The sequence below is a fragment of the Brevundimonas sp. KH_058 genome (assembly GCF_057838505.1).
In genome coordinates, this window is sequence record NZ_CM174469.1 from 2066839 (window position 1) to 2175359 (window position 108521).

The following is a 108521-nucleotide window of genomic DNA, read 5'->3' on the forward strand; positions in this document are numbered from 1 at the left end:
GTGCCGTAGTGCCAGATGTAGGGGGCGACGATGGCGTTGTGCAGCGAGATGCCGAAATGGTCCGCGCCCTTCCAGCCCAACTGGCGCATCAGCACGACCTCATGCCGATAATCGCCGCCCATGCCGCCGTCTGTCTCGGGCATGGACAGGCCCAACAGGCCGTCGGTCCCGGCCTGGGTCCACAGGTCGCGCGGCACGCTGGAGTTGGCGATCCAGGACTGGACCTTTTCCGGCGGCGCGTGCTCGTCGATCCATTTGCCGACGCTGTCGGAGAAGAGGGTGATCTCCTCTTCGCGCATGAAATCGGGGTCGGGGCTGTTGAGGATGTTCATGAGGTCACTCCAACATTCTCCCTCCCCGTCCGGGGAGGGTGGCCGCGCAGCGGCCGGGTGGGGGCGGCAAGGTGAAGCGGCCTAGATCGGAGTGCGTGTCGCCCTGCCGCCCCCACCCGGTCTCCGCTTCGCTTCGACCACCCTCCCCCGCGGGGGGAGGGAGAGCCGTTAGGGCGTCGCTCCTCAGAACGCCTCGGCCGGCATGGCCATCAGCACGTCGGCGCCCGTCTTCATCTTCTTCAGGTGGGCGTCCGCATCGGGCAGGATGCGCTCGACGAAGTAGCGGCCGGTCTGGAGCTTGGTGGCGTAGTAGGGGTCGGTCGAGCCGGCCTCGACCTGTGCTTGAGCCACCTTGGCCATCTGCGCCCACATGTAGGCCAGCGCCGTCAGGCCGAAGACGTTCAGATAGTCGGTCGAGGCGGCGCCGGCGTTGTCCGGGTTGGCCATGCCGTTCTGCATCAGCCACATGGTGCCGTCCTGCAGCTTGGCCTTGGCGTCGGCCAGACCGTCGACGAAGGGCTTGATGGCCTCATTGCCGCTGTTCTCGGCGACGAAGGCGTCGATCTCGCCGAACCAGGTCATGATGGCGCGACCGCCGGCCGCCGGCAGCTTGCGCCCGACCAGGTCCAGCGCCTGGATGCCGTTGGTCCCCTCGTAGATCATGGTGATGCGGGCATCGCGCAGATACTGCGAGGCGGGGAAGTGTTCGGTGTAGCCCGAACCGCCGTGGACCTGCATGCCCAGCGACGCGACGTGGAAGCCCTTGTCGGTCAGATAGGCCTTCAGCACGGGCGTCAGCAGGCCCATGTAATCCTTGGCCTTGGTCGCCACAGCCTCGTCTTCGGACTTCTCAAGATCGGCGTGCAGGGCGGTCCACAGGATGAAGGCCTGGCCGCCTTCGACGAAGGCGCGGGCCTCCAGCAGCATGCGGCGCACGTCGGGGTGGACCATGATGCTGTCGGCGGGGCCGTCCGGGTTCTTGGGTCCGGTCAGGCTGCGGCCTTGCAGGCGGTCCTTGGCGAACTCGACGGCGGCCTGATAGGCGGCGTTGCCGATGGCCAGACCTTGCAGGCCGGTGCCCAGGCGGGCCTCGTTCATCACCACGAACATGTTGTTCATGCCGCGGCCTTCCTGGCCGATCAGCCAGCCCTTGGCGCCGTCGTACTGCATCACGGCCGTGGCGTTGCCGTGGATGCCCATCTTGTGCTCAAGCCCGGCGCATTCCAGCGTGTTGCGCTCGCCCAGGGAGCCGTCCTCGTTGACCAGGAACTTGGGCACGACGAACAGCGACAGGCCCTTGATGCCCGGAACCGCGCCTTCGACGCGGGCCAGGACGGTGTGGATGATGTTGTCGGCGAAATCGTGCTCGCCTGCCGAGATCCAGATCTTCTGACCGGTGATCGAATACGACCCATCGCCGTTCGGCACGGCCTTGGTGCGCACCATGCCCAGATCCGTGCCGCACTGGGGCTCGGTCAGGTTCATCGTGCCCGACCATTCGCCGGTCGCCATCTTGGGCAGGTATTTCGCCTTCAGCTCATCGGACGCATTGGCGTGGATGCCGGCGTAGGCGCCGGCCGTCAGGCCCGGATACATCGAGAAGGCGGCGGAGGCGCCGGCCGTCATCTGGCCGAAGGCCGAGGCGACGACGCTGGGCATGCCCTGGCCGCCGTAGGCCGGGTCGGCGGCCAGCGCCATCCAGCCCGCTTCGGACATGGCCTTATAGGCTTCCTTCCAGCCCTTGGGGCCGGTCACCACGCCGCCCTCGGACCAGTGACAGCCTTCCTTGTCGCCCGGATTGTTGATCGGGGCGATCACTTCGTCGGCGAACTTGGCGCCCTCTTCCAGGATCTGGCCGACCAGATCCGAAGAGACGTCCTGGAAGCCCGGCTGGTTGGTGTAGCGGTCGATCTCCAGCACTTCGTTCAGGATGAAGGTGAAGTCGCGGACAGGCGCCTTGTAGGCCATGGATTACGCTCTTGCTTTGAAGGGGTGGTGATGGTCGTGGTTGAGACGCGCGCGCAGCAGCTTCTCATAGTCTTCGGCGCCCGGCAGCAGGTCGGGGCGGTGTTCGGAAAGCTTGGATTCCATCCAGTTGCAGGCCTGTTCGGCCGTCTCGATGGCGCCTTCGATGTCTTCCAGCTGCTGCTTCAGCGCCGCGATCTGGGCGCGGTGCCGCACCAGGGCCACGGCCATCTGATGGACGTTGTGATCCTTCTGATCATAGAGATCCATCATGTCCTGGATCTCCTGAAGGGTGAAGCCGATACGGCGTCCCCTCAGGATCAGTTTCAGCCGGGCGCGGTCGCGGGCGTCATAGACGCGGGTCTGGCCCTTGCGCGCAGGGGTCAGAAGGCCCTTGTCCTCATAGAAGCGAAGGGCGCGCGCCGTGGCTCCGAACTCGCGGCAGAGCTGGCGGATGGAATAGGTGCGGTGGTCGTCGGCGGTGGCCATACGCCAACATAACTTGACGTGCGCGTAAAGGGAAGCGGTTTACGCGCACGTAAGGGTAAGCTTTTCGTGTGGCGAGATTACAGGCCAAGTCGCAGGCATGAAAAAGCCCGGAACCTTGGGGGGAGGTTCCGGGCGCAAACGCCGGACTGAGAGGGGATGGGGTCCGACGTTCGATCTCTTTCAGAATTCCTTGCGACGACCCAGCAGGACCGGGATGGTGAAGGCCAGCAGGATGGCGTTGACCACGGCCAGACCCGCGTCCTGGCTCATCGCGTGGACGACCAGCATGGTCGATTCCAGCACCACCAAGCCGATCGCCGCCGTCATCAGCAGCGGGCGTCCCATGCGCCACGAGATCAGCGGGCTGAGCACGCCAATGGCCAGCACGATCTCGACCACGCCCAGACCGCGCACCATGTTCTCGGGCGCGACCGCCGGCCAGCCCATCAGATTGATGAGGTTGGTCATCGGCTCGGTCAGCTTGGCGTAGCCGGCGGCGATGAAGAACATCGCGATCCAGCCCTGCAGCGTCCAAAGGGCGATGTTGGCGTAGGCGGCGCGGCTGCGCGAGGGGGCGGTGGTGAAGGTTGAGGTGGTCATCGGGGGAGGAACCTGATTTCGTAACAGTCGCGATATCGGATTGGGGGTCGCCGTTCGCAAGAGGGGATATAGCGGCGCTTTCGATATTTGTCATCAGGCGATGACATCAGCGGATGACATCGGTTGATGACTTTGTGTTACAGGCCGGGGCATCTGGTCCGATTCCCGACGCCCCACAACCCCGATACGCGCGGCGCCCTATTGTCGGATCACCGAGATTCCTCGCGCGGCCAGCAGATCCTGCACGGTGTCGTCGCCCGCGAGGTGGCCGAGACCCACGGCGATGAAGCTGGTGCCGGATCCCGCGAGCAGGGCCTCGATCTGCTCGGCCCAGTCGGCGTTGCGGCGCGCCATGAAGATCTGGTGCGTCTCTTCGGAGATGGCGCGTCCGTTCTCGTGCGCATATTGCGCCATGGCGGCCTGATCGCTTGCGATCCAGCCGGCGACGACGCCGTCCAGATCGGCGGCGGCCCTGTCATAGGTCTTCAGATAGTGCCGCAGATAGGTCATCTGACCCGCGTCGCTCATCCGGGCCAGGCCGCCGATCTGCTGGTCGAGGGTCTCGAAGCCGTGGATGGTCTTGCCGGCCGCCAGCGCCCGGGTTCGCAGATTCATCTCGACGCCCAGCTTTGGGTCGTAACCCGCCGCCGTCAGCGGGCCGGTGGCGATCATCAGGGCGGCGAACCAGGGCCGGAACGGATCAATCTGTTGCGCGGTCAAGCCGGCGGCCGGGGCGGCCTTGGCCAGGGTCGCCAGTTCGTCTGGCGTCAGCCAGCTGGACAGGGGGCGTTCCGGCGACAGGCCATATTGCTGGATTATCGGCACAATGGCGGCCTGGTCGTCCGGGTTGACGACCTCGAACCAGACATCGGTCGCGCTGTCGAAGGCGGCGTCCACCTTGTCCGATCCCCAGGCCGTGCCGGGCTTCAGCAGATGGATCGTGCCGAACAGATAGACGGTGGAATCCGCGTCCCGGATGACCCAGAGGGGCGGGCCGTCGCCAGCGGCGCGGGCGATGGGGGCCGGGGCGACGGGCGTCTCGGCATAGGCTTCGCCGGCGAAGATGGCGGCCCAGGCGGCGAGGCCCAGCGCCATGCCGGCGCCGATGGATTGGACGCGCGAAGCCGCGCGCCCCAGAGTGATCTGGAGATTCATGGTCGTTTTCCTTGGTTTGAAGGGGTGTGGCGCGACGCGGGATGCGTCGCCGCCGGGTCAGACGGCGAAGAGGTCTTCGACCGGATGGTTCAGGGTGCGGGCCAGGCGGACCGCCAGCGTCAGGGATGGCGTGTAAAGACCGGCCTCCACCGCACGCAGGGTCAGGCGTGACACACCGATCCGCTGGCTGAGTTGGGCGACGGAAAGATGCTGCTGGCCGCGCAGGTCCCGCACGCGGTTGGTGACCCGGCTCATCGGCGCCTCCGGCGCAACCAGACGCCCGCGTAATGGATCCCGGCCAGCGCCAGGCCGATCAGCACGATGACCAGGCCCAGGGACGGCGCGCCGCCCAGCGTGCTTGGCCAGAAGGGCGTATCGACCTTGGCGGTCAGGCTGACGGCGGCCAGAGCAGCTGCGATGGATATGACGCTCTTCTGCTTGTGGGTGTATTCGGTGCGTTCGAGATGTTTCATGACAAGCTCCCCTGTCGTTGTGACAAGGGAGCTTTACGCCCTATAAAATGGTATAGTCAAGCGTCATTGACACGCGACTTTCAAACCTCGCTCGCTTTTAAGCGTCGGGATGCACCCCCGGCGTCTGGACGATCAGGTCGCCGGGCTGGCAATCCAGCTCGCGGCACAGGGCGTCCAGGGTGGAGAAGCGCACGGCGCGGGCCTTGCCGGTCTTGAGGATCGACAGATTGGCCATCGTCACCCCGACGCGGTCGGACAGTTCGGTCAGGGACATGCGGCGTTCGAGCAGCAGGCGGTCCAGTTGGATCATGATCATGGCGCGCCCCTCTCAGACCGTGGTCATCTGTTCGTCGCGCATGGCCGACCCCTGCCGGAACACCTCGGCCAGGATGAAGACCACCAGAATGCCCAGCCAGGATCCCAGGTCGAAGTCATAGTCGGACGGCGACTGGCCGATGCTCTGCGGCGCCACGAAGACCAGCAGAAGCGCGGTCAACTGGATGCCGATCAGGCCCAGGCCCACGGCCTGTAGCCGCTTGACGTTGGCGAACTCGAAGGCGTCGCCCTGATTGACCGACAGCAAGATGCGCCGCAGCCGATTGATGATCCACCAGGTGAAACCGCAGGCCATGACGGCGCCGAGCAAGGTCAGGCGGCCGGTGATTTCGAAAGCATGCCCGGGGTCGCTCTGGGCGCCTTTCAGGGCATCTATGACGCCTGCGCCGAAGCTGGGAATCACCAGTGTCAACAGGAAGACGACACCTATGCCCACCGCGCCCAGCATCACGAACACATTGAAGAAGCCCAGCAGCCACCGCAGGGCGCTGGCGGCCGACCGTTTGCCGACGAGTTTCATCTGGATAGCCCTTCCAATCGGGTCGCCCTCCGCGACCGCCTTGGTGACTATCGATATGGATTTATCGATAAACGGACAAGAAAATTATCGATAAACGAGATGAAACTTTCGTAAGGTTCGGCGTCAGGCGCTGAAGCCCCAGGCGACGCGGGCGGCCTCCAGCCGGGCCAGCTTGGCCTGGAACGGCGCCCAGTCGTCGTCGGTTGCGATGGTGGCCCAGATCGCCTCGACCTCGTCGATCAGCATTTCCTCGGGCTCGCGGGCCGCAAACATCGAATGCTCCAGCCGTTCGATCCGGTCGGGTTCGTGCTCCATCAAGGCGAAGCGGAAGGCGTCGAAGGCCTCGCCCTGATAGAGTTTCGCGCGCGGTCCCGACAGGGCGCGCGCCGACGAGGCGAAGCCGCCGAACCAGTCGAAGAAGACCGGCTCCCAGCGCAGGGCCTCGCCGCCTTCACGCAGCAGGGCCAGGGTCGCATCCACCAGCCGCTGATCCGCCGCCTCGCCCAGGCTGCGAACCCCCAGCCGCATCAGGAAGGCCGCGCGCAGTTCGCGGATATAGGCCGGGCCAAACCCGTTCAGCGCTTGCGTCAGCGGCTCGACATCGGCGACCAGTTTCAGACACCCCGCCAGTTGCGTCAGGTTCCAGAACACCGCTTCCGGCTGGCGCGCAAAGGCATAAAGGCCGGTCTGGTCGAAATAGGCGGCGGTGAAGGCCGGGTCGTATTCCGGCAGGAACCGCCAGGGGCCATAGTCGAAACTCTCGCCCGTGACGTTCAGATTGTCGGTGTTCAGCACCCCGTGCACGAACCCCGCCGCGATCCACCGCGCCGTCAGCTTCGCCGAGGCCTCGACTATGGCGGTCAGCAGGCCGGGAGGATCCCCGGCGGCGACGGTCGGATGATAAAGGGTGCGCACATGTTCGATCAATGCCTCGATCTGATCGGCCCGGCCCAGATAGGCGGCGCGCTGGAACGTCCCGAACCGCACATGGCTGTGCGACAGGCGCACCAGGACGGCGGACCGCGTCGGCGACGGTTCGTCGCCGCGTTCCAGCGCCTCGCCCGTCTCGATCAGCGAAAACGCCCGGCTGGTGGGCGCGCCCTGCGCCTCCAGCATCGTGGCGGCCAGCACCTCGCGCACCCCGCCCTTCAGCGTCAGTCGCCCATCACCGCCGCGCGACCAGGGCGTCTGTCCAGAACCTTTCGTTCCCAGGTCGAGAAGTCGACCTGGGGCGCTATCACGCGCGACGCGGTCGCTCGTTGCTTGAGCGCGCGGCGTTTCGCGCATCTGCGCCGCCAGGAACCCGCGCCCGTCGCCCAGATCGGGATTGTAGTGGCGGAACTGATGCCCGTGATAGCGCATGGCGATGGGGCCGGGCTGACCGGGCAGGGGCTCGAACCGCCCGAAGGCGGCGACCCATTCCGCCTCGCTCAACCCCTCCAGCCCGACTTCGGCGGCGGCGCGGTCGTTGCGAAACCGCAAGGTCGTCCGGGGGAAGTCGGCGGCTTGAACCGCATCGGCATAATCCGCGCCCAGATCGAAGAAGCGCGGTTCGGGGCGGTAGGCGGGAGAGATGGGCATGGGAGGCTAGGTGCGTGTCCGAAGGGGAGAGCGCAACCGCCTCTTTCTTCTTTCGTCATCCTCCGGCGCGAAGCGACCGGGGGAGCCAGCGGCGCGCGTGAGCGCGACCCTGTCGCGGAGTGGATGTCCCAGCATGGTGCGGCGGACGCATCGCCTTCGGCGCCGCTGGCTTCCCCGGTCTCGCTGCGCTCGCCGGAGAATGACGAAAGGGGGAGGGGCGGTTGGCTTGGCAGGCCGCATCCTCTATTCTGCCTTTAGCCATCAGGTCGCCCCGCGCGGCCAGGCCGGCGCGCTCCGAAAGGGCGATGAATCCGGTCCGACGCCCGTCGATAACCTGGCGTCACGACAGCTTCAGTTGTTCGATGGAGGCCGCCGTGGCGCGCAAACTGACACTCGATTTCCTCAAGACCGAGGCCGCATCCGGCTCGGCCCTGGCGCTGGCGGCCATCGCCGCCGTGGTGGTCGCCAACTCGCCTTGGGGCGGGGACTATTTCGCCTGGCTGAAGAGTTATCACGTGCTTCAGATCGGCCCGATCCGGCTGGAGGAGACGATCTCCGACTGGATCAAGGAAGGGCTGATGGCGATCTTCTTCCTCGTGGTGGGGCTGGAGATCAAATACGAGATCGTGCGTGGCGAGTTGAGCGACCCGCGCAAGCTGGCGACGCCGGTGCTGGCGGCGCTGGGCGGGATGGCGGGACCGGCGGCGGTCTATCTGCTGTTGTCCGCGACCATGGGGGCGCCGCACGCGGGCTGGCCCATTCCGCTGGCCACCGACATCGCCTTCGCCTTGGCCATCTTCGGTTTCGTGGGCAAGGGGCTGCCGTCGTCGCTGCGGGTCTTCCTGCTGACGCTGGCCATCGTAGACGACCTGGGCGCCATCGCCCTGATTGCGGTCCTGTTCAGCGAGGGGGCGAACTGGACGCCGCTGTTCTGGGCCTTGGGCGCCCTGGCCGTCGGCGCCGTCGCTGCTCACCGCATCCGCATTCCGACGCCCTTCTGGGTGCTGGGCTTTGCGGCGGTCTGGTATCTGACGGTGCTGTCGGGCCTCAGCACCTCCCTGACCGCCGTGGCCTTCGCCATGATCGTGCCGATCAAGGGCCGCGTCGAAGACGGCCAGAGCCCGCTGAAGGAGGCGATGCACGACCTGCACCCGTGGAACGCCTTCCTCGTCCTGCCGCTGTTCGCCTTCGCGAAAGCCGGCGTGTCCTTCGCCGGTCTGTCGATGGAGCAGGCGTTCGCGCCTTTGGTCCTCGCCATCGCGCTTGGCCTGTTCTTCGGCAAGCAGATCGGGGTCATGGGCGCCGCCTGGCTGGCCTCGGCGCTGAAGATCGGGGCGCGGCCGACGGGCGCCAGCTGGCTTCAGGTCTATGGAGTCTCCCTGCTGTGCGGTGTGGGGTTCACCATGAGCCTGTTCATCGGCGTCCTGGCCTTCCCCGGCGCGGTGGATTCGCCCGAGCAGGTCGAGGTCAAGCTGGGCGTCATCGGCGGCTCGATCTTGTCGGCGATCGCGGCTGCCGTCGTGCTGGGTTTCGCCGGTCGGCGCCGCCAGACCGACCCGGCCGCCCTGCACCCAGAGGTCGAGCCTCTGGGGCCGAAAAACGAGCAAAAACTGACCTAACGTCAGGCTTTTATGTCTCTTCACCGACACACAAAGGCGAATCCACGGCGAAAAATCGTCGCGGGTAACAACGCTCGCTTGTCGGGGGGCCCGAAGCGCGCTTAGCCTGTCGATAACGAACGATCCTCCAAGAAGGGGACGTCGATGGGAACAGGAAACGCCGCGATCGCCACTGGCGTCGCGGCTTCAGCCGGGAGGACGCCTATGCGCCGCAATCTTCAACTCAGAACCACTGTGTCCGCCGCCGTCATGGGCGCCGCCGTTATGGGCTTTGCCGGCGTCGCCGCCGCACAGGAAGCCCCGGCGACCGTCGACGACATCATCGTCACCGCCCAGAAGCGCGAACAGAGCCTGCAGGACGTGCCGATCGTGGTCACGACCTTGTCGCAGGAACTGCTGGACGGCGCCGGCGTGCGCGACATCAAGGATCTGCAGATCCTGACGCCCGGCCTGACCGTCACCTCGACCCAGTCGGAAGCCTCGACCACCGTCCGCATCCGCGGCGCCGGCACCGTGGGCGACAACCCCGGCCTGGAAAGCTCGGTCGGCGTGGTCATCGACGGCGTCTATCGCTCGCGCAACTCGGTCGGTTTCGGCGACCTGGGCGAACTGAGCCGCATCGAGGTCCTGAAGGGCCCGCAAGGCACCCTGTTCGGCAAGAACACCTCGGCCGGCGTCATCAACATCATCACCGCGCGCCCGTCGTTCGATCCGTCGATCTCGGCGGAACTGACCGGCGGCAACTTCGGCGCCATCGGCGGTTCGGTCTCCGTCACGGGCGGTCTGACCGATCAGGTCGCCGGTCGCCTGTTCGTCGCCCATCGCGAGCGTGACGGCTTCTACGGCGTCAACGTCGGCGACGGTCCGCGCACCATGACCCAGGACAATACGCAGAACTATACGACCGCGCGCGGTCAACTGCTGATCCTGCCCAACGACAACACCTCGATCCGCCTGATCGCGGACTACACCAAGCGCGACGAGTTCTGCTGCGCCGCCGTCCAGACCCGCGTCGGCCCGACCCAGGCCTTCATCGCCGCCCTGACCGCGCCGAACGGACCCGGTCAGCGGCCGCCCGTCGCAGGTTTCGGCCCGGTGCCCTTCTCGCGCCTGGCCTATTCCAACCGCGAGACCCCGCAAGAGATCGAGGACATGGGTCTGTCGGCGGAAGCCACCATCGACTTCCCCAGCATCAACGCCACCCTCACGTCGCAGACCTCGTGGCGCGACTGGTCGTTCCAGCAGGGGATGGACCTGGACTACACCGGCGCCGACATCCTGTACCGCGCCAACGACGGCTCCAACGGCTATGGCGTCGACAACCTGACGCAGGAATTCCGCCTGGCGGGCACGACGGACAAGTTCGATTGGCTGGTCGGCCTGTTCGCCACCAAGGAAGGCGTCTATCGCGACGACAGCTATGTCTATGGCTCGGACTACAACGCCTTCGCCTCCCTGCTGCTGACGGCGACGGTCCCGGCGGCTCTGGGTGGACCGAACCCCGGACGCCTTGGTTGCTTCACAAATCCAAATGGCCTTTTGGTCAGCACGACGCCTTCGCCGCCCTCGCCCTTGCCGCCGGGCACCCCGTTGTGCGCCGCAGGCCTCGTGCCCCCCAGCGCCGCCGCCCCCACCTTCGCGGCGGGCAAGGCCTATCAGGATCACTATTCGCAGCGCTCGGAGTCGGTGGCGATCTTCACCAACAACACCTATCGGGTGACCGAGGCCTTCGATATTAATCTGGGCCTACGCTACACCTATGACAGCAAGCGTCTGCTGGGCGTTCAGGACAATCTGGGAACTAACGGCGCGGCCTGCGCCGCTGCAATCCAAGGTTTCCGTAGTCCGACGCCTTCCGCTATCCCAGGCACTGCCAACGCCTCTACGCCGCCGGCAGCGGTCAGCCTGCTGTGCTTGCCTTGGTCCAACCCGCTCTACGATAATCGCCGGATCCAGGAGAAGTTCAGTGACACTGACCTGTCTGGCACGATCAAGGCGTCGTACCGCTTCAACCCCTCAATCATGGTGTATGGGTCCTATGCGCGCGGCTACAAGGGCGCGGGCTACAACATGGACCGGGTGCAAAGCCCCACGGCGGCAAATCCGCTGCCAATAAATCCTGACTCCTCGCTGTTCTTCGCCGCCGAAACGGTCGACAGCTATGAGGCGGGGGTCAAGACGACCCTGTTCAACCGCACCATGCTGCTGAACCTCACCTACTTCGATCAGAAGTTCGAGAACTTCCAGCTGAACACCTTCCTGGGCACCGCCTTCGTGGTGGAATCGATCCCGGAACTGACCTCGCGCGGCGTCGATGCCGACATGGTCTGGTTCACCCCGGTCGAGGGTCTGTCGTTCCAGGGCGGCGTGACCTACACCGACGCCAAATACGGTCAGTTCGGCGCCGGCGACCTGTCCAGCCCCGGCCGCTTCCCGCAGCTGTCGCTGCTGCCGGGCGCGCGCGCCTCGTTCGCCCCGGAATGGTCGGTCACGGGCGCCCTGGCCTTCGACCGCTCGCTGGGCGGCGGCCTGCGCGGCGGGTTCAACCTGTCGGCCAAATATTCGACCGAATACAACACCGGCTCGGACCTGCTGCCCTACAAGAACCAGGACGCCTTCACCGTCGTCAACGGCCGCATCTCGATCGGTTCCGAAGACGAGCGCTGGACCGTGGACCTGTGGGCCCAGAACCTGCTGCAGGAAAAATACACCCAGGTCGGCTTCGCCGCGCCTCTGCAAGGCACGGCCTTCACCAACACAGCGACGCCCCAGGCGAACGGCACCTTCTACAACCAGGCCACCGACACCGCGACCTACAACGCCTACCTCGGCGCCCCGCGCACCTACGGCGTCACTCTGAAAGTGAGATACTGATCGTCAGGCCGCAAGGCTGAACGACGAAGGGCCGACCGGGCAACCGGTCGGCCTTTTTTCTTTGGAGCACGCGGGATTTGGCGGGGAATTCTATTTTGAGATGTCCCCTCGAGTTCTGCTTTACACATTCATGAAATTAGGAAGCTCCACTTGTGTCGGAATCGCAGCTAAGCGACCGTGCAATCTACCTCTCCTCTTTCCTTGCCGAGCCCGCCATGCAGATCGCTGTTCTAACCCTTGACGGTTTCAACGAGCTGGATTCCTTCATTGCAGCAGGCGTGTTGAACCGGATGAAGCCGCAGGGCTGGGCGGCTCACATCACCTGCCCCACACCGGAGGTCACCTCGATGGCCGGGGTGACGATTCAACGCCAGAAGTCGTTGGAGTTCTTGGCGGAAGCCGACGCCGTGCTGATCGGTAGTGGGATCAAGACCCGCGATTACGCAGCCGACGCCGCGTTTCTGTCGCGGCTCCAACTTGACCCGTCGCGCCAGCTAATCGGCGCTCAATGCTCTGGTACGCTTCTACTCGCCAAGTTGGGGCTGATCGGCGATCTTCCTGCCTGTACCGATCTGACGACTAAGCCGTGGGTGATCGAGGCGGGCATCCGTGTCGTGGACGCGCCTTTCGTGGCGCACCAGAATGTCGCGACAGCGGGTGGCTGTCTGGCTTCGCAATACCTTGCTGCTTGGATGATCGCGCGCATGGCGAGCGTCCATGACGCAAAAGAAGCTCTTCACTACGTCGCCCCCGTGGGAGAGAAGGCCGAGTATGTTCAGCGCGCTATGGCGGCGGTGACGCCATTTTTGGACGGTCGAGAAGAACAGGCTGCATAAGGCGGCATCGTTCCCGCGCCACCACCCTTTGAAGACCCACCGAGGGTCCGCAAAGGGCTGAGCGACATCACTCAACCAACGGCGCAGGCCTTGGCTTGGCCAGCTCGCGCTGTCCGGCCGTCTTGCGGTGCAGGATGCGGCGGCCCCAGCCGGCGATGTCGTCGACGATGGTGAAGATGGCGGGGATGTAGAGCAGGGACAGGAAGGTCGAGGAGATCAGTCCGCCCAGCACGGCGATGGCCATGGGCGAGCGGAACTGGACGTCGGCGCCGACCCCCATGGCGATGGGCACCATGCCCGCCCCCATGGCGAAGGTGGTCATCAGGATGGGGCGGGCGCGCTTGTGCGCCGCGTCCATGATGGCCTCGTGACGCGGCATGCCGTCCCGCTCGGCCATGATGACGTAATCGACCAGCAGGATGGAGTTCTTGGCCGCGATCCCCATCAGCATCAGCACCCCGATCAGGGCCGACATGGAGAAGTTGGCGCCGCCGATGGCCAGGGCGATGAAGGCGCCGCCGATGGCCAGGGGCAGGGCCGCCATGATGGTGATCGGGTAGGCGAAGCTTTTGAACAGCAGCGTCAGAACCGCATACATCAGCAGGATGCCCGAGGCGAAGGCGATGCCGAAGCCGGTCAGCATCTCCTGGATGAACTCGGCGTCGCCCGCCGGCACCTGGCGCACACCGGCGGGCAGGTTCTGAACCGAGGGCAGGCGGTTGACCGCTGCGCCCGCCGCGCCGGTGGCGATGCCGTCCAGCTCGGCGCTGATCGAGGCGATCCGCGACCGGTCCTTGCGAGTGACGGTGGCGGGACCGGCGCCGAACTGGATGTCGGCGACGGCGCTCAACGGCACCGAGGCGCCGTTGTTGCCCGGCACGCGCAGGTTTTCCAGCACCGACAAATCCTCGCGCGCGCCTTGCGTCAGTTGCAGGCGGATCGGGATCTGGCGGTCGCCCAGATTATATTTGGGCAGGTTGCGATTGATGTCCCCGATTGTAGCGACGCGCACGGCCTGGGAGATGGCGCCGGCCGAGACGCCGGCCAGGGCCGCCTCGTCGGCACGCGGCGTGACCAGGATTTCGGGACGGGCGATGGCGGCCGAGTTGACGATGTTGGCCAGGCCGGGAACCCCGCGCATTTCCTGTTCGACCTTGCGCGCCGCGGCGTTCAGGGCGTCGGGGTTATCGCTCAGGATCGAGAAGGTGTAGCTGGTGCCGTCGCCGGGACCGCCGCCCTGCTGGGCGATGCCGGCGCGGATCCGGGCGCCGGGGATCTGTTTCAGCTCGTCCACCATGGCGCGGGCGAAGGCCTGCTGGCTCAGATCGCGATCGCCCTTGGGCGTCAGGTCGGCATAAACATTGGCCTGGGTCACGTCCTGACCGCCGACGGCGGCGTATACCGAGGTGACTTCGGGACGGGCTTCCAGCCGTCTGGTGACCTGCTGAACCACGGCGTCGGTCTGGCGCAGGGTCGAGCCGGGCGGCAGCTCGACCTGGAAGGCGGCGCGGGCCACGTCGCCGGGCGACATGAACTCGAACGACATCTTGGCGACGACGGCCGTGGTGATCGATCCGACCAGGAACAGGATGCCGAGGATGAAGACCTTCCACCGATTGCCCAGCGACCAGCGCAGGGCCTTCAGATAGCCGCCCATCCAGAAGGGATCGCGGTCCTCGTGGTTGGTGTGTTTCAGGATGAAGGCCGCCATCAGCGGCGTCAGGGTCCGCGCCACCAGCAGCGAGAAGGCCACGGAGACGCAGGCCGCCAGGGCGAAGGCCTTGAAGAACTGGCCGATGATGCCGGGCATGAAGCCGACCGGCGCGAAGACGGCGATGATGGTCGCCGTGGTGGCCACGACCGCCAGGCCGATCTCGTCGGCCGCCTCCAGCGAGGCGTCATAGGGCGGCTTGCCGTCGCGCATGTGGCGGACGATATTTTCGATCTCCACGATGGCGTCGTCGACCAGAATGCCGATGGTCAGCGACAGGGCCAGCAGCGTCACCACGTTCAGCGACTGATCCAGCGGGCCCAGGATGGCGAAGGTCGGGATCAGCGACATCGGCATGGCCATGGCCGCGATGAAGGTGGCCCGCCAGTCGCGCAGGAAGATGAAGACGATGATGACCGCCAGCACCGCGCCCAGCAGCAGGGCCTCCAGCGAGGCGAGGTAGGATTCCTCGATCTGTTCGACGCTGGCGGTGACCTGGCTGATCGTCAGTTCGGGATTGGCGTCGTCGAGCTTCTTGACCGCTTCCCGGACCTTTTCGGCGACCTTGACCTCGGACGCCGTGCGCGAGCGCAGGAAGTTGAAGGTTACGGCCTCCTGGCCGTTGTAGCGGGCCAGGCGGCGCGGCTCGCTCCACTTGTCCTCGACCGTGCCCAGGTTATCCAGACGCACCGTCTTGCCGTCGCCCAGCGGCACCAGGGTGTCGCGCAGTTGCGCTACGGATGTCGCGGCGCCCAGGGTGCGCACGGCGCGCTCGGACCCGGCGATGGTGACGCGGCCGCCCGGCAGGTTGTTGTTGACGTTGTTCAGCGCCTGGCTGACCTCGGCGGCGGTGACGCCATAGGCGGCCAGACGTTGCGGATCCAGCTCGACGCGGATCTCGCGATCCACCCCGCCTGAACGGTTGACCTGGCCCACGCCGCCAAGCGCCAGCAGGCCCCGGCTGACCTCGTTGTCGATGAACCAGCTGATCTCTTCCGGCGTCATGGTCGGCGAGCGGACCACATAGGTGATCAGGGCGTCGCCGGTGATGTCGATACGCTGGACCGCCGGTTCCTGCATGTCCTGGGGCAGGCTGGCGCGCAGACCCGTCATGGCGTTGCGCACGTCGTTGGTCGCGCGGTCGGTGTCGGTGCCCAGCTCGAACTCGATCGTCGTGGAGGACACGCCGTCGGTGATGTTGGAGGTGATGTGGCGCACGCCCGACAGGCCCGCCAGCGAATCCTCGATCAGGCGCGTGACCTGGACCTCCATCTCCGCCGGCGCCGAGCCGGGGCGGGCGGCCGTGACGGCGACCAGCGGGAAGTCGATGTCGGGGTTCTGGTTGATCCGCATTCCCATGAAGCCGACCACGCCGCCGAGCGTCAGCAGCAGGAACAGCAGGATGATCGGAATCGGGTTCTTGATCGCCCAGGACGACATCTGGTTCATGGTCGTCGGATCCTATTTGGCCGCAGGCTGGGCGGCGGGCCGGGCAGGGGCGGCGACGGCCCGTACAACGGCGGGGGCGACGTTGACGCGGTCGCCTTCGTTCAGGAAGCCGGCCCCGTCCACCGCCACGCGGGCGCCGACGGCGACGCCGCTGACCGCCGTCTGGGCGTCGGTGCGCGACAGAACGGTCACCGGCTGGAAGTGGACCGTGCTGTCGCCGTTCACGACGAAGACGCCGGGCTTGTTCTCGCGATACAGCACCGCGCCGGTCGGCACGGTGGTCGCCGGCTGGTCGCCGACGGCGATGTCGGCGCGGGCGAACATGCCGGGGCGAAGCTGGGCGCCGGGCGCCAGGGAGATGCGCGCCAGGCCCAGACGGGTCGAGGCGTTGACCTCGGGCGTGACGATGCGGACCGAGCCGGTGGTTTGGCCCGCCTCGCTGGAGGTGACGGTCGCCGACTGTCCTGCGCGGATCAGGCCCAGTTCGGTCTCCGGCACCTGGGCGTCCAGCTCAAGCCGGCCGTCGCGGACCATGCGGAACAGTTCGGTCCCGGCCGAGATGATCTGGCCCTTGGTCACGCTGCGGCTGATGATCAGGCCGCTGACAGGTGCGCGGATGGTGGACTGGTCGAGCCGCGTCTGGGTCTCGGACAGGGCCGCGCGGGCGGCGGACAGACTGGCGGTCGAGGCGCGCTGGTTGGCCAGGGCCGTGTCCAGCGACGCCTGGCTGAGGAAGCCGCGCTCCTTCAACTGCTGGGCGCGATCCAGGGCGGATGCGTCGCGCGCCGCATTGGCGTCGGCCAGCTGCACCTGGGCCTGCTGTTGCCGCAGTTGGGCGCGCAGCAGGACGTCGTTCATCTGCACCAGGGGCTGACCCTGACGGACGTAGGAGCCTTCGTCTACATACCGCGCCACGGCGGTCAGGCCGCCGGTTTCGGCCGCCACCGGCACTTCTTCCCAGGCCGAGACGGTGCCCGATGCGGTCACGGTGCGGTTCAGATTGGTCTGGACGACGGTCGCGGCGCTGACGGTCTGGCGCGAACCGCCTGCGGCCTTCTCGTCCTTCTTTTCCTCGCCGTTTCCGCCGCAGCTCGCCAGCAGGAAGGCCGACAGGGCCATGGCGCCGAGGCTGAGAGCGGTTCGGGTCGTCTTGGACACGGGGGAAATCCTCGGTTGCAGGCGAAGCGGATCGCCGGCTCGCGCCGGTGGGGAAGAAGGCCTGCTGCATACCGCGTCCGCGACACCTTCTCAAACGCCGAAAGGCTTTATTGCGAAGGCTTAATGTGACGTAAGGCGCGGGCTGGATCGGCCGTGCGGCTGGCCCCCGCCCTCTACGCGTGATAGGGGCGCGCGGATGACGACTCCCCCTATCTCGAACATTCGGAACTTCAGCGTGGTCGCGCACATCGACCACGGCAAGTCGACCCTGTCCGACCGACTGATCCAGCACACCGGCGGCCTGACCGCGCGCGAGATGTCCGAGCAGGTGCTCGACAACATGGACATCGAGAAGGAACGGGGCATCACCATCAAGGCCCAGACCGTGCGCCTGAACTACCGGGCCAAGGACGGCCAGGACTATGTCCTGAACCTGATGGACACGCCCGGCCACGTGGACTTCGCCTATGAAGTCAGCCGCTCGCTGGCCGCCTGCGAAGGGTCGCTGCTGGTGGTGGACGCCTCGCAAGGGGTCGAGGCCCAGACCCTGGCCAATGTCTATCAGGCCATCGACAACAATCACGAGATCGTCCCCGTCCTGAACAAGGTCGATCTGCCGGCCGCCGAGCCCGAGCGGGTCCGCGCCCAGATCGAGGACGTGATCGGCATCGACGCCTCCGAGGCCGTCCTGTGCAGCGCCAAGTCCGGCATCGGCATCGAGGACGTGCTGGAAGCCATCGTCACCAAGTTGCCGGCGCCCAAGGGCGACGTGAACGCCCCCCTGAAGGCCATGCTGGTGGACGCCTGGTACGACCCCTATCTGGGCGTCGTCGTGCTGGTGCGGGTCTTCGACGGCGTCTTGAAGACCGGCATGCGGGTCAAGATGATGCGCAACGGCTCGACCCACCTGATCGACCGGGTCGGCGTCTTCCTGCCCAAGAACACCCCAGTGGATCAGCTCGGCCCCGGCGAGGTCGGCTTCATCACCGCCCAGATCAAGGAAGTCGCCCACGCCGCCGTCGGCGACACCATCACCGACGAGAAGAAGCCGACCGCCGAACCGCTGAAGGGGTTCAAGGAAGTCCAGTCGGTGGTCTTTTGCGGCCTGTTCCCGGTCGATGCCGCCGATTTCGAAGACCTGCGCGCCGCCATCGGCAAGCTGCGTCTGAACGACGCGTCATTCACCTACGAGATGGAAAGCTCGGCCGCCCTGGGCTTCGGCTTCCGCTGCGGCTTCCTGGGCCTGCTGCACCTGGAGATCATCCAGGAGCGTCTGAGCCGCGAGTTCAACCTCGACCTGATCGCGACGGCGCCGTCGGTGGTCTACAAGATCGGCCTGCGCGACGGGTCCGAGCTGGACCTGCACAATCCCGCCGACCTGCCCGACGTGATGCAGATCGAGACGATTTCCGAGCCGTGGATCAAGGCCACCATCCTGACCCCCGACGAGTATCTCGGCAGCGTGATCAAGCTGTGCCAGGACCGTCGCGGCCAGCAGATCGAACTGTCCTACGTCGGCAGCCGCGCCATGGTGGTCTATGAGTTGCCGCTGAACGAGGTGGTGTTCGACTTCTACGACCGGCTGAAGTCGATCTCGAAGGGATACGCCTCGTTCGACTACGAGATCACCGAGTACAAGGTCGGCGACCTGGTCAAGATGAACATCCTGGTCAACGCCGAGCCGGTCGACGCCCTGTCCATGCTGGTCCACCGCGCGCGCGCCGAGACGCGCGGCCGGGGCATGGTCGAGAAGATGAAGGAGCTGATCCCGCCCCACCTGTTCGTCATCCCGATCCAGGCGGCCATCGGCGGCAAGATCATCGCTCGCGAGACCGTGCGCGCCCTGCGCAAGGACGTGACCTCCAAATGCTACGGCGGCGACGCCACCCGCAAGAAGAAGCTGCTGGAGAAGCAGAAGGCCGGCAAGAAGAAGATGCGTCAGTTCGGCAAGGTCGAGATCCCGCAGGAAGCGTTTATCGCCGCGCTGAAGATGGACGACGATTGATCGTCTAGCGACAATCTTCTCCCTCCCCCTGCGGGGGAGGGTGGTCGCGTAGCGACCGGGTGGGGGCGGCCGGGCAAAGCCTCACGGACCTCGTTTGAAGTCAGATCGGTGCGCGGTCGCCTGCCGCCCCCACCCGGCTTCGCCTGCGGCTCAGCCACCCTCCCCCGCAGGGGGAGGGAAAGGCGTCTGTGTAGCCTCAGTGCGCGCCGTTCAGACGCTCGAACACCGCCTCATAGCCGTTCGCCTCCGCGAACCGCAGCGGCTTGACCCGTTCGACCAGAACTTCGCCGCGCGGGGTCTCGCCGCGTTCGATCAGGCCGATCACCTCGGCCGTATAATCGGCCAGCGGCATGGAGTTGGGGTTCTCCGCATGGCCAGGCATCAGGTCGGTGGCCACGGCGGGCGGGGCCAGTTCCAGCACCTCGACCGATGTGTCGGACAGCTGATGCCGCAGCGACTGGGTCCAGGAATGGATCGCCGCCTTGGTCGCATTATAGGTCGGGGTCGCCGCCAGCGGAATGAAAGCCAGGCCCGAGGTCACGGTGATCACCGTGGACGCCGCCTGCGCCCGCAGATGCGGCAGCAGCGCCGCCGTCAGGCGGATGGGGCCCAGCAGGTTGGTCGTGACGGTCGCGTCCACCACGTCCAGGTCGAACGGCTCGGCCTTCAGGTCCTCGGCCTGCATGATGCCGGCGTTGTTGATCACCACGTTCAGGGCGGGGTGATCGCTCACGACCTGGGCGGCGAAGGCGCGGATCGCGGCCGGGTCGGCGACGTCCAGCGCGGCCCACGCCATGCCCGGATTGGCCTCGACCACCGCCTTCAGCGCGCTCTCGCGGCGGCCGGTGATGACGACCTGGTTTCCGCGTGCGTGCAGGGCCTCGGCCAGGGCGCGGCCGATGCCGGAGCCGCCGCCGGTGATCAGGATGGTGTTGCCGGTGATGTTCATGGGTGTCTCTCCTGACGGGGGTGCGTCGTTGCGACAGACGAGGTATGGCTGATGCTCTCCATTGGAAAGTAGGCACCGAAAGTCGCCATACTTACCCAAGCGAAAGATTTGGACATGACGGCCACTCCGCCCCCAAGAATCGCCCACCCAGAGACCGGCGAATACGCCGACCCCCGCGTCGAGGCCCTGGTCAACGACGTGATCGGCCGGGTGGCGGACAAGTGGACCATGCTGATCCTGGAGGTTCTGGCCGAACACGGCGAGCAGCGCTTCACCCGTCTTGGACAGCTGGTCGGGGGCGTAAGCCAGAAGATGCTGACCCAGACCCTGCGTCAGATGGAGCGCGACGGCCTGGTGATCCGCACCGTCCATCCGGTCATCCCGCCCAAGGTCGAATACCGCCTGTCCGACCTGGGCCTGACCCTGGCCGAAGCCTTCTGCGGCGTCTGGACCTGGGCCGAGAAGAACATCGACCGCATCGAGACGGCGCGGGCCGAGTTCGATGGGCGAGGTAAATAATCCCGCTCATCCCGGCGAAAGCCGGGACCCAGTTCTTTCGCATCGCTGGTGCGCTGGATGACCGCTGGTCTTCGATCCGATGCAGCTTTCGCCCAAAGTGCTGGGTCGCGGCTTTCGCCGGGATGAGCGGATTTGGGATCAGTTCTGCACCTTCTCCGTGATGAAATGTCGCCCCTGCCGGTCCTCGATCTCGACGACCCACAGATCCGGATCATACCCCCGCTGCCGGGCGATATAGGCGTCCAGTTCGCTTTCGCTGTCGCTTGTCACCGGTTGGATCCACAGGCGGTCGCCGTCGGTTCCGAAGGCCTCGGTGTAGAGGCGGGCGGTGCGGGTGGAGGTGTCATAGGCCTTGACGATGACCGAGCCGGCGCGGGCGTCGCCCTTGGCGACCACGGTCGCATAGGCGCCCTCGATCTGGGCGCGGCGGATCAGGGCGCTGACCCACAGGTCGCTGGAAAGAAGCAATTCGCTAACCCTGCTCGAACACGGAACCCCAACGCTGAGCCGCTAGGGTCGAGGCATGAGGATAGGCCTTTCACCCCGGCGGACCCAAGCCCTGATCTCGGCCCTGATCTCGGCCGTGCTGATCACCGCGACCCCCGTCGTGGCGTTCGCCGCGCCGCAGGATCGCTTTTATGAGCGCAGCTTCGTGCTGGCCGCCAACGACCGCTGCGGCCTGTTCGAGCCGCAACTGACCGCCGCCCTGACCGCCGCCGCCTATCAGGCGCGGGGCGCGGCCCTGCGTGCGGGCGCCAACGACCGGCAGCTGGCCGAGACGGCGCAGCGGGCGCGGGCGCGGGCGGGCACGACGCCGTGCGGATCGGCCGATCTGAAGATGGTCAGCGGCCGGGTCCAGACCGCCTTTTCCGGCTGGTCGCGCACGGCGCGGATGGAGTTTCCCGGCGAGCGCAGGGGCTGGAGCGCGGACCGCGCCGCATACGCCCGCCCGACCTGGCGGCTGATGCAGGCGACCGTGACCGGCGCTTCGCCCGTGCGGTTCGGGGTGGTGGGCGGCATGGATCGTCCCGACCAGCTGGCGGCCGTGGTGTCCTGGCAGGGGCGCTCGCGTCCGACCGGGGTGCGAGTGGTGATGCGCGACCATACGGTGGCGCCGCGTCCGTGGCTGGCGCACGAACTGCCGCCGGTCTCGCAACGCCGCGCCTTCTGGGCCGCCGGCGTGACCAGCGCCGATACGATGCTGCTGGCCGAAGGCCGCCCGGCCGGTCAGGCCTGGCTGTTCCCCGCCGCCGCCGCCGATACGCTGGCGGCGCTGGACCCGCGCGAGGTCTTCACCGTCGAATTCCTTTTCCGCGACGGCAGCATCGCCCGCTCCACTTTCGAGGCCGGGGATTTCGCGGCGGGCCGGGCGTTCCTGGCGATGGGGCAGGTTTAGGCGGCTTTCGCCCTGGCCCTCAACGACATGCAGTAACAGACCGTGACGGCGATGCCGACCAGGATCGCGCCGCATCCGCCGACCAAGGCGACCGAGAAGGGCGCCAAGGCCCACAGGCCTGCATAGATCAGCCCGCTCAAAGCCATGGACCAGCCCGCGACCCGGTTCACGCGTTGGACATAGACGCTGGGCGCCAGGGTCTTGGGCAGGCGATTGCCATACCAGGCGACCATCAGGCCGGTGGCGCATAGGGTGATGCGGCTGGCGGCGTCGCCGTCGATGTATCCCTGTTTCAGGGCGAAGGTGGCGGCCAGCGACAGGGCGATGATGCCACCGGCCCAGGCCACGCTTTCGATCAGTTCTTTTCTCATCGCGAAATCCCCTCCTTGGGATGGGGCGCCTCGGCGCTCCGTTCGAACGAATGGACGAAACCCATCAGCGCCTCTTCGAGGACCGAGAGTTTCAGATGGTAGATGACCGATTTCCCGGCCTTCTCGGCATGCACAAGATCGGCCTCCTTCAGCACGGCGAAGTGGGCCGACATGGTCGGCTTGGACACGTCGAACTCATCGCTCAACTCTCCCGCGCTCATCGGCCCCTTGCGCAGAAGCTGAAGGACCCGTCGCCGGGTCGGATCGGAGAGCGCCTTGAAAACCTGACTCATGATAAGACAATTAGCTAATTGTCGAATTATGTCAAGTGCAGACGATATGAAAGGGGATCGCCAGCATCGCCCGATCCATCTTCGAGGCCGACGACTTCGCGGCGGGTTGGGCTTTCTGGCGATGGGGTAGGTTTAGAACGGTCGGTTTTTCTCCCGTCGCGGTCCGATCACCGCTGCCGTTCAGCTTGATATTTTGACGCTTCCGAAGCCTTCACTTCGTATCCGATCGGCGTTCGGACGAGATCTCTGGCCAGCGGTACGGCTCCGCTAGGCATGATCGGTAGCGCAGCCGTATCGGGCCAGCGCTGTCGTATCTTTGGGATCAATGAGGTTTGAAGCTCTGCCGACCGTTGACGATTCTCACCCTTCGAAAAGGTGATCCAAACGCGCCCGATATGGTCGGCTCCGTCCATTGCAGAGACCATGTTTTCTTCGTCGTTTCCGCGCGAGATCGAGGCGTTAAGGGTCAGCGGTGACACACGCGACAAGGCTCTCAGTTGGTCGTCTGATGCAGCATCAAGGTGGTAGCCCCGCTCTTCGGCTTCCTTGCGCATTAACGCCAGGAAGTCGGACTTGTCGGCTGCTGTCGGTAGCGGAACTTCGAAGGCGGCCACCGTCTGCAAGCTTTCGGGCTGATCGGCCACGCAACCGATGCACAGCAACGCGAGCAGGGGCGAAAGTCGAACCATGTTCTATGATCTGATAGATCATGGATGGGGTCAACGACCGCTTCCCCCTTTAGCGGGCCACCCTGCCGATCATATCAAGCCTCGACCGTGACCGGCGCGGGTTCGACAGCTTCTACTTCCACCACCATCACCGGCAACCGGATCATCACCGCCGCGCCTTCGCCCAGGGTGCTGTCGATGGTCATGCGGCCGCCGTGCAGTTCGGTGAGGCTGCGGACCAGGGACAGGCCCAGGCCGGTGCCCTGGGCCTTCTGGTCGGCGCCACCGGCCTGTTCGAAGGGGCGGCCCAGGCGTTTGAGGTCTTGCGGCGCGATGCCGACGCCGGTGTCGGACACGGCCAGATCCAGGTCCGGGCCGTCCGCGTCCAGGGTGATGGTGACCGAGCCGCCGGCGGGGGTGAACTTGACCGCATTGGACAGCAGGTTCAGCGCCATCTGCTTCAGGGCGCGGGCGTCGGCGCGCACCTTCACCGGCTCGGACGGAAGGACGGCGGCCAGATCCACCCCCTTGTCGTCGGCCTGAAGCCGGACCAGGGCGACGGCGGCGGACACGGCGTCGCGGGCGTCGAACGCCTCCATGACCAGCTGGTAGCGTTCGGCCTCGATCTTGGACAGGTCCAGCACGTCGTTGATCAGGTCCAGCAGGTGGCCGCCCGCCTGGTGGATGGCGTCGGCGTATCCGGCGTAGCGTTCGGGCAGGGGGCCGAACAGCTTCTGGCGCATGATGTCCGCAAAGCCGATGACGGCGTTCAGAGGGGTGCGCAGCTCGTGGCTCATGTTGGCCAGGAAGCGGGTCTTGCCGGCGGACTGGGCCTCGGCCTCGACGCGGGCGGTCTCCAGGCCGAGTTCGCGGGCGAACTGGGCCGTGCCGTCGAAGGCCTGGGCGATCAGGCGGGGGTGATCCGCATCGTGCTGGAACGGCCCCAGGATCATGACCACGCGCCGGTCCAGGGCGATGCGGGGGGTGAACTGGACCTCGACCTGTTGCCCCGACAGGGCGCGGGCCAGGGCGGCGGACACGGCCGGGCGGTCGGGCGCATGGACGGCCGAGATCAGGCCCTGCTCGCTGAGCGCCAGCACCGACAGGGCGGGCGGGGGATTTCCCCAGGTCGCCACGGCGCGGCCGGACGGATCGAGCAGCAGGGTCAGGGCCGGCTGATCTTCCAGCAGGGCGGCGATGCGGGCGGCCTCGTCCTCGGCGTCGGCGAGACGACCTTGGCGCTCGCTCCAGGTCAGGCGCATGGCGGCGATGATGGCGCCCATCGCCAGCAGGCCCGAGACGGCGGCCAGCAGCGGGGCTTGCGCCTCCGGCCCGTTCAGCCAGGTCGAGACCAGGCCCGACAGCAGCGGCAGGCCGACGGCGAAGGCGCCCAGCCGCGTGAGCCGGTCTTCGCCGGTGCGGCCATGATCGAGGGCGATCCCGGCGGCCAGAGGCATGAGGATCAGTCCCGGCAAGGCCCCGGTCGCGCCGCCCGTCAGCCCCGCCGACGCCGTGGCGGCCAGCAGCCAGCCGGCCATGGTCGCAAACCGCAGGCCCGCAGTGTCGCGCACCATCAGCACAACGCCGAAGATGCCGGGGAAGGCCATGATCAAAAGGGCGGCCAGCGGCGCGTCCTTCAGCCCGTCCAGCATCTGGGCCGCCAGGGCCGTCAGGCTTATCGCCACGGCCCAGATCGCGTGCCACAGGGCGACAAGCGGCGCGCCACTTTGCTCGTGGGGGCGTCGGTCGTCCTGTAATCTGGTGTGGGCGTCGGATTTCAAGCGGCAGGCCGTTGTTCTGTCTGCGTCCAGACTAGTCCTCGCCTTGAGTCGGAGCGAGGCCGCTCCCCCGTAAGGCGAACCCCATCGCGGCGTTCACCATGAATATCGGGGGACAAAACGGCCGGTTGTCGTTAACGGCCCGGCGGCCTATCTGGCGGACCATGAGCGCGCGCACCCCTCCGACCGAGACGATTGACCAGACCCTGGCCGAACTGGCCGAGGATTTCGACCTGCTGGGCGATTGGGAGCAGCGGATCGAATATGTGATCGAACTGGGCAAGGGGCTGGCCCCGCTGGATGACGCCGACCGCCTCGAAGCCAACAAGGTGCCGGGCTGTGCGGCCCAGGTCTGGCTGGCGACGACGCCGGCGGACGGACGGCTTTGGTTCGCCGCGGATAGCGACAGCGCCCTGTCGAAGGGCAATATCGCCCTGCTGCTGAAACTCTATTCCGGCCGCACCGCCGCCGAGATCCTGGCCTTCGACGCCCGCGCCGCGCTGGACCGGCTGGGCCTGCCGTCGGCGCTGACGCGCCAGCGCGCCAATGGGTTGAACAGCATGGTCGGTCGCATCCGCGAGGCGGCGCTGGCTTAACGGCCTTGCCAGCGGCGGCCCGACGACCCACCATCGCGGGGTGTGGACGAGGGACGCGAAATGGACCTGCTGAAGATCCTGCGCAGTTTCGAGGAGTTTCTCTTCGAGGCCGTCAGCTGGCTGGTCTTCTATCCCCTTACCCTGTGGCGGATCCTGCGTGGGCCGCTGGCGGCGATGGACTATTCGGACCGCGAACAGGGCGACAGCGAAGAGCATCGTTACGACGACGCGCTGAGCCCGCCGCTGTTCCTGCTGGCCACCATCGTCCTGGCCAATCTGATATCCTTGGCCCTGCACGTGCCGCCGCCGCAAGAGACGTCGGAGACGACCCACATCCTGCTCGCCTCGCAACAGAACCTGGTTCTGTTCCGCTCCCTGGCCTTCAGCCTGATCCCCCTGGTCGCGGCCGTGACCCTGCTGCGTCATCAGAAGAAACGGATCAGCCGCGAGACCCTGCGCGCGCCCTTCTATGCCCAATGCTATCTGGCGGCCGTCTGCGCGGCCTTCGTGTCGGTGGGCGGCGACATCTTCGGGCGGCCAGACCTGCCCAACGCCGTCGGCGCCGCCATCATGATCGGCGGCGCCGGATGGTTCCTGTTCGTCCAGGCGCACTGGTTCGCGCGGCGACTGAATGTCTCGACGGCCCAGGGCGCGGGCATCGCGATCTGGGCGGCTGTGCGGGCGGTGATCTATCTGTTGGCGATCCTGGTGCCGATCGCCCTGATCTGAAGCCTCAGAACGGATCCATCGAACGCACGTCGCCCGAGGCCGAGACGGTGCAGCGCGAGCGATACGAGCCCGTCGCCATCGTCAGTTCGAAATCGCCGCGCCCCAGGTCGCGCACGCCGATGGGCACGCTGGAGCCATAGGGGCGGTTCTGGAACTCGTCGGCGCGACGCGAACAGGCCTGACGCGCGGCGTAGGGGGCGTTCTGCATCCAGCCGCTGTTGGCGTGGCGGCGGTTCTGACCCTCGTCCTCGCCGGCCAGGAAGCCTTCGTGATAGCCCTCGGTCTCGTGGTTGGCATCGTAGTCGGCGCCGTGCAGGGCGGCCTCGTAACCGCGCTGATATTCCCGGTCGTGGTCGCCGTCGGCGTCGCGGTGGCGGCTGTTGTGGGCGGCGATGGCGGCGGCGAGGCCGACGATGGCGACCCCCGCCGCGATCGCCGTGGCGTTCGACCGATCCGATCCGCCCGATCCGCACTCGCTGCGGCCCGCCTGGTTGATCGAGGCGTAGCGGCCGTCACGCGTCATGATGGACACGCAGTCGTTCCCATTGCGCCAATAGGTCATGCGGCCGTCGCCGACGACCTCGGACCGATCCGTGGCCTGATAGCCGCGACGGTTCAGCTCGCCCTCGGCCTGGCCCGCTCGGGCGCCGACCATGTCTCTGAGCGCAGAGGGCGTCTGGGCCGCCGCCGGCAGCGCGGTCGCCAGCATCAGGGTGGACAGGGCGCAGGCCAGGGGACGGGACATGGGGAGATCTCTGGTGGGGCAGGACAACCTGAAGGCGATGCCATAGCCGCCCCGTTTCGGAAATCCTCGCTGTGTTCGAGCGCCGATTTTTTGGGGTGCAATCTGTGCACTTTGTTTCAAATCATCCGATCCCATAGTGGTCCGCCAAGGCCTGCAGCGCCTGTTTCAGCACCGTCTTGCCCTGGCGGCGGCGAAGGCCCAGGCCGGTTTCGGCCAGTTGCAGGCTGTCGCCGTGGATGCAGATGCGGGTCAGGATGGGGCGCAGGCGCGGGCCGACGGCGGCGAGCGCGCCCTCGACCCGGCGCGCGGCCGACAGGGCGCGGTCGGTCGGCTCCATCCGGGCGGAGGTTCCCGACCCGCTGTGGGGCAGGGCGTCCCAGCGCATGGTCAGGGACGGGCCCTTCATCGCCTGTTCCGCCTCGCGACGCAGCCGTTCGCCGGCGGCGGCCTCGGCCGGGGTCAGCCAGGGACGGCCCGAGGCGTCCTTGCGCCGCGCCAGCCAGGCGATGGGGCTTTCGCCTAGATTGGCGCGGTGACGCACGATGCGGCCGTCGGCCTGGATCAGGTCGCGTTCGCCCGCGACGAAACCGGGCCGGCCGGGGGGAGGGGGCGCGGTTTCGTCCGCCGTCGTTCTCGCCGTCCAGCCGCCGCCGGGCCGGGCGCGCAGGCCCGGCTGATCAACCAGGGCGCGGAACTCGACCTCCGTCAGGGTCAGGCTGATGCGGCTGCGACGATCCGCCGACAGTCTCAGCGCATAGACCCCGCCGTCGGCCCCCAGCCAGGCGCCGGGCCGCGCCATCAGGCCGCGCGCGCGTTCCAGCAGCCGGCTCATTGGACCAGGTCCAGGCGCGGGGTCTGGTACAGGCCCTGGATACAGGTCTCCAGCTCGTTCAGCAGGTCATCGACGGGACGCCGTTCGCGTTCGTCCTCGACCCAGCGGCAGGCGGTTCCGACGCTGGCGCGATTGACGCCGAAGACGTGGCTGACCCGCTCCAGCGTCCAGCCGAAGGCCACGTGCGACAGATACATGGCCAGCCAGCGCGGGCGGGCGGTGCGCGGGTTCATCCGGCCCCCGCCGATCATCTGCGACGGCTGCGCGCCGGTGCGCGCCGCCACCAGATGGACGGCCAGCCCCGCCTTGACCCGGTCTTCCTCGCTGACCGGCACCCTGTAATCCTCCAGCATGAAACGCCTCCCTCTCTCGCACTTCGATGACGGCAGCATAGAGGGCTGCCGACCTTGATATAGGAATAAAGTCCTATTACACGTCAAAACCGGACGTGACGCCTTGCCCGCCTTGAGGTTGTGCGAACGACCCTATGTCGGATGTCGGTGGATGGAGGGGACGAAGCGAGGGGGCGCGCGACGGCGCCCGGACCAACATGGTTAATAAATTTCGAATCGTTGCCTCCAACCCCTCGACGGCGATTCGCAAATCACCCTAGATTCGTCTCAATCGGATGGCGTTAACCCTTCTTAAGGTTTTCACGTCTTAACTTGCGAACAAGGTTACCCGGACGTTCGTCAGGGTGGTTACCGCAAAGCTTTTGCCTGGAGGGGCACGTATGCGCGTCCTGTTGATTGAAGACGATCACGCAACCGCCCAAAGCATCGAACTGATGCTGAAGTCGGAAGGCTTCAACGTCTATACGACGGACCTGGGTGAAGAAGGCATCGATCTGGGCAAGATCTATGACTACGACCTCATTCTTCTTGACCTGAACCTGCCGGACATGAGCGGCCTGGAAGTCCTGCGCCAGCTGCGCGTCGGCAAGGTCAACACCCCGGTCATGATCCTGTCGGGCAGCCACGAGATCGAGACCAAGGTCAAGACCTTCGGCGGCGGGGCCGACGACTACATGACCAAGCCCTTCCACAAGGACGAGCTGATCGCGCGCACCCACGCCGTGGTCCGTCGCTCCAAGGGTCACGCCCAGGCGATCATCCACACCGGCGAGATCGCCGTGAACCTGGACGCCAAGACGGTCGAGGTGAACGGTCACCGCGTCCACCTGACGGGCAAGGAATACCAGATGCTGGAGCTGCTCTCGCTCCGCAAGGGCACGACCCTGACCAAGGAAATGTTCCTGAACCACCTGTACGGCGGCATGGACGAGCCCGAGCTTAAGATCATCGACGTCTTCATCTGCAAGCTGCGCAAGAAGCTGGCCACCGCCGCCGACGGCAAACACTATATCGAAACCGTCTGGGGCCGCGGCTATGTGCTGCGCGACCCGTCCGAGAGCGTCGTCACCGTCGCCGCCTGATCGGTCTTCGATCCGCCGATTTTGAAACGCCCGCCGGAAACGGCGGGCGTTTTGGGTTTCGGCGTCGAGGTCATCGATTGAGCCGGCATCGCGACGGTTGACGTCTAGTGCTGCGACGGCCACAACCTGAAATATCTATCGGGGCCATGTTCGGCTGATCTCGATCTCCAAAAGGGATGATGGCCAAATACAAGCCGATCGATTGCGGTCCATTGGCGGTCAGCCTCGTCAACGACGCGATGGGTTGGTCTCTGCGCCCTGGTCCCGTCCATTTCTCCGCATCGGCTCAGGAACACGCTGAAGATCGGCATCCTGCCGACTATCCGATCTGCATCCAACATATCGGGCAGATTTTGCAGGCGCCCGATTGGGTTGGGCAGGGGCCGAAGGATCGCGAGGGCTTCGTCATGGTCAGCCGCATCGCCGTCGCAAAAGCGATCCTGCTGGTGGCGATCAAGCTCAAGCCGGACGACCTGGGGCGATATGTCGTCGCCAGCACCTATCGGGTGTCGCAGCGCGATCTGGATGGCCGCGTCGCCAAGGGCTACTGGCTGCCCACATAAGCAAAAGGCCCCGCCGATGGCAGGGCCTCTTTTCCAATCTGAGGGCGGGTTCCCAAGGTCCCGCATCTCTTTCGGCTTTCGCCTACTTTACGCCGTCCTGAGACGGAGTGTGTGAGGAGGGAGTTCTCACCTCATCAGATCAGGCATTCAACCTAGCCTTGAAACGGCGAAATTTCAAGACCGGTCACTGCCGCTTGGCCGGCATGTCGCGGCCGCCCTGATGCAGGACCAGGCCCTCGACGGCGCCTGCCGCGTTACGGGTGAAGGTGATCTGGGCGTCGATGGCGGTCAGGAAGAAGGCGTCCTCGGCCTCCGCCGTTAGGGCGAAGGCCGGCTGGCCGGTCGCTTGGGCCATCAGCTTGCCGTCCACGACCGAGATCGTCAGGGCGAAAGTCGGGGCCAGATTATAGACGCCCTCGTAGGCCTTGAGCGCGTCGGGCGAGAGGGCGACGGCGCGGCGCTCGCTGGGCAGGGTGACGGTGCCGCCGCGCGCCAGGGTGACCAGGGCGGCGCCCAGCTTGTCCGGCACATCGCCGTTCAGATTGCCCAGGACGATGACGGCGGTTCGGTCGCCCGGATCATAGGCCATATAGGTGTTGAAGCCCTCGATGGCGCCATTGTGCCAGACCAGCTTTTTGCCGTCGGCCTGGGTGACCAGCAGACCCATGGCGTAGTCGCTGCGGACGGGGGTGGTCAGGGCGGTCATCGACTGGGGGTTCAGCACCCGGCCGCCGAACAGGCCCTGTTCCCATTTCAGCAGGTCATGGGTGGTCGAATAGAGGGCGCCGGCGCCGGTCGGAATGCTCATGTCCACATAGTCGGCGTTGACGATGCCTGCGTCGGTTCGCGTGTAGCCGGACGCGCGGCGAGCCAGCATGGCGTCGTGGCGGTCATAGCCGCTGTCGGCCATGCCCAACGGGGCGAACAGATTGGCGGTGACGAAGTCGGCATAGGTCTGGCCGCTGGCCGCCTCGATGATGGCGCTCAACAGGACATAGCCCGAGTTGGAATAGGCGAAACGCGAGCCCGGCGCGAAGTCCAGCGGTCGGTCGCTGAACCGCGCGATCAGTTCGGCCGTGGTCGCCGGTCGGGTTTTCAGCGCCTCATAGTCGTCGAAGGCGGTGAAGTTGGGGATGCCCGCCGTGTGGCTGAGCAGATGGCGCGGGGTGATGGCGTCCCAGGCGGCTGGGGCGTCGGGCAGCCAGGTCTTGATCGGCGCATCCAGATCCAGCTTGCCCTGCTGGTTCAGCAGCATGATCGCGACGGCGGTGAACTGTTTGGTCAGCGAGCCGAGACGGAACCTGGTGTCGCCGTCGTTGGGAATGTTCCATTCGCGATTGGCGAGGCCATAGCCCTGATCCAGCAGGATACGCCCATCGCGCGCGACCAGGACGGCGCCGGAAAAGGCGTCGGCCTCGCTGGAGGCGCGGACCACCTGATCCATGCGCGCGACATCCTGGGCCGCAACGGGACCGACCGTCAGGGCCAAAGCGCTGAAGGCGACCAGCAGAACCGTGCTGCGACGACGGGCGGGAAGGAACTGGGGCAAGGGCGGTCTCCTGAGCGCGTCACGGTGACGCTTTCAGGGAGAGGCGTCGAGCGATCGTTCTGGATGCAGGCCCGGCGGATTTTTGTCAGGTCTCGAACGTCAACGTCGCCTCAAGCCCGCCGCCGTCGGCATTGGCAAGGGTCAGCTGGGCGCCGGCGCGGTCGGCCATGCGGCGGGCGATGGTCAGGCCCAGGCCCGAGCCGCCGCTGTCGCGAGAGCGTGACGGGTCAAGGCGATAGAAGGGTTCGAACAGGCGCTCCAACTGATCCGGCGACACGCCGGGGCCGTGGTCGCGCACGATCAGGCGGAGGGTCCGGCCGTCCCGGACGGCGCTAACGGCTGCATCGCCGCCGTGGCGGACCGCGTTGTCGATCAGATTGGTCAGGCAGCGGCGCAGGGCCTGGGGGCGGGTCGGGACGACGGCGCCACAGCCGCCGACGAAGGCGACGGGCTGGCCCGCCTCGGCCGCGTCCTCGCAGATGGCGGACAGCAGGGCGTCCAGATCGACGGGGGTCACGGCCTCGACCGTGGTCTCGATCCGCGCCAGATCCAGCCCCTCGCGGACCAGATGATGCATTCCCGCCAGGTCGGTGATGAACTGGGTGCGCAGGGTCTCGTCTTCGATCTTCTCGACGCGCAGCCGCATCCGGGTCAGGGGCGTCTGCAGGTCGTGGGCGACGGCGGCCAGGACGCGGGTGCGGTCCTCGATCATGGTCTTCAGCCGGGTCTGCATGGCGTTCAGGGCGGCGGCGGCCTGGCGCACCTCGCGCGCGCCTTCCTCGACCAGGGGCGGGCGGTCCAGATCGTGGCTGAGGGCGACGGCGCCTTGGGACAAACGGTTCAGCGGTCCGGCCGCCAGGCGCGACGCCACCCAGCCGGTCAGCAGAACGGCGGCGAGCCCGGCGAACAGCAGGGCGGCGGCCTCGCGGCTGAGCGTCCAGGGACGCGGGGCGGGCGGCAGGCTGATCGCTACCGGGACGGGCGCGCCATTGACCGGACGCAACACCAGGATGCGACAGCGCAGACGATCGGCCGCCGCGCCGCACGCCCCGGCTGAGGCCTCGAACGCCTTGACCGAGACCCCGTCGACGCCCCGCCGCTTCAGCGCCTCGGCCACCGCATGGGTCAGCGACGGATCGGGCGCGCCCAGCCTCTGACCGGCCGCATCCGGCAGGCCGTCGGTCAGGCCGGCGGCGGGATCGTCGCTGGAGCCGGCCAGGTCCACGATCCGTTCGGCGGTGGTGAAGTCATGGGCCTGGGACAGGCGATGGCGATGATTGAGACCCAGGGCCGCGAAGGTCACGCCGGCCGCCAGCAGGGCGCCGATCAGCAGCAGCAGGAACAGCCGCGTGGTCTCGGCCTCGGCCCGGCCGTGGCGCGGGGTCAGGCGCGCCCCTAAACCCGCCATGTGACGGGTCCGACCAGCATATAGCCCAGGCTGCGCACCGTGCGGATCAGGGCCGGGGCCCTGGCGTCGTCGCCCAGCTTCTGGCGCAGGCGGCTGACCCTCAGATCGATCGCGCGGTCGTCGGCGTCGGCGACGGTGGACAGGGCGCGGATCCGCTCGCGCGACAGGGGCTTGCCGCCGTTCCTGACCAAGGCGTGCAGCAGGTCGAAATCGGCCCCCGAAAGCGGGGCCAGCCGCCCGTCCGGCGCGGTCAGGGCGCGCGCCGCGATGTCCAGTGACCAGTTCGAGAAGTTGGCGTGACGCCCCTCCATCGCCGTCGCCTCGCCCCCCGTGCGACGCAGCACCGTGCGGATGCGCGCCACCAGTTCGCGCGGCTCGAACGGCTTGGCCATATAGTCGTCGGCGCCCATCTCCAGACCCACGATCCGGTCGATGGGATCGCCCCGCGCCGTCAGGATGATGACCGGGGTGCGCGAGACGGCTCGGATGCCGCGACACAAGGACAGGCCGTCCTCGTCCGGCAGGTTCAGGTCCAGCACGACCAGATCGACCGGCCCCGCCTCCAGCGCCGCCTTCATGGCCCGGCCGTCGGCGGCCTTCACCGTGCGAAACCCGTGCTGCTCCAGATGGTCGGACAACAGGTTTCGGATGTCGCGGTCGTCATCGACGACCAGAAGGACAGGGGCGGCGGCGGTCTGGGACATTGGCGTTCGGCGAGCAGTTTGAAGCGCGATCTGTCGTCCCGTCTCATGGCCAAAGCGCGGCGGATACAGTCGGACACAAATCTCTTCGCGCCCGACACGCGGCGACACCGACTGGCCCCGAACCGGCCGGACGGCGGTCCGAAACAGTGACTGTCCGACACGAGGCCGGACGCCAAACACACAGAAAGACCCGCCATGAAGTCCTTCCGTTCCACCGCCGCTTTCGGCGCCGCCGCCCTGGTGATCCTGACCAGCGGCGCCGCCTTCGCCGGCACGCCTTCGGCCCCGTCGTCGGGCTCTCACGCCCGCCCCGCCGCCTCGGCCCGTGCGCATTCGCATCGCCAGGTCAGCCACGCCCGTCATCACCGGGCGATGACCCCCGCCAAGAAGAAGTAGGCCCGACGCCTATGACGTCCTGCCGGTTTCCCCCGGCCGGCAGGACCCCGACTTTCCTGATTTTTTGACCTTCAAACGAAAGACATCGACATGAAAACCTTCCGCACCGCCGCCGTTTCCGCCGTCGCCATCGCCGCACTGACCAGCGGCGCAGCCTTCGCCGGCACGACCCCGGCGCCCTCGACCGCCATGACCGCGCGTCCGGCCGCGACCGCCTCGGTCACGACGCCCGCGCCGTCGGCCCGTGCGCCGCGCGCGCATCGTCGGGGTCATCAGGCCCAGGCCCAGACCTCGGTCCAGGCTCCGGCGACCGTGACCGCCAAGCCCAAGAAGTAAGCCGACCACCACCTCCGGCTCGCAAAGAAACGCCCGGCTGTCGCAAGACGGCCGGGCGTTTCCGTACTGAGACGCCTGTGTTCAGGCGTGGGTCTTGAAGCCAGCCGCGATGGCGGCCGCCATCGGGTTGGGGCGGCCGAAGCTGTCGAAGGGCAGGGGCTTGTCCTTGCCGTCGTCCTTTTCGCCCTGGCGATACCAGCTGTCGGTGTCGCGCAGGCCCCAGACGGTGAAGGCGAACTGCTGGGCCCTGGGCAGGGCCGCGAAGGCCGAGGCCAGTTCGGTGACGCGCGCCCCTTGGGCCGCGATACGGTCGGCCTGGCTACGAAGATCCAGCCGGTTCTCGGTGCGCAGGGTGCAGTCCAGCTCCGACACATGGATCGGCAAGCCGAACTGGGCGACCTCGCGCATATAGGCGGCCATGACGCCTTCGGGAATGTCGATCCACAGGTGGGATTGCAGGCCCAGCCCCTGGAGCGGACAGCCGGCCTTCAGCAGGCGTTCGACAAGTTTCAGGAACTGCACACCCTTGGCCGGCACGCTTTCCTGATTGTATTCGTTCAGGAACAGCAGGGCTTGCGGATCGGCAATCCGGGCCTTTTCGAAGGCGCGCAGGATATAGCCGTCCTGGCCGTAACGGGCGCTCCAATGGCAGTCGCGCAGGGCAGAGCCGTCGTCCAGGATCGGCTCGTTGACCACGTCCCAGCTGCGGACCTTGCCGCGATAGCGACCGGCGACCGTTGCGATATAGCCGTCGAAGGCGCGGTCGAAGGCGGCATTGTCCAGGCCGGCGAAGGCCTCCTTGCCCTGCGAATACCAGATCAGGGTGTGGCCGTGCATCGCCATGCCGTTGGATTGGGCGAAGGCGGCGATGCGGTCGGTGCGGTCGAAGTTCGGATGGTCCAGGCCGTTGGCCAGGATGTATTCCATCTTCATCTCCCACTCGGGCGTGAGCTGGGAGACGTTGGCGCGGGCAAGCGTGACCCAGTCGGGGTCGTCGATATGGCTGGCCTTGATCGCCGTGCCGAAGGGGGCGGGCGAGATGGATTTCAGCGGCGGGACGTTGGGTGGCGTAGGCTCGGCCGAGGCGAAGCGGTCGCAGGCGGCGAGGGCGATGGGGGCGGCGAGGAGGGTGCGGCGGCTGAAGCCCTTCTCCCCTCGGGGGAGAAGGTGGCTCGCGGAGCGAGACGGATGAGGGGGCTGTGTGGTCATCCCTGATCTCTCATCTTGAGGTCGGCGCCCCCTCATCCGAGCCCTTCGGGCCCACCTTCTCCCCCGAGGGGAGAAGGAAGACCTCTATACGGCGCGCTTCCGCAGGCCCAGTTCGTCGAAGGCGGCGGTTTCGCGTTTGGCGATGGCGACCAACTGGCTGAGGCGGGTGGTCTCGGCGACGTGTTCGAACTTCTTCAGCTCTTCGAAGGCGCCGGTCAGGGCGTCGCGGGCGCCGGCTTCCTCGGCGTCGAGCACGGTCAGGTCGCCCTCGGCGGCGGCCTTGCGGGATTTCCAGCCGTTCAGATAGGCGCCCAGCATCATGCCGGCCTCGGCGTCCATGCGGGCGCGGTTGCGTTCGCCCTCGGCCTCGGCGTCCAGGACGGCGATGCGGATCTCGGCGTTGGCGCGGCGTTCGGTGATCTCGGCCAGGCGCTTCTGCAGCGTCTCGACCTCGTAGTTGGAGATGCGGATCAGGGATTGGGCCCAAGCGGTCATTTCGTCGTCACTCTCTGATCATGCCTTGATTGAGGATGTCCTCTAGCCGGGTAAAGGAATCGGAAAGACGCGTGGCGTCGTCCTTGTCCTGACCCAGAAAATCTTCCAGCGCGGGGTTCAGCGCGATGGCGCGGTCCACGATGGGGTCGGCGCCTGTGCGATAGGCGCCGATCTTGATCAGCTCTTCCATGTTCGCATAGGCCGACAGGCACTGACGCGCGCGCTTGTTCAGCTCGCGCTCGGGCGGGGTCTGGCAGGCGGGCATGGTGCGGCTGACGGACTTCAGCACGTCGATGGCGGGAAAGCGCCCGCGCTCGGCGATCTTGCGATCCATGACGATGTGTCCGTCCAGAATACCGCGCACGGCGTCGGCGATCGGCTCGTCATGGTCGCCGCCGTCCACCAGCACGGTGAACAGGGCGGTGATCGGCGCCGCCGTCGTGCCGTCAGGACGCACGGGGCCAGGGCCGGCGCGCTCCAGCAGCTTGGGCAGTTCGGTGAAGACGGTGGGGGTATAGCCCTTGGTCGTCGGCGGTTCGCCGGCGGCGAGACCGATCTCGCGCTGGGCCATCGCAAACCGGGTGACGCTGTCCATCAGGCACAGCACCTCCAGATCCTGATCGCGCAGATATTCGGCGATGGCCATCGTCATGTATGCCGACTGGCGGCGTTTCAGGGCCGGCTCGTCCGAGGTGGCGACCACGACGACGGCGCGTTTCAGCCCCTCTTCGCCTAGTGTCTCTTCCACGAACTCGCGCACCTCGCGGCCGCGTTCGCCGATCAGGCCGACCACGACGGCGTCGCAGGTCGCCTGTTTGGCCAGCATGGACAGCAGCACCGACTTGCCCACGCCCGACCCGGCGAAGATGCCCAGGCGCTGGCCCCGACAGGTGGTGGTGAAGACGTCCATGGCCCGCACGCCCAGGTCCAGACGCTCGCCGACACGGCCGCGCGAATGGGCGGGCGGGGGCGGGGCGCGCAGGGGATAGGGGGCCGGTCCTTGGGGCAGCGGACCCTTGCCGTCGATCGGCTGGCCGAAGGCGTCGATGATGCGGCCCAGCCAGGCGGTGGTGGGGCGCACGCTGGCGGCCTGGTCGATGATGCGGATGTCGGCGCCGGGGGCCACGCCCTCGACCGGGCCGAACGGCATCAACAGGGCCTTGGAATCGCGGAAACCGACGACCTCGGCCGGCAGGGGGGAATGGCCGCGCCGGCTGATCTCGGCCCGGGCGCCGACGGCGAGACGCGACAGGCCGCCGCGCGACTCGATCAGCAGGCCCGACACGCCCGCGACCTTGCCGGTCACGACCAGCGGATCGATCGCTTCGACGGCGGCGACGAGATTGCGCAAAGAAGACCCCAGGAACAGCCGTTGAGAGATGCGCCATCGTGGTTAACGAGCGGTGAAGGTTGGCGCGCGCGCCTGGGTTTAACGTAGAGTCCCTGAGTAGTCGTACGTGAGACTTTTCGACGGTCTCGAAACACTTCGGAAACGATTCGGGGCGCTACTATTGCAACCTGAACGGGCATCCGCCTGGGGGACGGGGTTGGGACATGTTTGCGAAACGACGGCTTGAACAGTCGCAGGCGCGGGATCGCCTGATTGACCTGGATGGCAAGATGGCCGCCATCGGCCGTTCCCAGGCGGTGATCGAGTTCAACCTGGACGGCACGATCATCGACGCCAACCCAAACCTTCTGACCACGATGGGTTACAGTCTGGACGAGATCCGGGGCGCCCATCACCGCCAGTTCATGGACCCGATCGAGGCCGCCTCGCCCGACTACGCCGCCTTCTGGCGCGAGTTGAACGCCGGCCAGTTCCTGGCGCGCAAGTTCCGGCGTCTGGCCAAGGGCGGGCGCGAGGTCTGGCTGCAGGCCTCCTACAACCCGGTCTTCGGTCCCGACGGACGGCCGACGAAAGTCATCAAACTGGCCATCGACATCACGGCCGCGGAACAGGAGGCCGCCCGCCGCGAGACCCAGCGGATCGAGGCGGAACAGGCGCAGAACTTGCTGGTAGAGGCCCTGGCCGGCGCCCTGGCGCGGCTGTCGGCGGGCGATCTGACGGCGCGGATCGATGCGCCGGTGCAGGGCGCGCATATCCGGGTGCGCGACGACTATAACGCCGCCGTCGAAAGCCTGCGTCAGACCCTGGGCCAGGCGCTGCGGGCCGTGTCGGGCCTGAGGGGCGGGGTGGGCGAAATCTCAAGCGCTTCGGACGACCTGTCGCGCCGCACCGAACAGCAGGCCGCCAGTCTGGAAGAGACGGCGGCGGCGCTGGACCAGATCACCGCCACGGTGAAACGCAGTGCGGACGGGGCAAAACAGGCCTCTTCGGCCGCCGTGGGCGCACGGGCTGAGGCCGACCGCTCGGGCGAGGTGGTGCGCCAGGCCATCGCCGCCATGGACGGCATCAAGCGCAGCTCGACCCAGATCAGCGACATCATTGGCGTGATCGACGAGATCGCCTTCCAGACCAATCTGCTGGCCCTGAACGCCGGGGTCGAGGCGGCGCGGGCGGGCGAGGCGGGGCGGGGTTTTGCGGTGGTCGCGTCCGAAGTGCGCGCCCTGGCCCAGCGTTCGGCAGAGGCCGCGAAACAGATCAAGACCCTGATCACCACCTCGGGCCACGAGGTGGCGCAAGGGGTGAACCTGGTCAACGAGACCGGGTCAGCCCTGTCGGCCATCGCGGTCAAGGTCGCCGAAATGGACGCCCTGATCTCCGAGATAGCCGCCTCGGCTCAGGAACAGGCCACGGGTCTGAGCCAGGTCAACAGCGCCGTCAATCAGATGGATCAGGTCACGCAACAGAACGCGGCGATGGTCGAGGAAACCACGGCCGCCGCCATGAGCCTGAAGACCGAGACCGAGCAACTGGCCCAACTGGTCGAACGGTTCGACACGGGCGAGGCGCCGGTTCAGACACGGGTCCACGACCTGTCGCAGGGTTCCGGCCCCGTCCCCCTCGCCCGCGAACGCGCCCGCATTCGCGCCTATGCGGGTGGGGCTTCAACATCAGCGTCGGGGTGGGATGAGTTCTGACGCCCCCTCCGCTCATCCCCGCGAAAGCGGGGACCCAGTTCTTTTGCGGGGCAGGGTGCGTGGGATCGGCGCCTTGACCGGACATAAACCGTCAAACGCCCAAAGCGCTGGGTCCCCGCTTTCGCGGGGATGAGCGGAATAAGGGTCAGGCCGGTTCGATCTGAACCCGGTCCGCTCGCGTCGTCGCAATGGCGCCGACCGAGGCCACGACGATGGCGGCGATGGCGAGCCACTGCTGGCCGGTCAGGTGTTCGTGCAGGATCAAGAGGCCGGCCAGGGCGCCGACGGCCGGCTCGGCGCTGAGCACGACGCCGAAGGTGCGTTTGGGGATGCTGCGCAGGGCGATCATTTCCAGCGAATAGGGCAGGGCGCTGGAGAATATCGCAACCGCCACGCCGGCCAGGATGATGGCCGGGTTCAACAGGGCCGCGCCCGCATGGGCCACGCCGAACGGCACGACGACGAACGCCGCGACCGTCATGCCCAGCGCCACGGACTGGCCCACATGGATGTGCGACAGCCGCTTGCCGAACACGATGTACAGCGCCCAGCACAGGCCGGCGAAGGCGGCCAGCGCCATGCCGACCGGATCCAGGGCGCCGGCGCCGGCCTTCAGCGGCAGCAGCAGGCCCAGGCCCAGCACCGCAAAGCCGATGCAGACGAAATGAATGGGTTTGCGCGAATGGATCAGGGCCAGGGTCAGCGGTCCCATGAACTCGATGGCGATGGCCAGGCCCAGCGGAATGGTGCGCAGCGACATGTAGAAGCTGAGGTTCATCGCCCCCAGCACGACGCCGTAAAGCGCGATGGCCCCCATATCCGCGCGGGTCAGCCGAAACCGCCACGGGCGGAACACCGCCACCAGCAGAAAGGCCGAAATCCCGACGCGATAGGCCGAGGTCCCCTCCGCCCCGATGATCGGGAACAGGGTCTTGGCGAAGGAGGTGCCGCCCGCCAGCGTCACCATGCCCGCGAACAGCGCCAGATAGGGGATCAGGCGCATCGCCAGCGGCGAGTTCAAATGGGTTTTCAGGGCCAGCGACGTCATGGCGTAAAGCTAGCGTAATGCCGCTTGCGCTTCCCGGCGATTTTCCGCTTGAATGCGCCCGAAATCGTCACGAAGGGCTATCAAATGACGAATTTCGTCACTCTCGATGATTTTGACCATCGGCTGCTGGCGCGGGTTCGGCGCAACAATCTGGAGCCCGCGCGGGTGACGGCCGAGGCGGTGGGGCTTTCGGAATCCGCCGTGCTGCGCCGCCTGCGTCGCCTGCGAGCCGAGGGGGTCATCGCCGCCGATGTCGCCGTGATCGATCCGGCCAGGGTCGAGCCGCGCATCGTCCTGCATGTCCAGGTCGAGATGAACACCCATGATCGCAAGGTGATGGAGGCCTTCCAGCGCGCCATGAAGGCCAGTCCCGAGGTGCAGGGCGCCTGGGACGTGACGGGCGAGACCGACTATCTGCTGACCGTCGCCGTCCGCTCGATGCAGGACTACGAGGTCTTCGGCATCCGCGAACTGATCCCCGAAAAGGGCGTGCGCGGCTTCAAGAGCATGATCGTCATCCGCGAGGTGGTCGGTTTCGATCCGGGGCGGGCGGTGCTGGAACGGTAGCGGTTTCTCATCGCCGTCATCCTCGGGCTCGACCCGAGGATCAGGCGCGGATCGGGCTGTGTGCTGATCCTGTCTCACCAGCGGCGGACCATCCGATCCTCGGGTCGAGCCCGAGGATGACGGGACTGAGAAATGGGATGGGGAAATCGGCGGGAGCGGAGATGGGGTGTCTTGTCAGAAATCCTCGCCCGCGCCCCCTTGCGGATCGCCGCCGTCGCCTATCTGTTAGCGCAACTGCATGATCCCATCGGAGACCTCCCCATGACCGACTTCAGCTACAACGCATCCCGCCATCTGAAGAAGGGCCGGGGCAAGGTGTATGACTCGATCGTCGACACCATCGGCGACACGCCTATCGTGCGCCTGCCGCGCCTGTCGGCCGAATATGGCGCCAAGGCCACGGTCCTGGCCAAGCTGGAGTTCTTCAACCCCATCGCCTCGGTCAAGGACCGGATCGGGGTAGCGATGGTCGAGGCGTTGCAGGAGGCGGGCAAGATCAATCAGGACACCGTCCTGGTCGAGCCGACCAGCGGCAACACCGGCATCGCCCTGGCCTTCGTGGCGGCGGCCAAGGGGTTGAAGCTGATCCTGGTCATGCCGGAAAGCATGTCCATCGAACGGCGCAAGATGCTGGCCCTGCTGGGCGCGCGGCTTGAGCTGACCCCGGCTGAAAAGGGCATGAAGGGCGCCATTGCGCGGGCGCAGGAACTGCTGGAGACGACGCCGAACTCGGTCAGCCCGTCGCAGTTCGAGAACCTGGCCAATCCCGCCATTCACCGGGTCACGACGGCCGAGGAAATCTGGAACGACACGGACGGGGCGGTGGACATCGTCATCGCCGGCGTCGGCACCGGCGGCACCATCTCGGGCGTCGGCCAAGCGCTGAAAGCCAAGAAAGCCTCGGTCAAGATGATCGCGGTCGAGCCGGAAGCCTCGCCGGTGCTGTCGGGCGGCGCGCCCGGCCCGCACAAGATCCAGGGCATCGGCGCGGGCTTTACGCCGGCCATCTATGATCCGTCGGTCGTGGACGGCGTCGAACAGGTCTCGAACGACGACAGTTTCGACATGGCGCGCAAGGCCGCCCGCGTCGAAGGTATCCCCGTCGGCATCAGCTCGGGCGCGGCCCTGACCGCCGCCTTCCGCCTGGCGGCGCTGGATGAGAATGCGGGCAAGACCATCGTGGTCATCATCCCGTCCTTCGCCGAGCGCTACCTGTCGACCGCGCTGTTTGAGGGCTTGTAAGCGGAGCCTTTTCACCGCTCGCGTGTTCGATCTCGGACGCGCGTGCGGCTCCGCTTGGGATGAGGGGCGACGCGCGGCGTATCAACAACGCCGGAGCGTTTCATGACTGTCGCCGCCCTTCGCCTGATCGCCGTCGCAGGGGCCTCGGCCCTGGCGCTCGCCGCCTGTTCGAACAACGACGACAAACAGGCGGTCGATCCGTCGATGTCGCCGGAACAGCAGGCGGCCGCCGCAGGCAACTCCCCCGTGACCGCCCAGGTGCGCCAGATCCGCAATGTGCCGGTGGACGTGCAGGGCGTGACGGATGTCGGGGCCACGGTGCGGGTCAAGAACGTCGATCTGGCCGAGGACGCCACCATCCTGGACGTCAGCATCTCGTTCGCCAGCGACATGACGAACAACGTCCAGATGGCGACCAACGCCACCTATATCGAACTGCCCAACGGCCAGAAGCTTCGCCTGAAGCCGCCCGAGGGCAATCCCAACATGAACATCGTCAAGGGCGACACGATGAACGGCCGGCTGGTCTTCATGGGCGCCGTGCCGTCCGGGGTGAACCAGATCTCGGTGGTGTTCAACGAAGGCTCGACGTCGGACAGCATCATCGGCCCGTTCCTGCGCATGACCATTCCGCTGACGGCCCAGGCGGCCCAGAATCCGACGCCGGCGGCAGGAGCGGCCGGATGACGAGACGACATGCGCCCGCCCTGGCGGCGGCGCTGTTGGCCGCCGGTCTGACGCCGAGCGTGGTCTCGGCCATGACGGTGCGCCTGATGAGCGGCAGCGCCATCGGCACGATCTCGACCTTCGAGAAGGACATGACCGCGCCCCAGTCCACCTTCGCCAAGGCGGGGCCGGACAGCGAACTGGAGAGCGTCTTCGTCTCGTCCGAGGTGTCGCCCGAACGGGTCGAGACGACGCGCAGCCTGCTGACCGAGCTGAATGCGCGACGCAGCGACGGGGTGATCGTGATCGACCTGCCGGCCGACGTGCTGTTCGACTTCGACAAGGCGACGATTCGGGCCGACGCCGAGCCGGCCCTGACGCGGGCGGGGGAGCTGCTGAAGAGCTATCCCGACGCCCAGGTCAGCATCGGCGGCCATACCGACGCCAAGGGCGACGACGCCTATAACGAAGGCCTGTCGCTGAGGCGTGCGCGAGCGGTGGCGGCGCGGCTGCAAGGTCCCGCCGGACGCACCCTGGGCGCGCAAGGGTTCGGGGAGCGCCAGCCGGTGGCTCCGAACGCCAGGCCCGACGGCTCGGACGATCCCGACGGACGTCAGAAGAACCGCCGCGTCGAAATCCGCATCACCCCGAAACCGGGAGGCTGAACATGGCCCTGATTTCTTGCCCCGCCTGCGCGCGTCAGGTGTCCGAGGCGGCCGTCGCCTGTCCCAACTGCGGTCATCCGATCGCGGGTGAGAGGGGCGGTGCGGGCGGCACGTTCAAACAGGCGCTGACGCGGCCGGAGGCGGTCAAGAGCGGCTTCACCGTGCTGGGCGTCTTCGTCGCCGCGCCGTGGATCGCGCGGGTTCTGGCGGTCGTGGCCTTCGTGATCCTGGCCATCGTGGTAGTGGTCAACAAGAGCTGAAGGCTCACGCCCGGTTAACCGCTGGCGCCTAAGAGTGGGCCAATGGGCGAACTGTCAGCCATGATGGGGGAAGAGGCGACGCCGCAACCGCCGCTGCGCGCACGCCGTGCGCTGCTTAAGCGGCTGGCCGATGTCGTGTCGCTTCCCGCCAGCCGGATCAACGCCTTCGAGCGGTCCGTCACCGGCGATCTGCTGGTCGAGATGCTGCGTCTGGCGTCGCGCGAGGAGCGCCGTCGGGTCGCCTCGCGGTTGGCGCCTTTGGCCGAACTGCCCAACAGCGTGGCGCGCCTGCTGCTGCGCGACGAGGCCGAGATCGCGGGCCTGCTGATCGAACAATGCGCCTCCCTCAGCGACGCCGACATCGTCGGCTGTGCGCGCGACGCCAGTTTCGAGCACCGCCTGCTGATCGCGGCGCGGCGCGGACTGTCCGAGATCGTGACCGAGACCCTGTTCACCTTCGGCGAGATGGAGGTGATCGAGGCGGTGCTGCGCAACAAGACCGCGCGCCTGTCGCAGGTCGGGATCGAGGCGGTGGTGGGCCTGAGCCGCCCGTCGCCGAACCTGTGCGGCCTGTTGCTGAAACGGCCCGAACTCAGGCCGTCGGGCGCCTATGTCATGTTCTGGTGGTGCGCGGCCGAGGATCGCCGCACCATCCTGCAGCGGTTCGCCGTGTCGCGCGAAGTCATGCAGGAGGCGTCCGAGGACGTCTTCCCCATGGCCGCCGACGAGGGATGGGCCGATCCGGTGGCGCGCAAGGCGTTGCAGTTCATCGAGCGTCGCCAGCGCAATCGCGCCGCCATCGCCAAGAGCCCGTTCGACAGTCTGGAACAGGCCGTCATGGTCGCCGCGCGCGACGGGCTGACGCGCGAGACGGCGTCCGAGATCGCCTTCCTGGCCGGGGTCAAGCCGCTGACGGGGGCCAAGCTGCTGGGCGATCCGGGGGGCGAGCCGCTGGCGATCCTGTGCAAGGCGACGGGGATGTCGCGCACCGACCTGACGAACCTGTGGCGCTCGATGCGGCGGCCCGAGACGGCGGCGGACGGCACGATCCATCCCGATTGGGAACGGGTGCAGATCACCTATGAGATGCTGGCGGTCGACCGGGCGCAGACGGTCCTGCGTTACTGGAACTGGTCTCTATCCTCGGCCCTGACGCCGTCCTTGCTGCGCGCCATACGCGACGGCGAGGATGATATGGTCGATGAATATTCGGCGCCCGAACGCGCGGCGATGATGGTGCTGGCCGAAGACTTCGGCCGCTGATCCTAACCACTACATGTATTTTCGGTAACGTGCGCATTGCACCGCTTGGGCGCGTGTTTGCTTTCAAGTGGAAACAACCCTATGAGGATATAGGGATGTCTCGACTGGAGAATCAGTCGAGCGCACATGGATCATGAAAGCGATGTCGACAATGGAAGATAAGCCCGAACTGCTAGAGATGACTGCGGACATCGTGTCGGCCTACGTCGGCAACAACTCCGTCTCGGCAGAGGCCCTGCCGGCGCTTATCGCCAATATTCACGCCGCCCTGTCGGGTGTTTCCAATGGTCCGGTCGAAGCCGAGCCCGAGCCCAAGGAACCGGCCGTGCCGATCCGCAAGTCGATCGCGCCGGACTTCCTGATCTGTCTGGAAGACGGCCGCAAGTTCAAGTCGTTGAAGCGTCACCTGCGCACCAAATACGACATGAGCCCCGAAGATTACCGCGCCAAATGGGGTCTGCCGAAAGACTATCCCATGGTCGCCCCGAACTACGCCAAGGCGCGTTCGGAACTGGCCAAGTCGATGGGCCTGGGCCAGGGCGGCCGCAAGCCCGCCCGCGCCGCAACGACGGCGCGCGCCAAGAAATAAGCCGGATCTTTTTCGGTGTGAGGACGCCCGCTTCCGAAAGGAGGCGGGCGTTTTTGCTTTGGGGCGGCGCCCGATCTTTCTCCCTCCCCCTGCGGGGGAGGGTGGCTGAGGCGCAGCCGAAGCCGGGTGGGGGCGGCAGGGCGATGCACCGCAGATGCTGGGGTGTCGATAGAGCAGCATAGTCATGTGCGCCTCACCGCAGTTTTTTAGGAGGCGGTGGTGCGTTTGACGTTGAGTGTTGGCCTATCGCGTCTGTGCGAGACCACTGGCGCCAACACTTGAAGAAGCACCGGAAACCTGTTGCGACGAACTGGTTGATGAGGCTGTCGATCAGGCCGGGACCGTAGTCAGCCAGGCGTTGATGAGTGCGTTGATGACGGTCATCCGTCTCTCCTTCCAAAAGAAAGGATCGATGCTCCATCACTTCGAAATCTCGCAACGCGGCCTGTTGTGCGGTGCGGTCCTGACAACACCCAGCTTCGATTGAGTGCGTCCGTGCTGGGCCGCCCCCACCCGGTCGCTGCGCGACCACCCTCCCCGGAACGGGGAGGGAGAGGTCTGTGCTGCTTTACGCCGCCTGTGCTGTGCGGCGCATGCGCCAGAAGCGCAGGGTGCGAAGGGCGGCGTCGCGGGTCAGTTCGCCGTACATGCGGCCGTAGGCGGCGGCCTTGCCCATCGGATTGTCCTCGGCGCCCAGGACGGCGACGGCGTAGGTCAGATAGACGGCGCGGTCCATGTCGGCCGCCTTGCAGACCACCGACAGGGCGTCCAGGTCCTTGCGCTCGACGATGCCGCGCGCGGTGTGGAAGTCGATGTCGGCCAGTTTGGACAGGGCGATCAGGAAGGGCGTGCGGCCGTTCGAGCGCAGGAAGCGGATCAGCACCTGGGGTGTCAGCTGGCCGGCGGCCTTCAGCTCGTCCACATAGGCCAGGTTTTCGGCATAGTCGGCGGGCAGGGCGCCGTCGTCGGTGGCGACCCGCGTGCGGCCGGCGGCCAGGGCCGCCTCCAGCAGGTCGGGGTCCATGCGGGCGTTCTGTTCCAGGATCTGGTGACGCAGCCGGGCCTCGACGACGAAATACATCTCGTTCAGCAGGTCGGCGGGCAGGCTCTGGCGCTCGACCGTGGCGGCGTGCAGGGCCGGATTGGCCTTGGCGCGTTCGACGGCGGTCTCTGACGCCGCGCGCGACAGGCGGGCGCCGTCGTTGCGCAACAGGGCGTCCAGGGTGTCGTCGTCGCCGCGCTCGACGATGATGTCGGACACGGCCTCGGACACGACGGCGCGGCCCGAGACGGCGCGCAGATGACCCTGGCCGCGCTTGCGCACGACGTGGATCAGGTCTTCGTCGGTCAGGACGCTGGAGGCGCGCAGCACCTGTTCGGCGACCTCCAGCTCGTCGTCGGCGAAGCGACGGATCAGGCTGTGGGGGGCGTTGGGCGCCTCGGCGAACCGGGCGGCCAGTTCGGCGCGGACCGCGACCTCCATCTCGTCGGACAGCTTGGCCAGGACCGAGCCGTAGAGGTCGGTCTCGTTGGCGTTGTGGTCGGGAACGCCGAAGAAGTGGTCGGTCAGTTCGCGTAGCAGCAGGCGGCGCTTCTCGCTGGACTCCTCGCCGGCCAGGGCGATCAGCTGCGGCAGGCGTGAGCCGGGGATCACGGCAGGTTCGATCACGGCTTGATCGCTCATGGCAGGTTGTCGGCTTCGGTCTGGGGCACGGCGCGCAGCGAGCCGTTGGCGTTGCGGATCATGGCCGGCGGACCGTCCGGCTGGGCCAGGTCGTTCGAGCGCGGCGTCTGGGTCATCTCGACCGGCAGGGCGTCCAGATAGGTCTGCTGCGGCGCGGGGATGGCGTCGGGATGACGGCCGGCCTGGCGGTGGACCGAATAGTAGCGGGCGCTGTTGTCGCCGGTCGGGGCCATCTGGGCCGCCTGCTGATTGGCGGCGACGGCGGCGGCGTCCACGGGAACGCCGGCCTGGGGGCGTTGCAGGCGATAGATGGGGGCGTCGCGGCGCGGGGCCATGGGGTCGGCGACGGCCGTCTGGGCGGCGGGTTCGACCGGTTGCGGCTGGGGCTCGGGGGCGGCCTGGACCACCGTCTGCTGCCGGGCGGGCGCGGGCGCAGCCTCGGCTTGCGGTTGCGGTTGGCTCTGGACCGGCTCGGGCGCCTGCGGTTGAGGCGCGGGGGTGTAGGGGGCAGGGGCGGCTTGCACGGGGGCAGGGGCGGGCTGGCCCATCCAGGCGCTGGCGGGCGTCAGGCCGTTGCTGCGCGGTGTGGCGGTGGAGGGTGCGGGCGCCAGGCGGGCCAAAGGAATGGCGCCGGGGATGGTGCGGTTGGCGGCGACGACGGTCGGTTGCGGCGCCTCTGGCCGCGTCACGGCGGGCGTAGGAACGGACCGCGCGGCGACCGGCGGCTTGCCCGGCCACGACAGGTAGCGCAGGCCGGATGGATTGGTCGACGCCTGCTGGGCGACGGCGGCGCTGGCCAGCGCGCTGGCGGCGGTAATGACTGTTGTTAAGACGAGGGCGCGGCGCAAGGCGGCTCTCCGGTGAGGAATTGCAGCCCGCACACTAGGGTTCGACCACTTAATCCCGCGCTAACGCCACGGCAGGTTTCGGCGAAGGCGCGTCAGCCGCGACCGGGCAGATAGTTGTCGGTGAAGGCGTCGCGCCAGTTCAGCCCCGCCTCATAGACGCCGGCCTGGGAGGTGACGTCGAAGAAGGCCTGCCAGCGTTCCGTGGTCAGGGCGCCCAGGCCATAGAGGGCGGCGTCGCCCCCATCGACGATGGCGTTGTCGCGTAAACGTTCGCGGGCCTGATCCAGGACGGCTTGCGTCATGTCCGGGTTGTCCTTGCGGATCAGGGCGTCGGCGGCCGAGGCGTCGCCTCGAATATAGTCGCGCCACCCCTCGGCCGAGGCGGCGATGAAGCTGCGCAAGGCCGCGCCATTGTCGCGGGCGAAGGCGTTGGGCGCCAGGACCATGGCGGCGTAGGAGGGATAGCCCTCGTCGGCCATCAGGAAGACCCGGGGGTCGAAATCGGCCGCCTGTTCGATGGCGTAGGGATCGCTGGTCAGATAGCCCTGCTGCACCGCGCGCGTGTTGGCGATGAAGGCGGCGGGGTCGTAGGCGTAGGGGCGCAGCTGCTCGTCGGTGAAGCCGTAGCGGGCTTTCAGCCAGACCCAGAAGGTTGCGATGGCGGTATCGGACAGCAGGAAGGGGCGGCCGGTCAGGTCGGCGATGGTTTCCAGCGCGTCGTCGGGATGGGCCATCAGGACCTGCGGATCCTTCTGGAAGAAGGCGGCGACGGCCTTCACCGGGGCGCCGGCCGCGACCAGGTTCATCGGGATGAAGCTGTTGGAGCCCATGCCCAGTTCGACGGCGCCCGAGGCCAGCAGGCGCGGCACGTTCACGCCGGGACCGCCCTGGACGATCTGGACGTTCAGCCCGCGCTTCTCATAGGCCCCGCTGGCCAGGGCCTGATAGAAGCCGCCCTGTTCGGCCTGGGCGCGCCAGTCGGTGGCGAAACGCAGACGCACGCGACCCTGTTCGTCCACCGGCGCCTCGACCCGACCGCAGGCCCGAAGCCCCACAGCGCCCGCCGCCACGGCCGCACCGCCCGCGATCAAGGCGCGGCGGCGGGTCAGCAGGCGATTCCCCGGTACAGTCATGCGCCTGACTTACGAGGGGATAGGGGCGTTGGGAAGGCGCGGGTTCAGTCGGGGTCCGCGATGCCGGTCAATGAGATCACGCGATCTCTAAAGTCGAGGAATTCTACGCCTTCCTCTCGGATGATGTCGGAGATGCGGTAGAAGCGGTTGGTGCTGGGGGATTCCTGCTTAGCGAGTGCGACATCGATCTTGTCCACATTCACGACGGTCCAGCATTCCACGAAGCCAGCGCTCTTGGCTTTCTGGTGGCTCTTTTCGGCCTCGCCGATTCGGTTGTGAATATTCGAAAAGTCCGAGCCCGCCTTCACCTCAATGGCGATGAGTTGTCGATACGAACCTGACGACATCGCTGCACGGATGATGATGTCGGGGTCTGGTGCGAACTCGATAAAGACCGCTCGACCGGCCGCATTCTTCAGTTCGATCCTGGTGTCGGTGCTGCTGACGACGGAAGACGCGACGATGTCGTGGATCGCGTTGAACACGGTCTTGATGCCCGCGACGCCCTTTCTGACATTGGCGCCGCCTCGCAACTGCGGGCCGAGAGTCAGTAGGGTCAGATCGTCGAGAAGACCTGCACTGATCTTCTTGCTTCCGATGGCGGACAGCAGCACGGCCCCCGCCTGGCACAGGGCGTCACAGGCGGATGGAAGGTCTGCAAGGACTGCAGGAGCGACGACGCCCTTTTCTTCCATTCTTTTGAGCCGGCCGAAGCCGGTCGCCGACGTGTAGAATTCCTTCTGACTGAACCCATACAGAAGTCGATAGTAGCCGATCAGCCTGGGATTTTCCTTCAGGACCGCCGGAACGGGGAACATCATCTCGCCTCGCAGGCCGTGGCCGGCCAGGATCGCCAGGCTATGGGGCGGGACGTGCGTGGCGAGTTCCTGGTCGATCGCCGGAATGCTCAGAGATTTGACCGTGCGGCTCAGTGCGTTCTGCAAGAGCGCGTCACGAATGCCGGAAAGGGACGTCGCGAAATCGACCTGGGTTTCGGGCATCGGCAGGACGAACGTCATGCCGCGATCTTGACGATCTTGCTTTCGCCCTCCGACAGGCGTTCAGCCGCCAACTTCACGTATTTGGGATTGAGTTCGATCCCCAGATATTCCCGGCCCAGGTTCTGGGCGACCAAGCCTACCGTGCCTGATCCGAAGAAGGGGTCGAGCACATACTGGCCGGGCTTGGTGGACGCCTTGATGCACGGTTCGATCAGTTTCGAAGGGAAAGTCGCGAAGTGCGCACCTGGAAACGCCTGGGTGTTAATATTCCAAACCGAACGAAGGTTGCGGCCATTGGGTTCGATGACGGCAAGTCTGTCGTAAGAGTATTTTTCCGACTTGGTTAACATGAAGATGTATTCGTGCGCACGTGTCGGCCGATCTCTGACGCTTTCCGGCATTGCATTTGGCTTGTTCCAAATGATGTCGGCGCGAAGATACCATCCATCGTCTTGCAGCGCGAAGGCGAGCCTCCAAGGTATGCCGAGCAGATCTTTGGACTTAAGCCCGTCTGGCGTGTTCGGTCTGACGCTCATTGCGCGCGCGGGGTTCTTCTTGTCCGGCGCGCGCCAGCCTCGGTTCCCGCTGGTGTATCCGTCCCCGATGTTCAGCCAGAATACGCCGTCGTCAGCCAGAACGCGTCGGGCCTCTCTAAACACTGACCGAAGGCTGGCGATGAATTCCGGCAGGGTCTCTTCGAGGCCGATCTGGTCGTCCGTGTCATAATCACGCAGCCCCCAGTATGGCGGGGATGTCACGATGGTCTGAATGCTTTCCGAAGGCAGCCGACGCAGGGTCGTCAGCGCATCGCCCTCGTAAATTGCCGAACCCGACAGTGGCAGTTTCGCCGGTCGTATGACCTTGGTGGTGCGCATTCGATCCCCGATTCAAGGTGAATCAATATAGCGGCCAAAAGGGTCTTTGGTCGATCACAAAGCGGGTGTTTGCGGTGCGTGCGCAGATGGCCGGCGCCCCAATTGAGCGAGGGAACGAAGCGTGCGGGCAAGCCCGTGCTCTTCGTCCCCTCGCCAAGTCCGGGTTGGACTTGGCCGTTCGGGTCGGGGCCTTGGCGTCAGCGTCGTTTCGGGCGAACCCGAAAGGGCGGTCGGCTGTACTCGTCGCGCTCCTGGTCTTGGGCGTCCCACGGCGTTTTCGTCCGCGTCGTCCCTCGATCCCGATCCGGTTCTCCGGTTCCTTGTCGATCCTGAGACCGTCGAGAACTGAAGCCTGGATCCCGCCTACCGCACGTTACGATCCGAAGATCGCCCGATCGCGCCGGGTCGGAGAGCCGGGCCGGTTCGCTTGATGTCCGGGGTCTCCCCTGGATTTCCGCGCCGCCGTGTCCCTTGGCCTGTTGACGTTCCGATGAAACCGGCTATGAGGCAAGCGCCCGATCTCGCCCCGGTGTGCACGACTGGCCCGGCGGCGGTGGACAAGCCTGTGAACATCGGTGGACGGATCAAATTCGCGGTTGCGGATCAGCGTCTTGCCTTGTCCACAGAAACGCGGCGATAGACGACTGTGTCCGGCGCCGGACGGATCGATTGCAACCGGTCGCCGTGCTTTGTGTTTTGTGAAACCAAGACCGCTGTCTTTGGGGAAAGTGCTTGCCCGATAACGTCTCCAGCCAGGCCGAGAAAGCCGGGATCGATCGCGATCATCTGACTCAGATGTTCGCCCATGCGCCTGGGTTCATGGCGTTGCTGGTCGGGGCGGATCACCGGTTCGAGCTGACCAATCCCAATTATCAAAAGCTGATCGGCCATCGCGAGGTCTTGGGGCGCACGGTGGCGCAGACGCTGGCCGATGCGGTCGACCAAGGCTATCTGGATCTGCTGGACCGCGTGTATCGCTCAGGCGAGCCGCACCGGGCCGAGGGCGCGCTGTTTGCCGTTCAGGCCGAGCCGAACGGCGAGCCGGTGGATCGCTACGTCGATTTCGTCTTTCAGCCCCTGAAGGACGCGAGCGGTCAGGTCTGGGGCATCTTCGTTCAGGGCGTGGACGTCACGGAACGGCATCAGGCGGCCAAGGCGCTGGCGGTCAGCGAGGCGCGATACGGCGCCCTGTTCGCGGCCATGGCGACGGGATTCTGCGTCATCGAGATGAAGTTCGACGCGGCGGATCGGCCGGTCGATTACAAGATCGTCGAGGGCAACCAGGCGTTCGAGGCGATGACCGGCCTGGTCGATCCTTACGGCAAATGGGTCAGCGAGATCGCACCGGGGCTGGAGCAGCACTGGTTCGATCTTTACGGCGGCGTGGCGCGCACGGGACAGCCGGCGCGGTTTGAAAACCCCGCCGACATCTTCGGCCGCTGGTACGACGTGCAGGCGCTGCGCATCGGTCAGCCGGGCGCCTGGCAGGTCGCGATCCTGTTCAACAACATCACCGAGCGCAAACAGAGCGAGGCGCGTCAGAACGCCCTGCTGGAGCTGAACGACGCCATCCGCGACCTGACCGACCCCGGCGAGATCGCCCAGGCGTCCGCCCAGGTTCTGGCCCAGACGATGGGCGTCAGCCGCGCGGGATACGGCACGGTGGACACGGTCGGCGAGACCATCACCATCGCGCGCGACTTCAACCAGCCGGGCGTGAGCAGCATCGCCGGCACCCTGGCCTTCCGCGAGCATGGCTCCTACATCGAGAACATCAAGCGCGGCGAGACGGTGACCATCGCCGACGTGGCGCTGGATCCCCGCACGGCCGCGACGGCGGAGGTGCTGAAGCGGATCAGCGCCGGGTCGTTCGTCAACATGCCGCTGATGGAGCAGGGCCGGGTCGTGGCCATGGTCTTCGTCAACCATGCGACGGCGCGCCATTACAGCGACAGCGACCTGCGCCTGATGCGCGACGTGGCCGAACGGGTGCGGTCAGCGACCGAGCGCGCCAGGAGCGAGGCCGCCCTGCGCGACAGCGAGGCCCAGTTCCGGGTCTTCGCCCAGGCCACGCCGATCCAGATCTGGGCCAGCTGGGCGGATGGGTCGCTGTATTGGTTTAACCCCCAGGTCTATGCCTATACCGGCCAGAAGGATGGCGATCTGGACGGGGCGGAGGGGTGGATCAGCAATGTTCACCCCGAAGATGCGCAACGGGCGATCGAGACCTGGTCCCGAGCGCTGGCGAGCGGCCAGGTCTATGAGACCGAGTTTCGCGTGCGTCGGCACGACGGGGTCTATCGCACCTTCATGGTGCGGGCCGAGCCGGTCCACGACGAGGAGGGCCGGATTACCCGCTGGGTCGGGTCCAACACCGATATCGAGGATCTGCGCAGCCAGGCGGCCGAACTGGCGATGTTCAACGAGACGCTGGAAGACCAGGTCGCAGAGCGCACCGCCTCGCTGATGCAGGCAGAGGAGGCGCTGCGCCAGAGCCAGAAGATGGAGGCGGTGGGCCAGCTGACGGGCGGCATCGCCCACGACTTCAACAACCTGCTGGCGGGGATCAGCGGCAGTCTGGAAATCATCTCCAACCGCATCGCCCAAGGGCGGCACAACGACGTGGAGCGGTTCACCGTCGCCGCCCAGGGCGCGGCCAAGCGGGCGGCGGCCCTGACGCACCGGCTGCTGGCCTTCTCGCGGCGCCAGACCCTGGATCCCAAGCCGACCGATCCCAACCGCCTGATCCGCGGGATGGAGGAGCTGGTCCGGCGCACGACGGGGCCGGGCATCCATGTCGAGGTGGTCGCCGGCGCCGGCCTGTGGCCCGTGCTGATCGATGCGCACCAGTTGGAAAACGCGGTGCTGAACCTGTGCATCAACGCGCGTGACGCCATGCCGGGCGGCGGGCGGCTGACCATCGAGACCGGCAACCGATGGATCGACGCGCGCACGGCCAAGGCCCAGGATCTGGACCCCGGCCAGTATGTCTCCATCTGCGTCAGCGACACCGGCTCCGGCATGGCGCCGGAGGTCGCGGCGCGGGCGTTCGAGCCCTTCTTCACCACCAAGCCGCTGGGCGAGGGGACGGGGCTGGGCCTGTCGATGATCTATGGCTTCGTGCGCCAGTCGGGCGGACAGGTGCGGATCTATTCCGAGCCGGGGCAGGGGGCGATGGTCTGCCTTTACCTGCCGCGCCACCACGGCGCGGTCGAGGAGGGCGAGGCGGTTCCCGAGGTCGAGGAGGCCCCGCGCGCCCAGGCGGGCGAAACAGTCATGGTCGTGGACGACGAGCCTACGGTGCGGATGCTGGTCGCCGAAATCCTGCACGAGCTGGGCTATCAGTGCATCGAGGCCTCGGACGGGGCGGCGGGGCTGAAGCTGCTGAACTCAGAGGCGCGGATCGACCTGCTGGTCACCGACGTGGGCCTGCCCGGCGGGATGAACGGGCGTCAGATGGCGGACGCCGCACGGTTGGAGCGGCCGGACCTGAAGGTGCTGTTCATCACCGGCTATGCCGAGAATGCGGTGGTCGGCAACGGCTACCTGGACCCCGGCATGCACGTCATGACCAAGCCCTTCGCCATGGAGGCGCTGGGCAGCCGAATTCGTGAGCTGATCGAGAGCTGACCCCCCATCTCCCGCTCATCCCGGCGAAAGCCGGGATGAGCGGAAAGGTAAGGGGATGGTGCCCAGGTTCTGGACTCATAAGTTCTGAGCCAAAATCTTGTTGAAGCGAGCAGTACGGCGGCGAGGAAGTTGCGGACGAGTTTGTCGAAGCGGGTGGCGACGCGTCAGAAGTGGCTGAGCTTGCAGAAGTAGCGCTCGACGACGTTTCGGTGTCGGTAGATGGCGGGGTCGATAATGGCCTGGGCTTCATGGCCTCGGTCGGCGACCAGAGCCTTGGCGGGTTTGAGGCCGTCGATCAGGGCCTCAACGGCGGCCTTGTCCGATGCCTGACCGGCCGAGAGCACGATCCGCAACGGCAGGCCGTCCTGATCGACCAGGGCGTTGATCTTGGTGCTCAGTCCTCCACGAGAACGGCCGATGGCGTGATCCGGACCCCCTTTTTCCACCGGCGGCGTGCTGGTGGGCCCGGATGATCGAACTGTCGATCACGGCGAGCTGGCAGACAAGGCCTCGAACACCCGGATTCAGACGTCATTCCGTTTCGCTCAAATCGTATCGCGCCATCCCAAGGCTCCTTTCAGAACCTCAAATCCCCGAACGCTTTATGAGTTCAGAACCTAGAGCCGCGTGAACCGTTCGGGCGGCAGGGCGGCGTGGGTGAAGCGGGCTTGGCGCACCGCGCCCTTGAAATAGTTCAAGCGGTTGATGCGACAGCCGACCGAGGCGCGGCCTGGCCCCTGAGGCTTGAACGGGACGGCATGTTCGCCCTGCAGCACGCCGTCGACATAGGCGCGGTACATCACGCCGTCGAAGGTCTGGGCGACGTGAAACCACTGGCTGCAAGGGTGGAGGCGCTCGGGAAAGATCAGGGTGTGGTTGTAGCCTGGGCCGCGCGTGAAGGCGTCCAGGTACCAGCGGTCCTGAACCACGCGGATCTCGAACAGGAAGCGCGTCTGGGACGGCGGCTGGCCGGCGGGCGCCTCTTCGGCGAGATGGAACCAGCGCTGCTCGAAGGCGCCGCCGTCGGGCCGGAACAGGGCCTCGAAGGTAAAGGTCTCGGCGCCGGCCAGCGGATGGTCCTCGATGAACAGGGCGTCGTCCACGCCGTCGAACCGCACCGCGCGACCATAGGGACTGTCGATCAGGGTCGGGTCGCCCTCGACGTTGGTCGCCACGCCGCCGATGTCGGCCAACCGATCAAAGGTCCACACCGTCTGGCGCGGCGCGGCGGCCCTCATCGTCGCGCATCCCGGCAGGATCGCGCCCGCAACGCCCGATGCGCCCAGGGCCATCAGGCGGCGGCGGTCCAGAGGCAGGGCGTCGGGCATGGGTCGTCTCACGGCGGTTTTGTCGCGCGACACTATGGGAATGGTCGCGCGAGGCAACGGCCTGCGCCCCGGTTCGTTGTCTCAATCCTTACAGACTGGAGTATCGACGATGAAACTTTCCAATGGCGCACTGGTGGCGGTGGTCGACGGCGAGAAGCTGGCCCTGTTCAAGAACACGAACGCCACGGACATCAAGCTGACGCCGCTGGAAAACCCGCCCATCGCGGATCGCGTTTCCGGCTCGGCCGGGCGCCGTTCCAACGAAGCCAATCCCGACAACGACACCCAGGCTGAAGACGGCTTCGCCATGGGCGTCGCCGAGGTGCTGAACAAATGGTCGGTCACCAACAAGATCGACGAACTGCTGGTGATCGCCGCGCCCAAGACGCTGGGTGAGTTACGCAAGCACTGGCACAAGGACCTTCAAGGCAAGCTGGTCGGCGAGATCGCCAAGGATCTGACGGGTCATTCCAGCGACCAGATCGCCGCGGCGATCGACAAGGCGTGACTTGAACGCGTTGCCCGCGACGCGAGAGGCCCGCTTGTGATGATCGAGAGGCCCCATGTCGCTGCAAGGCGATGTGGGGCCCTCTTGTTTACGGCGATGCATCCCGAACGATGAAAGGCGATTTGAATCAGGCCCTGCCGGAACTCTGGTCAACGCTTAGCACGTCATGGATTGTGGTGAGAAAGCGACAGCTTTGACACAAAGTTGCAGCTTTCGGTCTTCTTTCATTGACCGCGGCGGCTTTGCGGCAAAATCCTTGCCATCACCGCGACTCCTCTCGCGGTAATGGGGGATGATCATGCACAACAAGGCCGTTTTTCGCTCGATCCTGCTTGGCGGATCGATTCTGAGCGCGATGGCGACGCCCGCATTCGCTCAATCCACGCCGGATCAGCCGTCAGAGGTCGATGAGATCGTCGTCACCGGCTCGCGCCTGTCCGCGACCGCCGCCACCTAGGCGGCTCAGCCGGTTCAGGTGGTCACGGCGCAATCGATCGAGGCACAAGGCGTGACCCAGGTCGCCGACCTGCTCGACCGCATTCCCGCGCTGCAATCCTCGACCAGCTCGGCCCAGGCGAACGGCGGCGCCGCGACCCTGGACTTGCGTGGCATGGGGTCGGAGCGCACCCTGACCCTGGTCAATGGACGCCGCTATGTCGCGGGCGAACCCGGATCGGCCGCCGTGGACGTCAGTAGTATTCCAGCCGGCCTGATCGAACGGGTCGAAGTCCTGACCGGCGGCGCCTCGGCCGTCTATGGATCGGACGCCGTCACCGGCGTGGTCAACTTCATCCTCAAGGACGACTACGAGGGCACCGAGATGACGGTTCAGGGCGGCCTGTCCGGCGAAGGCGATGCGGAGGAGTTCTATATCTCGCTGCTCCATGGCCGAAACTTCGACAATGGGCGCGGCAACTTCACGATCGGGGTTCAGGGCAACGAACGCTCTGAGCTCTACTATGGCGATCGCAGCTTCTCGAAGAATAACGGCACCTACGACGACTACACCAACCCCGCGCTCTTCTTCCAGGTCGGGGATCCCCTGCCTCCCGGCCGCACTCTGGCCGATACGCGAGGTCGCACGATCCTGCTCGGCGGCGCGCCGCGTTTCGTCGGAACCGATGCGTCGCTGATCTCGCGCGCCCAGACCGCAACCCCGCGCGCCTTCATCGCCGATCCCCGCTTCTCGATCTCCAGCACCAGCGGCCTTATCGGGATCGATCTGGACGGCGACGGCTTTGCGGACCCGGCCGGCGCCTTCTCCAATCCGCAGGTCAACGCCGACTGCTTCAGCAATCGCAACGGACAACAGGGTTATGGCTGCTACACCGTCGATCCTGTCACGGGTCAGCTGCGGCCCTTCCAGGACGGCCTGTATGCCGGCTCCTCCAACCAGTCGGGCGGCGACGGCGCAGCACAAGTGTTCGACGGCCAGAGCCTGTTGCCCAAGGAGTCGAGCTATTCGGTCAGCTTGACGGGCAACTACAACCTCTCAACCTTCTTCAATCCGTTCGTCGAGATCAACGCGTCATGGAGCCAGGGCACGACGTTCAGCCCCTACAACTCCTATGACGACTCCATCCCGATCTCGCTGGAGAACCCCTTCATCCCGGCGGCGCTGAGGGCCTTGGTCAATGCCGAGATCGCGGCCGATCCCAGCGTCGCCGGTACGGCGGGTATCGCACTCTCGCGAGACCACGCCGACGTCATGGATCCCAAGCGGGTCAATGATCGCCGCACCTATCGCGCGGTGTTCGGCACACGGGGCGAACTGGACCTCGGCTGGAACTACGAGCTGTCGTTCAACTATGGCCGCACAGAGCAGGACGCGACCTATGCCTTGCGGCTGGAGGATCGCTTCTTCGCCGCCGTCGACGCCGTCACCGATCCGGTGACGGGCCAGGCGGTCTGCCGCTCGACCCTCGATCCTACGGCGGCGCCGCCGATTTCGGGCCTCTATCCTCAGTTCGGCGGGCCGGTGCCCAACCCGTTCCAGACCTTCACGCCTGGCGCGGGTTCGGATTGCCGCCCGCTGAACCTGTTCGGGTTCGGCAACGTCAGCCCGGAAGCCTCGGCCTTCGTCGGACCGCAGGTGACCGACACCGCTCTGATCCAGCAGACGGTGGTCTCCGGCTTCCTGGCCGGTGATCTCTCGCGTTGGTTCAGCCTGCCGGGCGGCCCGATCAGCTTCGCCGTCGGCGGCGAGTATCGCAAGGAACAGAGCGACTTCAATCCGAACGACTTTGACGAACAGGGCGTGTCGTTCCGCTACGCCACCACGGCGGCCGTCTCCGGCGAGTTCGAGGTGTCGGAAGGCTTCGTTGAAATCAGCTTCCCGCTGCTGACGGACCTGCCGTTCGCCGAGACCCTGACCCTGAACACCGCCGCGCGGTTCGGCGACTACTCCAACATCGGCAATACGGAGACCTTCAAGGCCGACCTGGTCTGGGCGCCGGTGACCGACGTCCGGTTCCGCGGGGGCGTGGCCAAGGCCGTGCGTGCGCCCAATATCGCCGAACTGTTCACACCGCTCCAGACGGCCGGTTTCCGTCCGATCGATCCCTGCTCGGCGGAAAACATCACGCAGGGGACAAGCTCGCGCGAGGCGAACTGCCGGGCGGATCTGGCGCGTTACGGCGTGACGGTCGGCGCGGTCTACGACTTCCAAGACCCGCTGACGGCCCAGTTCTTCGGCGCGGCCGGCGGTAATCCCGATCTGCAGGCGGAAACCTCGGACTCTTGGACGGCGGGCGTGGTGCTGCAACCGCGCTTCATCCCGAACTTCACGCTGACGGCCGACTACTGGAACATCAAGATCGAGAACGCCATCGCCGCAGTCTCGGGTCAGGACATCGTCAACAGCTGCTATGACGCGCCCAGCATCACCAACCAGTATTGCGCCTTGCTCAGCCGCGACGACCGCCCCGGTTCTCTCACGCAGGGCGGCCTGGACTATCTGCAACAGAGCCAGGTGAACTTCGCCGGGCTGGAGGCGTCGGGCGTCGATTTCAACGCCGTCTATCGTCTGAATATGGATACCTTCGGCAAGCCGGAGTGGGGCTCGCTGGCCCTGGGTGTCGGCGGCACCTGGCTTGAGGACCGCAACGACTTCCCGTTCGCCTCAGACTCTGGCCTGGCCAATCCGGTCAAGGAACAGCTGAACTCGCCGGAATGGGTGGTCAACACCTCCGTCCGCTGGAGCGTGGGCGACTTCACCGCTGGCCTGTTCTCGAACTATCAGAGCAAGCAGACCCGTGCGGGCGTCGAGATCGAGAATACGGTTTCGTTCGACGCGCCGTGGAACGATCCCATCTGGACCCACGACGCCTCGCTGTCCTGGGACATCGACGGCAAGAGCGACCTGATCCTGGGCGTCAACAACCTGACGGACGAAGAGCCGTTCCGCAGCACGGTGGCGACCCCGGTTTCGGCGCGCGGCCGCTACTTCTTCGTGCGGTTCAGCAAGAAGCTGTAAGCGCAAGGTCGAACCGAAAGTGAGGAGCGGCGACCGGCGACGGTCGCCGTTTCTTTCGTTTCAGGCGCCGTCCAGGAACAGCCGGCACGCCGGGTTGGCGGTTTCGTCCACGTAAGGATAGCCCAGGTCGGCCAGGGCAGCGGTCAGTTGGGCCTGCTCCTGCGGCGGCACGCTAATTCCCGCCAGCACCCGGCCCACGTCGTCGCCGTGGTTGCGATAGTGGAACAGGGTCAGTGCCCAGGCGGGCTGGAGGCTGTTGAGGAAGCGCAGGAAGGCGCCGGGCCGTTCGGGGAACTGGAAGCGCAGGATGCGTTCGTGCGGCAGGCCCACGGTGCGGCCGCCAACCATGTAGCGGACGTGCAGCTTGGCGGTCTCGTTGTCGCTCATGTCCTCGACGGCGTAGCCGCCCGAGCGCAGCGCCGCGATCAGGTCGTCACGCTCATGCGGTCCGTTTCTCAAGGCCACCCCGACGAAGATCTGGGCGTCGCCGTCGCCGGACCAGCGATAGTTGAACTCGGTCACCGACCGGCCGTCCAGCGTATCCAGGAAGCGGCGATAGTCGTCGCGGTCGTCCTTCATGGCCACGGCCAGCAGGGCCTCTGCGCCCTCGCCGATCTCGGCCCGTTCGGCGACGTGACGCAGCCGGTCGAAGTTCAGGTTGGCGCCGGAGTTGATGGCGATCAGGCTGCCGTTTCCAGGATGGGCGGCGGCCCAGGCCTTGAGCCCCGCCAGGGCGACGGCGCCCGACGGCTCGGCGATGGCGCGGCTGTCGTCGAAGATGTCCTTGATCGCGGCGCAGATGGCGTCGGTGTCCACCAGCACGATCTCGTCCAGCAGGTCCTTGCACAGGCGGAAGGTCTCGGCCCCCGCACGGCGCACGGCGACCCCGTCGGCGAACAGGCCGACCTCGTTCAGGGTCACGACCTCGCCCGCGTCGATGGACGCCTTCATCGTGGGGGCGTCGATAGGCTCCACCCCGATGACGCGGGTGTCGGGCCGCAGGAATTTGACGATGGCGGCGACCCCGGCCGCCAGGCCGCCGCCGCCGATGGGTACGAAGATCGCCTCGATCGGATCGGCGTGCTGGCGGGCGATCTCAAGCCCCACCGTGCCCTGGCCGGCGATGACGTCGGGGTCGTCGAACGGGTGGATGAAGGCCGCGCCGGTCTGGCTTTCCAGATGGCGGGCGTGGGCATAGGCCTCGTCGAAGCTTTCGCCGTGCAGGACCACCTCGCCACCCAGGGCGCGGACGGCGGCGACCTTGATGCCGGGGGTGGTGGTCGGCATGACGATGGTGGCGGGCGTATTGCGGCGGGCGGCGGCCAGAGCGACGCCTTGCGCATGATTGCCGGCCGAAGCGCAGATGACGCCCTTCGACAGTTCGTCCTCAGACAGGGCGGCGATCTTGTTGTAGGCGCCACGGATCTTGAACGAGAAGACGGGCTGCAGGTCCTCGCGCTTCAGCAGGACGGGCCGGTCGAGCCGCGCCGACAGGCGGCGCAGCGGATCGAGAGGCGTTTCCTCAGCCACGTCATAGACGCGGGCAGTGAGGATGCGGCGGATGGTGTCCTGCATGGAAATGTCGCGAATAGGCTTGAAGCGGCAAAGAAGTGGGCTGTCATCTAGGCGAAGTCGGCCGTCTTGGGAACGGTTTTTGCAAATCCGTGCTGCCTTTGCCTTCCGAGGATGGGTTTGGATTTCCTCTTGCACCGCGTCCGCATCGGCCTACATTGTTCCTGCTTATGCTAACATTGAGCATAAGGGTATGGGAGATGATCATGGCTGACAGCGCCTTTGGTCTGACGAAAGAGCTTGAGCGGGAGACCGCCGGGGTGTGGGCCAAGGTCAAGGACCACGTCACGCCCCTGGAGTGGCCCGAACAGGCGCGGCTGATCAGCGAGATCAACCGGCTGAAGCGCCAGCGCGACGCCGTGATCCTGGCCCACAACTATATGACGCCCGAGATCTTCCACGGGGTCGGCGACTATGTCGGCGACAGCCTGGGCCTGGCCAAGGAGGCCGCGCGGTCGGATGCGAAGGTGATCGTCCAGGCGGGCGTGCATTTCATGGCCGAGACGTCCAAGATCCTGTCGCCCGAGAAGACCGTGCTGATCCCCGATCTGCGGGCCGGATGTTCGCTGGCGTCGTCGATCACGGGGGCGGACGTGCGGCTGATCAAGCAGCGTTACCCGGGCCTGCCGGTCGTGACCTACGTGAACACCACGGCCGATGTGAAGGCCGAGACCGACATCTGCTGCACCAGCGCCAACGCCGTTCAGGTGGTCGAATGGGCGGCCAGGGAATGGGGCGTGGACCGCGTCATCCTGATCCCCGACGAATATCTGGCGCGCAACGTCGCGGCCCAGACCACGGTGGGGATCATCGCCTGGAAAGGCCGCTGCGAGGTCCACGAGCGGTTCACGGTGGACGACATCGCCGAGATGCGCGCCGCCTATCCGGGCGCCGAAATCCTGGCCCACCCGGAGTGCCCCGAAGACGTGCTGGCGGCGGCGGATTTCGCCGGTTCGACGGCGGCGATGACCGACTATGTCGAGACACGGCGGCCCAAACAGGTGGTCTTGATCACCGAATGTTCGATGGCCTCGAACGTGGCCGGCGACGTGCCGGGGGTGCAGTTCATCGGCCCGTGCAACCTGTGCCCGCACATGAAGCGGATCACGCTTCAGAACATCCATGACTGCCTGTTGCACATGCAGTTCGAGGTCACGGTTCCGGCCGACATGATCGAGCGCGGACGCCTGGCGGTGCAGCGGATGATCGACCTGCCGCCGCCCGCCGTTCCCGCGCGCTACGATCTGGTCAAGGCCAGGCATCATGTCGATGTGGAGCTGATCTGAGCGTGACGCGGCGATCGGTCCCGGCGACGGGGCCGATGCGCGCGCCCATCTGGACGCCATGAGCAACACCGACGCCCCAAACCCGACGCCCACCCCCGGTCCATGGGATCCCCGGCCCGAAGCCGCCGCCGTGCGCGAGGCGCCGGTCGAGCGCGCGGCCATCGACGCCCCGGTCGAGAAGGACCAGAGCCTGGTCTGGGCCTTGGCCTCCACGGCCCTGATGGGCGCCTTTCTGTGGTGGGTCACGGGCAGCGCCATCGTGGCGGGGGCGGTGCTGATCGGCCTGTTCGTTCACGAGGCGGGGCACGCCTTGGCGATGAACAAGCTCGGCATGGGTCCGGCGCGCATCTACATCATTCCCTTCCTGGGCGGACTGGCCAAGGCGCGGCGCGAGCCGAAGAGCGAGTGGGACGGCGTGCTGGTGTCACTGGCCGGACCGGCGTTCGGCCTTCTGGCCATGATCCCCTTCGTCGGGGTCTGGATGGCGCTGGGGCAGGGCGAGTGGCTGATGGGCGCCTTCTTCATCGCCATGCTCAACCTGGTGAACCTGGTCCCCGCGCCGCCGCTGGACGGATCCAAGGCCCTGGGGCCGGTGCTTACGCGGGTGCATCCGCGCCTGGAGCAGGTCGTGCTGCTGGTCATCGGCGTGGCGGTGGTCTGGTGGGGGCTGTCCACCGGGCGGTTCATCCTGGCCGCCTTCCTGGCCCTGTCGGTGTTCAGCCATCTGAAGCGCGGCGTGTGGCGCGCGGCCTGGGGCACGCTGAGCTGGCCCGAGGCGGGCAAGAGCCTGGCGCTGTATCTGCTGACCCTGGCGGTGTGCGCTGCGGCGGCCGTCGGCGCCCTGATGCCGATGACCGGGGGCGATCCCGCAGGCGCGATGCAGTTGGGCCTCAACTATCTCGGAGTGCGGGGATGAACCGGACGCGGCATGACGGACCTCTGATCGTCGGCGCAGGCCTGGCGGGGCTGTCGGCCGCGCTGGAGGCGGCGAAGGCGGGGGCCAGGGTCCTGGTCGTGACGCCGGAGCCGTTGTTGAACGCCTGTTCGTCGGCCTGGGCGCAGGGCGGGATGGCGGCGGCCCTGACGGCGCAGGATTCGGCCGAACGCCATGCCGAGGACACCCAGGCGGCGGGCGCAGGCTTGGTCGAGCCGGTCGCGGCGCGCGCCCTGACCGATGCCGGACGCGAGACGGTGGAATGGCTGGCGGCCCTGGGTGCGCCGTTCGACCGGGACGCGGACGGCGGCTTCGTCGTCAGCCTGGAGGCGGCCCATTCCGTCCCCCGCGTGGCGCGGGTCGGTGGCGACGGCGCGGGACGGGCCATTCTGTCGGCCGTGGTCGCGGCCGTGCGGGCCGAGAAGCGGATCGAGGTGTGGGACGACGCACGACTGAAAGGCTTGTTGCAGGACGCCGACGGCCGGGTGGTCGGGGCGGTGGTCGTGCGCGGCGGGCGTCTGGTCGAGATCACGGCGACGGCGGTCGTGTTGGCCACCGGCGGTGCGGGCGGCCTGTTCGCCGCGACCACGACCCCAGCGGCGCTAAAAGGTGAGGGGATGGCCTTGGCCGCGCGCGCCGGCGCCGAAATCCTCGATCCCGAGTTCGTGCAGTTTCACCCCACCGCCATCGACGTAGGGCTCGACCCCGCCCCCCTGGCGACCGAGGCCTTGCGCGGCGAGGGGGCGCGGCTGATCGACGGTCAGGGGCGGTTCCTGCTGGGCGAAGAAGCCGACGCCGATCTGAAGCCGCGCGACGTCGTGGCGCGGGCGGTCCATGCAGCGCGGGCCGAAGGACGGGGCGCCTTTCTGGATGCGCGCACGGCCATCGGCGAGGCCTTCCCGCACGAGTTTCCCGCTGTCTTCGCCGCCTGTATGCGTAGCGGTCTGGACCCGCGCATCAGCCCCATTCCGGTGATGGCGGCCTGCCACTATCACATGGGCGGGATCGCCGCCGACGCGGACGGACGCACCACGGTTCCGGGCCTCTATGCGGTCGGGGAATGCGCAGCGACGGGGGTGCACGGCGCCAATCGGCTGGCCTCCAACTCCCTGCTCGAAGCGGCGGCCTTCGGTCGGCGCGCGGGCGTGGCGGCGGCCCTGGAAACAGGTGGAGGCCGTCCTGCGCCGGTCGAGATCGCACCCGATCTGCCCGACGCAGCGATGGCTGAACTGCGCACCGCGATGACGGCTCATGCAGGCGTGGTGCGCGATGCGGAGGGTCTGTCGGGCGTGATCGCCCTGATCGACCGGCTTGAGGCCCAGCACGGGGCGGCCGCCGTCCTGCTGGCGGCGCGGCTGATCGCCCAGGCGGCGCTGGATCGGCGCGAGAGCCGAGGCGGTCATTATCGTTCGGACTATCCTCTGACGGCGGCGCGCGCCGACCATACGCGGGTGCGGATCACGCGCCCGGCGGCGCTGGAGGCGGCGGAATGAGACGGCTTCCCGACGTGCTGATCGAACCCGTCGTGCGACTGGCTCTGGCCGAGGACCTGGGCCGGGCGGGCGACGTGACCGCCATGGCCTGCATTCCCGAGGGCGCGCGCATGAAGGCGGCGTTCGCGGCGCGCAAGCCGGGCGTGCTGGCCGGGATCGACTGTGTGCGGCTGGCGGTGCTGGCCATGGATCCGAAGGCGTTCGTGGACGTGCGCCTCAATGACGGCGACGCCTTCGACGCCGGTGCGGTGCTGGCGGTGGTCGAGGCCGACGCCCGTGCCTTCCTGTCAGCCGAGCGGACGGCGCTGAACCTCGTCGGGCGGCTCAGCGGCGTGGCGACCCTGACGCGGGCCTATGTCGATGCCGTCGCAGGAACGCGGGCGCGGATCGCGGATACGCGAAAGACCACGCCCGGCCTGCGCGCGCTGGAGAAGCATGCCGTGGCCTGCGGCGGCGGGATGAACCATCGCTTCGGGCTGGATGACGCCATCCTGATCAAGGACAATCACGTCGCCGTGTGCGGCGGTGTCGCCGAGGCCGTGCGGCGGGCCAGGGCCTTCGCCCCGCACCTGATGAAGGTCGAGGTCGAGGTGGACGGGCTGGATCAGCTGGACGCCGTGCTGGCCCTGATCGACGAGGGCGCGGCGCCCGACGTCATCATGCTGGACAACTTCAGCCTTGATGACCTCAGGGCCGCCGTGGCGCGCGTCGCCGGGCGGATCGTGCTGGAGGCCTCGGGCGGGGTCGATCTGACGACCGTTCGCGGCATCGCCGAGACGGGCGTCGATGTGATCTCGGTCGGCGCCCTGACCCATTCGGCGCCGGTTCTCGATATCGGCCTGGACGCGCTCTAGGCGCCAGACCCTCCAAACCTGGGCCGATCAGGCGGGGCTGGAGGCCGTTTCGACGATGTCGGTCTTGGCGGGGGCTTCGGCCGGACGCGCGGGACGCGACGCCGGCTGCGTGTTGGCGGCGCGGGCGGCCGTCGGCGCCGGGGTCGTCGCAGCGGCGGGACGTGGCGGCGTCGCCGGTTGGGCGGCCGGAGCCGGCAGGGATCGGCCTTCCTGCGCCAGCACCATCGTATAGGCCACGGCCTGGCCGGCCTGACGCGCGGTCTCCACCGGATTGAGGCCGGCCTGGATCAGGCGCGGCTGTTCCGCAGGGGCCGAAGGCCGCGCCGCATAGGTGAAGGCGCCGCTGGAGCCCGAACGCCCGCTGAAGCGATAGAACAGATGGCTGCCGACCTGGCTGACCTGGATCAGCGACGACCTCCAGCCCGGCGCGACGGCGGTGGTGTGGAAGTGGGTGGCGTTGCCGACGCGGGCGAAGACCGAGCCCGACATGGCGTCCGATGCGACGGTGCGCGCGCGGTTCCAGGCGGCCTGGTTGACGCGGCCGCGCATTACGCCCGAGCAGGTGAAGGAGAACTGACAGCCGGTGCTGCGGGCCGCGCCCTGGAACACCACGCCGCAGACGGTCTTTGGGAAGGCGGGGTGGCGGACGCGGTTCAGAACCACCTGGGCCACGGCCTTCATGCCGTCGCCGCCTTCGCCGCGGGCTTCGTAATAGACGGCCTGAGTCAGGCAATCGAGATCGCGGCTGGCGTCCAGGGCGTTGGCCATCTGGAAGGGGCGGGCGGCGGTCGGAGCGGTCAGGCTGGCGCGGCGAAGATTGGCGTCGCCGGGCGCACGGAGTTGTTCGAGACGGGCGGCCAGCAGTTCGGCCTGTCGGTCGCGCTGGGCCGAGCCGGCGCTGGTATAGGGGTCGTGGCGACGCGCGATGGTCAGGGCGCTGGCGTCCAGACCGCCGGCGGCGGCGGCGAGCGCCTCTTCGGTGAAACCAGCGGCGGTCGCGCCCTGAATCCGTTCAGCCTGAGCGCGCAGCGTCGTCGCGCGCGCAGCCGTGCCGCCCAGATAGGCGCAACCGATCGCCAGTCCCACCAGACCGCCAAAGGCTGCGGCGGCCGTCATGGGCTTGATCTTGGCCACACGATCGGCGCGCAGAATGGCGCGCGTCTGCGAGGAATGCGACAACGAGGTAGTCCTGTTCAGCAGGGCGAGAAACGCGGCCCCCGGGGGTAGTCTTGCCGGCGAGGCGACTCTGCGGTCGCATTCCAGCCTGCAATTTCCGGCGCTCGGCTCAGTGGCCCGGGCGTCGAGGACGGGCCTTTAGCCAGCCTTTTATGGCCTCATTGTGTTCGATTCGCAATCCGATGGTTAAGGTGGCGAAACGACTAGGTATTTTTCAGATGGATGGCGGCTTGTGGCGGAAATCCGGCGCATCGGACATAATCGAACTATCGAATACTGTATTCGGTTACACAGGAACTGCCCGACGATCGGCGTGTTGCGGTGCAGCGGACTAAAGGTGCCGTCTTGGTCTGTTCAAGATTGTGACAGCGCGCGTAATCGCTACTAGAGCGAAGGGCCCGGAACCGCGACGCGGTGTTCGCGTTGAAGCTTGGCCTTTTGGAGAGAAGCATCATGTCCCGAACCCTCATCCTGACTGCCGCCGTCGCCTCTGCCCTGACCTTGGCTGCGTGCGGCGCCACCGTCGAACAGAAGGCCGCCAGCGGCGCCATCGCGGGCGCCGTCGTGGGCGGCCCTGTGGGCGCTGCTGTCGGCGGAGCCGCCGGAACGGCCGTGGGCCAGGCTCAAAAGCCGAACTGACCCGACGCCAGTCGCGCCCGCCCGCAGGGCTGCCCTTGCCATCGGGCGGGCGCGACCTACCTTATAATAGGCGTGTCGATGGCGACGCCGTCGCACGTCAAATGACGCACAGGATCGATTTCCAGGGGGCGAACCTTGATTTTCGCCCGGTTATCGGCTTTGTGCGCCCCGCTTCGGGATGCGCGTTTTTCTCGCCGCCCGACCCCCGACGGCCGCCCCTGGTCGTTCACAAGGAACCCTGACGCTTTCGCATGAAAGATCTGAAGACCGGATTCTCCGACCGCATTACCGCCCAGCAGGAAGCCAAGAAGGCCCTGCTCGCCAAATTCAAGCCGAAGGCCGCTGCGCCCGACCCCGAGTTCGATCGGCTGGCCGAGAAGCGCGCCGCCGAGAAGGAAGCCCTGCGTCAACAACACGAGCTGGCCAAGGCTGAACAGCGCCGCGAGAAGGCCGAGAAGGACGCCGCCCGTATGGCTGCCGACCTCGCCGCTCAGGAAGCGATCGACGCCGAGAAGCGCGCCGACCGCAAGGCGCGCAAGCAACTGACCAAGGAAGAGCAGAAGGAAAAGCGCGACGCCCGTTACGCCGCGCGCAAGGCCCGCCGCTAGGCTCAACGCCGACTGCTGAAGAGATCGACGCGTCGCAGCTCTGCGGCGCGTTTTTCTTTGCCTGTCAGCTTGCCGGCGCGGCGCTCAGTCGCTCCAGAAGGGCGCGCAACTGGTCGGACGAGTAGGGTTTGCGCAGCAGCGGCCAGGTCGTGTCGGCCAGCACCGCGTCCACATCCTCGCCGACATAGCCCGAGGTCAGAGCGATCCGCAACTCCGGCCATTGGACCGCCGCCACGCGCGCCAGCTCGACCCCGCTCATGCCGCCGGGCATGACCACATCGGTCAGCATCACGTCGAAGCGATCTGCGTGTAGGAACTTCAGCGCGTCGTCGCCATTCTCGGCCCAATCGACCTCAAGCCCAAAACCTTCCAGGATTTCCAGCGCCACGGCGGCGACGCCGGGATCGTCCTCGACCAGCAACATCCGTCCGCCCTCGGCCAGGGGAGCGTCTTCCCCGGACACCGCGACCGGCGCCGCCACCGCATCCTCGACGGACAGGGGGGGCAGATAGAGACAGATCTCGGCCCCCTGTCCCGGCTCGGACTCGATATGAACGCCGCCGCCCGACTGGCGTGCGAAACCATAGACCTGGCTGAGGCCCAGGCCCGTGCCCTTGCCGACGCCTTTGGTGGTGAAGAAGGGTTCGAACACCCGGTCCCGGATTTCGGGCGACATGCCCTCGCCATTGTCGGACACGGCGACGCAGACATAGTCGCCGGCCGCCAGTTCGGCGACATGGCCGGCCTCGACGGTGCAGGCCCGCGTCTGGACCGTGATCCGTGCATGGCGACCCTTGGCCCCCGTCACGTCGCCCAGGGCGTCGCGGGCGTTGACGATCAGGTTCAGCAGCGCCGCCTCGAACTGAGCCGGGTCCACATTGGCGCGCGCGCCGCCGCGCTTCAGCTTCACCTTGAAGTCCACCGCTTCTCCGACGGCGCGACGCAGCAGGGGCTCGCTCTCGCGGATCAGGGCGTTCAGGTCGATCGGCTCGGGCCTGAGGGCCTGGCGCCGCGAGAAGGCCAGCAACTGGTGCGTCAGGCTTTCGCCACGTCGCGCCGCCGCCAGGGCCGCCTCGCCCAGCTTCTTGCGCTTGGCCGGGTCGTCGCTGCGCAGGATGATGTCCAGGGCGCCGATCACCACGGTCAGCAGATTGTTGAAATCGTGCGCCACCCCGCCGGTCAGCCGCCCGACCGCCTCCATCCGCTGGGCGTGAACCAGCTGGGCCTCGGCCTGGGCCTTTTCGATCAGGGCCTCGTCGACCCGCTCGGCCAGCAGTTCGTTGATGCGCTTCAGATCGTCCTCGGCGCGCTTGGCGTCGGTCACGTCCAGGCAGGCGCCGACATAGCCCTGGAACAGGCCCGAGGCGTCGAAGCGCGGCACGCCCTCGTTGCGCAGCCAGCGCAGGCCGAGCACGGGATGGTTGACCCGTGTCAGCGCCTCGAACCGATCCCTGGCCTCGAAGGCGCGCATGAAGGCGGCGACGAAGACGCCCTCGTCGTCCGGGTGGATCAGGGCGCGCCAGCTGTCGGGCAGATGGCCGTCGGCCTCGACCCCGAAGAAGGTGCGGTATCGCCTGTTGGCGAACACCATCTGCGCGGCGTCGTCGCTCATCCAGATCAGGGCCGGCGCGCTGTCGGCGACGGTGCGGAAACGGTTTTCCGACTCCTCCAGCCTGGCTTGAGCCACGCGCATGTCGGTGACATCGAAGGCCACGCCGACGAAGCCGACGACCTCTGAGCCGTTCAGCCGGGGGCGTGAGAAGGACTTCAGCCAGCGCCATTCGCCGTCATGCCGGCGATAGCGGGCCTCCATCGAGAACGGTTCGTGCGTCTCTTCCCCCGCCACCGATTCCGCCAGGATGCGGGCATGATCGTCGGGGTGCAGCACGTCGCGCCAGTCCAGTGTGCGCACCGTCTCATAGTCCGACCCATAGAAATCGACATAGGCCTGGTTGACGAAGGCGCGCGTGCGGTCCTGCTGCGTGACCCAGATCAGGACCGGGGCCGTGTCGGCGACGGCCCTGAACCGCTGCTCGCTCTCGCGGGTCTCGCTCTCGGCACGGGCGCGCTCGACCTCGGCCCAGGTCCGGGCGGCGACCTCCTCGACCAGGGCGACCTGGGCCTCGGTCCACAGACGCGGCGTCGCGGAGTGGACATAGAGGAAGGCGCGCAGGCGGCCCGTGCGGATCAGCGGCGCGCGGATCAAGGCGCGGGTCTGGATGGCTTCGAAGGCGTCGGCGAAGGCGGCCGTGCGTGCATCCTCTCGGACATCCTCGATCTGGATCGTGCGGCCTTCCGCCAGATCCGCGATCAGGCCTTCGCCGAAGGCGTTCAGGCTGAACTGGCCCTGGGCGCTGGCGACACCGGCGGTCCAGTCGCGGCTCATGGACACGACGCCCGCCGCCTGATCCACCTCGCCATAGCCGACCCGGTCGGCGTCCAGCAGGGCGCCCAGGGCGCTCTCGACATCGGCCATGATCTCTTCGGGATCGGTCAGGTCGCGCAGGCGGTCGCTGAGGTCCAGCAGGAAGGCCTGGCGACGCTCGGCCCGCGCCGCCTTCTCCAGCGCCTCACGCGTCTCCGTCACGTCGAACGAGATGCCAGCATAGCCCAGGAAGACGCCCTGTCCGTCGAAGCGCGGTCGCACGATGGCCCGCATCCAGCGCCAGACGCCGTCCTGCCCTTTGATCCGCCCCTCCAGCTCATAGGGCAGGCGGTCTGCGGCGGCGGACCGCTCGGCCGCCTTGATGGTCTCCAGGTCGTCGGGATGAACCGCCGCCTTCCAACCGCCCTCGCGCAGGGCTTCCACGGTCAGGCCATGCAGGGCGAAGACCGCCGCATTGACGAACTCAAACTCGCCCTCGGCGTTCAGCAGCCAGATGGGAGACGGCGCGGTATCGGCCAGCTGCCTGAACCGCGTCTCGCTTTCGCTCAGTCGCGAAATCGCGCTGCGCAAGGACGCGCCGACCAGGGCCATGAACAGGCCGACCAGGACGAAGTTCCAGGTGGCGACCCCGCCTATGGCGCTCAAGACGCCGTCCCGACCGGTCGTCGTCAGGGCGACGATGGCCCAGCCGCCTCCGGTGCAGATGGCGAGGGCCGCAAGGGCGCCGGCCCAGCCGCCCGCCAGCGCCGCGAGGGTCACGGCCGGCAGCAGGATGGCGAAACCGGTCACCTCGCCATAAAGGGCGGACGCCGCCGCGCGGACCGCCAGCCCGGCCAGGGCGAAGCCGACTCCGATCAGCACGCGACGCAGGGGCGATGTCGCGGACAGGCGCGCCAGGCCGATCAGCCAGCCGTCCATTCCCGCGATGCGCCGTGAGGCCGCGCCTTGGCTCATGCTGTTCCGCTTCCCCGGCCGAGTTGTCATCTCGCGACGTCGGAACGCAGCTTTACACCTTGCGTTTCGAGCGACCACCCCCGTCGCGCAGCGGGGGTCGCGATAACGACGGTCGTCGGATCGCCGGAAAATGGCCTATAAGTCCGACTAGATGCGCGGTTTCAGCGAGAGGCGATGGCGCCGATCGCGGCTGTGGATGGTGAATGACCCTGTTGCCCTGGAAGACGATGTGGACGGCGCTGCGGCGTTCGGCGGCGGCCCTGCCCGCGGCCGGCGCGGTGCTGGGCGTCGCAATGGCCGCCGGGTCCAGCGTGCGCCCGGATGTGGACCGTACCGCCGAGGCCGTGTCGCGCATCACCGGCGGCGATCTGGGCGAGGGCGGGCTGGCGGCGATCAGAGGTCGCCTGACCCCGTCGCAACTGGCCATGGCCATGCGTCATGACCCCAGCCTGCTGCAACCGGCCCTGTATGGCCTGACGCCGGGCTGGGAAAGCCTGACCCTGGCGGGCAAGCCGGGTCTGGAATTGGGCAAGAACGGGCTGGAGGCCCAGCGATTGAACGCCGCCATGGCGCCCGCTTCCGGCGCGCTGCGTCCCGCCCTGCCGTTCGTGTTCAAGGGCAGCGCCGAAGATCGCAGGCGCGCCCTGCGCTGCCTGACCCAGGCCGTCTATTTCGAGGCGGCGCTTGAGCCGGATAACGGCCAGGCGGGCGTGGCCCAGGTGGTGCTGAACCGCGTGCGCGATCCCAACTACGCCAACACGGTGTGCGGCGTGGTGTTCGAGGGCGCCGAGCGGACCACGGGCTGCCAGTTCAGCTTCACCTGCGACGGCTCGCTGGCCCAAGCGCCGGTCGGCTGGGCTTGGGACCGGGCGCGCAAGGTCGCGGAGAAGGCGCTGAACGGCGAGGTCGCCCAGCAGGTCGGCACCGCCACCCACTATCACGCCGACTATGTGCATCCCTGGTGGGCGCCGACGGTGGCCAAGGTGACGCAGATCGGCGCGCACATCTTCTATCGCTGGAAGGGCGTTTATGGCGAAACCGCCGCCTTCCGCAAAGTCTATAACGGACGCGAGCCGGTCATCGATGAGGCGCGCTTCTCGCGGCCCCGCCTGACCATCGCCGCCGGCGCCGCGACCGGCGGCCCCGACCCCGACGCCCTGGCCAAGGACGCCCCGCTGCGCACCGTCGAGGTCGATGGTCAGCAGCGCGTCGTCGGCGTGGTCAGCCTGGGTGGACGCCGCCTGCCGACCCGCGACGAGGTCGCGGCCATCAACGCCCGCCTGACCGCGCTGGAACGGCCGGCGACGGCGTCGAAGCCCGCCGCTCCCGCGCCCGAGGGCGTGGCGACCATGGACGTCGAAGAAGTCGGTCGTCCCGCGAACTGAAATCCCGCATTGCAACGCTTTGACAGGTCGGGGCATTGATGCACGTGCCCGGACGTGACCGGCCCGACGAGGACGCCTGCTTGACCCACCCCGAAGTCGAATGTCCTAGGTGGGACGAGGCTGACCGTCTGAGGGCGCTCAAACAGTACGGCGTGCTGGATACGACGCCCGAGGCGTCGTTCGACGACCTCGCCGATCTGGCCGCGCGCATCTGCGAGACGACCATGGCCGCCGTCAGCCTGGTCGATGCCGAGCGTCAGTGGTTCAAGGCCGAGATCGGCCTGGGCGCGCGCGAGACGCCGCGCCCCCTGTCCTTCTGCGCCCACGCCATGCTCGCCGACGACGCCATGATCGTGAAGGACGCGCTTCAGGATCCCCGGTTCGCAGACAACGCCCTTGTGACGGGCGCGCCTCATATCCGCTTCTACGCCGGCCATCCGCTGAAGACGCCGGACGGCGTGTCGCTTGGCGCGCTGTGCGTGCTGGACGAAAAGCCGCGTCCCGAAGGCCTGACCGAGCTTCAGGCCATGGCGCTGAAGACCCTGGCCGACCAGGTCATGACCCAGCTTGAGCTGCGTCGCGCCCTGCTGGAGCGGGATCGCAGCCAGCACATCGCGCGCCTGGCGATGGAGGCTTCGGCCTATGTCGGCGCCTGGGACTGGGACATCACGCAAAATCTGGTCGTGGCCGACGAACGGTTCGCCCGCATGTATGGCGTCGACGCCGCCGCCGCCCAAAATGGCGCGCCGATCGAGGTCTTCACCGCCAGCGTCCACCCCGACGACGTCGCCCGCGTCCATGACGAGATCGAACGCGCCAAGTCGGGCGAGGGGATATTCGTCAGCGAATACCGTCTGACCAGCAATGGCGTGGTGCGCTGGGTTCTGGCGCGTGGTCAGGTCTATTTCGACCGCGCGGGCGAAGCCGTTCGCCTTCCCGGCATCGCCGTGGACATCACCGAGCGCAAGCAGATCGAGACGGATCTGGCCGAGACCGCGCGGGCGCTGAGCGAGAGCGAGACCCGGTTCCGCGTCCTGGCCGACGCCATGCCGCAGATGGTCTGGTCGACCCTTCCGGACGGGTTCCACGACTACTACAACGCCCGCTGGTACGAGTTCACGGGCGTGCCGGCCGGTTCCACCGACGGCGAGGGCTGGAACGACATGTTCCATGCCGATGATCAGCAGCGCGCCTGGGGTATCTGGCGTCATTCGCTGGAGACCGGCGAACCCTATGAGATCGAATACCGGCTGAAGCACCACAGCGGCGTCTATCGCTGGACCCTGGGCCGGGCGGTCGCGGTGCGTGACGAACAGGGCGAGATCACCCGATGGTTCGGCACCCTGACCGACATCGACGAGCTGAAGAAGCTGGAGCAGGGTCGCGAACTGGTCAGCCAGGAACTGAGCCACCGGATCAAGAACATCTTCGCGGTGATCACCGCCCTGGTGGCCCTGTCGGCGCGCCAGTATCCCGAGGCCAAGGCCTTTTCCGCCTCGCTGCGCACCCGGATCGCCGCCTTGGCCCGCGCGCACGAGTTCGTGCGGCCGCACACCGAGACCTCGCGCACCACCATCGGCGCGACGACGCTGCATTCCTTCCTGTCGGACCTGTTCAAGGCCTATGCCGACGAGACGGGGACGCCGCGCGTCAGGATCGACGGTGACGACGCCGTGTTCGACGACCAGGCCGCGACTTCGGTCGCCCTGCTGTTCCACGAGCTGGCGACCAATGCGGCCAAATATGGCGCCCTGTCGGAAAAGGGAGGCCTGGTTTCCCTTTCAACCGCTCGCGACGAGGATCGTTTCGTTTTGACTTGGACCGAAAGCGGCGGGCCGACCGTGCAGGGGGAGCCCGGGCGCACGGGCTTCGGCTCCTCGCTGGCGACATTGTCGGTGCAGGGACAATTAGGCGGACGGCTGGAACGCGAATGGCTGGCGGAAGGTTTGAAGGTCATCGTCGATCTGCCGGCGACGGCGCTGTCGCGCCGCAGGGCCGCCAATGCTGTTGGAAATTAGCGTTATGTTGAAACCTATCGGTCAAAGTTGCGTTCTGTACGCTCCCGAGCATAAGCACTGACCTCATGACTGCGCGTATCCTCATCATCGAAGACGAAGCCCTGGTTGCGATGGAGCTGCGTTTCGTACTGGAAGATCTGGGACATGAAGTCCTGGGTGTCGCCGCGACCGCAAAGGCCGCGCGCGATCTGGTGCGCGAGAACGATGTGGATCTTGCGCTGGTCGATATCCACCTGTCCGACGGCCCTACCGGCATCAACCTGGGCCGCGAACTGGGTCAGGAGATGGGCGTCTCCGTCCTGTTCATGACCGCCAACCCCGGCATGGTGCGCGACGGCGTCGCGGGGACCATCGGCGTCCTGTCCAAGCCCACCGACGAACAGGCGGTTCAGACCGCCGTCGATTACGCCCTGCGCCGCCGCCAAGGACAGCCGGTCGATTACGCGCCGCCGGGTCTTCAACTCTTCGGTTAACCGCTTCCGAGGCGGTTGCGGTCGCTGCGATGCGGCATATGTCGAGCGCTCCCCACAAGGAGACCTCCCCATGACGACCGTGACCAAACGCAAGCTCGGCTCCAGCGGGCTGGACATCGCGCCTCTGGTGTTCGGCGGCAACGTCTTCGGCTGGACGGCGGACGAGGCGACGTCATTCGCCCTGCTGGACGCCTTCGTCGAGGCCGGCTTTGACGCCATCGACACCGCCGACGCCTATTCCCGCTGGGTTCCGGGCCATTCGGGCGGCGAGAGCGAGGTCATCATCGGCAAATGGCTGAAGGCGCGCGGTCGGCGCGACGACGTCAAGATCCTGACCAAGGTCGGGTCGGATATGGGCCAGGGCCACAACGACCTGTCGCCGGCCTGGATCGAGACGGCGGTCGAGGCGTCGCTGCGCCGGCTCCAGACCGACTATATCGACCTCTATCAGACCCACTGGCCCGATCCGAAGACGCCGCAGGAGGAGACCCTGCGCACGCTCGACGAGCTGGTGAATGCCGGCAAGGTCCGCGCCATCGGCACGTCGAACCATTCGGCCGAACAGGTAAGCGAGGCGCTGGCGATCTCCGACCGCGAAGGCCTGGCCGCCTATGCGACGATCCAGCCGCACTACAACCTCTACAGCCGCGACACCTTCGAGGGCGGGTTGCAGGATCTGGCGGTCGAGAAGGGGCTGGGCGTCATCACCTATTTCAGCCTCGAAAGCGGCTTCCTGACCGGCAAATACAAGACCGTCGATCAGATCGCCGGGACCAAGCGCGAGGGGATGCTGAAGGACAAGTTCGACGAGCGCGGCGTGCGTATCCTGGCGGTGCTGGACGCTGTGGCCCAGAAGAACGAGGCGACTTCCGCCCAGGTGGCCCTGGCCTGGCTGCTGGCGCAGCCGGGCGTGACCGCGCCGATCGTCAGCGCGACCTCGACCGAACAGCTGGCCGACACCCTGAAGGCGGCGACCCTGACGCTGTCGGACGAGGATGTGGCGGAGCTGACGGAAGCGTCGGCTTACTGAAGTTTGGGGCCGTCCCCACCCGGTCTCGCTTCGCTCGACCACCCTCCCCTGAAGGGGAGGGAGAGGCGGGCGCTTAGTCTCCCTCCCCGGAACGGAGAGGGTGGCCGCGCAGCGGCCGGGTGGGGGCGGCCGCCTCCAGCTCGCGGACGATGAAGTCGATCACATCGTGCAAGTGATCGCGGACGCTGGCGGCGGGGATGCGCAGGGTCTTCAGTCCAAGCTCCGCCATTGCGGCATCCCGTCGTCTGTCCCAATCGGCGGTGTGCTCGTGGCCTGCGCCGTCCACCTCGACGATCAGTCCGCGTGACAGGCAGACGAAGTCGAGGAAATAGCCGCGCAACGGATGCTGACGGCGAAAGTGAAAGCCCTGTTTTCGAAGCAACTTCAAAGACGCCAGAGCCGCGCCTCGGGCGGGCTCATGATCTTCCTCATTCCTCTGGCCTTGGCGATGGTCGCCATGGGTCGCCCCCACCCGGTCGCTGCGCGACCACCCTCCCCTGAAGGGGAGGGAGAGGCAAGTGCGGCCTACCAGACCCCGATCTTCTCCGCCTCGGCGTGGCTGATGGGGTGGTGGGCCTTGGCGTGGTCTTCTTCGGCGAGGAAGCGGCTGACCTCCAGGGCGGCCATGCAGCCCATGCCGGCGGCGGTGACGGCCTGGCGATAGACGTCGTCAGTGACGTCGCCGGCGGCCCAGACGCCCTCGATCCCGGTCGAGGCGGTGCCGGGTTTGACCCGCAGGTAGCCGCCGCTGTTGGTCTCCAGCTGGCCCTTGAACAGTTCCGACGACGGGGCGTGGCCGATGGCGATGAAGACGCCGTCTGCGGGGATTTCCCGGGTCGAGCCGTCATGGACGTTCTTGAGACGGACGCCGGTGACGTTTTTGGCCATGCCATCGACCACGCCGACGATCTCATCGACCGCCACGTTCCAGATCACCTCGATCTTGGGGTGGGCGAACAGGCGGTCCTGCAGGATCTTCTCGGCGCGGAACTCGTCCTTGCGGTGAATGACGGTGACCTTGGAGGCGAAGTTGGTCAGGAACAGCGCCTCTTCGACGGCGGTGTTGCCGCCGCCGACGACCACGACTTCCTTGCCGCGATAGAAGAAGCCGTCGCAGGTGGCGCAGGCCGACACGCCGAAGCCCTGATAGGCGGCCTCGCTCTCAAGCCCCAGCCACTTGGCCTGGGCGCCCGTGGAGATAATGATGGTCTCGGCCAGGATCTCGTCGCCGCCGTCCAGCTTCAGCTTGAACGGGCGTTGCGACAGGTCGGCGGAGACGACGATGTCGTGGATGACTTCCGTGCCGACATGCAGGGCCTGGGCCTGCATCTGCTCCATCAGCCACGGACCTTGGATGGTCTCGGCGAAGCCGGGATAGTTCTCCACGTCGGTGGTGATGGTCAGCTGGCCGCCGGGCTGGATGCCGGCGATGACGACGGGGTTCAGCGAGGCGCGGGCGGCGTAGATGGCGGCGGTCCAGCCGGCGGGGCCGGAACCGATGATGGCGACGCGAACGGTACGAGCTTGGGTCATGACGCCTATTTAGGCAGTGATTCCCGTTTGCGCGATGCTAGTCTCGCCTGACGAGAAGGGGAGATGGGGATGACCAACAAGGGTGCAGCCTTTTTGCCGATCGTAATCGGCATGGGCGTGTCGATGGGGGTGGCGCTGGGCGTCGCGCTGGATAACATCGGCCTGGGTCTCGCCTTGGGCACGGCCATCGGATCGGGCTTTGGCGTGGCGCTGATGGGCGCGGTGAACGCCAAGGCCAAGCCCACGAAGAATGGCGACGGGTCGGACGGCGGCGGTGCGATGATCCCGACGTCGGACACGCATCATCAGAGCGGCCATGACGGCGGCTCGGACGGCGGCGGGGATGGCGGCGGCGGGGGCGACTGAACGCCACTGTAATTTTTTTGAGTGCACTTTAGTGCAGATTTTTGCGAGCCATTCTTAAAGCGCCTCCAAAGCCATGGATGAACGCTAGGTCATACAGGCGTCAGGATCGGACGTGGGCTACCGCGTCCGCATCGCTTCCAGCACCGCGCGCGCCGCGCGGTCGGTCTCGGCCAGGGGATCGTAGGTCCAGCTGTCCAGCGTGCCGTCAAAGGGCTGCGTCGCGCCGCGTGATTGCAGGTCGTCGTGCAGGCGGGCGAACTTGTCGCCGGATTTCAGCGGGATCATCGGCAGGATGTGAACCGGCTTGCCGGTCGAGGCGGCCTCGGCGGCCATGTTGGCGCTGTCCTCGGTGACGAGGATGTGGTCGGCGAAATGCAGGAAGCCGAACAGGGGGTTGTCGCCGGTCCCGTCCCAGATCCAGCCGGGCAGGTCCGACAGGCGCGCGGTCATGGCCGCCCTGGCTGCGTCCGGCGTGCGTCGCGAGAAGGTCAGCATCAACGAACCGCCGGACGCCCGCACGGCGTCCGCGATCTGGTCGGCCAGGTCCGCCGCATGGGCCTCGGGCAGGTCGAAGGCCCTGGACTTGCCGCCGATCAATACGGCGACGCGCGGATGGGGCAGGGGGGCGATCCGGTCGGCGAAGGCGGGCGCGGCCTCGGCGATCCGCTGCGGCGTGATGCGGTGTGGCGAGCCGGTGATCTCGAAGACATTGTCGCCCGACAGTTCGTCATGGGCGGGGGCCACGATCAGGTCGTAACGGTCGTTGGCCCAGCGCGGATCCTGGGTCTGGACGACGAAGGTCTTGCCGCCGCTCCAGGCCTTGACGCGGGTCGAGAGGGGCAAGGTCGCGCGGCCAGTGGCGATCCACAGATCGGGCCACGGAGCGGTCAACGGCGCAGACGCCAGCATGGCCGGGGTCTTCAACGCCGAGGGCAGGCGGTCGAACAGCGGCCGCCAGCGGATGTGTTTTATCGCGATGTCGGAAGGGGTCAGACGCTGAACGGCCTCGGCGAGGCCCAGCGCCTGGTTCTCGATGCCGGCGCGGCCGTCGGAGACGACCCAGATGGAGAGGGGTGGTGTCATCTGCTCTCTCTCCCCCTGCGGGGGAGGGTGGCCGAGCGCAGCGAGGTCGGGTGGGGAGGGCGGAGCGAAACCCCACTGACCTCACATGTTTCAGACAGTGCGTCCCTGCCGGGCCGCCCCCACCCCGTCGCTGCGCGACGACCCTCCCCGGAACGGGGAGGGAGAAGGTCGTGCGAAGTGTGGCTTACTTCCACTCGACCTTGAGGATTTCGTAGGCCTTCACGCCGCCGGGGGTGTTGACCTCGACGACGTCGCCGACCTCCTTGGAGATCATGGCGCGGGCGATGGGCGAGGCGATGGAGACCTTGCCCTTCTTCACGTCGGCTTCGTGCTCGCCGACGATCTGGTAGCGGGCCTCGTCCTCGGTGTCCTCGTCGACCACGGTGACCGTGGCGCCGAACTTGACCTGGCTGCCCGACAGTTTCGACACGTCGATGACCTGGGCGCGGCTGATCTTGTCCTCGATGTCCGCGATCTGGCCTTCGATCCAGCCCTGCCGCTCCTTGGCGGCATGGTATTCGGCGTTTTCAGACAGGTCGCCATGTTCGCGGGCCTCGGATATGGCCGCGATGACGCTCGGCCTTTCGACCGACTTCAATTGCTTCAGTTGATCGTCGAGGACACGGTAGCCCTCGCCCGTCATCGGCACTTTTTCCATTGGTGTCGTGATTTTTCTGGTTCGCCCGGAGACTGGAAAGACGCGGAGTAAGCATACAAAAGGCCGCGGGGCGGGCGCGGCCGGGCATCAATACTAGGGTTTCCCGCTCAAGTTTTCAAGAGCGGGACCCCGAGCCGATGAAAACATCAGGCTCGGGCGGGTGGTTCGGACTTGGGATCGCGGCGCAGGACGCCCTTGATCAGGCTGTAGGCCAGCCAGGCGACGGCCGCGAGACCGGCCAGCATGAACAGGCCCGAGACAAGGGCGGCTCCTGCAGCCATGAAGGCCAGGATGAAGGCGACGGCCGCTGCAAGTCCGGCCACGATCTGAATGGTTTGAAGGCGCATGGCCTATTAACGTTCTGGGCGACGACAGGTTGCGTCGCCCCGATCACGATCCGATCACGCGTAGCTGTAGGGGCCGCCGCGCTCCAGGGCGCGATGATAGGCGGGGCGGGCATGGATGCGGGCCAGGAAGGCTTTCAAGCGGGGTTTCGTCGCCGCGTCGAACGCCCGGTCTGCGCCGGCCTCGACGGGGAAGCTCATCATGATGTCGGCGGCGGTGAACTGATCGCCCGCGAACCATTCCGACCGGCCCAGTTCGTCTTCCCAAAAGCCGACATGAGTCTTCAGCTGCGGATCGACGAAGCTGGTCAGGGCCTTGTTCGCGATGCTCTTCACCAGCGGCTTCAACAGGGCCGGCGCGCGGCGTGGAAGCATGCCGAACACCAGTTTCAGCAGCAGGGGCGGCATGGCCGAGCCCTCGGCGTAGTGCAGCCAATAGGTGAAGCGGCGACCGTCCTCGGTCCCCACCGCCGGCCGCAACCGACCCCGGCCGTAGGTGTCGAGCAGATATTCGACGATGGCCCCGGTCTCGGCGACCTTGACCCCGCCGTCCTCGATCACCGGCGACTTGCCCAGCGGATGGATGGCCAGCAGTTCGGGCGGGGCCAGGCGGTTGCCGGCGTTCCGCTCATAGTGGACGACCTCATAGTCCAGCCCCAACTCTTCCAGCAGCCACAGGACGCGCTGGGAACGGCTGTCGTTCAGGTGATGGACTTTGATCATGGGTCGGCTCCTACGGCGATGGGCGACTATCCGCATCGCCGTAGGGGAAGTCGAGCGCTATCGCGGGCGACGACCGCTCCACCGCGCGCGCGGTTCGGCTGCGGGCTTGAGCGTGACCTGAGGCTTGCCGCCTTCGCGGCGGTTGCGCCAGACCTCATAGGCCAGGGTGGCCAGGGCCAGCTTGCCGGCATGGCGACCGGCGACGCGGCGCCCGCCCTTGGACAGCAGCAGGCCGCCGAGGATGGGAACGAGTTTGTGCAGACGGGACATGGTTGATCTCCTTCCCCCACCCAACGCGCGGAACGACATCGCGTTTCGACCTGCGACGACAGTGTTCGCGCGATGCCAAAAGCAGTGCTAGCCCTGTCGCATGACACGTTCTCGCTTCGCCGCCTTCTTCACCTCGCTCAGCTTCTTCGTCATCGCAGCGCTCGTCGCGGGCGTGGTCGTGGGGGCCCTGGCCCAGGGGGCGCACGCGGCCTGGCTGACCGGGGCGCTGGGGGTGGTCGAGAGTCTGGGTCATGTCTGGCTGAATGCGCTGCGGATGACCGTCATCCCCCTGGTGTTCAGCCTGCTTGTCACCGGCATCGTCTCCATCGCCGATGCGGCGACGACGGGGCGGATCGCCGTGCGGTCGCTGGTTGTGTTCGGCCTGCTGCTGTTCGGGGCGACCGTCTATGCGATCCTGGCGGGGCTGGGCCTGCTGGCGGTCTGGCCCATCGACCCGGAGGCCGGCAGGGGCCTGCTGGCGGGGGTGACGACCAATTCGCTGGCGACCGTGGGCGAGGCGGCGCGCACCGACGGCCTGCGCGCCTTCCTGGCCAGCCTGGCGCCGGCGAATGTGGTCAAGGCGGCGGCCGACGACGGGGTTTTGGCGGTCGTGGTGTTCGCCGTCGTCTTCGGGTTTGCGGCGACCCGGATCAAGACGGAGCTGCGACGGCCGCTGGCCGGCTTCTTCGAGGCGGTGGCTGAGACGATGGTCGTGATCGTCCACTGGGTGCTGCTGGCCGCGCCGTTCGGCGTGTTCGCCCTGGCGCTGGGCGTCGGCCTGCGGGCCGGGCTGGGGGTGGCGGGGACGCTGGCCCACTATGTCGCCATCGTCTGCCTCAGCCAGATCGGCCTGATCCTGATCACCTATGTGGTCGCCATCGTCTGGGGACGAATTTCGCTGGCCCGGTTCGCTCGGGCCGTGGCCCCGGCTCAGGTCGTCGCCGTCTCGACCCAGTCGTCGCTGGCCAGCCTGCCGGTCATGATCGAGCGGGCGCGCGACTGGCTGGGCGTGCCGCAATCGTCGGCTGGTCTGGTGCTGCCGTTGGCGGTGGCGGTTTTCCGCATCACCAGCCCCGTCGCCAACCTGGCGGTCTGCCTCTATGTGGCGCAGTTGCATGGGGTGGAGCTCAGCCTGGGCGTGTTGATCGCGGGCGGGCTGACGGCCATCGCCGTGTCCATCGCCTCGGTCGGCTTGCCGGGCCAGGTCAGCTTCTTCGCCGCCATCGGCCCCATCTGCCTGGCCATGGGCCTGCCGCTGGGCGTCCTGCCCCTGCTGCTGGCGGTCGAGGTCATTCCCGACATCTTCCGCACCGTCGGCAACGTCACCGCCGACCTGGCCGCGACGCGGATCGTGGCGGGTGAGGACGATCCCGCTACAGAATGACCCAGGCGGCGCCGGCCGCCAGCAGGATCAAATGCAGCACGACGACCAGGCCGAACTGCGTCCTGAACGGCTCCTTGCGCGTCTTGTGGCGGAGCAGATGCTGACCCATACAGGCGCCCGGGCCGCCGATCAGGCCAAACAGCAGCAGGGTCGCCTCCGGCGTGCGCCACAGACCGGCCTTGGCCTTTTGCTTGTCCCTGGCGAAGGCGACGAACCCCAAGACTTCAGCGATCAGGATCGCAATCAGGGCGAGGTCGAGATTTGAGATCGGCATGTCCCTGGTTTCCGGCCGCTACGCGTTCGCAGCGTGCATCCGGAAACCGGAGATTTCGTAAACGTCAGGCGTAGTCCTGGATCGGCCTCACATCCAGGTCGCCGGCCTTGATGGCGCCGATGGCCTGGGCTGCCGCCAGGGCGCCGGCGGTGGTGGTGTAGTAGGGGATCTTCATCATCAGGGCGGTGCGGCGCAGGCTGAAACTGTCCTGCAGCGACTGCTTGCCCGAGGTGGTGTTGAAGACCACGTGGACCTCGCCGTTCTTCATGGCGTCCACGATGTGCGGACGGCCTTCCAGCACCTTCTTGACCAGTCCGACCTCCAGCCCTTGTTCCACCAGATAGGTGTGGGTGCCGCCGGTGGCCATCAGGGTGAAGCCTTCGGCCAGCAGCGTCCGGGCCGCATCGACGATGAAGGGCTTGTCCTCGTCCTTGACCGAGATGAAGGCGCAGCCCGAGGTCGGCAGGGTGGTGCCGCCGCCGATCTGGGACTTGGCGAAGGCGCGGGCGAAGGCGGGGGCCATGTCGGCCTCGCCGTCGCGCTTCCAGTCCAGGCCCATGACCTCGCCGGTCGAGCGCATTTCCGGGCCCAGGATGGTGTCGACCCCGGCGAAGCGGGCGAACGGGAAGACGGCTTCCTTGACCGCGATATGGTCGTAGGGCTTGTCCGCCAGGCCGAAGGATTTCAGCGGCACGCCGGCCATGACCTTGGCGGCGATGGAGGCGATCGGCTGGCCGATGGTCTTGGCGACGAAGGGCGCCGTGCGCGAGGCGCGCGGGTTCACTTCCAGCACGAAGATGCGGGGTTCGGCGCTGTGCGGCTCTTCGATGGCGAACTGCACGTTCATCAGGCCGCGCACCTTCAAGGCCTTGGCCATTTCGGTGGTCTGGCGCTTCAGCTCGGCGACGATCTCGTCCGACAGTGAGAAGGGCGGCATGGAGCAGGCGCTGTCGCCCGAGTGGACGCCGGCTTCCTCGATATGTTCCAGCACGCCCGCCACGAACACCGTCTCGTCGTCGCACAGGGCGTCGACGTCCACCTCGGTGGCGCGGTTCAGATAGTGGTCGATCAGGACGGGGTCAGAGCCCGAGACGCGCATGGCCTCGTGGACGTAGCGGTCCAGTTGTTCGCGGTCGTGGACGATCATCATGCCGCGGCCGCCCAGGACATAGGAGGGGCGCAGCACGACGGGATACCCGACCTCTTCCGCCTTCTGGGCGGCTTCTTCGGCCGAACGGGCCAGGCCGTTGGGCGGCTGGCGCAGGCCGATGCCTTCAAGCATCTGCTGGAACCGCTCGCGGTCCTCGGCCAGGTCGATGGAGTCGACCGATGTGCCCAGCACCGGGATGCCGTCTTCTTGCAGCGCGTGGGCCAGCTTCAGCGGGGTCTGGCCGCCGAACTGGACGACGCAGCCGATCAGGTCGCCGTTCGAACGCTCGACCTCGATCAGCTCCAGCACGTCCTCGGCCGTCAGCGGCTCGAAATACAGGCGGTCGGAGGTGTCGTAGTCGGTCGAGACGGTCTCGGGGTTGCAGTTGACCATGATGCTTTCGACGCCGATGTCGTCGAAGGCGAAGGCCGCGTGGCAGCAGCAGTAGTCGAACTCGATCCCCTGGCCGATCCGGTTCGGACCGCCGCCCAGGATGATGGCCTTCTTCTTGTTGGTCGGCTCGGACTCGCACTCGGGGATCTGGCCCAGGGCGCCGGTCTCATAGGTCGAATACATATAGGCGGTGGCCGACGCGAACTCGGCGGCGCAGGTGTCGATCCGCTTGAAGACGGGGCGCACGTTCAGGCCGCGACGGGCCAGACGCACGGTCTTTTCGGTCGCGCCGGTCAGTTGCGCCAGGCGGGCGTCGGAGAAGCCCTTGGACTTCAGGCGGCGGAACTCGGTCGGATCGGCCGGCAGGCCCTTGACCCGCACATGGCCTTCCTCGCGCACGATGTCGGCGATCTGGCGCAGGAACCACGGCTCGTAGGAACAGGCGGCGTTGACCTCTTCCACCGTCAGGCCGTGGCGGAAGGCCTGGGCGATGACGCGGATGCGGTCGGGCGTCGGGATGCCCAGGGCGCGAACGACGGCGCCGCGTGCGGTGGCGTCATCCTCCGCTCCGGCCACGCCGTCGATCTCGATCTCGTCGAAGCCGGACAGGCCGGTCTCAAGGCCGCGCAGGGCCTTCTGCATCGATTCCTGGAAGGTGCGGCCGATGGCCATGACCTCGCCCACCGACTTCATCGAGGTGCCCAGCAGGGGCTCCGAGCCGGGATATTTCTCGAAGGCGAAGCGCGGGATCTTGGTCACGACATAGTCGATGCTCGGCTCGAAGCTGGCCGGCGTGACCTGGGTGATGTCGTTGGTCAGTTCGTCCAGGGTGTAGCCGACCGCCAGACGCGCCGCGACCTTGGCGATGGGGAAACCGGTGGCCTTGGACGCCAGGGCGGACGAGCGCGACACGCGCGGGTTCATCTCGATCACGACCATGCGGCCGTCGGCGGGATTGATGGCCCACTGGACGTTCGACCCGCCCGTCTCGACGCCGATTTCGCGCAGGACGTTGATCGAGCCGGTCCGCATCCGCTGATATTCCTTGTCGGTCAGCGTAAGCGCGGGGGCGACGGTGATGCTGTCGCCCGTGTGGACGCCCATCGGATCGATGTTCTCGATGGAGCAGATGATGATGCAGTTGTCCGCCGTGTCGCGGACGACTTCCATCTCGTATTCCTTCCAGCCCAGCACCGATTCCTCGATCAGGACCTCAGTGGTTGGCGACAGGTCCAGGCCGCGCAGGACGATCTCCTCGAACTCCTCGCGGTTGAAGGCGATGCCGCCGCCGGTGCCGGCGAGCGTGAAGGACGGGCGGACGACGGCGGGCAGGCCGACGAACTCAAGCCCCTCCAGCGCCTCTTGCATCGAATGAGCCGCCTTGGACCGGGGCGATTCCAGGCCCAGCTTGTCCATCGCATCGCGGAATTTCTGGCGATCCTCGGCCTTGTCGATCACCTCGGCCTTGGCCCCGATCATCTCGACGCCGTATTTCGTCAGGGCGCCGGACGCGTCGAGAGCAAGCGCGGTGTTCAGCGCCGTCTGGCCGCCCATCGTCGGCAGCAGGGCGTCGGGGCGTTCCTTGGCGATGATCTTCTCGACGAACTCGGGCGTGATCGGCTCGATATAGGTGGCGTCGGCCACCTCCGGGTCCGTCATAATGGTGGCGGGGTTCGAGTTGACCAGAATGACCCGATAGCCCTCCGCCTTCAGCGCTTTGCACGCCTGGACGCCGGAATAGTCGAACTCGCACGCCTGGCCGATGACGATCGGGCCGGCGCCGATGATGAGGATGGACTTGATGTCTGTGCGCTTGGGCATCGCCAGCTCTTCTTCTTATTGAACGCTAATGGGTCACGACCGCGCAGTCCCAGCCGTCATAGTCCAGCTGAAACGCTGCGGCCCAGGTCTGCATCATGGCGGAGGTCGCGGCGAAAGACGCCTCGTCCACCGCCATGGTGGTCTCAAGTGTGGTGGAATCGTCGGCGCCTCCGGTCAGGAAGCCCGCGCGACGCGCGACCTCGTTCAGGTCGCCGTGGTCGCCTTCGCCATAGAAGTAGAAACGCGTGTGACGCGGGGTCACGCCGCTGTCGCCCTGTTCGGCCAGCGCCGCGCGCACCATGGCGTCGCGTTCGTCATGACTGATGTCCGAGGCGTCCAAGGGGCTGCGTCGTCCTTCGTTCTCTGTCGTTCTCTGGGCGCGCGAGAAGTCCCCGCAGAGCCTGGCCCTGCGACGCTCACGTCTGCTTGTCGGTTAAGCGGCCCGTTTAGAGAGGGAGTGGCGAGGGGGCAAGACCTTATGCGTCCGCGATCGCCGCGATCCAGTCGGGGAGTTCGCCGATGCGGGCCAGCGAGACGTAGCGGGGCTCGTTGACCGGGGCGTCGGCCAGCTCGTGGGCCCAGGTGACGTGGTAGGGGATGTGGACGCCGAAGGCGCCGGCGGCGATGGCGGGCAGGACGTCGGACTTCATGGAGTTGCCGGCCATGACGGCCTCGGCCGCGCCGGCGCCATAGCGGGCGAAGACGCGGTCGTAGGTGGCGCGGTCTTTCTCGGACACGATCTCGACGGCGCTGAACCGCTCGCCCAGGCCCGAGGCGGCCAGCTTGCGTTCCTGGTCCAGCAGGTCGCCCTTGGTGATCAGGACCAGGCGGTATTTCTCGGACAGTTCGGCGATCACCTCGTCCACGCCGGGCAGGGTCTCGACCGGGTGGGCCAGCATTTCGCGGCCGGCCGCCAGGATCTCGCGCACGACATGGGGCGGGGCCTCGCCGCCCGTCAGCTCCATCGCCGTCTCGATCATCGACAGGGTGAAGCCCTTCACGCCATACCCATAGAGGCGCAGGTTGCGTTGTTCGGTCTCGGCGAGACGCGCCTCGATGGTCGGTTCGTCGCCGTGGTCGGCCAGAAGATCGACGAACCGCGCATGGGTCAGGCGGAAGATCGTCTCGTTGTGCCAGAGGGTGTCGTCGGCATCGAGGCCGACCGTGGTGATGCTCATGCCGCGCCCCTATCATGGGACGAACGAGGAAGGGAGACGCGATGAACGGATCGGCTGTGGTGTTCGGGGCGACGGGCGGGATCGGCCGGGCGATGGTCGAACGGATCGTGAGCGGCGGGGCGTTCGAGACGGTCTGGGCCGTGTCGCGGTCGGGCGCGGACGTGGCGGGCGCGCAAGGCCTGGCGGCCGATCTGGAGGACGAGGCCAGCCTTGTCCGGGCGGCCGAGCGGATCGGCCAGGGGCCGGCGCCGACCCTGATCGTAGTTGCGACCGGCGTGCTGCACGACGGGTTTCAGCCGGAGCGGTCCTTCCGCCAGCTCGATGCCGATCACATGCTACGGGACTATCGAATCAATGCCATCGGGCCAGCGCTGGCGGCAAAACACCTGCTGCCGTTGATGCCGCGTGATCGGCGGGCGGTGTTCGCGGCCCTGTCGGCGCGGGTGGGGTCGATTGGGGATAACCGGCTGGGCGGCTGGCACGCCTATCGCGCGTCCAAGGCGGCGCTGAACATGATCCTGCGCAATCTGGCCATCGAGATGGGCCGCAGCCATCCGCAGGCGGTGATCGCCGGCCTGCATCCCGGCACGGTGGACACGGGCCTGAGCGCGCCGTTCCAGAAGGGAGTGGCCGAGGGGCGGCTGTTTACGGCCGACCATTCCGCAGAGCGGCTGCTGGCGGTGCTGTCGAGCCTGACGCCAGCCGACAGCGGCGGGGTGTTCGCCTGGGATGGGGCGCGGGTGCCGGAATAACGCGCAGATAACGCGCAGTCGTGACTTGAGCGAACGGGGCGTCTGGCGTCAGATGCCGTTCATGCGCGTCAGAGTTTCCGTCCGGCTTTTCAGCCTCTTGTTGCTCGGCCTGCCGTTGAGCGGGCCGGCCATGGCCCAGCCGGCAGGTTCGACCTTGTCCATCCAGTCCGTAGCGGCGCCCCAGACGCGAGACCGCGTGCGCCTGAACCAGCGGGTGTTCGACCGGGTGTGGAGCGAGGTCCGGCGCGGCTATTACGACCCGACCCTGCACGGCGTGGACTGGAACGCGGCGCGGGCGCAGTTCCGGCCCCAGGCCTTGGCGGCGACCGACGAGCGGGGGCTGTATCGTGTCATCAACGAAATGCTGGACCTGCTGGACGACGGTCATGCCGCCGCCAGTCCGCCGGCTGCGGTTCGGCGCCAGGAGGCCCAGTTCGCGCGGCGCGCCGTGATGGGCCTGACCCTGATGCGGGGCGAGACGCCCGATGACTGGACCATCGAACGCATCCGGCCCGGCTCGCCAGCCGAGGAGGCGGGGGTGCAACTGGGCTGGTCGCTGAACTCGGTCGATGGTCGGCCCTGGGGGCCGGATGTCGAGACGTTCGACGGCCGTCCGGTGCATCTGATCCTGACCGACGAGACAGGCCAGCGACGCGAGACGACGCTGACGCCGCGCGTGATGGACGCGGTCGAGCCGTTCACGGCGGACACGTCGCGGCCGGGCGTGCTGGTCCTGCGGGTCGAGCAGTTCGACAAGGGGCTGGGCGCGTGGATGGGCAGCGAGTTGGAAGGTCTGCCGGCCGATATCGACGTGGTGCTGGACCTGCGCGGCAATCCGGGTGGTCGTTTGATGGAGGCGGAATCCGTCCTGACCTGTTTCCTGCCGCGCGATCAGGTCTGGGCGACGCGAACCGGACGCAGCGGACGGCCGGTGGTGTTGCGGGCGGCCGGCGACTGTGGCGATCGTCCTGACCCGCTGGCCAACGCCGTCGCGGTTCTGGTCGATCAGGGCAGCCGTAGCGCGGCCGAACTGACGCCCGCCGCCTTGCAGGAGGCGCGGCGCGGGATCGTGGTTGGCGAGAAGACGGGCGGGTCGGTGTTGATCGCCCAGGAAACCAACCTGCCCGACGGGGGCAAGCTGACGCTCAGCCGGGCGGACTTCGTGACCTCGGGCGGCATGCGGCTGGAGAAGCATGGGGTGACGCCGGATATCGCCGCGCCGCGTAGCGTGGCCCAGCGTCGGGCGGGTGACGACCCTGCGATGGAGGCCGCCATCGCTGCGCTTCAGGCGGAGGATCGGGCCGGCGCTTCTGACCGACCCGGCCCGCTCTAAATCAGTTTCTTCTATCCGCTCATCCCGGCGAAAGCCGGGACCCAGTTCTTTCGCAAGATGGGTGCGTTGGATTGGCGGCTGACGCTCTGGCTCAGGGTTGAACGCCCAAAACGCTGGGTCCCGGCTTTCGCCGGGATGAGCGGAATATCAAAGAGCTATCAGCAGCATTTAAAGCCGCCGGCGCCGCCGAAGCGGCGCTGTTCGTGCAGGCGGAAGAAGGCGGTCTTGTCCAGAGGCGGCTGGTCGGGGTGGGTCGCCGCCGCGTGGGCGACGTAGGTCTCATAGTCCGGCTGGCCGATCATCAGACCGGCCGTGCGCCTTACGCCGCGACCCCACCGCAGGGCGGTGTCGCGGCACAGGCAGAGCAGGTCGTCCTGAGGATCAGGCACGGGCGATGTCCGCCGCTTCGTCGGCCGGGGTCAGGTCGTGCGATTCGGGATATTCGCGCACGGTCGGCCGGTTGTTCGCATAGGCCTTGCGGCACGCCAGCACGCCGTAGATCACCATGGTGACCACCACGAACAGGAAGCCCGCTGTCAGGACCGAGTTGACGTAGTCGTTGACGATGATGCGGTGCATGTCGCCGACGCTCTTGGCCGGGGCGATCAGTTCGCCGGCGCCCAGGGCCTCCTGATACTTGCGGGCGTGGGCCAGGAAGCCGATGCGGACCTCGGGGTGGAACAGCTTCTGCAAGCCGGCCGTCAGGGTGCAGATCAGGAGCCAGGTCGCCGGGATCATGGTGACCCAGGCGTATCTCTCGCGCTTCATCTTGAACAGGACGACGGTGCCCAGGATCAGGGCCACGGCGGCCAGCATCTGGTTGGCGATGCCGAACAGGGGCCACAGGCTGTTGATGCCGCCCAGCGGATCGACCACGCCGGTGTAGAGGAAATAGCCCCACAGACCGACCGTCAGGGCCGTGGCGACGACGTTGGCGCTCCACGACTTGGTCTCACGCATCTTGGGCACGGCGACGCCCAGCAGGTCCTGGATCATGAAGCGGCAGACGCGGGTGCCGGCGTCGACCGTGGTCAGGATGAACAGAGCCTCGAACAGGATAGCGAAGTGATACCAGAAGGCCATCATGGCCTTGCCGCCGATGACGCTGGACAGGATGTGGGCCATGCCGACCGCCAGGGTCGGTGCGCCGCCCGCCCGCGACAGGATCGAGTTCTCGCCCACGTCGCGGGCCAGTTGCTCAAGCTCTCCCGGCGTGATGTGGAAGCCCCACTGGGCGACCGCAGCGGCGGCCGAGACCGCATCGTTGCCGATGATGGCGACCGGGCTGTTCATGGCGAAATAGACGGCCGGGTCCAGAACCGTGGCGGCGATCAGGGCCATGACGGCGACGAAGCTTTCGCACAGCATGGCGCCGTAGCCGATCAGCGGGATCTGGTTCTCGTTCTCCAGCAGCTTGGGCGTGGTGCCCGACGAGATCAGGGCGTGGAAGCCGGAGACCGCTCCGCAAGCAATGGTGATGAACAGGAAGGGGAACAGGGCGCCGGCGAAGACCGGGCCGGTGCCGTCGATGAAGGGGGTGACGGCCGGCATCTGCAGGTGCGGACGCACGATGATGATGCCGATGGCCAGGGCCACAATCGCGCCGATCTTCAGGAAGGTCGACAGATAGTCGCGCGGCGCCAGCAGCAGCCAGACCGGAATGACCGAGGCGATGAAGCCATAGATCATCATCAGGATGGCCAGGGTCGGGCCGGTCAGGGTGAAGGCCGGACCCCAGAACGGATCAGCCGCGACATGGCCGCCGCCGATGATGGCCAGGATCAGCAGCACGACGCCGATGACCGAAATCTCGCCCACGCGGCCGGGCCGCAGATAGCGGGTGTACAGGCCCATGAAGATGGCGATTGGGATGGTGGCGGCGACGGTGAAGGTGCCCCAGGGGCTTTCCGCCAGAGCCTTGACCACGACCAGGGCCAGAACGGCCAGGATGATGACCATGATCATCAGCACGCCGACCTGGGCGATGATGCCGGGGATCGTGCCCATTTCGGTGCGGATCATATCGCCCAGCGACTTGCCGTCGCGACGGGTGGACATGAACAGGACGATCATGTCCTGAACCGCGCCCGCCAGAACCACCCCGACCAGAATCCACAGGACGCCGGGCAGATAGCCCATCTGTGCGGCCAGCACCGGCCCGACCAGCGGCCCCGCGCCGGCGATGGCGGCGAAGTGGTGACCGAACAGGACGTTGCGGGGTGTCGGCACATAGTCCAGCCCGTCATTGCGGCGCATGGCCGGCGTCAGACGCGCGGGGTCCAGCTTCAGCACCTTGTTGGCCAGGAAGCGGGCGTAGAACCGATAGGCGATGGCGTAGGTGCAGACGGCGGCGACCACCATCCAGACCGCGCTGATGCTCTCGCCCTGATGTAGGGCGATGATGCCGAGGGACACGGCCCCCAATATGGCGATGGCGCCGAAAATTATGGGTGTGCTGAGTTTGCCCACGACAGATCCCTCCCGGCCGGCTGACTGCGACCCTCGCCCTTGGTTTGCACCACAATGCGGGACAAGGCCAATCGACTAAAGTCGTAAAAGTGCACTCTGCTTTCGTCATTCTCCGGCAAGCCGCCTCTTTGCGGCGCAGACCGGGGAACCCAGCGGCGCCGAAGGCGATGTGTACGCCCCACGGCTGACAGCATATCCGCGACAGGTTCGCGCTCACGCGCGCCGCTGGGTCCCCCGGTCGCTTCGCGCCGGAGGATGACGAAAGAAGAGGGAGCGATGGGACTTCAAGAGCCCCTCCACCACGCTACGCGCGGTCCCCCTCCCCATTGCATGGGGAGGAGACGGTCGGAGTCAGCCCCGCACCACTTTCACGCGCCCGGCGGCTTCTCGGGCCCGTTCGCGGGCTTCCTCGACATCGGCGCCGCGCGCGGTCGCCACGCCCATGCGGCGGCGCTCGAAGGCTTCGGGTTTGCCGAACAGGCGCAGGTCGGCGGTGGGGACGGACAGGGCTTCCGCGACGCCCTCAAACGCGACCCCTTGCGCTTCCATGCCGCCGTAGATGACGGCGCTGGCGGCCGGCTCGCGCTGGGTCACGTCGATCGGCAGGCCCAGGATGGCGCGGGCGTGCAGGGCGAACTCGCTCATGGTCTGGCTGGCCAGGGTGACCAGGCCGGTGTCGTGGGGGCGGGGCGAGACTTCGGAGAACCAGACCTGGTCGCCCTTGACGAACAGTTCGACGCCGAAGACGCCGAAACCGCCGAGCGCGTCCGTGACCTTGCCGGCGATGTCCTGCGATGCGGCCAGCGCAGCGGGCGTCATGGCCTGGGGCTGCCAGCTCTCGACATAGTCGCCCTTGACCTGACGGTGGCCGATGGGGGCGCAGAAGTCCGTGCGGATTTGTCCGTCGGCGCCGCGCGAGCGGACGGTCAGCAGGGTGATCTCGAAGTCGAAATCGATCCGGCCCTCGACGATGACGCGCGCGCCGGCGACGCGGCCGCTTTCCTGGGCGTAGGTCCAGGCGTCGGCGATCTCATCGGCGCTTTCGACGAAGGATTGCCCCTTGCCGGACGAGGACATGACCGGCTTGACGAAGTTGGGATAGCCGACGGTCTCGGCGCCGGCGGCCAGATCCACGGCCGAGCCAGCGAAGGCGTAGGGGCTGGTGGGCAGGCCCAGGTCTTCGGCGGCGAGACGGCGGATGCCCTCGCGGTTCATGGTCAACTGCACGGCGCGGGCGGTGGGGATGACCACGGCCATGCCGGCGGCCTCGATTTCGGCCAGAACCTCGGTGGCGATGGCCTCGATCTCCGGCACGATGAAGTGCGGGGCCTCGGCCATGATCAGGCCGTTCAGCACTTGAGGGTCGGTCATGGGGATGACGTGGCTGCGGTGGGCCACCTGCATGGCCGGAGCGTTGGGATAGCGGTCCACGGCGACGACCTCGACGCCCAGCCGCTGAAGCTCGATGGCGACCTCCTTGCCCAGTTCGCCCGCGCCCAGCAGCATGACGCGGACGGCGGTGTCGGAAAGCGGGGTGCCGAGTTTCATCGCGGTCAGGCTCCGGTAGCGGGTTCGATCAGGTCCCAGGCATTGCCGTAGAGGTCTTCGAAGACCACCACCTTGCCATAGGTCTCATGTCGCGGGGTTTCGCGGAAGTGGACGCCGGCGGCAGGCCAGGCGGCGTGGTCGCGCATCAGGTCGTCGGTTTCGAGGAACAGCCAGACGCGGCCGCCGGCCTGGTTCCCGACCTGGGCCTGCTGGTCGTCGGTCGCAGCGCGGGCGAGCAGCAGGCTGGTCTCGCCGCCCTTGGGGGTGACCCGCACCCAGCGCTTGCCGCCGCCCATGTCCGTGTCCTCGCTGAGCTCGAAGCCCAGCGTGCCGACATAGAAGGCGACGGCGTCGTCATAGTCGTGGACCAGCAGGCTGATGGCCCCAAGGCGGTGCATGGACCGGCTCATTTCACAGGCTCCGCATAGAGCTGGCGGAAGGCGTCCAGAGCGGCGCCGTGATAGATGGTGGCGTGGGTCTCGGTCGGGCGGGGCGTAAAGATCCAGGTCACGCCCGGCATGGCGTAGTCGCGCAGATTGGCGGTCAGGACGTCCATCGGCGCCTGCATCTCGGGGCCTTCGTCGCCCAGGGTCAGGATCAGGGTGCGCGGGGCGTTCGACTGGTCGCGCAGGCGGGCGCCGGACTGACGCGCCAGTTCGCCCCCGTCCCACCACAGGCTGGGGCTGACGGCGACATAGGCGTCGAACATCTGCGGTTCCTTGAGGAAGGTCTCGACCACGAACAGGCCGGCGAGCGATTCGCCCATCAGGGCCGTCTCGCCGCTGGTGCGATATCGAGTTTCGATGAAAGGCTGGACCTCTTCGGCGACGAAACGGCGGAACCGCTCGGACTGGCCTTGCGTCGGATAGCGGGCGATCAGGTCGGGATCGGTGGTGGGCAGGGCCAGTTCGTTGCGGCGATCCACCGAGGCGATCCCGACCACGATGACGTCGCGGGTCGTGCCGACGACGGTTCCCAGCTGGGCGAGGCCCGAGATGTGGTGGAAGTCCTGATCCTGACCGCCGTCGAGGACATAGAGAACGGGATAGGTCTTGCCGTTGTCAGCATAGCCGGGCGGCAGCCAGACGTTGATCTCGCGCGTCGCGCCCATGATGGCCAAGGGCAGGGCGTAGGACCGGCCGATGACGATGGGGTTTTCGGCGATGGGGGGCGTCTGGGCTTGGGCGGTTGGGGCCGTCAGGCTGAGGGCCAGAAGAAGGCCGAAAACGCCGGGTTTCATCGTCTACTCCACCGTCCCTTCTCCCCTTGCGGGAGAAGGTGGCCCGTAGGGCCGGATGAGGGGTCGGTTGATGCTGGACGTCGCGGTCGGTGTGACCCCTCACCCGACCGCGCCAGAACGACGGCTTGCGCCGCCGTGCGCGGTCTCCCTCTCCCGCAAGGGGAGAGGGAGATGCGATATTAAAGCCGCGCCTTGACCGCCGTGACGACGGCGTCGGTCGTGATGCCGAACTTGTCGTACAGGACTTCGGCTGGCGCGCTCGCGCCGAAGCCGGTCATGCCGATGAAGGCGCCGTCTTCGCCGATGAACCGTTCCCAGCCCTGTTTGATCGCGGCTTCCACCGCGACGCGCACCGTGCCGCGACCGATGACCGAGGCCTGGTAGGCGGCGTCCTGCTGCTCGAACAGTTCGAAACAGGGGACGGAAACGACGCGGGTGGGCGTGCCTTCGGCCTCAAGCGTCTCGGCGGCCTTCAGGGCCAGGGCCAGTTCCGTACCGGTGCCGAACAGTGTGACCTTGGCCTCTCCGTTCGCCGCCTTGATCTCGTAGGCGCCCTTGGCCGACAGGTTCTCGGTCGAGGCGACGGTGCGGACGGCCGGGGTCTTCTGGCGCGACAGGGCCATGGCGGAAGGCGCGGTCTTGGTCTCCAGCGCGATCTTCCAGCATTCCATGGCCTCGACCGTGTCGGCGGGGCGGAAGACCATAAGGTTGGGGATGGCGCGTAGGGCCGCCAGATGCTCGACCGGCTGGTGCGTCGGGCCGTCTTCGCCCAGGCCGATCGAGTCGTGCGTCAGGACGTGGATGGCGCGCACGCCCATCAGGGCGCCCAGGCGGATCGCCGGGCGGCTGTAGTCCGAGAAGACCATGAAGGTGCCGGCATAGGGGATGACCCCGCCGTGCAGGGCCAGGCCGTTCATGGCGGCGGCCATGCCGAACTCGCGGATGCCCCAGTTGACGTAGCGGCCCTCATAGGCCGGCGCGTCGAGGATCGGCGTGCCGGCGACGAAGGTGTTGTTCGAGCCGGTCAGGTCGGCCGAGCCGCCGATCAGTTCGGGGATGGCGGCGAAGACCTGGTCCAGGGCGGCGCCTGAGGACTGGCGCGTGGCCTGGGCCGGCTGGGTCTCGATCAGTTCGGCGATCTTGGCGTTCAGGGCGTCGAAGGCGGCCTCAGGCAGGTCGCCCTTCATGGCGCGGGTGAAATCGGCGGCCTGGCCGGAAGCGGCGAGGCGGGCCTCCCACTTCTTGCGGTCCTTCGATCCGCGACGGCCGACCTTGTGCCAGGCGTCGGCGATGGTCTGAGGCATTTCGAAGGGTTCGTGATCCCAGGCCAGGCCCAGGCGGGTGGCAGCGATCTCGGCCGCGCCCAGGGCGGCGCCGTGGGTCTTGTGGCTGCCTTCCATGGTGGCGGCGCCCTTGCCGATCTTGGTCTTGCAGGCGATCAGCGTCGGCTTGTCCTGACGCGTGGCCCACTTCATGGCGGCCTTGATGGCGTTCATGTCGTGGCCGTCGATGGCCTTGACCGCCCAGCCGGCGGCCTTGAAGCGGGCCTTCTGGTCGGTCGTGTCCGACAGGGAGACCTTTCCGTCGATGGTGATCTCGTTGTCGTCCCACAGGACGTGCAGCTTGTTCAGCTTGTAGCGGCCGGCCAGCGCGATGGCTTCCTGCGACACGCCTTCCATCAGGCAGCCGTCGCCGGCGATGACCCAGGTGCGGTGATCGACCAGGTCGTCGCCGTATTTGGCGGCCAGGTGACGCTCGGCCATCGCAAAGCCGACGGAGGTGGCCAGGCCCTGGCCCAGCGGGCCGGTGGTGACCTCGACGCCGGGCATGTGGCCGTATTCCGGGTGGCCTGCGGTTTTGGAGCCCCACTGGCGGAAGTTCGACAGTTCTTCCTTGGTCGCGGCCTTGTAGCCGGTCAGGTGCAGCAGGGCGTAGATCAGCATTGAGCCGTGACCGGCCGACAGGATGAAGCGGTCGCGGTCGGCCCAGTCGGGGCGGCTCGCGTCGAACTTCAGGAAGCGGCTGAACAGCACGGTGGCGACGTCGGCCATGCCCATCGGCATGCCGGGGTGGCCCGACTTGGCCTTCTCGACCCCGTCCATGGCGAGGACGCGAATGGCGTTCGCCATCTGCTCGGGCGTGGCCTTTGGTGCGGTTTTGGCGTCGGTCACTGTGGAGACCTCTGTTGGGAAGGCGGAAAAAGGGGGCGCGCCGCTTTACCCCGGCGCGTCCTCGGGTTCTATACGCAATTTGAAGGAGCGACCGATGGCAGACGCCACCACGGCCGCACGGACGCGTATCGACCGCGCCCTGGCCGAACTGGAACGCAAGATTCTGGAGCTGAAGGCGCGCCCCGCCTCGGCGCCCGTCATCGCGGACGACGACCTGTTCGCGCCCCGTGCCAGCGATCAGCGCGTCGCCGAGTTGGAGGCTGCAGGACGCGAGGCCTCCGACGCCTTGGGCCGCGCCGCCCAGGCCGTGCGCGAAGCCTTGGCTGAAAGCGAGGCCGGCTGATGGCGACGGTGACGGTGGAGGTCAACGGGCGGCCCTATGCGGTGGGTTGCGCCGACGGTCAGGAAGAGCGGGTCCGCATCCTGGCCAAACAGTTCGACAACCAGGTGCGCCAGGTGGCCCAGGACGTGGGCCATGTCGGCGACCTGCGGCTGTTCCTGATGTCCGCCCTGATCCTGGCCGACGAACTGCACGAGGCGCGCCTGAACGGCGGCAAGGCGGGGCCGTCCACACTGGCCCCGGCGCCGGCCTCGACGGACGGGGTCGCCGAGGCGCTGAACGCCGTCGCCGCCCGGATCGAGAAGATCGCCCAGGGGATTTGATCAAAGATTCGACGCAGGCTGGCGCAAGGCGAGGCGACGGCCTATCTTGCTCGATGGCGGGTCTTGCTGCGGCCCACGTCGAAGGCATACATTTCCTCGCGACCTTAATTCACTCAAAGGGATCTGTCCCTGTCCGGGCTTGAGGGCCTGGGCATATGGAGCCCACCTGGCTACCCAGGTTCGAGAGGATTTAAACGCCCTTCACGGTTCTTGCGGCGCCGCCAACTTCTCTCTTTTTTTGTGTGCTACCGCTCGCCGCGCGGCGGCTCGCTGCATGAGCACGCTTGCGCTATCTCTCGCGACACGGTCGCTCCCTGCTTGAGCGCGCGCGCTGACCGGCTGCGGTCGCTCCGCTACTGAGTGCGTTTTGCTATTGCGTACGCGTTGCTTTGGTTCGCTAGGGTCGGGGCATTGGTAGGGGTGGCCGAATGATCCAGGACAAGCATGAACTGCGGTCCGCCGCGCGGGCGCTTCGCAAGCGGCTGGCCGAGATCGATCCCCTGGCGGCGTCTCGTGCGGCGGATCATGCGGACGCCCTGCCGCCCGCCGAGATCGTGGCCCTCTATCGCGCCATGGGATCCGAACTGGATACCGACGCTCTGGCCGTGGCGCTGGAGGCCGCCGGCCGCCGGTTGTGCCTGCCGGTGGTGGTCCAGCGCGACGCCCCCATGGAGTTTCGCGCCTGGTCGCCCGGGGAGCCGCTGGAACTGGACGCCGCCGGATGCCCCGCGCCCCTGCCGCTGGCGCAAGTCGTCACGCCCGACCTGATCCTGACGCCCCTGCTGGCCTTCGACGATCAGGGCGGTCGTCTGGGCCAGGGCGGCGGCTATTACGACCGCACCTTCGCCGCCCGCCCCGACGCGCTTCGCATCGGCTTCGCCTACGTCGGCCAGAAGGTCGAGCGGCTGGACCTGGAACCGCACGATGTCCGACTGGATGGGATTCTGACCGAGGCGGGCTATGCGGATTGTGGCATATCCCATTGACATATACATGCGCTAGGCCGATATCGACGCCATGAGCCCTCCGCTGAAAGCCACGGTCTTCAAGTCCAACCGTTCGCAGGCCGTGCGATTGCCCAAGGCCGTCGCCTTTCCCGACGACGTGAAGGAGCTTCGCGTCATCAAGGAGGGCAAGAGCCTGCGCCTGGTGCCGCTGAACGCCTTGTGGGACGACTTCTTTGACCGGCCCGGCATCCCGGACTGGCCGGATCGGGATCAGCCGGGGATGCAAGAGCGGGAGGACTGGTGAGCACCGGCTTTATGCTGGACACCAGCATCTGCATCGACATTTTGCGGACACGCAGCGCTGCGTTGATCAACCGTCTGAGAACCGAGCGCGAGCCGTTGTATCTCTCGACGGTCGTCGTCATGGAACTGGCGGTAGGTCCGAACAAATTGGCGGATCCCCGCCGCGCCGAACTGCTGGAGGCGTTTCTGGCGCGTCTTGACATTCTTCCCTTCGACGAAGACGCCGCACGGCATACGGCGGCCATCCGCGCCGTGCTGGAGCGTCAGGGACGCCCTATCGGACCTTATGACTATCAGATTGCGGGTCACGCCCGCAGTCGGGGGCTGACTGTCGTCACCCGCAACACAGGCGAGTTCGAACGCGTCGCTGGCCTGACGGTCGAGGATTGGTCGGATCGTGCTAAAGGCTTTCACGAATGAGACTGGCATTTTTCGGCGACGTCATCGGCAAGTCCGGTCGTGACGGCATCAGCGATCATCTTCCGGGCCTGAAACGGGACCTGAAGCTCGACTTCGTGGTGATCAACGCCGAGAACGCGGCGGGCGGGTTCGGCATCACCGAGAACACGGCGCGCGAGCTGTTCATGGCGGGCGCGGACTGTCTGACGCTGGGCAACCATTCGTGGGACCAACGCGAGGCGCTGACCTATATCGTGCGTGAGCCGCGCCTGATCCGGCCGGCCAACTATCCGCGCCTGATGGATGCGCCGGGCGCCGGGGCCAATCTGTTCGAGACCCATTCGGGCCGCACCGTTCTGGTCATGAACGTGCTGGGCCGGGTGCATATGGACCCGATGGACGATCCGTTCGGCGCGGTAGAGCGCGAACTGGCCGCTGCTCCGCTGGGCGCTGTCGCCGACGCGGTCATCGTCGACATGCATGCCGAGGTCACGTCCGAGAAGATGGCCATGGGGCATTTCTGCGACGGGCGCGCTTCGCTGGTGGTCGGCACCCACACCCATGTCCCGACCGCCGACTGTCAGATTCTGCCCGGCGGCACGGCCTATCAGACCGACGCCGGCGGCTGCTGCGACTATGACAGCGTCATCGGCAACGAAAAGGAGGAGCCGTTGCGGCGCTTCACCACCCGCATTTCGGGCGGTCGTTACATGCCCGCATCAGGTCCGGCGACGATCTGCGGCGTCTTCGTCGAGACCGACGACAAGACCGGGCTGGCGACGCGCGTCGAGCCGATCCGCGTCGGCGGGCGTCTATCCCAGGCCGTGCCGGTTCTCTGAGCCGTCAGGCGGCGGCCCGGCGGCGTTCGATCAGGGTCCGGCGCACGGCCTGAAGATCGGCCGCCCGCCGTTTGGGGGTGTGCGTCGCCAGCACATAGGCCTGGCCCGCGCGCGCCAGGGCCAGCCGTTCCTCGGGCGCCGAGATCAACCGCTTCATCGCCGCCGCCAGCGTCTGCGACGTCACCGCATCGACATAGAGGGCATGCGGCCCGCTGGCTTCGCGCAGGCCCCCGCGGCCGGACGAGATCAGGGCCGCGCCTGCTGCATGGGCCTCGATCGCCGTCAGGCCGAACGGCTCGTCCCAGACCGACGGCGTCAGGGCGATGGCCGCCGTCTGCATCCGCCGCCGCACCTGCGCCAACGGCGCGGACTTCAGCACCTCGACCCGGTCGCCATACCGCTCCAGCGGCGCGACATGCCGGGCCGCCCAGCGCGCATGATCGTCCCAGTCGTTCAGCATCAACACGGCGCGCCAGTCGGGATGGGCGTCCAGAACGGCGGGCAGGGCGGCGCATAGGACATCGACGCCCTTCTCCGGCATGGCGCGTCCGGCGAAGGCGATCACCGGCTGTCGATCCTCGGGCGAGGCCAGCCAGGCGCTGGCGTCGATGGGGTTGGGCACGGCGAACGCCCGCTCGTCCAGGTCGGGGAAGGCCCGCACGAAGGCGTCGCGCTCGGCTGCGCTGACGAAGACCAGGCCGTCCAGCCGCGCGTAGCGCGCCCCATAGCGCCAGCGGTCAATGGAATGGCGCGGCGGGCGCAGGGCGTTGTGGCGATAGAGCAGATGGGGCGTCTCGGGCAGGGCCTGCTGCACCGCCATCGCCTGTTTCACCTGCTGATGATGTTCGATCACGTCGGGTCGAAAGGCGCGCAGTCGCTCGATCAGGGTCGTCATGCGGACCCGTCCGCCCGGCAAGGCCTCGACGCCGGGCATATTATGGTCATCGGCCCCGCTGCGGCAGAAGATGCGCGTCTCTCCGTCGTGGTCGGCGCCCGCCATCGTCCGCACCACCGTCTCCATTGAGTTCGGCTGAGCTTCGGAAAAGAGACAACCCGGAGGGAGCAGGACGGCGGTGCGCAAGAGCGAGTTCCGATGCGAGGACCGCGCGACCTATAGACGGTTCGTGGCGGAACGGCGACGGCGTCTAGCTGTTGGGATAGCCCAGCTCCGGCTCCATCCGTTCGAAGGTGCGGTTCATGGCGTAGGCGTCCAGGTTGGGCAGGGCGATATGGCCGAAGCGCAGCGACAGCTGGTCCTCGGCGCGCGTCTCTCCGCCTCGGGATATGGCGGCGACGTAGAAGGCCGACGCCAGGCCTGTGCGATCCGATCCGCCGGCGCAGTGGATCAGCAACGGCTTTGGCGCATCGCGCATGATGGCGATCAGGGTGCGGACCTCTGGCGGCGTCAGTTCTTCCTTGGACGACATGCGGAAGTTGATGTGCCGGATGCCCAGGCGACGACTGTCGGCGACCTCGTCATCATACCAGGGTGAGCCGGGGTTGGGACCACGCAGGTTCAGCACGGTGCGGATGCCGTGCTGGCGCTCCATCCGGTCCAACAGGCCGGGTCGCGGCTGACCGGCGCGATAGAGCTCGCCGGGAATGACGGTGTGGACATTGCCGCTCAGGGCGATGGCGACGATGTAGGAGCAGGCGAGGGCGATCGCGGCCGAGGTCAGCCCCAACTTCAAAGGTGAGACGCGGCGGATCACGCGGGACGCGCTCCGCTGAACCATTTGCGATAATCGGCCGTGGTGGCGATCAGCAATACGACCAGCAGGCCCAGCAACGCCGCCGTCGATCCGATGGTGCCCAAGTCCAGGCCGCCCTTGGCGTGCGATTTCGTCAGCAGGTCGCCCATGGTCGCTCCGAAGGGTCGGGTCAGGACGAAGGCGATCCAGAACAGGACGGTGGTCGAGATGCGGGTGAACTTCCAGGCCAAGATGGTAAGGGCGATGCCGCCCGAGATCAGGACGTTGCTCCAAAGATAACCCAGGCCCGAGGTGTCGGCCAAGAAGTCCCCCAGCGCGGTCCCCAAGGTGTTCGAGGCCAGGATGGCCAGCCAGTAGAAGGTCTCGACCCCCGGCTCGCGGATATGATCGACCTTCAGCGATCCATAGGTGATCCGCCAGGCCGTCAGTACGGTGATCAGGACGCAGGCGATGATCGTCGCGCCCGTGCCGTAGCCCAGGCCCAGGCTGCGATCCATGAAGTCGGACAGGGTCGTGCCCGCCGTGCTCGTGGACAGGATGACCAGCCAATAGAGGGCGGGGTGAAACCGCTTGGACCGCAGTTGCGCGACCAGGGTGATCACGAAGAAGGCCAGCAGGATCAGCGAACTGACGGCGTAACCGACCTTCAGCGTCATCGACACCAGGTCGCCGCCGGTCTCGCCGACCGTGGTCGCGCAGATCTTCATCAACCAGAAGGCCAGGGTGACCTTCGCCACCTTGTCCACCGTCCCGGCGGCAGAGGGTTCAGCGGGCGTGGTGCTCATCGCGGCGATCCGGTTTCGACGGTCCACGACGCGCTGGATTTGCGGCCAAGATTGGGCTGATCAGCCCTTGCGCCGCGTCCTCAGGCGCAGTCGCATGGGTTCGCGGCTGCGCAGGGTGATCTGGTGGACCGGGCGGGGCTCGACCGTGGTCAGGGCCTCGACATCTGCGACGCGCAGGATGGCGGCCAGGGCGATCATCGCCTCCTGCAGGGCGAATGCCGCGCCGATGCAGACGCGCGGCCCGGCGCTGAAGGGGATGTAGGCGTAGCGGTCGATGCTCTTGCGGTTTTGCGGCAGGAAGCGTTCGGGTTTGAAGGCGTCGGGGTCGTCCCACAGTCGCTTGTGGCGCTGAAGAATCCAGGGGGAGATGATGACGGTGGCGCCGGCCTTGATGGTCTGGCCGCCGATCTCGTCGTCGGCCAGGGCCTTGCGGGCCATGGTGGGGGCGGGCGGGAACAGGCGCATCGTCTCCTCCAGCACGGCGCGGGTCCAGGGCAGGCCGTCGGCCCATTTGGGGTCGGACACGTCGAAACCGTCGGCCTCGGCCTGAAGATGCGCCAGATATTCCGGCTGGCGCGACAGCATGTGCAGGGTCCAGCCCAGGGCGCGGGCCGTCGTCTCGTGGCCCGCCAGGATGAAGGTCAGGATGTTGGCGGCGACCTCCTCGTCCGACAAACCGGGGCCGCCGTTCTCATCCTTGGCCAGCAGAAGCGCGCTGAGCAGGTCGGCGGGCGGGGCGTCGCCGGTCTCGATCCGGGCCCGGCGGGCCTCGACCAGCGTGGTGACGCGCTGCTCGAAGAAGCGGGCCGAGCGGAAGCTGGCCAGGCGGCCCAGGCGCGGCGCCCAATCCGGCGCGCCCAGCACGTCCAGCGGGTCGATGCGCGCGCCATTCGCCAGGAACTGGTTCAGCGCCCGCTCGAACCCGCGCGCCTCGCCGCCCAGTTCGTCCGAGAACATGGTCGCCGACAGGATGTCGAAGGTCAGGCCTGACATCTCGCTATCGATATCCAGCACCCGGCCGCGCGCCGACAGCGACCAGGCGGCGACACGCGCGTGACAGACCTCGGCCATACGGGCGTTCAGCGTCGCCATCTTGGCCGGGGTGAACAGGGGCGCCAGGATGCGCCGGGCGCGACGCCAAACCTCGCCCTCGGTCAGCAGCAGGCCCTCGGCCAGCATCGGCCCCAGCACCCGGCGTTGCAGGTCGCCCTTCTCATAGTTGGCGGCGTTTTCGGTCAGGACGTGACGCACGCCCTCGGGATGGCTGACCACCAGGATCTCGCCGAAGGCGGAGTTGCCATGCAGTTGCGGCTCGGTGAAATGCCGCTCCGACCACATCTGGATTGGATCGCGCCAGCTGATCCACAGGAAGGGCAGCAGCGACAGGGGCTTGCCCGTCCGTCGGGGCGGTATGGCGGGGCGGAAGATGGTGTCGGCCGTCGTCGCGTCCATAGGACGGTCCCTTAAGCAAAGCGCCGGTTCAGCCGGGCGCATCGTCCCTGAAACGCGCGATCTGGTGCATGCGTTCATGCAGGATCGTCACGATCCCGACGGCGCCGTCCGACAGTATGCGCCAATAGACGTAATGATGTTCACACCGAACGTAGAAGCCCTCGACGCCGAACTCGGCCGGGATCGCGCGCCATGTGACCCGGCGGGCCGCGATGTCCTCGAAACAGGCGAACAGGCGACGGATGTAGGTCTGCCCTTGCGCCTCGCCCCAGGTCTCGCAGCTGTAGGCGTAGATGTCGTCAAGCCGACGGCTGGCCCCTTCCTGAATTCGAAAGTCGGCCACGTTGGTCAGCGTCGGGCGCGAGCGAACACGGCGTCGGCGTCGAGAGCCGTGTAGCTGGACTCAGGCGCAGCGAAGGCAGACGTCAGCTCGGCTTTGAGCCGTTCGAAACTCGCAGCCTCGACTCGCTCGCGGTCGCGTCTGATCAGATCGCGGACATATTCGCTGACGTTCTCATAGGCGCCGTCCCTGCCCACGTTTTGTGAAACGAAGTCACTCAATGGGCCGGTGACGCGGACGTTCAGGGTCATAGAGTTCGGCACGACGCTCTCCTCGTTCCTCAATATGAGGAATATTGAGGACGCTGCAAGTGGCCTGAAGCCTGCCGATCAATGACGTCAGCGAGGGCGTGACGCCCTGCCGATGGCGCCGAGCAACCGCGCCATATCTTCAGCGGCCGAATCCTTCGCGCGTTGGTTTGAGGGTGCGGGTTTCAAAACCGGGGCCGACGGCGCCGCTGGAGCCGTTTGAGAGGCTCTCTTCTTTTCGCGCCGCTCGAACAGAAAGCGTTGAAGACCCCAGACGAGGTGAGGCGTCCACGGCTGGCCGCAGGCGGTGCTCTTGCCCGCCTTGTTCAGGAGGCCGGCGACCTCATTGGGTCGGGTGAAGCCGCTCTTGAAACAGGCGCGGAGCAGGGGGTCGAGCTCATCCAGGAACGCCTCCCTGGAGCGATCGCGAAAGGCGAAATGCTTCAGTTCGTCTCTCGTGATCTGCGAAGGCTTGGACGGCGGGCGTCCGGCAGGCCGCTCCGGCTTTTGCGCCCGGGCGCGTCCAGTTGGCGTCGCCTTGCCTTTGGAGGGACCTGCCCGTTTCCCGCCGCTGAGATAGGGTTCCTTGCCCATGCTCAGTTCGCCGCAGCGGCGGTCGGCGCCCAGGCCTTCATTTCGGCGATCTCGCGCGTTTGGGCATCCACGACGCTCTGGGCCATGCGGCGGATGTCCGGGTCGCGGCTGTCGCGCAGGGCGACTTCGGCCATGGCGACGGCGCCTTCGTGGTGGGCGATCATCTTGGCGACATAGGCCTGATCGACGGTCTGGCCGGATGCGGCGGCCATCTTCTCATGCATCTCGGCTTCGGACGCGGCGAAGGCCCGATCGCCGGGGGTGGGGCCGGCCTTATCGTGACCCGCGTGGCTGGCGGCCTGGGTCTCGGCCGTCGTGCGGGCCGCCGCCGCATGGTTGGCGGCGGATGTGTCGCGCAGCGCCTGCTGCACCGGATCACCGCCGCCGTCGCAGGCCGCCAGCAAGCCTAGCAACGCGACAGGCAGGGCGGCGCGGATCATGCGGCGTCGCCCAGCCAGCCCGGCATCCAGCCTTCGTGCCATTCGCGCAGATGGGCGACGGGGATGCTGAACAGGTCGGTGGACCCAAAGGCGTCGCCGCCCGCGCGGCCGACGACCGAGGCGTGCAGGCCGGCCTCGCGCGCCTTGGCGATCAGGGCGTCGGCGTCGGTCACGGCGACGAGGTAACGGGCCTGATCCTCTCCGAACAGGAAGATGTGGGCGTGGGTCGCGCTGGTGGCGTCCAGGGTCACGCCGACATCGGAGGCCAGCACCAGATCGGCGGCGGCGCCGATCAGGCCGCCGTCGGACAGGTCGTGAACTACGGTCAGGTCCCCGGCCTCGATCAGGTCGCGCACGAAGTCGCCGGTCTTCTTCTCCAGCTTCAGATCGACGGGCGGCGGGGCGCCGTCCTCGCGGCCCAGAACCTCGCGCAGATAGATCGACGCGCCCAGTTCGCCATGCGTCCGACCGATCAGGACCAGCGTATCGCCCTCGGCCATGGTCGAGAAGTTGGTCACCACGTCATAGTTGGGCAGCAGGCCCACGGCGCCCACGGTCGGGGTGGGCGGAATGGCGACGCCGTTGGTCTCGTTATACAGGCTGACGTTGCCCGAAACGACGGGGAAGACCAGTTCGCGGCAGGCTTCGGCCATGCCGTCGATGGCGCGGACGATCTGGCCCATGATCTCGGGGCGCTGCGGATTGCCGAAGTTCAGATTGTCGGTGATGGCGATAGGACGCGAACCCACGGCGGTCAGGTTGCGCCAGGCCTCGGCCACGGCCTGTTTGCCGCCCTCATAGGGGTCGTTCTGGACATAGCGGGGGGTGCAGTCCGAGGTCACGGCCAGGCCCTTGTCCGTGCCATGCACCCGCACCACGCCGGCGTCGGCGCCGGTGGCTGAATCCTGCAGCGTGTCGGCCATGACGTGGCGGTCGTACTGTTCCCAGATCCAGCGCTTGGACGCCATGTCGGGGCAGGCGACGACCTTCATCACCGCATCGGCCCAGTTCTCTGGCGCGGGGATCTCGGCGTGGTTCAGTTTCGGTTGCAACGCCGGCTGGACCCACGGGCGGTCATACAGGGGCGCGTCGTCGAACAGAGGCGCCAGGGGCACGTCGCAGACGGTCTCGCCGTGATGCTTCAGCACCAGACGGCCTGTGTCGGTGGTGACGCCGATGGTGGCGGCGTCCAGGCCCCACTTCTTGAAGATGCGTTCGCCGTCGGCCTCGCGGCCGGGCTTCAGGACCGCCAGCATCCGCTCCTGGCTTTCCGACAGCATCATCTCATAGGCGCTCATGCCCTCTTCGCGCTGGGGCACGGCGTCCATGTTCAGCTCGATGCCGACGCCGCCCTTGCCGGCCATCTCGACCGAGGAGGAGGTCAGGCCCGCTGCGCCCATGTCCTGGATGGCGGCGACGGCGCCAGAGGCCATCAGCTCCAGAGTCGCCTCGATCAACAGCTTCTCGGCGAAGGGATCGCCGACCTGGACCGTGGGGCGTTTGGATTCCGACTCGTCGTCGAACTCGGCCGAGGACATGGTCGCGCCGTGGATGCCGTCGCGGCCGGTCTTGGAGCCGAAATAGACCACCGACAGGCCCGCCGAGGGCGCGGCCGAATAGAAGATGCTGTCCGACTTGGCGATGCCCACGCACATGGCGTTGACCAGGATGTTGCCGTTGTAGCCCGAATGGAAGTTTGTCTCGCCCGCCACCGTCGGCACGCCGACGCAGTTGCCGTAACCGCCGATGCCCGAGACGACGCCCTTGACCAGACGCTTTGTCTTCTCGTGGCTGGGATCGCCGAAGCGCAGGGCGTTCAGCAGAGCCACCGGGCGCGCGCCCATGGTGAAGACGTCGCGCATGATGCCGCCCACGCCCGTCGCCGCGCCCTGATAGGGTTCGATGTAGGAGGGGTGGTTGTGGCTCTCCATCTTGAAGATGCAGGCGTCGCCGTCATCGATGTCGATCACGCCGGCGTTCTCGCCCGGGCCGCAGATGACGCGATCGCCGGTGGTCGGGAACTTGCCCAGGTGGATCTTGGACGATTTGTACGAGCAATGCTCGGACCACATGACCGAGAAGACGCCCAGTTCGACATGGTTGGGCTCGCGGCCCAGCCGGTCGAGGACGACCTGATATTCATTGGGGGCCAGGCCGTATTCGGCGGCCAATTCAGCCATCGACTTTTCGGGGGTCTTTTGCGGAGCGCTCATGGGCGGCGCTTCTAGCCGCAGATGGGCCAAATGTCAGCCCGCACGGTGCAAGATCGGGGAACATCGACCATCGCAGACGGTTGATTCCGACGACAGTCACAGGAGCCGACCATGACCGCTGCGCCCATCGACCCCGCCGCAACACCCGAAGACGAGGATCTGCCCGAGATCGCCGCAGACGACGCCG

Annotated in this window: 110 protein-coding genes, 1 other RNA gene and 3 pseudogenes (2 of these 114 only partly in view); 48 read left to right on the forward strand and 66 right to left on the reverse strand. The window is 67.1% G+C overall.

Features of this window, described 5'->3' with window-relative positions; all coding sequences use genetic code 11:
• From AC3ISA_RS09960 to AC3ISA_RS10005, 10 genes are all read right to left on the reverse strand, one after another.
• A protein-coding gene (locus tag AC3ISA_RS09960) for an acyl-CoA dehydrogenase family protein (protein ID WP_489177761.1) crosses the window boundary here: on the reverse strand, positions 1–332 show its 5' end (the start). The gene continues 832 nt to the left of window position 1, outside the view; only the first 332 of its 1164 coding nucleotides appear in the window; it begins with the start codon at positions 330–332; the stop codon falls past the left edge of the window.
• A gap of 183 nt (positions 333–515) precedes the next feature.
• On the reverse strand, positions 516–2300 hold the full coding sequence (locus AC3ISA_RS09965; protein WP_489177762.1) for an acyl-CoA dehydrogenase C-terminal domain-containing protein: 1785 nt from the start codon (positions 2298–2300) through the stop codon (positions 516–518).
• Positions 2301–2303: 3 nt separating this feature from the next.
• On the reverse strand, positions 2304–2786 hold the full coding sequence (locus tag AC3ISA_RS09970; RefSeq protein ID WP_135193530.1) for a MerR family transcriptional regulator: 483 nt from the start codon (positions 2784–2786) through the stop codon (positions 2304–2306).
• A 180-nt stretch (positions 2787–2966) separates the two neighbouring features.
• Positions 2967–3386 (reverse strand): DoxX family protein, encoded by a 420-nt coding sequence (locus AC3ISA_RS09975; RefSeq protein ID WP_489177763.1) that lies wholly within the window; start codon positions 3384–3386, stop codon positions 2967–2969.
• A 198-nt stretch (positions 3387–3584) separates the two neighbouring features.
• Positions 3585–4541, reverse strand: coding sequence for a TraB/GumN family protein (locus AC3ISA_RS09980; protein WP_489177764.1), 957 nt, complete (start codon positions 4539–4541; stop codon positions 3585–3587).
• Positions 4542–4598: 57 nt separating this feature from the next.
• Complete coding sequence (locus AC3ISA_RS09985; RefSeq protein ID WP_489177765.1) at positions 4599–4796, reverse strand: helix-turn-helix transcriptional regulator; 198 nt, start codon at positions 4794–4796, stop codon at positions 4599–4601.
• Positions 4793–5014 (reverse strand): hypothetical protein, encoded by a 222-nt coding sequence (locus AC3ISA_RS09990; protein ID WP_489177766.1) that lies wholly within the window; start codon positions 5012–5014, stop codon positions 4793–4795. Before AC3ISA_RS09990 ends, AC3ISA_RS09985 begins: the two co-directional genes overlap by 4 nt.
• Before the next feature lie 97 nt (positions 5015–5111).
• Complete coding sequence (locus AC3ISA_RS09995; RefSeq protein ID WP_489177767.1) at positions 5112–5330, reverse strand: helix-turn-helix domain-containing protein; 219 nt, start codon at positions 5328–5330, stop codon at positions 5112–5114.
• Positions 5331–5342: 12 nt separating this feature from the next.
• On the reverse strand, positions 5343–5870 hold the full coding sequence (locus tag AC3ISA_RS10000; protein WP_372692557.1) for a DUF2975 domain-containing protein: 528 nt from the start codon (positions 5868–5870) through the stop codon (positions 5343–5345).
• A 123-nt stretch (positions 5871–5993) separates the two neighbouring features.
• The gene (locus AC3ISA_RS10005; protein WP_489177768.1) at positions 5994–7451 is read right to left on the reverse strand and encodes a protein adenylyltransferase SelO; all 1458 of its coding nucleotides are present in this window, start codon (positions 7449–7451) and stop codon (positions 5994–5996) included.
• 374 nt (positions 7452–7825) lie between these two features.
• Here AC3ISA_RS10005 and nhaA point away from each other — a divergent pair, with 374 nt between their 5' ends.
• From nhaA to AC3ISA_RS10020, 3 genes are all read left to right on the forward strand, one after another.
• Positions 7826–9070, forward strand: a complete 1245-nt coding sequence (gene nhaA, locus AC3ISA_RS10010) for a Na+/H+ antiporter NhaA (protein ID WP_489177769.1) — start codon at positions 7826–7828, stop codon at positions 9068–9070.
• A gap of 204 nt (positions 9071–9274) precedes the next feature.
• Positions 9275–11944, forward strand: coding sequence for a TonB-dependent receptor (locus AC3ISA_RS10015; protein ID WP_489177770.1), 2670 nt, complete (start codon positions 9275–9277; stop codon positions 11942–11944).
• Positions 11945–12159: 215 nt separating this feature from the next.
• Complete coding sequence (locus tag AC3ISA_RS10020) at positions 12160–12780, forward strand: DJ-1/PfpI family protein (protein ID WP_489177771.1); 621 nt, start codon at positions 12160–12162, stop codon at positions 12778–12780.
• A gap of 67 nt (positions 12781–12847) precedes the next feature.
• On the opposite strand, the gene AC3ISA_RS10025 is transcribed toward AC3ISA_RS10020, so the two are convergent.
• Together AC3ISA_RS10025 and AC3ISA_RS10030 are read right to left on the reverse strand one after the other, a co-directional pair.
• Entirely contained in the window at positions 12848–15940 is a 3093-nt protein-coding gene (locus AC3ISA_RS10025) for an efflux RND transporter permease subunit (protein ID WP_489177772.1), read from the reverse strand.
• Positions 15941–15952: 12 nt separating this feature from the next.
• Positions 15953–17098, reverse strand: a complete 1146-nt coding sequence (locus tag AC3ISA_RS10030) for an efflux RND transporter periplasmic adaptor subunit (RefSeq protein WP_489177773.1) — start codon at positions 17096–17098, stop codon at positions 15953–15955.
• Between the two features lie 196 nt (positions 17099–17294).
• Here AC3ISA_RS10030 and lepA point away from each other — a divergent pair, with 196 nt between their 5' ends.
• Entirely contained in the window at positions 17295–19103 is a 1809-nt protein-coding gene (gene lepA, locus AC3ISA_RS10035; protein ID WP_489177774.1) for a translation elongation factor 4, read from the forward strand.
• Between the two features lie 196 nt (positions 19104–19299).
• On the opposite strand, the gene AC3ISA_RS10040 is transcribed toward lepA, so the two are convergent.
• Entirely contained in the window at positions 19300–20052 is a 753-nt protein-coding gene (locus AC3ISA_RS10040; protein WP_489177775.1) for an SDR family oxidoreductase, read from the reverse strand.
• A 114-nt stretch (positions 20053–20166) separates the two neighbouring features.
• On the opposite strand from AC3ISA_RS10040, the gene AC3ISA_RS10045 reads away from it, so the two are divergent.
• On the forward strand, positions 20167–20571 hold the full coding sequence (locus AC3ISA_RS10045; RefSeq protein WP_489177776.1) for a winged helix-turn-helix transcriptional regulator: 405 nt from the start codon (positions 20167–20169) through the stop codon (positions 20569–20571).
• A 138-nt stretch (positions 20572–20709) separates the two neighbouring features.
• Here the strand turns inward: AC3ISA_RS10045 and AC3ISA_RS10050 are convergent, their stop codons facing one another.
• Positions 20710–21039 carry a DUF1491 family protein gene (locus AC3ISA_RS10050; RefSeq protein ID WP_489177777.1) on the reverse strand — a complete coding sequence of 110 codons (330 nt, stop codon included), beginning with the start codon at positions 21037–21039 and terminating at the stop codon, positions 20710–20712.
• Positions 21040–21094: 55 nt separating this feature from the next.
• Here AC3ISA_RS10050 and AC3ISA_RS10055 point away from each other — a divergent pair, with 55 nt between their 5' ends.
• Positions 21095–21967: a hypothetical protein gene (locus AC3ISA_RS10055; protein ID WP_489177778.1), complete on the forward strand. Its 873-nt coding sequence runs from the start codon at positions 21095–21097 to the stop codon at positions 21965–21967.
• On the opposite strand, the gene AC3ISA_RS10060 is transcribed toward AC3ISA_RS10055, so the two are convergent.
• The 4 genes from AC3ISA_RS10060 to AC3ISA_RS10075 form a co-directional block, all read right to left on the reverse strand.
• Positions 21964–22338, reverse strand: coding sequence for an ammonium transporter (locus AC3ISA_RS10060; protein ID WP_489177779.1), 375 nt, complete (start codon positions 22336–22338; stop codon positions 21964–21966). The genes AC3ISA_RS10055 and AC3ISA_RS10060 overlap by 4 nt on opposite strands.
• Positions 22335–22631, reverse strand: a complete 297-nt coding sequence (locus AC3ISA_RS10065) for an autorepressor SdpR family transcription factor (RefSeq protein WP_489177780.1) — start codon at positions 22629–22631, stop codon at positions 22335–22337. The genes AC3ISA_RS10060 and AC3ISA_RS10065 overlap by 4 nt, the downstream gene beginning before the upstream one ends.
• 167 nt (positions 22632–22798) lie before the next feature.
• Complete coding sequence (locus tag AC3ISA_RS10070; RefSeq protein WP_489177781.1) at positions 22799–23320, reverse strand: hypothetical protein; 522 nt, start codon at positions 23318–23320, stop codon at positions 22799–22801.
• A 74-nt stretch (positions 23321–23394) separates the two neighbouring features.
• Positions 23395–25080 carry a sensor histidine kinase gene (locus AC3ISA_RS10075; protein ID WP_489177782.1) on the reverse strand — a complete coding sequence of 562 codons (1686 nt, stop codon included), beginning with the start codon at positions 25078–25080 and terminating at the stop codon, positions 23395–23397.
• A gap of 161 nt (positions 25081–25241) precedes the next feature.
• On the opposite strand from AC3ISA_RS10075, the gene AC3ISA_RS10080 reads away from it, so the two are divergent.
• Together AC3ISA_RS10080 and AC3ISA_RS10085 are read left to right on the forward strand one after the other, a co-directional pair.
• Positions 25242–25673: a SufE family protein gene (locus AC3ISA_RS10080; RefSeq protein ID WP_489177783.1), complete on the forward strand. Its 432-nt coding sequence runs from the start codon at positions 25242–25244 to the stop codon at positions 25671–25673.
• A gap of 60 nt (positions 25674–25733) precedes the next feature.
• Complete coding sequence (locus AC3ISA_RS10085) at positions 25734–26402, forward strand: hypothetical protein (protein WP_489177784.1); 669 nt, start codon at positions 25734–25736, stop codon at positions 26400–26402.
• Between the two features lie 4 nt (positions 26403–26406).
• Here AC3ISA_RS10085 and AC3ISA_RS10090 read toward each other — a convergent pair whose 3' ends face one another.
• The 3 genes from AC3ISA_RS10090 to AC3ISA_RS10100 form a co-directional block, all read right to left on the reverse strand.
• Complete coding sequence (locus AC3ISA_RS10090; RefSeq protein ID WP_372692534.1) at positions 26407–27147, reverse strand: hypothetical protein; 741 nt, start codon at positions 27145–27147, stop codon at positions 26407–26409.
• 121 nt (positions 27148–27268) lie between these two features.
• Positions 27269–27979: a DUF6456 domain-containing protein gene (locus tag AC3ISA_RS10095; RefSeq protein ID WP_489177785.1), complete on the reverse strand. Its 711-nt coding sequence runs from the start codon at positions 27977–27979 to the stop codon at positions 27269–27271.
• Positions 27976–28332 (reverse strand): chromosomal replication initiator DnaA, encoded by a 357-nt coding sequence (locus AC3ISA_RS10100; protein WP_489177786.1) that lies wholly within the window; start codon positions 28330–28332, stop codon positions 27976–27978. Before AC3ISA_RS10100 ends, AC3ISA_RS10095 begins: the two co-directional genes overlap by 4 nt.
• A 380-nt stretch (positions 28333–28712) precedes the next feature.
• Here AC3ISA_RS10100 and ctrA point away from each other — a divergent pair, with 380 nt between their 5' ends.
• The gene (ctrA, locus tag AC3ISA_RS10105) at positions 28713–29414 is read left to right on the forward strand and encodes a response regulator transcription factor CtrA (RefSeq protein ID WP_135193504.1); all 702 of its coding nucleotides are present in this window, start codon (positions 28713–28715) and stop codon (positions 29412–29414) included.
• Between the two features lie 179 nt (positions 29415–29593).
• Entirely contained in the window at positions 29594–29977 is a 384-nt protein-coding gene (locus tag AC3ISA_RS10110) for a hypothetical protein (protein ID WP_489177787.1), read from the forward strand.
• A gap of 184 nt (positions 29978–30161) precedes the next feature.
• Here AC3ISA_RS10110 and AC3ISA_RS10115 read toward each other — a convergent pair whose 3' ends face one another.
• The 3 genes from AC3ISA_RS10115 to AC3ISA_RS10125 all read right to left on the reverse strand — a co-directional run bounded on the left by AC3ISA_RS10115 (position 30162) and on the right by AC3ISA_RS10125 (position 33638).
• A complete protein-coding gene (locus AC3ISA_RS10115; RefSeq protein ID WP_489177788.1) occupies positions 30162–31526 on the reverse strand; it encodes a serine hydrolase in 1365 nt (454 codons plus the stop codon).
• 85 nt (positions 31527–31611) lie between these two features.
• Positions 31612–32934: an ATP-binding protein gene (locus tag AC3ISA_RS10120; protein ID WP_489177789.1), complete on the reverse strand. Its 1323-nt coding sequence runs from the start codon at positions 32932–32934 to the stop codon at positions 31612–31614.
• The gene (locus AC3ISA_RS10125; RefSeq protein WP_489177790.1) at positions 32922–33638 is read right to left on the reverse strand and encodes a response regulator; all 717 of its coding nucleotides are present in this window, start codon (positions 33636–33638) and stop codon (positions 32922–32924) included. Before AC3ISA_RS10125 ends, AC3ISA_RS10120 begins: the two co-directional genes overlap by 13 nt.
• 195 nt (positions 33639–33833) lie before the next feature.
• Here AC3ISA_RS10125 and AC3ISA_RS10130 point away from each other — a divergent pair, with 195 nt between their 5' ends.
• On the forward strand, positions 33834–34034 hold the full coding sequence (locus AC3ISA_RS10130) for a hypothetical protein (protein WP_372692526.1): 201 nt from the start codon (positions 33834–33836) through the stop codon (positions 34032–34034).
• A gap of 90 nt (positions 34035–34124) precedes the next feature.
• Entirely contained in the window at positions 34125–34370 is a 246-nt protein-coding gene (locus tag AC3ISA_RS10135; RefSeq protein WP_489177791.1) for a hypothetical protein, read from the forward strand.
• An 81-nt stretch (positions 34371–34451) separates the two neighbouring features.
• Here AC3ISA_RS10135 and AC3ISA_RS10140 read toward each other — a convergent pair whose 3' ends face one another.
• From AC3ISA_RS10140 to fliI, 3 genes are all read right to left on the reverse strand, one after another.
• The gene (locus AC3ISA_RS10140) at positions 34452–35579 is read right to left on the reverse strand and encodes an endo-1,4-beta-xylanase (RefSeq protein ID WP_489177792.1); all 1128 of its coding nucleotides are present in this window, start codon (positions 35577–35579) and stop codon (positions 34452–34454) included.
• Positions 35580–35663: 84 nt separating this feature from the next.
• On the reverse strand, positions 35664–36074 hold the full coding sequence (locus AC3ISA_RS10145) for a flagellar export protein FliJ (protein WP_159846005.1): 411 nt from the start codon (positions 36072–36074) through the stop codon (positions 35664–35666).
• 7 nt (positions 36075–36081) lie between these two features.
• Positions 36082–37425 carry a flagellar protein export ATPase FliI gene (fliI, locus tag AC3ISA_RS10150; RefSeq protein WP_372692522.1) on the reverse strand — a complete coding sequence of 448 codons (1344 nt, stop codon included), beginning with the start codon at positions 37423–37425 and terminating at the stop codon, positions 36082–36084.
• 203 nt (positions 37426–37628) lie between these two features.
• Here fliI and AC3ISA_RS10155 point away from each other — a divergent pair, with 203 nt between their 5' ends.
• Positions 37629–39119: a methyl-accepting chemotaxis protein gene (locus tag AC3ISA_RS10155; RefSeq protein WP_489177793.1), complete on the forward strand. Its 1491-nt coding sequence runs from the start codon at positions 37629–37631 to the stop codon at positions 39117–39119.
• Between the two features lie 145 nt (positions 39120–39264).
• On the opposite strand, the gene AC3ISA_RS10160 is transcribed toward AC3ISA_RS10155, so the two are convergent.
• Entirely contained in the window at positions 39265–40167 is a 903-nt protein-coding gene (locus AC3ISA_RS10160; RefSeq protein WP_489177794.1) for an EamA family transporter, read from the reverse strand.
• 84 nt (positions 40168–40251) lie between these two features.
• On the opposite strand from AC3ISA_RS10160, the gene AC3ISA_RS10165 reads away from it, so the two are divergent.
• The 8 genes from AC3ISA_RS10165 (at position 40252) to AC3ISA_RS10200 (ending at position 45906) form a co-directional block, all read left to right on the forward strand.
• Positions 40252–40734: an Lrp/AsnC family transcriptional regulator gene (locus AC3ISA_RS10165; protein WP_489177795.1), complete on the forward strand. Its 483-nt coding sequence runs from the start codon at positions 40252–40254 to the stop codon at positions 40732–40734.
• Positions 40735–40995: 261 nt separating this feature from the next.
• The gene (gene cysK / locus AC3ISA_RS10170; RefSeq protein ID WP_489180092.1) at positions 40996–41976 is read left to right on the forward strand and encodes a cysteine synthase A; all 981 of its coding nucleotides are present in this window, start codon (positions 40996–40998) and stop codon (positions 41974–41976) included.
• A 102-nt stretch (positions 41977–42078) separates the two neighbouring features.
• Positions 42079–42663 (forward strand): hypothetical protein, encoded by a 585-nt coding sequence (locus tag AC3ISA_RS10175; protein WP_489177796.1) that lies wholly within the window; start codon positions 42079–42081, stop codon positions 42661–42663.
• On the forward strand, positions 42660–43307 hold the full coding sequence (locus AC3ISA_RS10180) for an OmpA family protein (RefSeq protein ID WP_489177797.1): 648 nt from the start codon (positions 42660–42662) through the stop codon (positions 43305–43307). The genes AC3ISA_RS10175 and AC3ISA_RS10180 overlap by 4 nt, the downstream gene beginning before the upstream one ends.
• A gap of 2 nt (positions 43308–43309) precedes the next feature.
• Positions 43310–43567, forward strand: a complete 258-nt coding sequence (locus tag AC3ISA_RS10185) for a hypothetical protein (protein WP_372695245.1) — start codon at positions 43310–43312, stop codon at positions 43565–43567.
• 42 nt (positions 43568–43609) lie between these two features.
• A complete protein-coding gene (locus AC3ISA_RS10190; RefSeq protein ID WP_489177798.1) occupies positions 43610–44830 on the forward strand; it encodes a DUF2336 domain-containing protein in 1221 nt (406 codons plus the stop codon).
• A gap of 151 nt (positions 44831–44981) precedes the next feature.
• Positions 44982–45419, forward strand: a complete 438-nt coding sequence (locus AC3ISA_RS10195; protein WP_159845967.1) for a Ros/MucR family transcriptional regulator — start codon at positions 44982–44984, stop codon at positions 45417–45419.
• A gap of 238 nt (positions 45420–45657) precedes the next feature.
• Positions 45658–45906 carry a hypothetical protein gene (locus tag AC3ISA_RS10200; RefSeq protein ID WP_489177799.1) on the forward strand — a complete coding sequence of 83 codons (249 nt, stop codon included), beginning with the start codon at positions 45658–45660 and terminating at the stop codon, positions 45904–45906.
• 81 nt (positions 45907–45987) lie between these two features.
• Here AC3ISA_RS10200 and AC3ISA_RS10205 read toward each other — a convergent pair whose 3' ends face one another.
• From AC3ISA_RS10205 to AC3ISA_RS10230, 6 genes are all read right to left on the reverse strand, one after another.
• Complete coding sequence (locus AC3ISA_RS10205) at positions 45988–47103, reverse strand: DUF2336 domain-containing protein (RefSeq protein WP_489177800.1); 1116 nt, start codon at positions 47101–47103, stop codon at positions 45988–45990.
• Positions 47100–47951, reverse strand: a complete 852-nt coding sequence (locus tag AC3ISA_RS10210; RefSeq protein ID WP_489177801.1) for a hypothetical protein — start codon at positions 47949–47951, stop codon at positions 47100–47102. The genes AC3ISA_RS10205 and AC3ISA_RS10210 overlap by 4 nt, the downstream gene beginning before the upstream one ends.
• A gap of 92 nt (positions 47952–48043) precedes the next feature.
• A complete protein-coding gene (locus AC3ISA_RS10215; RefSeq protein WP_489177802.1) occupies positions 48044–49084 on the reverse strand; it encodes an ABC transporter substrate-binding protein in 1041 nt (346 codons plus the stop codon).
• Between the two features lie 44 nt (positions 49085–49128).
• The gene (locus tag AC3ISA_RS10220; protein WP_489177803.1) at positions 49129–50103 is read right to left on the reverse strand and encodes an XcyI family restriction endonuclease; all 975 of its coding nucleotides are present in this window, start codon (positions 50101–50103) and stop codon (positions 49129–49131) included.
• Positions 50100–50960, reverse strand: a complete 861-nt coding sequence (locus AC3ISA_RS10225; RefSeq protein WP_489177804.1) for a DNA-methyltransferase — start codon at positions 50958–50960, stop codon at positions 50100–50102. Before AC3ISA_RS10225 ends, AC3ISA_RS10220 begins: the two co-directional genes overlap by 4 nt.
• A gap of 603 nt (positions 50961–51563) precedes the next feature.
• Positions 51564–51767: a hypothetical protein gene (locus AC3ISA_RS10230; RefSeq protein ID WP_489177805.1), complete on the reverse strand. Its 204-nt coding sequence runs from the start codon at positions 51765–51767 to the stop codon at positions 51564–51566.
• Between the two features lie 12 nt (positions 51768–51779).
• Between AC3ISA_RS10230 and AC3ISA_RS10235 the strand changes: the two genes are divergently transcribed.
• A complete protein-coding gene (locus AC3ISA_RS10235) occupies positions 51780–54590 on the forward strand; it encodes a PAS domain S-box protein (protein ID WP_489177806.1) in 2811 nt (936 codons plus the stop codon).
• A 65-nt stretch (positions 54591–54655) separates the two neighbouring features.
• Here AC3ISA_RS10235 and AC3ISA_RS10240 read toward each other — a convergent pair.
• The 3 genes and pseudogenes from AC3ISA_RS10240 to AC3ISA_RS10250 all read right to left on the reverse strand — a co-directional run.
• Positions 54656–54808: pseudogene (locus AC3ISA_RS10240) on the reverse strand (IS5/IS1182 family transposase); the annotation flags it as partial.
• A 21-nt stretch (positions 54809–54829) separates the two neighbouring features.
• Positions 54830–55036, reverse strand: a pseudogene (locus AC3ISA_RS10245) (transposase); the annotation flags it as partial.
• 171 nt (positions 55037–55207) lie between these two features.
• The gene (locus AC3ISA_RS10250; RefSeq protein ID WP_489177807.1) at positions 55208–55918 is read right to left on the reverse strand and encodes a LamG-like jellyroll fold domain-containing protein; all 711 of its coding nucleotides are present in this window, start codon (positions 55916–55918) and stop codon (positions 55208–55210) included.
• Positions 55919–56027: 109 nt separating this feature from the next.
• On the opposite strand from AC3ISA_RS10250, the gene AC3ISA_RS10255 reads away from it, so the two are divergent.
• From AC3ISA_RS10255 to AC3ISA_RS10270, 4 genes and pseudogenes are all read left to right on the forward strand, one after another.
• A complete protein-coding gene (locus AC3ISA_RS10255; RefSeq protein WP_372694287.1) occupies positions 56028–56426 on the forward strand; it encodes a host attachment family protein in 399 nt (132 codons plus the stop codon).
• Positions 56427–56724: 298 nt separating this feature from the next.
• Positions 56725–56883 carry a hypothetical protein gene (locus tag AC3ISA_RS10260; RefSeq protein WP_489177808.1) on the forward strand — a complete coding sequence of 53 codons (159 nt, stop codon included), beginning with the start codon at positions 56725–56727 and terminating at the stop codon, positions 56881–56883.
• Between the two features lie 15 nt (positions 56884–56898).
• A pseudogene (locus tag AC3ISA_RS10265) lies at positions 56899–57195 on the forward strand (TonB-dependent receptor plug domain-containing protein); the annotation flags it as partial.
• A 51-nt stretch (positions 57196–57246) separates the two neighbouring features.
• Positions 57247–59901, forward strand: coding sequence for a TonB-dependent receptor (locus tag AC3ISA_RS10270; protein ID WP_489180093.1), 2655 nt, complete (start codon positions 57247–57249; stop codon positions 59899–59901).
• Positions 59902–59961: 60 nt separating this feature from the next.
• Here the strand turns inward: AC3ISA_RS10270 and ilvA are convergent, their stop codons facing one another.
• On the reverse strand, positions 59962–61476 hold the full coding sequence (gene ilvA / locus AC3ISA_RS10275; RefSeq protein ID WP_489177809.1) for a threonine ammonia-lyase, biosynthetic: 1515 nt from the start codon (positions 61474–61476) through the stop codon (positions 59962–59964).
• Between the two features lie 167 nt (positions 61477–61643).
• Between ilvA and nadA the strand changes: the two genes are divergently transcribed.
• From nadA to nadC, 4 genes are read left to right on the forward strand one after another with little or no spacing between them, the layout of a single operon-like run.
• Positions 61644–62759 (forward strand): quinolinate synthase NadA, encoded by a 1116-nt coding sequence (nadA, locus tag AC3ISA_RS10280; RefSeq protein WP_489180094.1) that lies wholly within the window; start codon positions 61644–61646, stop codon positions 62757–62759.
• Between the two features lie 58 nt (positions 62760–62817).
• Positions 62818–63675: a metalloprotease gene (locus tag AC3ISA_RS10285; protein ID WP_489177810.1), complete on the forward strand. Its 858-nt coding sequence runs from the start codon at positions 62818–62820 to the stop codon at positions 63673–63675.
• On the forward strand, positions 63672–65186 hold the full coding sequence (locus tag AC3ISA_RS10290; RefSeq protein WP_489177811.1) for an L-aspartate oxidase: 1515 nt from the start codon (positions 63672–63674) through the stop codon (positions 65184–65186). Before AC3ISA_RS10285 ends, AC3ISA_RS10290 begins: the two co-directional genes overlap by 4 nt.
• A complete protein-coding gene (gene nadC, locus AC3ISA_RS10295; RefSeq protein ID WP_489177812.1) occupies positions 65183–66040 on the forward strand; it encodes a carboxylating nicotinate-nucleotide diphosphorylase in 858 nt (285 codons plus the stop codon). The genes AC3ISA_RS10290 and nadC overlap by 4 nt, the downstream gene beginning before the upstream one ends.
• 27 nt (positions 66041–66067) lie before the next feature.
• On the opposite strand, the gene AC3ISA_RS10300 is transcribed toward nadC, so the two are convergent.
• Positions 66068–67219, reverse strand: coding sequence for a cell wall hydrolase (locus AC3ISA_RS10300; protein WP_489177813.1), 1152 nt, complete (start codon positions 67217–67219; stop codon positions 66068–66070).
• Between the two features lie 450 nt (positions 67220–67669).
• Between AC3ISA_RS10300 and AC3ISA_RS10305 the strand changes: the two genes are divergently transcribed.
• Both AC3ISA_RS10305 and AC3ISA_RS10310 read left to right on the forward strand, forming a co-directional pair.
• Positions 67670–67855 (forward strand): hypothetical protein, encoded by a 186-nt coding sequence (locus AC3ISA_RS10305; RefSeq protein ID WP_372694271.1) that lies wholly within the window; start codon positions 67670–67672, stop codon positions 67853–67855.
• A 251-nt stretch (positions 67856–68106) separates the two neighbouring features.
• Complete coding sequence (locus AC3ISA_RS10310; RefSeq protein WP_372694269.1) at positions 68107–68463, forward strand: DUF6481 family protein; 357 nt, start codon at positions 68107–68109, stop codon at positions 68461–68463.
• A gap of 64 nt (positions 68464–68527) precedes the next feature.
• On the opposite strand, the gene AC3ISA_RS10315 is transcribed toward AC3ISA_RS10310, so the two are convergent.
• Positions 68528–71803, reverse strand: a complete 3276-nt coding sequence (locus tag AC3ISA_RS10315; RefSeq protein WP_489177814.1) for a PAS domain S-box protein — start codon at positions 71801–71803, stop codon at positions 68528–68530.
• Positions 71804–72006: 203 nt separating this feature from the next.
• On the opposite strand from AC3ISA_RS10315, the gene AC3ISA_RS10320 reads away from it, so the two are divergent.
• The 4 genes from AC3ISA_RS10320 to AC3ISA_RS10335 all read left to right on the forward strand — a co-directional run bounded on the left by AC3ISA_RS10320 (position 72007) and on the right by AC3ISA_RS10335 (position 76709).
• Entirely contained in the window at positions 72007–73188 is a 1182-nt protein-coding gene (locus AC3ISA_RS10320) for a cell wall hydrolase (RefSeq protein WP_489177815.1), read from the forward strand.
• Between the two features lie 80 nt (positions 73189–73268).
• Entirely contained in the window at positions 73269–75206 is a 1938-nt protein-coding gene (locus AC3ISA_RS10325) for a PAS domain-containing protein (protein ID WP_489177816.1), read from the forward strand.
• Positions 75207–75271: 65 nt separating this feature from the next.
• Positions 75272–75679: a response regulator gene (locus AC3ISA_RS10330; protein WP_489177817.1), complete on the forward strand. Its 408-nt coding sequence runs from the start codon at positions 75272–75274 to the stop codon at positions 75677–75679.
• A 70-nt stretch (positions 75680–75749) separates the two neighbouring features.
• The gene (locus AC3ISA_RS10335) at positions 75750–76709 is read left to right on the forward strand and encodes an aldo/keto reductase (RefSeq protein WP_489177818.1); all 960 of its coding nucleotides are present in this window, start codon (positions 75750–75752) and stop codon (positions 76707–76709) included.
• Positions 76710–76782: 73 nt separating this feature from the next.
• Here AC3ISA_RS10335 and AC3ISA_RS10340 read toward each other — a convergent pair whose 3' ends face one another.
• Together AC3ISA_RS10340 and trxB are read right to left on the reverse strand one after the other, a co-directional pair.
• The gene (locus AC3ISA_RS10340) at positions 76783–77097 is read right to left on the reverse strand and encodes an endonuclease domain-containing protein (RefSeq protein ID WP_489177819.1); all 315 of its coding nucleotides are present in this window, start codon (positions 77095–77097) and stop codon (positions 76783–76785) included.
• A gap of 137 nt (positions 77098–77234) precedes the next feature.
• Entirely contained in the window at positions 77235–78242 is a 1008-nt protein-coding gene (gene trxB / locus AC3ISA_RS10345) for a thioredoxin-disulfide reductase (protein ID WP_489177820.1), read from the reverse strand.
• Positions 78243–78311: 69 nt separating this feature from the next.
• Here trxB and AC3ISA_RS10350 point away from each other — a divergent pair, with 69 nt between their 5' ends.
• The gene (locus tag AC3ISA_RS10350) at positions 78312–78608 is read left to right on the forward strand and encodes a hypothetical protein (protein ID WP_489177821.1); all 297 of its coding nucleotides are present in this window, start codon (positions 78312–78314) and stop codon (positions 78606–78608) included.
• A 117-nt stretch (positions 78609–78725) separates the two neighbouring features.
• Here AC3ISA_RS10350 and AC3ISA_RS10355 read toward each other — a convergent pair whose 3' ends face one another.
• From AC3ISA_RS10355 to AC3ISA_RS10375, 5 genes are all read right to left on the reverse strand, one after another.
• Positions 78726–79691: a mitochondrial fission ELM1 family protein gene (locus AC3ISA_RS10355; RefSeq protein WP_489177822.1), complete on the reverse strand. Its 966-nt coding sequence runs from the start codon at positions 79689–79691 to the stop codon at positions 78726–78728.
• A 184-nt stretch (positions 79692–79875) separates the two neighbouring features.
• Positions 79876–80349, reverse strand: a complete 474-nt coding sequence (gene greA, locus AC3ISA_RS10360) for a transcription elongation factor GreA (RefSeq protein ID WP_346494833.1) — start codon at positions 80347–80349, stop codon at positions 79876–79878.
• A gap of 146 nt (positions 80350–80495) precedes the next feature.
• The gene (locus AC3ISA_RS10365; protein ID WP_346494834.1) at positions 80496–80696 is read right to left on the reverse strand and encodes a hypothetical protein; all 201 of its coding nucleotides are present in this window, start codon (positions 80694–80696) and stop codon (positions 80496–80498) included.
• A gap of 54 nt (positions 80697–80750) precedes the next feature.
• A complete protein-coding gene (locus AC3ISA_RS10370) occupies positions 80751–81416 on the reverse strand; it encodes a glutathione S-transferase family protein (RefSeq protein WP_489177823.1) in 666 nt (221 codons plus the stop codon).
• 57 nt (positions 81417–81473) lie between these two features.
• Positions 81474–81686: a cysteine protease gene (locus AC3ISA_RS10375; RefSeq protein ID WP_489177824.1), complete on the reverse strand. Its 213-nt coding sequence runs from the start codon at positions 81684–81686 to the stop codon at positions 81474–81476.
• Between the two features lie 100 nt (positions 81687–81786).
• On the opposite strand from AC3ISA_RS10375, the gene AC3ISA_RS10380 reads away from it, so the two are divergent.
• Positions 81787–83070 (forward strand): dicarboxylate/amino acid:cation symporter, encoded by a 1284-nt coding sequence (locus AC3ISA_RS10380; protein ID WP_489177825.1) that lies wholly within the window; start codon positions 81787–81789, stop codon positions 83068–83070.
• On the opposite strand, the gene AC3ISA_RS10385 is transcribed toward AC3ISA_RS10380, so the two are convergent.
• From AC3ISA_RS10385 to AC3ISA_RS10400, 4 genes are all read right to left on the reverse strand, one after another.
• The gene (locus AC3ISA_RS10385) at positions 83060–83344 is read right to left on the reverse strand and encodes a DUF1294 domain-containing protein (RefSeq protein WP_489177826.1); all 285 of its coding nucleotides are present in this window, start codon (positions 83342–83344) and stop codon (positions 83060–83062) included. The two genes, AC3ISA_RS10380 and AC3ISA_RS10385, sit on opposite strands and share 11 nt — an antisense overlap.
• 64 nt (positions 83345–83408) lie before the next feature.
• On the reverse strand, positions 83409–86708 hold the full coding sequence (gene carB / locus AC3ISA_RS10390; RefSeq protein WP_489177827.1) for a carbamoyl-phosphate synthase large subunit: 3300 nt from the start codon (positions 86706–86708) through the stop codon (positions 83409–83411).
• A 25-nt stretch (positions 86709–86733) separates the two neighbouring features.
• Positions 86734–87048 (reverse strand): hypothetical protein, encoded by a 315-nt coding sequence (locus AC3ISA_RS10395; protein ID WP_236547491.1) that lies wholly within the window; start codon positions 87046–87048, stop codon positions 86734–86736.
• Between the two features lie 136 nt (positions 87049–87184).
• Entirely contained in the window at positions 87185–87886 is a 702-nt protein-coding gene (locus AC3ISA_RS10400; RefSeq protein ID WP_489177828.1) for an HAD family hydrolase, read from the reverse strand.
• Positions 87887–87927: 41 nt separating this feature from the next.
• On the opposite strand from AC3ISA_RS10400, the gene AC3ISA_RS10405 reads away from it, so the two are divergent.
• Entirely contained in the window at positions 87928–88638 is a 711-nt protein-coding gene (locus AC3ISA_RS10405) for an SDR family NAD(P)-dependent oxidoreductase (protein ID WP_489177829.1), read from the forward strand.
• A gap of 130 nt (positions 88639–88768) precedes the next feature.
• Positions 88769–89971, forward strand: coding sequence for a S41 family peptidase (locus tag AC3ISA_RS10410; protein ID WP_489177830.1), 1203 nt, complete (start codon positions 88769–88771; stop codon positions 89969–89971).
• A gap of 158 nt (positions 89972–90129) precedes the next feature.
• Here the strand turns inward: AC3ISA_RS10410 and AC3ISA_RS10415 are convergent, their stop codons facing one another.
• The 6 genes from AC3ISA_RS10415 to tkt all read right to left on the reverse strand — a co-directional run bounded on the left by AC3ISA_RS10415 (position 90130) and on the right by tkt (position 97399).
• Positions 90130–90360: a YbdD/YjiX family protein gene (locus AC3ISA_RS10415; RefSeq protein ID WP_489177831.1), complete on the reverse strand. Its 231-nt coding sequence runs from the start codon at positions 90358–90360 to the stop codon at positions 90130–90132.
• On the reverse strand, positions 90353–92440 hold the full coding sequence (locus tag AC3ISA_RS10420; protein WP_489177832.1) for a carbon starvation CstA family protein: 2088 nt from the start codon (positions 92438–92440) through the stop codon (positions 90353–90355). The genes AC3ISA_RS10415 and AC3ISA_RS10420 overlap by 8 nt, the downstream gene beginning before the upstream one ends.
• A 351-nt stretch (positions 92441–92791) precedes the next feature.
• On the reverse strand, positions 92792–93988 hold the full coding sequence (purT, locus tag AC3ISA_RS10425; RefSeq protein WP_489177833.1) for a formate-dependent phosphoribosylglycinamide formyltransferase: 1197 nt from the start codon (positions 93986–93988) through the stop codon (positions 92792–92794).
• Between the two features lie 5 nt (positions 93989–93993).
• Positions 93994–94386 carry a VOC family protein gene (locus AC3ISA_RS10430; RefSeq protein WP_489177834.1) on the reverse strand — a complete coding sequence of 131 codons (393 nt, stop codon included), beginning with the start codon at positions 94384–94386 and terminating at the stop codon, positions 93994–93996.
• 8 nt (positions 94387–94394) lie between these two features.
• Positions 94395–95228: an alpha/beta hydrolase gene (locus AC3ISA_RS10435; protein ID WP_489177835.1), complete on the reverse strand. Its 834-nt coding sequence runs from the start codon at positions 95226–95228 to the stop codon at positions 94395–94397.
• Between the two features lie 179 nt (positions 95229–95407).
• A complete protein-coding gene (gene tkt / locus AC3ISA_RS10440) occupies positions 95408–97399 on the reverse strand; it encodes a transketolase (protein WP_489177836.1) in 1992 nt (663 codons plus the stop codon).
• Positions 97400–97493: 94 nt separating this feature from the next.
• On the opposite strand from tkt, the gene AC3ISA_RS10445 reads away from it, so the two are divergent.
• The 7 genes from AC3ISA_RS10445 to AC3ISA_RS10475 all read left to right on the forward strand — a co-directional run bounded on the left by AC3ISA_RS10445 (position 97494) and on the right by AC3ISA_RS10475 (position 100550).
• Positions 97494–97742, forward strand: coding sequence for a hypothetical protein (locus AC3ISA_RS10445; protein ID WP_489177837.1), 249 nt, complete (start codon positions 97494–97496; stop codon positions 97740–97742).
• Entirely contained in the window at positions 97742–98062 is a 321-nt protein-coding gene (locus AC3ISA_RS10450; RefSeq protein ID WP_135194907.1) for a cell division protein ZapA, read from the forward strand. Before AC3ISA_RS10445 ends, AC3ISA_RS10450 begins: the two co-directional genes overlap by 1 nt.
• A gap of 60 nt (positions 98063–98122) precedes the next feature.
• Positions 98123–98285: non-coding RNA, 6S RNA (ssrS, locus tag AC3ISA_RS10455), on the forward strand.
• Positions 98286–98490: 205 nt separating this feature from the next.
• Positions 98491–99048 carry a 5-formyltetrahydrofolate cyclo-ligase gene (locus tag AC3ISA_RS10460; RefSeq protein WP_489177838.1) on the forward strand — a complete coding sequence of 186 codons (558 nt, stop codon included), beginning with the start codon at positions 98491–98493 and terminating at the stop codon, positions 99046–99048.
• Between the two features lie 31 nt (positions 99049–99079).
• Positions 99080–99313 (forward strand): type II toxin-antitoxin system VapB family antitoxin, encoded by a 234-nt coding sequence (gene vapB / locus AC3ISA_RS10465; RefSeq protein ID WP_372694215.1) that lies wholly within the window; start codon positions 99080–99082, stop codon positions 99311–99313.
• Positions 99310–99732 carry a type II toxin-antitoxin system VapC family toxin gene (locus AC3ISA_RS10470; RefSeq protein ID WP_489177839.1) on the forward strand — a complete coding sequence of 141 codons (423 nt, stop codon included), beginning with the start codon at positions 99310–99312 and terminating at the stop codon, positions 99730–99732. The genes vapB and AC3ISA_RS10470 overlap by 4 nt, the downstream gene beginning before the upstream one ends.
• Positions 99729–100550 (forward strand): TIGR00282 family metallophosphoesterase, encoded by an 822-nt coding sequence (locus AC3ISA_RS10475; RefSeq protein WP_159849512.1) that lies wholly within the window; start codon positions 99729–99731, stop codon positions 100548–100550. Before AC3ISA_RS10470 ends, AC3ISA_RS10475 begins: the two co-directional genes overlap by 4 nt.
• A gap of 4 nt (positions 100551–100554) precedes the next feature.
• On the opposite strand, the gene AC3ISA_RS10480 is transcribed toward AC3ISA_RS10475, so the two are convergent.
• The 9 genes from AC3ISA_RS10480 to purL form a co-directional block, all read right to left on the reverse strand.
• Positions 100555–101550, reverse strand: a complete 996-nt coding sequence (locus tag AC3ISA_RS10480) for a glycosyltransferase family 4 protein (RefSeq protein ID WP_489180095.1) — start codon at positions 101548–101550, stop codon at positions 100555–100557.
• 145 nt (positions 101551–101695) lie between these two features.
• Complete coding sequence (locus AC3ISA_RS10485; RefSeq protein WP_489177840.1) at positions 101696–102262, reverse strand: tyrosine-protein phosphatase; 567 nt, start codon at positions 102260–102262, stop codon at positions 101696–101698.
• Positions 102259–103047: a COG4705 family protein gene (locus AC3ISA_RS10490; protein ID WP_489177841.1), complete on the reverse strand. Its 789-nt coding sequence runs from the start codon at positions 103045–103047 to the stop codon at positions 102259–102261. The genes AC3ISA_RS10485 and AC3ISA_RS10490 overlap by 4 nt, the downstream gene beginning before the upstream one ends.
• Before the next feature lie 60 nt (positions 103048–103107).
• Positions 103108–104499 carry a cytochrome P450 gene (locus AC3ISA_RS10495; protein WP_489177842.1) on the reverse strand — a complete coding sequence of 464 codons (1392 nt, stop codon included), beginning with the start codon at positions 104497–104499 and terminating at the stop codon, positions 103108–103110.
• 28 nt (positions 104500–104527) lie between these two features.
• Positions 104528–104842 carry a type II toxin-antitoxin system RelE/ParE family toxin gene (locus tag AC3ISA_RS10500; RefSeq protein ID WP_489177843.1) on the reverse strand — a complete coding sequence of 105 codons (315 nt, stop codon included), beginning with the start codon at positions 104840–104842 and terminating at the stop codon, positions 104528–104530.
• A 5-nt stretch (positions 104843–104847) separates the two neighbouring features.
• Entirely contained in the window at positions 104848–105102 is a 255-nt protein-coding gene (locus AC3ISA_RS10505) for a ribbon-helix-helix domain-containing protein (protein WP_372694199.1), read from the reverse strand.
• Positions 105103–105177: 75 nt separating this feature from the next.
• Positions 105178–105681, reverse strand: a complete 504-nt coding sequence (locus AC3ISA_RS10510) for a hypothetical protein (RefSeq protein WP_489177844.1) — start codon at positions 105679–105681, stop codon at positions 105178–105180.
• A gap of 2 nt (positions 105682–105683) precedes the next feature.
• The gene (locus AC3ISA_RS10515; protein WP_489177845.1) at positions 105684–106121 is read right to left on the reverse strand and encodes a DUF305 domain-containing protein; all 438 of its coding nucleotides are present in this window, start codon (positions 106119–106121) and stop codon (positions 105684–105686) included.
• The gene (gene purL / locus AC3ISA_RS10520; RefSeq protein ID WP_489177846.1) at positions 106118–108334 is read right to left on the reverse strand and encodes a phosphoribosylformylglycinamidine synthase subunit PurL; all 2217 of its coding nucleotides are present in this window, start codon (positions 108332–108334) and stop codon (positions 106118–106120) included. The genes AC3ISA_RS10515 and purL overlap by 4 nt, the downstream gene beginning before the upstream one ends.
• 111 nt (positions 108335–108445) lie before the next feature.
• Between purL and AC3ISA_RS10525 the strand changes: the two genes are divergently transcribed.
• On the forward strand, positions 108446–108521 hold the 5' portion of the coding sequence (locus AC3ISA_RS10525; protein WP_489177847.1) for a hypothetical protein. It continues 65 nt past the right edge of the window; 76 of the gene's 141 nt are visible here — the first part of the coding sequence; it begins with the start codon at positions 108446–108448; the stop codon falls past the right edge of the window.

What these genes read in the sequence shown, in the direction of transcription:
- AC3ISA_RS10055 (WP_489177778.1), top strand. Translation starts at nt 21,095, where the DNA reads ATGAGGATAGGCCTTTCACCCCGGCGGACCCAAGCCCTGATCTCGGCC.
- AC3ISA_RS10310 (WP_372694269.1), top strand. Translation starts at nt 68,107, where the DNA reads ATGAAAGATCTGAAGACCGGATTCTCCGACCGCATTACCGCCCAGCAG.
- AC3ISA_RS10515 (WP_489177845.1), bottom strand. Translation starts at nt 106,121, where the DNA reads ATGATCCGCGCCGCCCTGCCTGTCGCGTTGCTAGGCTTGCTGGCGGCC.
- AC3ISA_RS10230 (WP_489177805.1), bottom strand. Translation starts at nt 51,767, where the DNA reads ATGGGCGAACATCTGAGTCAGATGATCGCGATCGATCCCGGCTTTCTC.
- carB (WP_489177827.1), bottom strand. Translation starts at nt 86,708, where the DNA reads ATGCCCAAGCGCACAGACATCAAGTCCATCCTCATCATCGGCGCCGGC.
- AC3ISA_RS09985 (WP_489177765.1), bottom strand. Translation starts at nt 4,796, where the DNA reads ATGAGCCGGGTCACCAACCGCGTGCGGGACCTGCGCGGCCAGCAGCAT.
- AC3ISA_RS10330 (WP_489177817.1), top strand. Translation starts at nt 75,272, where the DNA reads ATGACTGCGCGTATCCTCATCATCGAAGACGAAGCCCTGGTTGCGATG.
- AC3ISA_RS09995 (WP_489177767.1), bottom strand. Translation starts at nt 5,330, where the DNA reads ATGATCATGATCCAACTGGACCGCCTGCTGCTCGAACGCCGCATGTCC.
- AC3ISA_RS10495 (WP_489177842.1), bottom strand. Translation starts at nt 104,499, where the DNA reads ATGGACGCGACGACGGCCGACACCATCTTCCGCCCCGCCATACCGCCC.
- AC3ISA_RS10250 (WP_489177807.1), bottom strand. Translation starts at nt 55,918, where the DNA reads ATGCCCGACGCCCTGCCTCTGGACCGCCGCCGCCTGATGGCCCTGGGC.
- AC3ISA_RS10480 (WP_489180095.1), bottom strand. Translation starts at nt 101,550, where the DNA reads ATGGCGGGCGCCGACCACGACGGAGAGACGCGCATCTTCTGCCGCAGC.
- AC3ISA_RS09970 (WP_135193530.1), bottom strand. Translation starts at nt 2,786, where the DNA reads ATGGCCACCGCCGACGACCACCGCACCTATTCCATCCGCCAGCTCTGC.
- AC3ISA_RS10080 (WP_489177783.1), top strand. Translation starts at nt 25,242, where the DNA reads ATGAGCGCGCGCACCCCTCCGACCGAGACGATTGACCAGACCCTGGCC.
- AC3ISA_RS10090 (WP_372692534.1), bottom strand. Translation starts at nt 27,147, where the DNA reads ATGTCCCGTCCCCTGGCCTGCGCCCTGTCCACCCTGATGCTGGCGACC.
- nadA (WP_489180094.1), top strand. Translation starts at nt 61,644, where the DNA reads ATGCTAACATTGAGCATAAGGGTATGGGAGATGATCATGGCTGACAGC.
- AC3ISA_RS10475 (WP_159849512.1), top strand. Translation starts at nt 99,729, where the DNA reads ATGAGACTGGCATTTTTCGGCGACGTCATCGGCAAGTCCGGTCGTGAC.
- AC3ISA_RS10285 (WP_489177810.1), top strand. Translation starts at nt 62,818, where the DNA reads ATGAGCAACACCGACGCCCCAAACCCGACGCCCACCCCCGGTCCATGG.
- AC3ISA_RS10260 (WP_489177808.1), top strand. Translation starts at nt 56,725, where the DNA reads ATGCACAACAAGGCCGTTTTTCGCTCGATCCTGCTTGGCGGATCGATT.
- AC3ISA_RS10215 (WP_489177802.1), bottom strand. Translation starts at nt 49,084, where the DNA reads ATGACTGTACCGGGGAATCGCCTGCTGACCCGCCGCCGCGCCTTGATC.
- AC3ISA_RS10135 (WP_489177791.1), top strand. Translation starts at nt 34,125, where the DNA reads ATGAAAACCTTCCGCACCGCCGCCGTTTCCGCCGTCGCCATCGCCGCA.
- AC3ISA_RS10410 (WP_489177830.1), top strand. Translation starts at nt 88,769, where the DNA reads ATGGCCCAGCCGGCAGGTTCGACCTTGTCCATCCAGTCCGTAGCGGCG.
- cysK (WP_489180092.1), top strand. Translation starts at nt 40,996, where the DNA reads ATGACCGACTTCAGCTACAACGCATCCCGCCATCTGAAGAAGGGCCGG.
- AC3ISA_RS10195 (WP_159845967.1), top strand. Translation starts at nt 44,982, where the DNA reads ATGGAAGATAAGCCCGAACTGCTAGAGATGACTGCGGACATCGTGTCG.
- AC3ISA_RS10130 (WP_372692526.1), top strand. Translation starts at nt 33,834, where the DNA reads ATGAAGTCCTTCCGTTCCACCGCCGCTTTCGGCGCCGCCGCCCTGGTG.
- AC3ISA_RS10085 (WP_489177784.1), top strand. Translation starts at nt 25,734, where the DNA reads ATGGACCTGCTGAAGATCCTGCGCAGTTTCGAGGAGTTTCTCTTCGAG.
- AC3ISA_RS10255 (WP_372694287.1), top strand. Translation starts at nt 56,028, where the DNA reads ATGAAACTTTCCAATGGCGCACTGGTGGCGGTGGTCGACGGCGAGAAG.
- lepA (WP_489177774.1), top strand. Translation starts at nt 17,295, where the DNA reads ATGACGACTCCCCCTATCTCGAACATTCGGAACTTCAGCGTGGTCGCG.
- AC3ISA_RS10020 (WP_489177771.1), top strand. Translation starts at nt 12,160, where the DNA reads ATGCAGATCGCTGTTCTAACCCTTGACGGTTTCAACGAGCTGGATTCC.
- AC3ISA_RS09965 (WP_489177762.1), bottom strand. Translation starts at nt 2,300, where the DNA reads ATGGCCTACAAGGCGCCTGTCCGCGACTTCACCTTCATCCTGAACGAA.
- AC3ISA_RS10315 (WP_489177814.1), bottom strand. Translation starts at nt 71,803, where the DNA reads ATGAGCCAAGGCGCGGCCTCACGGCGCATCGCGGGAATGGACGGCTGG.
- AC3ISA_RS10445 (WP_489177837.1), top strand. Translation starts at nt 97,494, where the DNA reads ATGGCAGACGCCACCACGGCCGCACGGACGCGTATCGACCGCGCCCTG.
- AC3ISA_RS10155 (WP_489177793.1), top strand. Translation starts at nt 37,629, where the DNA reads ATGTTTGCGAAACGACGGCTTGAACAGTCGCAGGCGCGGGATCGCCTG.
- AC3ISA_RS10305 (WP_372694271.1), top strand. Translation starts at nt 67,670, where the DNA reads ATGTCCCGAACCCTCATCCTGACTGCCGCCGTCGCCTCTGCCCTGACC.
- AC3ISA_RS10365 (WP_346494834.1), bottom strand. Translation starts at nt 80,696, where the DNA reads ATGCGCCTTCAAACCATTCAGATCGTGGCCGGACTTGCAGCGGCCGTC.
- AC3ISA_RS09990 (WP_489177766.1), bottom strand. Translation starts at nt 5,014, where the DNA reads ATGAAACATCTCGAACGCACCGAATACACCCACAAGCAGAAGAGCGTC.
- AC3ISA_RS10400 (WP_489177828.1), bottom strand. Translation starts at nt 87,886, where the DNA reads ATGAGCATCACCACGGTCGGCCTCGATGCCGACGACACCCTCTGGCAC.
- AC3ISA_RS10435 (WP_489177835.1), bottom strand. Translation starts at nt 95,228, where the DNA reads ATGAAACCCGGCGTTTTCGGCCTTCTTCTGGCCCTCAGCCTGACGGCC.
- AC3ISA_RS10430 (WP_489177834.1), bottom strand. Translation starts at nt 94,386, where the DNA reads ATGCACCGCCTTGGGGCCATCAGCCTGCTGGTCCACGACTATGACGAC.
- AC3ISA_RS10350 (WP_489177821.1), top strand. Translation starts at nt 78,312, where the DNA reads ATGACCAACAAGGGTGCAGCCTTTTTGCCGATCGTAATCGGCATGGGC.
- AC3ISA_RS09980 (WP_489177764.1), bottom strand. Translation starts at nt 4,541, where the DNA reads ATGAATCTCCAGATCACTCTGGGGCGCGCGGCTTCGCGCGTCCAATCC.
- vapB (WP_372694215.1), top strand. Translation starts at nt 99,080, where the DNA reads ATGAGCCCTCCGCTGAAAGCCACGGTCTTCAAGTCCAACCGTTCGCAG.
- AC3ISA_RS10510 (WP_489177844.1), bottom strand. Translation starts at nt 105,681, where the DNA reads ATGGGCAAGGAACCCTATCTCAGCGGCGGGAAACGGGCAGGTCCCTCC.
- AC3ISA_RS10140 (WP_489177792.1), bottom strand. Translation starts at nt 35,579, where the DNA reads ATGACCACACAGCCCCCTCATCCGTCTCGCTCCGCGAGCCACCTTCTC.
- AC3ISA_RS10005 (WP_489177768.1), bottom strand. Translation starts at nt 7,451, where the DNA reads ATGCCCATCTCTCCCGCCTACCGCCCCGAACCGCGCTTCTTCGATCTG.
- AC3ISA_RS10125 (WP_489177790.1), bottom strand. Translation starts at nt 33,638, where the DNA reads ATGTCCCAGACCGCCGCCGCCCCTGTCCTTCTGGTCGTCGATGACGAC.
- AC3ISA_RS10225 (WP_489177804.1), bottom strand. Translation starts at nt 50,960, where the DNA reads ATGCGCACCACCAAGGTCATACGACCGGCGAAACTGCCACTGTCGGGT.
- AC3ISA_RS10185 (WP_372695245.1), top strand. Translation starts at nt 43,310, where the DNA reads ATGGCCCTGATTTCTTGCCCCGCCTGCGCGCGTCAGGTGTCCGAGGCG.
- purT (WP_489177833.1), bottom strand. Translation starts at nt 93,988, where the DNA reads ATGAAACTCGGCACCCCGCTTTCCGACACCGCCGTCCGCGTCATGCTG.
- AC3ISA_RS10160 (WP_489177794.1), bottom strand. Translation starts at nt 40,167, where the DNA reads ATGACGTCGCTGGCCCTGAAAACCCATTTGAACTCGCCGCTGGCGATG.
- AC3ISA_RS09975 (WP_489177763.1), bottom strand. Translation starts at nt 3,386, where the DNA reads ATGACCACCTCAACCTTCACCACCGCCCCCTCGCGCAGCCGCGCCGCC.
- AC3ISA_RS10060 (WP_489177779.1), bottom strand. Translation starts at nt 22,338, where the DNA reads ATGAGAAAAGAACTGATCGAAAGCGTGGCCTGGGCCGGTGGCATCATC.
- AC3ISA_RS10120 (WP_489177789.1), bottom strand. Translation starts at nt 32,934, where the DNA reads ATGGCGGGTTTAGGGGCGCGCCTGACCCCGCGCCACGGCCGGGCCGAG.
- AC3ISA_RS10380 (WP_489177825.1), top strand. Translation starts at nt 81,787, where the DNA reads ATGACACGTTCTCGCTTCGCCGCCTTCTTCACCTCGCTCAGCTTCTTC.
- AC3ISA_RS10375 (WP_489177824.1), bottom strand. Translation starts at nt 81,686, where the DNA reads ATGTCCCGTCTGCACAAACTCGTTCCCATCCTCGGCGGCCTGCTGCTG.
- AC3ISA_RS10370 (WP_489177823.1), bottom strand. Translation starts at nt 81,416, where the DNA reads ATGATCAAAGTCCATCACCTGAACGACAGCCGTTCCCAGCGCGTCCTG.
- AC3ISA_RS10065 (WP_489177780.1), bottom strand. Translation starts at nt 22,631, where the DNA reads ATGAGTCAGGTTTTCAAGGCGCTCTCCGATCCGACCCGGCGACGGGTC.
- AC3ISA_RS10355 (WP_489177822.1), bottom strand. Translation starts at nt 79,691, where the DNA reads ATGACACCACCCCTCTCCATCTGGGTCGTCTCCGACGGCCGCGCCGGC.
- AC3ISA_RS10460 (WP_489177838.1), top strand. Translation starts at nt 98,491, where the DNA reads ATGATCCAGGACAAGCATGAACTGCGGTCCGCCGCGCGGGCGCTTCGC.
- AC3ISA_RS10175 (WP_489177796.1), top strand. Translation starts at nt 42,079, where the DNA reads ATGACTGTCGCCGCCCTTCGCCTGATCGCCGTCGCAGGGGCCTCGGCC.
- AC3ISA_RS10000 (WP_372692557.1), bottom strand. Translation starts at nt 5,870, where the DNA reads ATGAAACTCGTCGGCAAACGGTCGGCCGCCAGCGCCCTGCGGTGGCTG.
- AC3ISA_RS10205 (WP_489177800.1), bottom strand. Translation starts at nt 47,103, where the DNA reads ATGAGCGATCAAGCCGTGATCGAACCTGCCGTGATCCCCGGCTCACGC.
- AC3ISA_RS10180 (WP_489177797.1), top strand. Translation starts at nt 42,660, where the DNA reads ATGACGAGACGACATGCGCCCGCCCTGGCGGCGGCGCTGTTGGCCGCC.
- AC3ISA_RS10145 (WP_159846005.1), bottom strand. Translation starts at nt 36,074, where the DNA reads ATGACCGCTTGGGCCCAATCCCTGATCCGCATCTCCAACTACGAGGTC.
- ilvA (WP_489177809.1), bottom strand. Translation starts at nt 61,476, where the DNA reads ATGCAGGACACCATCCGCCGCATCCTCACTGCCCGCGTCTATGACGTG.
- AC3ISA_RS10110 (WP_489177787.1), top strand. Translation starts at nt 29,594, where the DNA reads ATGGCCAAATACAAGCCGATCGATTGCGGTCCATTGGCGGTCAGCCTC.
- ctrA (WP_135193504.1), top strand. Translation starts at nt 28,713, where the DNA reads ATGCGCGTCCTGTTGATTGAAGACGATCACGCAACCGCCCAAAGCATC.
- AC3ISA_RS10040 (WP_489177775.1), bottom strand. Translation starts at nt 20,052, where the DNA reads ATGAACATCACCGGCAACACCATCCTGATCACCGGCGGCGGCTCCGGC.
- AC3ISA_RS10025 (WP_489177772.1), bottom strand. Translation starts at nt 15,940, where the DNA reads ATGAACCAGATGTCGTCCTGGGCGATCAAGAACCCGATTCCGATCATC.
- AC3ISA_RS10290 (WP_489177811.1), top strand. Translation starts at nt 63,672, where the DNA reads ATGAACCGGACGCGGCATGACGGACCTCTGATCGTCGGCGCAGGCCTG.
- AC3ISA_RS10235 (WP_489177806.1), top strand. Translation starts at nt 51,780, where the DNA reads ATGGCGTTGCTGGTCGGGGCGGATCACCGGTTCGAGCTGACCAATCCC.
- AC3ISA_RS10015 (WP_489177770.1), top strand. Translation starts at nt 9,275, where the DNA reads ATGCGCCGCAATCTTCAACTCAGAACCACTGTGTCCGCCGCCGTCATG.
- AC3ISA_RS10405 (WP_489177829.1), top strand. Translation starts at nt 87,928, where the DNA reads ATGAACGGATCGGCTGTGGTGTTCGGGGCGACGGGCGGGATCGGCCGG.
- AC3ISA_RS10070 (WP_489177781.1), bottom strand. Translation starts at nt 23,320, where the DNA reads ATGGTTCGACTTTCGCCCCTGCTCGCGTTGCTGTGCATCGGTTGCGTG.
- AC3ISA_RS10220 (WP_489177803.1), bottom strand. Translation starts at nt 50,103, where the DNA reads ATGACGTTCGTCCTGCCGATGCCCGAAACCCAGGTCGATTTCGCGACG.
- AC3ISA_RS10490 (WP_489177841.1), bottom strand. Translation starts at nt 103,047, where the DNA reads ATGAGCACCACGCCCGCTGAACCCTCTGCCGCCGGGACGGTGGACAAG.
- AC3ISA_RS10095 (WP_489177785.1), bottom strand. Translation starts at nt 27,979, where the DNA reads ATGAGCCGGCTGCTGGAACGCGCGCGCGGCCTGATGGCGCGGCCCGGC.
- AC3ISA_RS10190 (WP_489177798.1), top strand. Translation starts at nt 43,610, where the DNA reads ATGGGCGAACTGTCAGCCATGATGGGGGAAGAGGCGACGCCGCAACCG.
- AC3ISA_RS10385 (WP_489177826.1), bottom strand. Translation starts at nt 83,344, where the DNA reads ATGCCGATCTCAAATCTCGACCTCGCCCTGATTGCGATCCTGATCGCT.
- greA (WP_346494833.1), bottom strand. Translation starts at nt 80,349, where the DNA reads ATGGAAAAAGTGCCGATGACGGGCGAGGGCTACCGTGTCCTCGACGAT.
- AC3ISA_RS10045 (WP_489177776.1), top strand. Translation starts at nt 20,167, where the DNA reads ATGACGGCCACTCCGCCCCCAAGAATCGCCCACCCAGAGACCGGCGAA.
- AC3ISA_RS10270 (WP_489180093.1), top strand. Translation starts at nt 57,247, where the DNA reads ATGACGGTTCAGGGCGGCCTGTCCGGCGAAGGCGATGCGGAGGAGTTC.
- AC3ISA_RS10165 (WP_489177795.1), top strand. Translation starts at nt 40,252, where the DNA reads ATGACGAATTTCGTCACTCTCGATGATTTTGACCATCGGCTGCTGGCG.
- AC3ISA_RS10320 (WP_489177815.1), top strand. Translation starts at nt 72,007, where the DNA reads ATGACCCTGTTGCCCTGGAAGACGATGTGGACGGCGCTGCGGCGTTCG.
- trxB (WP_489177820.1), bottom strand. Translation starts at nt 78,242, where the DNA reads ATGACCCAAGCTCGTACCGTTCGCGTCGCCATCATCGGTTCCGGCCCC.
- AC3ISA_RS10335 (WP_489177818.1), top strand. Translation starts at nt 75,750, where the DNA reads ATGACGACCGTGACCAAACGCAAGCTCGGCTCCAGCGGGCTGGACATC.
- AC3ISA_RS10450 (WP_135194907.1), top strand. Translation starts at nt 97,742, where the DNA reads ATGGCGACGGTGACGGTGGAGGTCAACGGGCGGCCCTATGCGGTGGGT.
- AC3ISA_RS10100 (WP_489177786.1), bottom strand. Translation starts at nt 28,332, where the DNA reads ATGCTGGAGGATTACAGGGTGCCGGTCAGCGAGGAAGACCGGGTCAAG.
- purL (WP_489177846.1), bottom strand. Translation starts at nt 108,334, where the DNA reads ATGAGCGCTCCGCAAAAGACCCCCGAAAAGTCGATGGCTGAATTGGCC.
- nadC (WP_489177812.1), top strand. Translation starts at nt 65,183, where the DNA reads ATGAGACGGCTTCCCGACGTGCTGATCGAACCCGTCGTGCGACTGGCT.